The following is a 113281-nucleotide window of genomic DNA, read 5'->3' as shown; positions in this document are numbered from 1 at the left end:
GGACCTCTCACTCGCCGACTTCGAAGTCCTGGTGCATCTCACCGACCGCGACGACGGCCGGGTGCGCGCGTTCGAACTGGCCAAGGAAATGCTGTGGGAGAAGAGTCGGCTGTCGCACCACCTCGCGCGGATGAAGCGCCGCGGCTTGATCGACCGCGTTGAGTGCGACGAGGACGCACGCGGCTCCTACATCGAGCTGACCCCAGAGGGCAGGCGCGCCATCGAACACGCGGCGCCGGGACATGTCGAAACCGTGCGCAGGCTGATCTTCGACCAGCTCACCCCGGAGCAGGTCCAAGCCCTCCGCACCATCTCGGAGACGATCCTCGCCCAGTTGCACTGACCACGCCGGACAAAAGCCACCGGAACGTGGGACGCGCACCGCGCGCGGGATCCGGTTGGGTGTTGCCTCCGTCACAGATCGCATGCGCAGCGACGACGGAAGTTCGACGCCTCCGCTTCCCGACGCGGGTACGTCGGTGGACGACTTCGTCAGCACTCTCACGCCGCGGCTCCGCACCGTGCTGCGGCGCTGCAAACTCGGCGACGCCGACGTCGACGACGTCGTCCAGGAGGTCTGGCTCCGGTTTCTCGAACATCGCGACGCGATACGGCATCCAGAGCGCGCGGCGGGTTGGCTGCGGACCATCGCCGTCCGCGAAGCCATGCGCGTGCTGCGCCACTACCGGGCCGAAAGCCCAACGGAAGACGTCACCACCGGGGTGACGCCGGACGCCGACAACCCGTGCGAGGACGTCGCCCGGCGGGACCGTGACCGAACGCTGTGGCGCGTCGTCGCTACCTTGCCCGCGCGGGATCGGCTCCTCGCCCACCTCATCGCACGGGCACCGGCGATGAGCTACGCCGATATCGCGGCGAGGCTAGGCGTTACCCCTGCCAGCGTCGGGCAGCTGCGGACCAGGTGCTTGCGGCGACTACGCCGAGCGTTGGCACGGGCGGGCATCACGGCGCCATAACACCCCGGCCACCGCGCCAGGAACCTCGTAGACGAACCGGACGTACCGCCGTCCGGCGCGATAGGGTGAACCGCGTGTCTGACCTCGTCACCGGAGAAGCCGTCGAACTCGACCTGCGACACGCCAGGGTGGCCAGCAGAGGGCTGGCGTTCGCGATCGACGCGCTCCTTCAGTTCCTCGTGCTCGTGGTGCTGTACGCGATCGTGTTCACCGGTGCCGACGTCGATCTTTCCTTACTGCTGACGATCGTCTTCGTGATCGCCGTCTTCGTCCTGGTTGGCTACCCCGTCACGTGCGAGACGCTGACCAGGGGCCGCACGCTCGGCAAACTCGCCCTAGGTCTGCGGGTGGTGCGCGACGACGGCGGCCCCGTCAGGTTCCGGCACGCGCTGGTGCGCGGCCTCGCCGGATTCTTCGTCGACTTCTGGGCGCTCGGGCTCGGTGGTTTCGTCGCCGTGATCGTGTCGCTGTTCTCGAAGACCGGCAAGCGCGTCGGCGACTACCTCGCGGGCACTGTCGTCATCAACGTGCGGTCCCCAGAGCCGCACGTCGGCGAGATCGGGATGCCGCCTCCGCTCGCGGAGTGGGCATCGCAGCTGGACCTGTCGCGCGTCCCGGACGGCCTCGCGCTCGCCATCCGTCAGTACCTCGGCCGGTTCCACACGCTCGCGCCCGAGTCCCGCGCCATCCTCGGATCGCGGCTAGTCACCGAGGTCGCCAACACCACGGGCACGCCGTGCCCACCGGGGGTGCCGCCCTGGGCATACTTGTCCGCGGTCGTCGCGGAGCGCCGTAACCGCGAGGCCGCCAAGGTGGGTATGCCGACGCCGTCGCACGCCAGACCACCGCGGCAGCCCGACGTCCCACCACAGCCCGACGTCCAGCAGCCCACCACACCCGGCTCACCTGGCGACACACGATTCACGCCGCCACGCTGAATAGACTCCACACTGGACAACACAGACCAACGACATCAGGATCCGCCATGAGTGATACCGGTTGGCACCATCCCGACCAACCCAATGACCCCAACCAGCAGCATCAGCCGAACATGCCACCGCCACCGAGCTGGCAGGCGCCGCAGCAGCCCGGCGTCGTCCCACTGCGGCCGCTGAGCGTGACCGAGATCATCGACGGCGCGGTGAAGACGATGCGCTCCTACCCGGCGGTCATGCTCGGGGTCGCGGCCATCGTCGTCACCATCAGCACGATCATCAGCTACCCGACGCAGGCGAGCATCACGAACACGGCGAACGACCTCTCGCCCGACGCGACCGGCGAAGAAGTCATGGACGCTATCGGGCCGTCGCTCAGCGGCGCCGGCATCGCGATAATCATCAGTTTGGTCGCGGGGGCGTTCCTGACCGGGTTCCTGACCACGGTCGTCGGCAAGGCGGTGCTCGGCAGGCCCGCTCCGTTCGGTGACGTGTGGGCCGAGGTCAAGCCACAGCTCGGCAGGCTGATCGGGTTGTCGCTCCTGCCCCTCGTGCCCATGCTCGGGCTCGCACTCATCGTCGCCGTCGTCGGGTTCATACTGCCGCCGCTGTTGATCATCTTTGTCCCGGCGGCGTTCGTCGTCGCCATTTGGCTGTACGTGCTGTACTTCGCGCTCGCGGCGCCCGCGCTGGTGCTGGAACGGTGCGGCGTGATCGAGTCGATCAAGCGGTCCCACGCACTGGTGCAGCGGTCGTGGTGGCGAGTCTTCGGCATCCTGCTGCTTGCCATGATCCTGGTCACCGTGATCGCGTCGGTCATCCAGATTCCGTTCGGTCTGGCGGGCGGCGGCGCAAGCGCCTTCACCGGCAGTCCTGGTGAGATCACGTTCTTCGGCATCGTCATCGGCACGATCGGCGCCATCATCGCCGGGACGATCACCGAGCCGTTCGCGGCCGCCGTCACCGCGCTGCTCTACACCGACCAGCGCATGCGCCGGGAAGGACTCGACATCGAACTCGCGCGTAACGCGGGCACCCAGCCGCCGCGGTGACGGTGGCGCTGGGGGCCGTGGACGTCCCGGTCGAACCCGGCCGGGACGAGGCGCGGGAGGCGGCACGCGACGAGCTGTCCAACCCGCTCTACCGGGAGGCAGAGCCATCGTGGTTCGAGCGGCTGATCACATGGCTCGGCGACCGGCTGGACGAACTGTTCGGGGCCGTCGCCGAGGCCGGGCCCGGCGGTGTCGTGGGACTCCTGATCGTGCTGGGTGTGCTGCTCATCGTGGTGGTCGTGATCCGGCTGCGCACCGGCAAGCTGGCTCGGTCGCCTCGCGCCGCCGAGGCTCCGCTCGGCGACGTGACGGTGCCCGCCAGCGCGCACCGGGAGGACGCGGCGGCGGCGCTAGCGGCGGCTGACCTGCGCGGCGCAGTCGTGGCACGGTTCCGCGCGCTGGCACGGGAACTCGAGCAACGCGGCGTGCTGGACGTCCAAACGGGACGCACCGCGGACGAGCTCGCGGCGCAAGCCGCCGACGCCCTCCCCGCCTGCGCCGACGCCTTGCGCGCGGCGGCACGCATCTTCGACGACGTCTACTACGGCGGCAAGCCAGCCACGACAGACGGCTACGGCGTGGTGGCGGAGACTGACGACGCGGTGCGCACCGGACGGCCCGCGCTGGCAGGGACGGCCTCATGACGGCCGCGACGCCGGTCAGCCCGGACACCCGACGGCTGTGGCGGGCCGCGCGTGGCCCGCTGGCGGTCCTGCTGCTGATCATCGCGGTGGCGATCGTGGTCACCCTGATGCGCGGCCACAGCGAGGGCGGCGCACTGGATCCGCGTTCCGCCGCGCCGAACGGTTCCCGCGCGCTGGCGCAGGTGCTCGGCGACTACGGCGTCGACGTCAGGCCGATGCACACGCTCGATACCACCAGCAGGGCAGCAGGCGACGCGACCGTGCTCGTCACCCACCCGAACACGCTGGACCCCGCCGATCTGCGACGTCTCAGCATGATCGCCGAGAGCCTCGTCCTCGTCGCGCCAAACCAGGCGCAGGCGCGCGCGGTGGATCCGGACATCGACGTCACCGGTCGCACCGGCGAGGCGACGCACGCGCCGGAGTGCGCACTGGCCGACGCGGCGGGCGACGCGACCATGGGTGGCGTCGGCTACCGAACACCGAATGGCGAGTTGTGCTACCCGACGGGCGCGGGCGCGTCGTTGGTGCGGTTTGACGACGACGGCACGCCGGTGACACTGCTCGGCACGGCGGCGCCGCTGACCAACGATGCGTTGGACGAGGCAGGAAATGCCGCCCTCACGATGCGGCTGCTCGGTGAGCGGGAGCGACTGGTCTGGTATGTGCCGTCGCCGAATGACCCCGCGCTGCGGGACGGCACGGCGTCGCTGCTTTCCCTGCTACCACGGGGCTGGCAGTACGGCATCGCCATGCTGGGCATCGCAGCCGTACTACTCGCGATGTGGCGGGCACGTCGACTTGGGCCAGTGGTCACCGAGCCGCTGCCGGTCGTGGTGCACGCGGCGGAGACCACTGAGGGCCGCGCGCGGCTGTATCGGCGGGTGGGCGCGGCCGACCACGCGGCGGAGGCGCTGCGAGACGCGACCCGGCACCGGATCGCCGCGAGCGCGGGGCTCACGGCGGACGCGGGGCGCGACGCGCTCGTGACGGTGGCGAGCAGGGGCGGCAGGTCCGCCGACGAGGTGCACTGGCTGTTGTACGGTCCGGCACCATCCGACGACGCGGCCCTCGTGCGGCTCGCGGCAGAACTTGACCGGCTGGAGAACGAGGTACGACAGGCATGACCGAACCATCCAGAGTGGACACCACCCGCGACGCGCTGGTCGCGCTGCGCAACGAGGTCGGCAAGGCGATCGTCGGCAACGACGCGGCGGTGACCGGGCTGATCGTTGCGCTGCTGTGCCGGGGGCACGTGCTGCTCGAAGGCGTCCCGGGCGTGGCGAAAACGCTGCTGGTCCGCGCGCTGGCGAAGGCACTCGACCTCGACTCCGGCCGCATCCAGTTCACACCGGACCTGATGCCGGGCGATGTCACCGGATCACTGGTCTACGACGCCCGCAGCGCGGAGTTCTCCTTCAAGCAGGGGCCGGTGTTCACCAACCTGCTGCTGGCCGACGAGATCAACCGCACCCCGCCGAAGACGCAGTCCTCACTACTTGAGGCTATGGAGGAACGGCAGGTGTCGGTTGACGGCAAGCCAAGGATGCTGCCGGACCCCTTCGTGGTCATCGCGACGCAGAACCCAGTCGAGTACGAGGGCACCTACCCGTTGCCTGAGGCGCAGCTGGACCGGTTCCTCGTCAAGCTGACCATGCCACTGCCCTCGCGAGACGACGAGATCGGCGTGCTGTCCCGCCATGCGGCCGGGTTCGACCCGCGTGACCTGGACGCGGCGGGAGTGCGGCCGGTCGCCAGCGCCGAACAGCTCGCCGCGGCCAGGGCAGCCGTCGCGGGCGTCACGCTGGACCAGCACGTCATCAGCTACATCGTGGACATCTGCCGTGCGACCCGCTCGGCGGGCGCGGTGCGGCTCGGGGTGTCGCCCCGCGGCGCGACGGCGCTGATGGCGGCGTCGCGGGCGTGGGCGTGGCTGTCCGGAAAGGACTACGTGACACCGGACGACGTCAAGACCGTCTCGCGTCCCACACTGCGACACCGCATCGAGCTACGGCCGGAGGCGTCGCTGGAAGGCGCGACCGCCGACGGTGTGCTCGACCGGGTGCTGGCCGCGGTGCCCGTCCCCCGCTGACGATGGCGCTCACCGGAAGGACCCCGCTGCTGGCGGCGATCGGCGCGGTCGTCGTCGGTGTCGCCGCGCCGTCGACGTCAGGCATCGGGGTGGTCGTGGCCGTGCTGCTGCTCGCCGTGGCGGTTGACGTGGTGCTCGCGGGTAGTCCGCGCGCGTTGCGATTCTCGCGCGCCGGGGCGACGTCGGTGCGACTTGGCGAGCAGGCGAACGTCGTGCTGCGGATCGAGAACCCCGGACGTCGAGTGCGAGGTGTGCTCAGGGACGCATGGCAGCCGAGCGCGGGCGCGGTGGCCGACCGGCATCGCATCGACGTCAAGGCTGGCCAGCGAGGTCAGGTGACGACGACGTTGCACCCGACGCGGCGGGGCGACCGGCAGGCGTCGCGGGTGACGGTGCGGTCGGTCGGGCCGCTGGGGCTCGCGGCGCGGCAGTGCTCGCACGAGGTGCCGTGGGCGGTGCGGGCGTTGCCGCCGTTCGAGAGCCGGAAACATCTGCCGTCGCGGTTGGCGCGGTTGCAGCAACTGGATGGCAGGCAGTCCGTGCTGATCCGCGGGCAGGGCACGGAGTTCGACTCGCTGCGGGAGTACGTCGTCGGCGACGACGTCCGGTCGATCGACTGGCGGGCGTCGGCACGCGCGGCGGACGTCATGGTGCGCACATGGCGGCCGGAGCGGGACCGCCGCATCCTGATCGTGCTGGACACGTCCCGGACCTCGGCGGGGCGCGTCGGGGACGTCCCTCGGCTGGACGCGGCGATGGACGCGGCCCTGCTGCTGGCCACGATCGCGTCGCACGCCGGGGACCGGGTGGACCTGGTGGCGTATGACCGGCGGGTGAAGGCGGCGGTGTCCGGGACGTCGTCGGCGGACCTACTGCCGCCGCTGGTCAACGCGATGGCGCCGGTGGAACCAGAGTTGGTCGAGCTGGACGCGCGCGGGATGGTCGCGGAAGTACTGCGCCGAATACGGCAGCGGAGCTTGGTGGTGCTGCTGACCGGGCTGGACGCCGCGCCGATCGAGCACGGACTGCTGCCGGTGCTGTCGTCGTTGACCGCACGGCACGAGCTGTTGGTCGCGGGGATCGCGGACCCGCGCGTGGCCTCGATGGCGGCGGGTCGCGGCGACGCGCAGGCGGTGTACGAGGCGGCCGCCGCGGAGCGCACCACGGCCGAGCGGCGACACGCGACGGCGCTGCTGGCCAGGCACGGCGTGAGCGTCGTCGACGCGACGCCGGAGCACCTGCCGCCCGCGCTGGCGGATCGGTACCTGGCGCTGAAGTCCGAGGGGAGGCTGTAGGGGCACGACACTGGCTGTTGGCGCTGCCGCTGCGCCGTCGTCCGTCAGGAGAGATCGAACGCGGCCTGAATAGCTGCGGCGAGTTCGCCCTCTTGGTGGGCAAGCAGGTACCCGACATGGCGCCCCAGCGCCGACGTCGGCACGGTAACGATGTTGTCGCAGCTGACCACGCTGCTGTGGTCGAGGCCATTGTCGCCGTCAACTGGCACCTCGGTCGACAAACCTCTGATCGTGCTGGTTATGGGCGCGACCGTCACGCGCGTTAAGTACGGTCGCACTGCCTCGCGGGTGAGGACGAGGACGGGGCGCGCCTTGTCCAGTTGCGCGATGTGGATCGGCCGCATCAGTCGAGGTCGTCCATCGGCACGCTGGCCGCATACTCAGCGAGCTCGTCGAGATCCCGGTCCGCGCCCGCAGCGGCAAGGATTTCCGCATCCCGCTCGGCACGACGCCGACGCCGGTCACAACCGACGGCTTGAGCCACCAGGGCAGCGCGACTTGGCGCACGACCCTCCTCGACAGCCTGGTCGATGTACTGGACCAACTCGTCAGGCAGCCTGATGGCGATCTGCTTACTCATACCACGATGGTATCAGTTCTGGGATGTGAACATCATCCCCACTTGGGATGCATCGGGCATAGCGCCATCTCTTCGGTCAGCGCGGTTCCCGCGCGGTGGTGACGACTCGCGTCGAATTGATCTACTTACCCTGGACTATGACCAGCTAGATCCGACAAAACGGACACTTCTTGGTCACAGCGCAGGGTAAGTTGATCGACACCTCGGCCCGAACGGGGCAGTCGACTCCGGTCCGGCTCGAGCGGCGGCAAAGACTCAGCCGGTCGCGGGCGCGCTCGCGCCCACCTGGCTCGCGTCGATGTCGCCGGTCTCGCCCGCCCGCGCGGCGCGACGGCCGAGCACGAAGACGTACGCCAGGAACACCACCTCGGCGAACACGCCGATACCGACACGCGCCGCCGTCGGCAGCCCGGACGGCGTCACGAACGCCTCGATCACGCCGGAGATCAGCAGCACCACGATAAGTCCGAGCGCGACCCCGATCACGGTGCGGCCCTCCTGCGCGAGCGCGGCGGACCTCGTGCGCGTGCCGGGGTCGATCACCGTCCAGCCGAGCTTGAGCCCAAGCCCCGCCGCCACGAACACGGCGGTCAGTTCAAGCAGGCCGTGCGGCGTGATCAGCCCGAAGAAGATGTCCAGCCTGCCGACCGAGGCCATCATGCCGCCCGCCACGGCGACGTTGGCGGCGTTGGCAAGCAGAATCACGATCACCGGGATGCCTAACAACACGCCAAGCGTGAGCGCGCCCGCGCTGACCCAGACGTTGTTCGTCCAGACGTCGAAAGCGAACGACGCCGCGGGCCCTGAGGAGTAGTAGCTCTCGAACTGGCCGCCCGGTGCGGTGAGTTGCTCAATCTCCTCGGGCGTGGCGAGTTGGCCGCGAACGCTCACATCGGTGGCGACCCACGCGGCGAGGGCACCGCTGACCAGCAGGAACGCCACGGCGACCGGAATCCACCACATCCGCGCGCGATAGAGCGCGGCGGGAAACCGCCGGGAGAAGAACAGTCCGAACTCGCGCCAGCTCGGGTTGTGCGACCCAGCGACAGCCGCGCGGCCCTGCGCGACCAGCGACGACAGCTTGCTCAGCAGCGCGGGGTCCGGCGCGGTGGAGCGCACGATGGAGAGGTGCGTCGCGGTGCGCTGGTACAGCGCCACCAGCTCGTCGGCCTCCGGACCGCGCAGCTTTCGCGCGTGCCGCACCAAGTACCGCAAGCGGTCCCATTCCGCACGATGCTGCGCGACGAACACGTCGATGTCCACACGGAGACCCTATCGGCCCCGACTCACGTCGTGTCCGGCATCACGACATCACCGAAGGCAGACGGTGTACACCGCGAGCTGCTCGTCCGCGCTCCGCGTGGTGTTGCCCGCCGCGTCACTCGCCACCACCCACCAGACGACGTCCCCGCCTCCGTCGGGCGGACCGATCTCAGCGGCGTACTCGTCCCCTGACTCGAGCACCATGGCGACCTCGTGCACGCCGCCGTCGGCATGCTGCCAGAACAGCGTGACATCGACGGCCACGGGCTCACTGGACGTCGTCTCGGCGGGGTCGGCGGTGGAGTCGCCGGCCCCCTCGGCGCCGTCGTCGACGACGCGGGCACGGGCCACCGTGGTCTCACAAGTGCTGTCGCGCGGTCCGATCCCCTGTCGGTCGGTCCGCAGGTCGAACACCCTCGGCGACGTGGTGTCACTTCCTTTGGCGGGAGTGGCAGCGGTGCCCGCACCGGGTTCAGACGTCGGCGGTGACGCGGGTGGCGTCGTGGTGGTCGTGGTGGTCGTCACGGTCACCGGCGCAGGTTCCTCCGGTGTGGTGGTCGTCTCCGGCGTCACCTCGGTGCGCGGCGTCGACGTCGTTTGCGGCCCCGCGAGAGCGCCTGTGGCGTCACCCGGTATCCGGGACGGCGACTGCAACGCGACAACCGCGCCCCCGATGAGCAACAGCGCGGCAAACCCCGCCGCCAGTCCGAGCGCCCTGGTGCCACCAGGGGCGCGGGACCCCATCGGACGACGTGCCGAGGCGAGCGCGATGTCATCCAGCGTCCGCTCCCGCACATCGTCGGGCGCGGGGATCATCGGCAGCGAGCCGAGCAGCGCGAGCGGGCTGACCATGCGTTCGCGCCGCCTGCCACACGTCGTGCAGGCGTCGATGTGCCGCGCGACCCGTTTGCGGATCAACGGTGACAGCGAGCCGTCCCAGTCACCAAGAAGCGCGTCCAGTTCGGGACAATCGCGCCTGCCCGTGCGCCCCACGAGCAGCGCGGCGAGCGAACGTTCGACGTGCCCGCGCACCCGGCCGAGCAACACAGTGGCGTGATGCGGGGTGACGCCGAGCGCGATGGCGAGGTCCTTGCCTTCCAGTCCATGCCGCAGGTGCAGGTCGAGCACCGCCCTGTCCTTGGCAGCCAGCCCGAGCGAGGCGTCGGCGACGAGTTGCCGCAGCTCGGCGTCGGCGTACTCGTCCCGGTCAACCACCGGCGGGGTCATCGCCGCCACGTCCTCGTTGGGCCGCTCCCGCGAGCGCTTCCGGATCGCGGCGAGGCACTGCGTCCGGCAGATGGAGTACAGCCACGGCCGCAGCCTGCTCGGGTCGCGGAGCTGACCGATCTTGGTCGCCGCGGTGACGAACGCGTCGTGCAGTGCGTCCGCCGCGTCGTGACGGTCGCGCAGGATGGAGTGACAGTAGTCGTGCAGCCGGTCGGCGTAGGTGTCGTAGATCTCGGTCCACGCGCGCTGGTCGCCGTCAACCGCCCGTCGTGCCAGTTCGGCGTCCTCCATGTTATGAGGGTAGGGCGAAGTGCCCTTGTTGTCCGCAACTTCCATGTCACGAGTGACGCTCCTGCCGCATCATGCGGGCCAACGACGTCGCGAGCCAGCCTCCACCGAGCAGGACAGCCGCGAGACCAGCACCGATGGCGACGCGCACGGCACCGGCGTTGGCCGGTTGACTGGCAGCGGGGACATCATCGGCCGGTGTGCTGGACGTCGTCGCCGCCGGAGTGGCGAACGGCTGGGATTCCGGCGCGGACGTCGGCTGCGGGGCAGCCGTGGGCTGGACCAGCGTCGGCTCTTCCGGCTGGGGAGCCGGGGACTTCGTCGGCGCTGGCTCCGTGGGCTCCGTGGGCTCTTCAGTCTCCGGGTCGGGCTCTGGGTCCGCCGGTGGTTCGCTCGGCGCCTCCGGCTCACCCTCGGGCGCGGCTGGCTCCCAGCCTGGTGGCGGAGTGTAGAACGGCTGGTGGGTGTGCGGCGTCGGGCTCACGGTGTCATCCCCGCCAGGCGCGGCGTGGGCTATCCCGCTGAACGCGAGCGCGAGGGTGACGGCGGCGATCGCGAACATCGCCAGACGGAACACGAGTCGGGTCGAGGTCGTCATGATGGGCTCCTTTCGGTGGGCTGTCACCTGCTAGGAGCACCGAGGGCGGCAAGTGGTCACAGAAACTCGCGGCGGGAATGTGGAACATGACGTCGTGAACGGGGGACACGGCGTCAGCTACGGGGACACGGCGTCGCGGAGGCCACAGCGCAGCGGGACTCCCCGCGCGAGCCGGACAGCGGCGTGATTGGGTGTCAGGTATGGAGCTCGTGCACACCGGCAAGGTCCGCGACGTTTACACCGACCGGGGCGACCTGGTGCTGGTCGCGTCCGATCGGGTCTCGGTCTACGACGTCTCGTTGCCGACACCGATCCCGGACAAGGGCGCGCTGCTGACGCAGCTGTCGGCGTGGTGGTTCGACCGGCTCGCCGATGTCGTGCCGAACCACGTGCTGTCCACGACCGATGTGCCCGACGAGTTCCGTGGCAGGGCCGTCCGGTGCAAGCGGCTGGACATGATCGGCGTGGAGTGCATCGTGCGCGGCTACCTCAGCGGCTCCGGGCTGAAGGACTACCAGCGCACCGGCGCGGTATCCGGTGTAGAACTGCCGGACGGCCTCGTCGAGGCGGACAAGCTACCCGAGCCGATCTTCACGCCGACGACGAAGGCGTCCGAGGGCCACGACGAACCCATCACGTTCGACGACGTCGTCGCGATGATCGGCAAGGACGACGCCGAGCGGCTGCGCGACACATCGATCGAGGTCTACCGCAGGGGCGCGGAACACGCCGCGTCACGCGGCATCATCATCGCCGACACCAAGTTCGAGTTCGGCTACGACACCGACGGCACCATGACCCTGGCCGACGAGATCCTCACCTCGGACTCCTCCCGTTTCTGGCCCGCCGACCAGTGGCAACCAGGGCGCCCGCAACACTCGTTCGACAAGCAGTTCGTGCGGGACTGGTCGGTCAGCACCGGCTGGGACAAGACACCACCCGGACCAGAGATCCCGGACGACATCGTGCGGGCGACACGACAGCGCTACATCGACGTCTACGAACGCATCACCGGTCGGTCCTGGGAGCGTTGAGGTACGGCCAGCAGGCCTACCGGTAGTGCGACCTCAGCGGGATTCGGGCATCGCTGGGCGGGCGAGCCCGAGGATGGGGTAGCCAGGAACACCTATAGCGATCGCCTGCCCGCCGGAATGCGGTGAGCCCGCGAACCAGATCGTGCCGGTGTCCTCGATGTAGCCCACCACGTCCGGTGACGCGTAGTGCAGGGTGAACGGGTGCTCCACGCCGTCGAACTGAACCGCGACGGAGACATCACTGAACGCGAACCTCCCAGGACGGTAGGGAGACGCGAGCCGGGTGGGATAACGCTGCCAGGGGCCAGCGGCGAGCAGCTTCGGCAAGCTGACCCAACCCCGAGCCTTCTGCCACCGCGATAGCGCCCATATCAGCAGCACCAGCACACCGGCCGCCGCCGCGATCGCTACCGACATGATCGGCCCATCCGCAGCGGTCTGGTCGGGCGCGCCACGGACGACTCCGACGGCAACCGCGAGGGCGAGCAGTGCGGGCCAACAGAACCATCGGCGAGTTTTGCGGCGCACCACCTTGGCCCAGCGAATCGTAACCTCGTCGTCGGATGCCGGAGCGGCCGGGTCGACGTTCGTTTGACGCGGCCGTACCTCGCGATAACCGTCGGCGTTCTTCGCCTTTCGCAGCGGAATCGGGGAATGGATTCCTGGCAAGCGTAACGCCGCCCTGCCCCGCGAGTCGGGCCCGACCAGCCACGCGCGTGGGTGACGCGCGAGAACCTGCACGAATGGGTCGAGCAGGCCGCCTTCAGGTAGTACAGATCGGCCCCGTCACGGACCTCAACGCGACAGTCAGTCGCCCGCAAGGGCCGCGCGATTACCGGGCGCCACACCTGCGCCGCGATGGCCTTGTCAACGGCGCGAAGTAACGTCAACTGGCGGAAGAACAGCAGCGCCAAGGCGAGCCCGATGAACAGCGTAATCGCCGCCAGTGTCTCCCGGCCGAAGAATGCCACGATGCCAGCGAGCGCACACATCCCCGCGCATCCGCCGACACCCCGCCATAAACCTCGATAGACGAATCTGATCACCACTCGCGCATGCGGGTCCTCCGCGCCAGGCCGGTCGGTACGGGGTCCCGGAGCCTCCGGGATCGCCGCAACTACCGCGTCGTCCTCCACTACACCCCTCCAGAGTCAGTAGACGAGGGTAATCGACGCCCTCCGCTCAATTGCGACGCATCGCATCGGTCACAGGGATGATAAGTACAGTCCGCCGTGCTGGAATGCTGGACGAGGGATCAAGCTGAATTCCATACAACTCGCCATGGATACGCGGTGGCGCGCCTACTCGCTACGACGCACACCGCCGGATGAATGTGGCTGGAATCTGTAGTGCGAGCCAGGTTGCCTCGTTACCGACGTGGAACTCGACGCCGTCGGCCGCCGCCTCGGATGCGGCAACGCTGAGAAGGACGGGTGACGTGCTCTTGCGCTTGCCAACCGCCACAGCGGTCTCCTTGTCGATGGACAAGTGCACGTACTGACGACGTATGGGCTGGAGCCCCTCGACGCGGATCGCCTCCCACGTCTCGGGGGCGGTGCCGTGATAAAGAAACTCCGGAGGCTCGGCCACCTGCCGCTCGATCCGCCCAGGTAGCGAATGGCCATACCGGGCGCGAATGCGGTCACCGGCAAGTTCGAAACGCTGTTTGGCAGACGACTCAATCATGACGGCCAGCGCCTCGCGGTCCACCGTCTCCCACGCCCCGCCCTTGGCACGCAGCGCATCCACCAACTGGTCAACCGACGCCCATCCCTCGCCATCGAGCTCCAGCTCATAAAGCCACGGCGCATGACGCAGCGCATGCGACACGACCTTGCTCAGCTTCACAGCACGCACGCAGATCCTCCCTCACTTGTAGCAGGCCGAGTTCGCAGACGCCCGATTCACGCTTCGCCCCCAAGCTCCGCCCACTGCCAGCGAAGCAGAACATCAAGTAGCCGATCCAGATCCACGAGCAACGCCCAGTTGTGGTGCTCGTGGTGAACCAGGCCAGTGACGACCTCCACGCGTTCAGACTCGGCCTCACCAGTGGTCCATACCGTCAACTGGCCGAGGCGCTCCGCTCCATTAAAGGCGACCGACAAGCAAAGTCGGCTCCACAGCGTGAGAATCGTCAAGCTTCGCGGCGATCCCTTCTCGCGCAAAAGCCGAAACGTGGTCCGCCACCGAAACCCGCAGAGCGGCAAGCAGCAATTGTTGATCCATCGTCGTCGCCCGATACCGCGGTGTCCCGTATCACGATTCCACCGCGAGGTCGTTCCAGAGGTTTGCCTGCGGTAGTGGCTATGGACTGCCACAGCCGCGCATTCGCCGCATCGCAATCACCCGAGAATCCAACGCTTCTGCGCTATGCGCAGACATCCCTGTCGGTATCGAACTTTTTCCAGACCGGAGAAAACCACCCATTACGTATCTCAATTACCCATCCACGAGAAACAAGCGATCTACACGCGCTAACTATTTCTTCAGGACTGGAAGATACTTCATAACCAAGACTCTCAGAGTAATCTCTAATCTTCCAGCAATCGAATATCTCCACACCCCTCTCATCGAATGAATAATCAAAGTCAACATCGATCAAAGCACCGCTCTCGTCAATAAACCAGCAGCCGATTCCATGCATGTTGTAATCAATACGCCCTCCCACAGAACCCGATTTCGCCAGAACCTTAGAGAGATACATCCACCTCATCGATGGGAGGTGCCCATGGATATCCGGAATCTCCTCAAGCACGACCAAACGTACGGAGCGCAATGCGCGCAAAAATTCTTTCACTTCTCCCGTCGAGTCGAGGTTCATCGATAGCCTGGCCTCTTTCGATAAGGATTATGAATCCGGTCCGGACCAACTTCCGCCCACATGCGTACAACTTGTTCCATTCCGTCCCGGTAAAGTTCATTGACTCGTTCTTGAGACGCAACACTGTACGGAACATGAACTCTTGCTCGCTTGGCCGCCGCAACACGGTGATGACCATCAACAATATATAAACTGTTTTTATCTTGAGCAACGAGAACGGGACCACCCGGCCATTGGCCAGACTTCATCATCTTCGTAAATTTATCAACACGCTTCCTACTTGCGTTTCCAGAGAGCGCCTCAGTACGTCGCAGATCATGAGGCCAGATTACGCCATCGCCATCATCTTCGCCGGTTACGTCGCCGCATTGCCAGATTTGGCTCGATCGGCTGCCACTGGCGCTAGTGTGCCCGCCGGTGACGCATGAGTCGTAGGGTTGGCCTTGGGCGGGTGGCAACGCTCCGGGGCCGGTGACTCCTGGCTCGGTCGCGTCTGGCTGATACGGCTCGTCGTCCTGACCGTCGCTACCCTCGATAGTGCCCAGGTTGATGTTGTTACCGGGGTCGTTGACGGCTTTCCAAAGGTTCTCAGCGGCCTTACGGACGGTCGTGTTGAGATCGGGGCGTGGCGCCTTGGTGTTGGCGCGTTCGTTGACCTCCTGATTCCAATACTGCTGACGCAACTGTTCGGTGGTAACGGTCACGGCAGCCACACCACCCGCGCCGGTGCCCAACGTGGCCGCACAGGCGTATCCACACTGCGGCAGGTAGTTGTCGGGTCCACTTCCAGAACCAGGTGAACCACCAGAACCGGAAATAGCGTCGACGGCAGCTGCTGTGCCTGTGGCGGCGGCCATGGACCGCCACAGCCACGCCTTCGCGGCGTCGTAATCACTCAAGTCCGGCTTTGGAGGAGCAGCAACCGCCGTGCCCGCGACAGTGGTTGTCGTGATGCTGTCCCACGCATCAGCCACCCCGTCGGCCACGTCGCCAGCCACCGACGACAGGTTCGCCTCGAGATCAGATGCCGCCTCCTGACCGGCTGGACTCGAAGCGTATGCGGTCCACGCGGCAGCCCCGACAGCGGCAATCCCGATCCCGATGGCGGCACCTGCGGTGATCACCAGGTTCCCGTTGGGGTCGGTGTGCACCAGTGGGCTACTGGCGGCGTAGGTATACCGGTTGGCGTTGCCGACGTCGCGGGGGTCGAGGGCGGCGGCGTCACGGGAAGCGAACCCTCCGGTGCCGGGTTCGTACCAGCGGGTACCCATGTTCACTTGCCCCGTGTCCGGGTCGGTGTACTGGTGCTGATACCCCAGCAGCGGTTGAGCACCGGCGGAGCCGGTCTCACCACCGAATGGGTCGTAGCTGCGCGACCCACCGAGACCACCGGTGGTCGGGTCGTAGAGTCCGATCAGGTCGGTGTGCTGATCGGTGACCGCGAGCCCAGCGGCAGTGCCATCACCAGCACCCAACAGCTCCCCGCCGGGCAGGTAGCTGTAATCCCACGAACCTGTGGCGGTGATATCCCGGCTGGTACCGAGATACGACAGTGTGGTGCCACCACGGGACACGAGCCGGTTGAGCGCGTCGTAGGCATAATCCACGCCATCGGCCGCGGCAAGCTCGTCGAACGCGTTATAACTCATCGTCGACGTCGTGCCGTCGCTGGTGACCGAGGACAACGTCCCGCGAGCGGTGTAGCTCCGAGGGTCCCCACCGGACTCGACGAGCTGGTTACGCTCGTTGAACACCTGCGTCGTGCCAGCCTTGTCAACCAGATTGCCGGCATCGTCCCAGCCATAACTGACGGTGTTGCTGCCGTTGTCCCACGACGTCAACCGACCAGCCTGGTCATACCCATAGGTGTGGTTGCTCGCCCCGGCATACCCGGTGGTGGTCTTCGCCGTCAGCCGATCGGCCTTGTCGTAGCCGTAGGTGACCTTCGCCGCGGTCGTGCCATCCGGATTCGAGACCGTATCCGAGGTCAGACGTCCGTGGGTGTCGTAGCCGTACTCCCGGCTCGCTCCGTCGACGACACCAGCTGAGGCCACCCGTCCCGCCTCGTCATAGCTGTAGTCGACAGTCGCCCCACTGACGGGATCAACCGCGGAGGCCAACCGACCCTGGGTGTAGCTGTAGTCAGCCGTACCCGCACCAGTCGTGGCGCTGACGAGCTGACCGTCGGCATTCCACGTGAAGTCGGTGTCCCCCGAGGGGCCGGTGGCCGAGACCAGCAGTCCCCGGTCGTTGTAGGTAAAGACGTTGTCCCCACCCGGCGCCGACGCTCGGATCATCCGGCCAGCGAGGTCGTAGGAGAACGCCCGGTCCGGCGTCGCCACCTCGGCACCAGCACCGGTCTGCGTGACCAACCGCCCCAGCGCGTCATACGAGTTGCTGATCGTCACGCCACCGGGTTTGGTCAGCGACGTCATCAACCCGCGTGCGTTGTAGCTGACGGTGTAGGTGCGATCGGCAGCGTCGGGATGCTGTGTGGTCGCCGGTTCGATGGTCGATTCCGGCAGACCCCAGGCGTTGGCGGTGAACACGGTCTTGTTGCCGTTGCCGTCCGTGGCCCGGGTGATGTTGCCTGCCACGTCGTAGCCGTAGCGGGTGGTGATCGACTTAGTGTCCGACACCGGGCGCGTGATCGCCCTGAGCTGATCGCGCGCATCGAACGTGTAGTTCGTGGTCGCGCCGGTGGCATCGGTGGCCGCGGTCACGTTGCCGACACGGTCGTAGGCGACACTGCGTTCCCGCAGTTTCGTGCCGGTGCCGTCCTCCTCCCACGAGGAAACCTGCCGACCAGCCATGTCATAGCCGAACCGCTGCACGGCACTCTGCGGGCGCTCAACCCGCAGCACGTTGCCGCGCACGTCATAGGTCGAGGTCGTCGTGACCCCTGCCGGGTCGGTCACTTCGATCGGGTTCGACAACGCGTCGTAGGCGACGGTGGTCGTCAACCCGGACGGCGACGTCGTGGACGTGACGTTGCCCAGTGGGTCGTAGCGGTACTCGGTCGTCAGGTTCCGCAACGACGGCGTCCGCTCGACAACGGTCGACGTCACCTTCCGGCCGAGTTGGTCGTACGTCGCTTCGGTGCGCGCACCGGTGGGGTCGGTCACCGACAACGGCAGACCGGTCGGCGTGTAGGTCATCTCGGTGACACCACCCGACTCATCGGTCCCAACCGGGGGATCGACCTTCCGGCGCAGGTTGCCGAGCTTGTCGTAGGCGAACGTCGTCGCATTCCCCGCGGGGTCGATCCGCTTGGTGACCTGGCCTGCGGCGTCGTACTCCCAGCCGGTGGTCGCCACGATCGGCTCAGACACGCCCGGCGGCGTGTAGTCCGGCAAGGTCCGCGACACACGACGACCCAACTTGTCGAACGCCGTCGTGGTGGTATTCCCGCTGGCGTCGACAACCTTGGTCGCCTCGCCAAAGGCGTTGAAACCGGTCTTGGTCACCGGCCGCTCCGTGCTGGCGGCGTTGCCGTCCGATTCGACCTCGACCGGAGGTTCAGTGACCCGCACCTGACGTCCCAGCGCGTCGTAGCCGAAGTCGGTGGCGAACTGGTTCGGGTCCGCACCAGTGACATTGCCGCGTGGGCCGACAACACGGGTCGCCAGGCCGCGCTGGTCACGAGTGGTCGTCGTGACGGCGGTCTTCGTCGAGCTCAGGTGCTCCACCCGCCGGGTCTCGCGACCCAGCGCGTCATACTCGAAGTCCGTTCGCGACACCTGAGTGTTGTCCGGCTTGTGCTGGCTGATCCGCACCGGGTTGTTGGTGTCGTCGTAGGCACGTTTCTCCTTGCGAAGCACGTCCCGCATGCCGGAGCGATCGCTGATCGTGGTCACGCGACCGGCTGGGTCGCGGAATCGCCACTCGGTCCGATTCAGGTCCCCACGACGCGTCCAGAACAGCTCGCCGGTGCCGTGGTAGCCGAGCCACTCCAACTCCAGGTCACGGGTCTCTCCTGTATCCGGATCCTGGTAGTCCTTCAGGAACGTGCCCGCGTGGCGATTGTCCTGGTAATACCGGTACTCCAGCGTGTTGCCCATGGCATCGGTCGTGCGTGCCAAATTGCCAGCAGGGTCATACGCGCGAGATTCAATGACGACATCGCGGGCCTCGCCCCCGTCGCCGCTCCAGCCGTGCACGGTGGTTTCGGCACGCTGCCAGCCCGTGTGGGTCGGCACGTAGGAATACGTGAACTTCGTACCGTCGGCCTCGGTCCTTGTCGCGACGTCGCCGAGATTGGTATACGTGACCGACTCAACGCCGCCTTCAGGGTCGGTGACCGTCGTTCGCCGACCCCGCTCATCGTAGTCGTAGGTCGTGGTGCGTTCCGAGCCGGTCTTCTTGGCGTCTGAGACTGTTGTCGATACCAGCCAACCGTTGGCGTTGTAGTCGTTGACGACGCGACGCCGCTGCTCATCGCCAGTGACCACGTTGGTGACGACCGGGCTGCGTTTCTCGACTACCCGCGACGCGCCATCGTAGGTATAGGTCGTCTTCGCTGCGCCTGCCCCGTCAGAGGCAGCCTCGGTTTCGCTTGTCTTACGACCGATACCGTCGTATGTGTAGTCGATCCGGTGACCGGCTGGGTCGGTTTTCCATGCCACGTCGCCGGAAGCGGTATAGGCGTAGTCGATCGTGCCGCCGTCCGGCTTAGTAACTTGCCGCAACAGACCCGGAGGCATGGTGCCGCCCCCGACCGCGGTTTCGGTGCCGTCGGTATAGGTGCGAGTGGTGACGCGCTCAAGCCCACCGGTCGAGCCCGGTGCCTGGATCTCCTCCACCTGTCCGTACTCATTGTGGATGTACCGGGTCAGGTACGTGTCGTCGGTGGCCGACTTCGAGCGAGCGTTGCGGTGGTAGGTCACCTGATCATTGCGTGGATCCAGCGGATCATCCGGATTGAGGTAGTACTCCCAGTACTCGGTGAACTCCGGCACGTTGCCATGCTGTTTGGTGCGCGAGATCAGATTTCCGCGTTCGTCGTGCCGCAGCTCGGTCGGATATCCGTTGGGATCGGTGACTGTGTAGAGGAAGCCGTGTTCGTCGTACTCGTACGTAACACTGCCCCCGCCGCGATCCGCCGGATTCGTAACCGACACCAAGCGACCGGCCCGTGCCGGGTCGTAGGCGTAGGTGGTGTCCTTGCCGATGGGATCGGTGACGGCGACCTTGGTGCGCCAGATCGTGTTGCCATCAGCGTCCACCGACTCGCTCACCGTGGGCTCGCCATAGGTCCACGTGGCGCCGTCGGCGTCGGTGTAGTCACGCACCCGTTCGCTCGCCCGGTCGTAGACCAGGTCCGCGGCGGTCACCGATCCGGGCTCGGTGACTGTGGTCAGCCAGTCGACCGGCATGCGCGCGTGGTAGTGCTCAGCGGCCTCGATATGGCTGACCGGCCGGTTGTAGATGGCCGCTTCGGCGATGCTGCCGTCGAAGTGGCCCCAGTCATCGACGGGACGCGCGGGCCAGTCACGTGTGCTGACCACCCCAGCGCCCAGATACATGTGGGGGAATCTGCCCCGCGCATCGGCGTTCTGAGTGCCTGCCAGATTGCCGTCGAGGAACAGCGACTGCGCGCCATCGGCCTGCGACAGCACCACGTGATGCCACGCGCCATCGTTCACCGCTGCCGACGTGACGATGCCCGCGTCGTTGCCGTTCCAGAAATGCCCGTACAGCTTGCCGTCGGTGCCGACATACAGCACAGGCATCGAGCCGTGCGCGCCCGTCTCGCCCGGTTGGAACCGCGAGGTGTTGACCAACACCCCGCCCTCGGTGGTCGTGGTCTTGAACCACAGCTCCACCGACCGGTACCGCTTGTCCATCAACGGGCTGTCATCGAACTTCACGTAGCTCGACGTGCCGTCCAAACCGGCCGCGGGCACACCATTCCCACCGATCGGGCCACCAGGGGCATCGACCACGTTGTTCGCGGTACCAGACAGATCGGTGCCCAGCCCAGGAACCTCACTGGCAACCGCGCCAGTGTCCGCATCGGACAGTCGCCAATAGCCGGCGGGATTCGAATCGGTCACCGTGGACCGGTAGCCGTTCCCGGCTGTCCACGAGTAGCTGGTGCACTCGCTCTCGGGGTTACAGACCTCCGTCAGCCGGTCACCCGAGTAGCTGTACGTCCACGACAACGCCGGCGATGAACCGGTCGTTACCTTGGTTACGTGTCCGCCGCTCCAGGCGAAAGTCAGCGAACGCCCGGACGCGGTATCTGTTGCCTTGGTGAGCTGACCGCCCGCGTCGTAGGCAAGTTCCTGGGCGCGACCGTGCGCGTCGGTGATCGTGACCAGACGACCCTGACCGTTGAACTCGTACCGGGTGTTGCCGACCGTGCGCAACGTCCAGCCGCCGGTGTCTTTCGCGACGAGCGTCGCTTTCTGTCCGTCAGGAGCGGCGTAGCTACCGTCGGGATTGAGTCCGAATCGGGCCTGCTGCCCGTTCGGATAGGTGATGACGACGTTGCCGGACTCGTCATCGTCGGCTACCAACCGGGTATCCCATCGCGTGGACCACCCTGATCCGAAGGCGAGATCACCTCGCGGATCCAGGCTGTTGTAGGTCCGTGTCACCGACAAGTCGGGACCCACGACCCCCAGGGTCGCGTCGGTCGCCGACCTGGTGAAGTTCCCAACACCCGGATCGACCCCACCACCGGACTTTCCGCCGAGATGGCTGGTGATCGCCGGCTGCGGCACCTTCGTGATGAGCTTGGCGGGCCGTGTCCACGGGCCCCAGGTCTCGGTGTCCGACACCCGCCCGTACCACAGGTACGTCTCCGACCATTCCAAGAGCTCATCAGGCACCCGCCAGCGCTTCGACGTGCTCACCGCGGACTTCGTGCACTCAGCGCCATCCGAGTCGCAGACCTTGAACTGGTACTTCAACCCGTTGCCCGGCCAGTTGTCCGGATCGGTGCCCGTCAACCGCAACGTCGGACGCAACGTATCTGACACGTGTCCGCTGAGCGGATTCATCGACGTCACATGTGGCTTCTGGTTCGGAATTTCGAAGTGCACCGCGTACGACCACGGAATCCCTTTGCTCGAGAACCAGAACGAGCCGGTTTTCACCATGTCCCAGCGCAGCTTGTACTTGCCTGGCGGCAACGCCTTGATCTTGGCGTCCAGCGTGATGCTCTGCCCGGTCGTGACCTTCTTCGTCATGTCGGTGCGCAGCTTGTATTTCTTGCCAAGCTTGTCACCGGTGACCGTGTCCCACAGTTTGTAGCCGAGATCGAACTTGTTGTTCGGCCCCCAGGTGCTCTTACCGTCGTTCTTGACGGTCACCCGCATTGTGCCGTTTTCGGACGCCGTCGGCGCCTTGATCATGTCGCCGACGCTGTACTCCGCCCAATGCCACAAGTACGTAATGTCCAAATAGGGCGCGTTCACCGTGTTCGCGCTGGCGAACTTTTTCCACCCGTACGAGTCCGTATTGGACGCCGAGAGCCGAAGGCCGTGGTTCGCTTTACCACGCACCCACCCCTGCACCAGGTCGACACCGTTGGCGCCGAGGTTGATCACCTCCCACTTCGGGTCACAACCGTTCGCGTACCCATGGGCGAATTTCTTCCTACCTACTCGCGATCCCACCGACGGGCCCGGATACGACTTGTTGCCGCTCACCGACCACGCCTTGTTCACCGGGTGCACCTTCACCCGCCGCGCGTTACAGGAATACGACCAGACGTTGTACAACCCCAGGCGCACATCCAGGATCTTCATGTCAGCAAGATCCGAAGACACGCGGTTGAACTTCAGGAACGCCTTCGCCTTATTGCCCCCACCGTTGTAGGTGCCCACCTTCAGAACCGACTCACCGGAATAGTCGTTCGTGTAAGGCGAGAGCACATAGGTCGATCCGTTTGAGTCCTTCTGCACCGACGGGTCAACCTTCACCGGGTACTCCCGCTCGGGAGCCCGCAGCCACTCCTCATCAGCAGACACATGCAGCACCTGCCGACCACTGGGCTCCTCCGAAAGCCGGTACGACACATCATGCGATCGCGCACCATCACCGGAGCGCGGGTTGACGTTCGAGTCCTCCATGAACCCCGGCGGGATTACCGCCGCGACGCCACCATCGGCGTTGACCAGCTCCACCGCGCCCGCGTCATTCACCCGCGCGGTCAAGCCGTCCAAGGTGAGCGGAAACGACCACTCCGTCGGCGCATCCGCCGAGTGCAGAACGATAGTTTCCTTCACACCGACCGGGGTCGCCTGCAGCACGAGGTCCGACTCGGGCCGCACCTTCGGATAGGTCACCGTGTCGCCGTCAACCGATCCGACGGACCCACGTGCGCCCTCGACGCCGAATCCGAACGACTGGTCGTCCCCCAGCTCCACCGAGACCAGCGTGCGCGCGCTCGCCGACCGTGCGAACCGCTTCGCGTGCGAGTCAACACGCGGCCGCCAACCCCGGCCCTGCCGCCGTTCCACCAGAGTCGGGTCCACCCGCCGCCAACCGCGGCCCGGGTCGTGGAACATCTGCCGACCGTTGAAGTGACGAACGGTGACCGTCCCATCGGCGTTCTCAAAAACCTGCTTGCGTGGTCCACCTCGCTCCGGGAGCTCGCGGCTGGTCTTCGCGTTGAAACCCTCGACCTTGCGCGACGCCTCGTCGCGGTCCGTCGCGTACGTTGTCGCCCGGCGCTTGGGCTTTACAACCTCGGGTTGCCGTGAGGGCCGATCCGGTGCGTTTCCCCTCTTCGCCGGCGGGCCACCCTTCTGGCTACCCAGCACGGCGTCCTCGCCAATCGCGGTCTCATCCGACGAGACATGATGCGGCTGCCCATCCGCACTGCCCATCGCCTGCTCCGGACGTTCTCCTGGAGCAGCCGCCGCCACAGCCGCATCCTGCGGCCGTACCGACATCAAGCCGACGATCATCACCATCGCCAGCAACACAGACAGCAGACGTGACGCACTGACGCGGACCACGAAGATCCCCCCTCGCACACGGTCGCCGCACAAGAGCGGGACCGCTGCGGCCCGTCGCGCTCAGTGGGTCGACACCGACGAACAAAAACCGGCCGACGACGCTAACTGAACGAATCTTCCGATACAACACCGTCGACTGAAATACGGAGATGTGAGACAACACGCATATACCGAAAGTAACTTCACAGAACCATCTAGCGGAGTGGGTCACCCACATGGCGTGCCGCAGGGCACGGTCCTCACAGACGGCTGCTCACCATTGACCATGACCGGCCGTGAGGCGCATAGTAAGGCCGTTCTGAACGGGCGTTTACGGGCACGGACTCGGACGAGGGGTGATCGGGTGTCGGCGGTGACGGGCACGCGCTGGGAGCAGCGCGACCGGCAACGTCTCGACATTCTCTCCGCGGCGCGGCAACGTCTCACCGACGGCGGGTATCCCGCGCTGACGATCTCCGACATCGCCGCTGACGCCGGGGTCAGCGAGGACACGATCCACGTCTTCTTCCAAGGCACGGAGGATCTGTTCGCGACGTTGTTCGCGCAGCGACTGGACGACTTCCACGCCGAGATCGCCCCGGCGTGCCGGGTCGCCGAGACTGGCGAGCAAGTCATCGCCACGACCGCGACCGCGTACCTCGACGTCTACCGAGTGTTCGGACGAGAGCTGAACATCTGGACGCTCGTGCTCGGCGACCACCCCTCAGCCAATGACATCGCCCGACCGCTGATCGCGGCGTCGCAACGGGTACTGAACACGCTGGGTGCCGCGTTGACGCGCACCGCGAAACATCCGGTGGCGCCGGGCGAGATGCGACTCGCGCTGCCGTTCGTGTGGGCGACGATCACCGGTCTCGCCGAGCATGTCACCGGCGGCAGGCAGGTGCTGCACCCCTGTAGTTGGGAGCAGTTACTCGACTTCACGTCCCGTACCGTCATCGCGGGACTCGACGCGATGCGCACCACCGAGGAGTGAACCGATGCTGTCCACCCTGACTCGCGCGGCGACCAGCGGCGTCACCAAGGCCGTCAACTGGGCGGTCAATCCTCGGCCTGGCCACGACTTCGCGGAGCTGACCGCCGCGGTCCGAGGAAAAAACGTGCTGATCACGGGAGCCTCATACGGCGTGGGCGCCGCCACGGCACGGCTGCTCGCGAAGGCGGGCGCGACGGTGCTGCTCGCGGCCCGCACCGAGGAGCGGCTGGCCGAGGTCGCCCACGAGATCACCGCATCGGGCGGCACGGCGTACTTCTACTGCGCGGACTTGGCCGACCCGGTGTCCGCCGAGGCACTGGCGGGCACCATCCTCGCCGAGCACGGCCACGTCGATATCGTCGTCAGCAACGCGGGCAAGTCGATCCGGCGCTCGGTTGAGTTGCAGTACGACCGGTTCCACGACTTCGAGCGCACCATCGGCATCAACTACCTCGGCCCGGTGCGGATGCTGCTCGCCCTGCTGCCGTCGATGCGGGCACGCGGGCAGGGCCAGATCATCAACGTCTCCACCATCGGCGTCCGGCTGACGCCCGCCCCGCGCTGGGGCGCCTACCAGGCGTCGAAGAGCGCGTTCGACACCTGGCTTCGTAGCATCGCGCCGGAGATCGCGGGAGACGGTGTCGGGGTGTCGACCTTCTACCCATCGCTGATCTACACCAGGATGAGTGCTCCGACACCGATCATGCGGCAGCTGCCAGGACTCACGTCGGCCGAGGCCGCCGAGATCGTCGGGCGCGCGATCGTTACTCGCGAACGTGCCATCGGCCCGTGGTGGCTGATGCCCGCCGAGGTGGGGAGCGTGCTGCTGGCGGGCCCGGTCACCTGGGCGTTGGGCGTGCTGTATCGCAACACCGACGACACCCCGAGCGCCAACGGTGAAGCGACGACCGGCACGTCCCGGGCGAGCGCCGAGCGGTAGCGGCGCGACGCATCGCGGCGTCAGGACATCGACACCAGCATGCCCGCCATCATGACGTTCATCCCCACCCGCGCGATCAGCCGCGTGCGGTGACGGAACACCAACGGCACCGCTGACTCTCGTCGTTTCCTGCCGCGCACCACGCACACTCCGACGTCGATGGCGAAGTAAGCCACGACGACCCCAGCGGCCACGATTAGCACCGGATTCCCGGGAGCCGACTGCACGCCGTGGCCGTGTCCGGCGGAGTGTCCGGCCATGGCGGCGAGCATGAGCAGCATCGCGACCGAGCCGAGCAGGTGATGTCCGCATTGCGATGGCACGCAGCAGGCGGTTTCGCGACGCCCACGCACCCACGCCACCGCGAGGACGACGGCGGCGAGAGCGAACAGCGCCAGCCACCCTGACCGTGGAATCGGCCATCCAGTGGGCAGCAGCATGGCAAGCATGCCAAGGCTCATCAGCACTTCGGCCGCCTCGTCCTCGCGTCGAACGTGCACGCGTAGCACGGACGCCGGATGCGCACGCGCCAGACGAGTCACCGCGAGCGCCGCGATCAGTACGAGCGCGACACCCTGCATGACCAGCACTGGCATCGGTGCGCCCATTGGCTACCTCGCGCGTCGGCAACAGACCCGACTACCTACGCTGGCAGGCCAGCACCGCCAGTACCAGCCCGCAACCAGGGGATGACGCTCCGTATAGGGCGATCGCCGTGTCAGAAGATGAAGCCGCCGCCGCAGACGAGGGTTTGGCCGCTGACGTAGTCGGACTCGGGGATGCAGAGCAGGTAGACCGAGCCGGCTGCTTCGGTGGGGGTGCCGGCGCGGCCGAGGGGGATCATGTTCTTCATCATCGCGAGCACGTCGGGGTTGACGCCGATGTTGAGTTCTCGACCTTCGATGGTGACGGTGCCGCCCTCACCGGCGGGGGTTTCGGTCATGCGGGTCTTGATCAGTCCGAACGCGACGGTGTTGACGGTGACGTTGTAGCGGCCCCATTCCTTGGCCATGGTCTTGGTCAATCCGGTCACGCCCGCCTTGGCCGAGGCGTAGTTCGCCTGGCCCGCGTTGCCACCGAGACCGGCGACCGATGAGATGTTGACGACCTTGCGACACGGCACCGGCTCGCCCGCTTCCTTCGCCCGCTTCACGGCGGCCGAGATCACCGGTTGCGCGGCCCGCAGGATGCGGAACGGCGCCTTGAGGTGGACGTCGAGAATCACGTCCCACTGTTCGTCGGTCATCTTCTGGATGACCGAGTCCCACACGTAGCCCGCGTTGTTGACGATGATGTCGACGCCACCGAAGTTGTCGACCGCGGTCTGGATGAACCGCTCGGCGAAGCCGTCGTCGGTGACACTGCCGACGCAGGCGACCGCCGTCCCGCCCGCCGCTTCGATCGTGGCGACGGTGTCCTTGGCCGGTTCGGGGTCCAGGTCGTTGACGACGACCCGCGCGCCATCGGCGGCCAGTTTCAGGGCGAGTTCGCGGCCGATGCCGCGTCCCGAGCCGGTGACGAGGGCGGATTTGGTGTCGAGCTTTCCCATGAGATGCCTTTCCTAGCGGACGTCGATGGTGGCCTCGCCGCGCAACGTGACGGTGCCGTCGGCGAGGGAAACGGTGAGGGCGACGGTCGCCACGCCGTCGTCGATGGCGGTGACGCGGCCGGTGCAGGTGGGTTCGGCGTGCAACGGTGTGATCGCGGCGAACCGCACCCGATAGGAGCGGATCTTCTCCTGCGGCACCCAGTCGGTCAGCAGCCTGCCGAGATAGGCCATCGAGAGCATGCCGTGCGCGAAGACGTCGTCGTAACCGGCGGCCTTCGCGGCGTCGATGTCGATATGGATCGGCATGTGATCCCCCGACGCGCCCGCGAACAACGCCAGCGTGGCCCGTGAGATCGGCTCGATCCGCAGCGGCGGCAACTCGGTGCCGACCGCGATCTCGCTCGTGGCGGTCATGCCGTCACCTCCGGATGACTGATGGCCAAGCTGAATTCCGCCTCGGCGACCGGCTCACCCGAGGGCCGCGTGACCTCGGTGCGCTTCACCAGAAACTCCAACGCACCGCCTTTTTTCGTGTAGACATCCGCGATACTCGGCCGCAGCACCAGCGTCTCGCCCGCATACGCCAGCGAGTGATACGTGAACGACTGCTCGCCGTGCAGAATCCGACGCATATCGATATCCAACTCGGACAGGAACGAGAATGCGTCCGGGTCCTCGAGTTCCAAGCTGAAAAAGAACGTCGGCGGCACGGGTAGATCCGGATGCCCCGCCCGACGCGCCGCCTCGACATCGCTGTAGACCGGATCGCGCTGCCCGGTCGCCTTCGCGAAGAACCGCAACCTGCCGCGCTCGACATCGGCCTCGATCGGCCGCAACGGCAACGCCTTCGCCTTCTCCGGGTCGATATGCATACCGCCACCGTCGTTTCATTGAAAGGAACGGAAGATCCATTAACTTTACTGAAACGACGTTAGCGCACGCCATTCCCTACCGGCAAATAGGCATACGAAACAGCCATTTTTGAGTTTAGATTTCCGCGATTCTAAGCTTGCGGCCTAGCAACATCATGTCGACGTTCCTCCCGTCGACGAGCGATACAGTGAGAAGGTGGGTCAGGAATGCGCCGCGCTACACTGCCATGCCGCGCACGAGGCTCACTCATGGCGACAGTAATCGCCGCCACCGGGTTACTGCTTAGCGCCTGCAATCTCGACAACATGCAATTCACCCAAGATCACCGGGTGCGTATCGTCGAGCCAGAGGATCGCAGCACGGTCACCCTGCCCGTGACGGTGCGCTGGGAGGTCGACGGTTTCGAGGTCACCGGCAAGGACGGGAAGAGGAGCGACAAAGCCGGCTACTTCGCCGTGTTCGTCGATCGCGAACCGATCCCGCCAGGAAAGACGCTGGAATGGTACGCCAACCAGGAGAGCTCATGCGGCTCCAGCGCATGCGGGAGCGTGGACAACCTCGCCGACATCTACACGACGAAGAAGACGAAGATACGGTTGAAGCGACTCCCGGCAACCGATGAGCGCGATGACGTAGAACGACACGAGGTGACCGTCATCCTGCTTGACGGCACCGGCGCGCGCATCAGCGAGAGCGCCTTCTACGTCCGCTTCAACTACCGTCGTGGCGTCTTATAGCGGCCTACATCAGCTACGCCTGCCGTGCGGTGGCCATGGCGCGCTCGACCTCCCAGAACGCCCGCATGGACAGCAACCGGTCGGCCTCGTCGACCCGATAGACCGCGACCAGGTCGGTGTCCACGCGATATCCGCCAGGCAGGTAGGTGGTGATCGTGGCGACGTTGGCGACCTCGTCCCCAGCGGCGTGCGAATCGTGGACCACGAACTCGAACCGCTCCACCGAGGCGATCGCGGTCTCCCAGAACGCCGCGAGGCCGTCCGGACCCCGATGTCCCTTACCTTCGGGATCGAACCCGGAAGGCCCGACCGGATCCTCAACCACGGCATCCGGTGCGAACAGCGCCAGCCATCCCTCCTTGTCACCCGCGGCCACCGCCCGCATCGAAGCGAGCGCGGCTCGGCGCGCGGGTGGTTGTTCGGCCGTCTCGTCCCAGCACACGGTCACACTCATGCGGCCTCCTCCTCGCGCGCGGCACGCCGCGCCAGTCGTCCGACGTCGGCCGGCATGGTGTCCGATGATTCGGACCCGCAAGCAGTCCTCATGCGGCCTCCTCCTCGCGCGCGGCACGCCGCGCCAGTCGTCCAACGTCGGCCGGCATGGTGTCCGATGATTCGGACCCGCAAGCAGTCCTCATGCGGCAACCTCCGCGATCACGTTGTCGGCGAACTTCTTCACCGCATCCACTTTGGACGACACCGGCGCGTCGAACGGCAGCCCCTCGAACACCCACGGCATGACGACGGCATCGGTCACGCCCACCTCTGCCTGTTCGCGGTAGCCCGACGCGCCGAACCGGTCCACGCACACCGCCTGGAACTCGAACGGATCATCGGCGCGGTCGTACTCCGCCAGCAACTCGCGTAGCCGTCCGATGGTGGTGCTGAGCTCGTCGAGCGTCATCATCGCCGAAGACCAGCCGTCGCCGTAGCGAGCGGCACGCCGCAACGCGGGCTTGGAGTGCCCCCCGATGTAGAACGGCATCCGCTCGCGCGGCGCCGGGCTCATCCGCAGCTTGCCGAAGTCGAAGAATTCGCCGTGGTACTCGACCATTCCGCCGCCGAGGATCAGCCGCAACACCTCGATCGCCTCGTCGGTGCGCTTGCCCCTGCGCTCGTACGGCACACCGCACCAGGCGAACTCCTCCGGCGACCACCCGACACCGAGCCCGAGCCCGAACCGGTCGCCGGTCAGCGCCGCCACCGAACCGAGCTGGCGCGCCAGCACCACTGGGTGGCGCGAGCCCAGCTTGAGCACCGACGTGTAGAACCGGATCTCGCTGGTCGCGGCGGCCATCGACGTCGCGGCGATCAGCGGGTCGACCCACGGCGTCTCGGCGTCCCAGAAGCGCTGACCGTTGGCGGTGTAGGGGTACTCGGCCGAGACGTCCTCGGAGTAGAACAGCGAGTCCGGCAGCACCACCGAGGAGAACCCGTTCTGCTCCGCGACGACCGCCAACTCGGCGAGCTGGTCCGGTGGACAGAGCGCGACCGACAGGCTGAACTTCATCAACGACCCCTTCACCACGTGGTTGCCGCAATGGCAAAACTATAACGTGTTCTAGTATCGTCTGGGAAGACGTCGACCGGCATGCTGGAAGAGAAACCACGACCCCGCGTGGAATCGGTTGAACTTGGCGACAGCGTGGTGTCCGATATTGGAGAACTACCACCGCACCTCGCGCGGTGACGACCGAGAGCAAGGGAGCACGGATGAAGATCCACATCGATACCGACGTCTGCACCGGCCACGGCGTCTGCGAGGGGCTACGGCCCGACGTCTTCGAGGTGGGCGACGACGGCATCGTGCACCTACTCACCGAGGACTTCACCGAGGCCGACCGGGCCGACCTCGAAGACGCCGTCGACCAGTGCCCCACCCAGGCGTTGCGGCTGGAAGGCTGACCGCGTGTCGCGACTCGTTGTCGTCGGCGCGTCGTTGGCGGGCCTGCGGGCGGTGGAGTCCGCTCGGCGAGCCGGGTTCACCGGCGCGATCACACTCCTCGGCGCCGAGGAGCACCTGCCGTACGACCGGCCGCCGCTGTCCAAGGAGTTCCTGACCGGCGACGGCACGCCGAAGCACTTCCGCACCGAGGACGCGCTGCGCACCGACCTCGACGTCGACCTACGGCTCGGCACACCCGCTACCGGGCTCGACGTCGAGCAGCGGGTGATCCTGGCCGGAAACGACGCGGTGCCGTACACGGCGGCGGTGCTGGCCACCGGCGCGACCGCGCGGACCCTGCCAGGGCTCCCAGCGTTGTCCGGCCTGCATACGCTACGCACGCTGGACGACGCCCACACGCTGCGCGGCGTGATTCGACCCGGCGGCAAAGTGGTCATCGTCGGAGCCGGGTTTATTGGCTCGGAGCTGGCCTGCTCGGCACGACGGATGGGTGCCGAGGTCACGCTGGTCGAGGCGGCACCGGTGCCGTTCACCGCCGCGGTCGGCGACGAAATGGCGCCCGCCATCACCGCACTGCACACCCGCAACGGCACCGACCTGCGCTGCGGCGTCACCGTCACCGGAATCGACGGGGACGACCGTGTCAAGGCGGTACGACTCGGCGACGGCACGACACTGCCCGCTGACGTCGTCGTCATCGGGGTCGGAGCCGCACCAGCGACCGGCTGGTTGGCCGGGTCAGGACTGAAGGTGGACGACGGCGTCGTCTGCGACGAAACGCTGGCGACCAGCGCCCCCGGCGTGTACGCGGCGGGCGACGTCGCGCGCTGGTTCAACCCGCTGTTCGGCGAAACCATGCGGCTGGAGCACTGGACGTCGGCCGCCGAACAGGGCGCGCTCGCAGCCCGCAACGCCATTGACCCGAGCGCCGCGACGCCGTGCACGCTCGTGCCGTACTTCTGGTCCGACCTCTACGACAGCCGCGTGCAGTTCGTCGGCGTACCGACCGCCGACGAGGTGCGCGTCGTCGCGGGTGGCGTCGGCGAGGACACGCTCCTGGCGCTGTATCGCAGAGGCGATCGGCTCATCGGCGCGCTTGGTGTGGAACAGCGACGGCCCGTGCTGCGCATGCGCGCACTTATCGGCAAGCGCGTGACCTGGGACGACGCCCTGGAAGCCGCGGCGGAGTGACCCCCGAGTTGATCTGAAGACAGTCTGGTCGTGATAGCAACCGCGATGTCTTCAGATCAACTTCTCGAAGCCCGGGCGCGGCGGGCCGGTCGGGTCGCTCCGCCTACAGCCCCTCGATGTCCGAGATGCGCCAGGTCCCGTCGTTGTCACGGAGCGCGGTGACATCCAGGGTCGCGGTGGACGACGTCGGCGCGGCACCCTGACGGCGAACCTGCTGGTCCAGGAACACCAACACACTCGCGCGCCCGTCGGTCAGCTCCCGCACCCCGATAGCGCGCACCGTCGCGGCCTTCACCAGCTCGCGGCGTTTCGCCTGTTTCGCGGCGGCGTCGAACTCCCGCCGATACTCGGCCGCCGCCTCGCCAATCAACGCGACCTCCACCGCGTGCTCGGTCCGCTCCAGCCGCGTGTAGTCGTAGGAGAACACCGCCTTCAGCGACGCGCTCACCTGCTCGATCACGGCGTTCGTCGCCTCGGTATCGACCAGCGCCGTGTTGGCCGCCGACTCGGTATCGCGCAGTTGGTGCGCCCGTATCCCGGAAACCACCGCGCTCACGGTCGCCAACACCAGCACGATCGACAGCCCCGCGATAACCACCCGCCGGGTCCGAGTGCGGGACACGGCGTCCTGAGCGGGGGACACGGCGTCGTGTCCCCCGCTCGCGCCGCCGTGTTCCACACTCATGCCGCCGCCTCCACGGCGCTGATCTTCCACTGCCCATCGCGGCGCACCAGCTCGGCGACCACCCGCTTACGGTCGGTGGACGACTTCTCGCCCTTCGTCTCCAGCGTCGTGCGGAGCATCGCGATCACCTTGGCGGTGCCCGCGTGCCCGTTCAGCTCGGTCACCGCGGCACGTAGCAGCTCCGCGTCCGACACCGTCTTCGTTCGCCGCGCCCGCTCTCGCTGACCTGCCTTATCTCCCGCCAGGTCACGGTGCAGCCCACCAGCCGTGACGTCCAGCCACGCCGCGACGTCCCGCTTCGCCCCGCGATGGTCGAGCGTATGCAACGTGACCAGCCCGTGCTCGGCCGCACTGAGCACCGTGTCGCGCTGCTTCGCCTTGGCCAGCCCGTCGTCGCGCGCGGCGCTGATCCATGCGGACCCGAGCCACGCGGCAGCGGCCAGCGCGACCACGGTCAGTACCGCGAGCGTGGCCACGAGTGGGTCACGCGACAAACGCCCCGCCGCCACCAGACGTCCCGACAGGGCCGATCGCATCAGCCACCTCCAAGCAGGTCCGCGATCCCTGCTGGCTTCGACGACAGACCCGGCAGTCCGAGCAACCCAGGCAAGCCATCCCCCGCACCGCTGTCGTCGGAGCCCGAGCCACGCCGCTGCGGCACGGGCACGGCCTGTGGCACGCCCCGGTACGGTGCGTTCTGTGCGCCGCGCACGCTGATCGGGCTGCCGGGCGGCTCGGCGCAGTAGGCGTCCTTGTTCGGCTCCACCTCGGAGACGTCGTTGGCGGGCCGTTGCTTGGTCCCTTCGTATCCCCGGGTGCACGAGGGCGGGTTGAACATGTCGAACACCAGCCCAAGATGACCGCGCCCGTCTTCGGACACGGTGCGCGCGAACGCACCGATCACGGCGAAGTTCACCATCAGCTGCTTCATCGAGTCGGTGCGCGGCGCGGCGACGTCGGCGGTAGTCAGCAGGTTCGCCACCAGCATCGCCGTGTCGTTGCCCGAGACGTCGATGAACTCGCTGACCTCGTTGGCGACCCCTGGCGCCCTGTCGATGATCGCGCGCAGGTCGGGATCGGACTTCGCGAACTGCCGGGAGATCGTCTTCAGCCCACTGGCGAACTGGCCCAAATCGTCGGCGTGGCGCCGCTGCGTATCAAGCACGGTGCGAGCCGATGACAGCAACTGTCGCGTCGCGGGCATGTTCTTCCGGGCCGACGTGGTGAACTCGTGCGCACTGTCCAGCAGCAACTGGAGGTCGTCGCCGGAGTCCGCGAACGCGACGTAGGCCTCGTCGACGATGGTGTTCAGCGACCGTGTATTGATGCTGCCGATGAGCTGGTCCACGTGCGTCAGCATGGTCTCCGGCGCGACCGGCGCGTCGATCCGCTTCGCCTCGATCACCGACCCGTTCGCCAGGAACGGACCGCCTGGCCCGTCCGGCCGCAGGTCGAGGTACTGCTCACCGACCGCGGAGCGGTTAGCGACGACGGCGTCGGTGTCGGCGGGGATCGGCGGGGCGTCCTCATCGATGTCCAGTTCGACATCGACACCCCTATCGGTCAGGCGCAACGCGGACACCGTGCCCACCGTGACACCCCGGTAGGTCACCTCGGAACCGCGGAAGATGCCACCGGAGTCGGTCAGTTCCGCGGTGACGACGTAGCCACGCGGGCCGAGCAATCGATCCAGTCCGGCGTACTTGCCACCGACGAACACGACTGACACCACAGCGATCAGCCCGAACGCCAGCAGCTTGATTCGCGTCGACCAGGTCAGCATCACAAGCCTCCCAGCAGCGAGCCGAGCAATGAACCGGACTCCGAGTCCGCCGCGCCGGGCAAGCCAGGCAACGAGGGCAGTTTCGGCAGTTCCGGTGTCTCCGGCAACGGCAGCGGTGGGCCGTCGTCACCCGATGGCAGCTTCGGGATCGGGCTCTGCCCCGAACGGCTCAGGTTGCCGATCAGCTGATCGAGGTTCAGATCGAACTCGACGTCGACGTTGGCATAGTCGCCCTTCATCGTGTTGCCCGCGTTCCACGGCAGCGGATACGTCGGCAGGATCTTCAGCGCCTCGGTGAGGTTGTCGCCCGACTCGGCGAGTTTGCGCAACGTCGGTTCCAACGCGCGCAGGTTCGCCACCAACTGCTCGCGACTCTTGTTGACGGTGTCCACCGTGACGTCCGACAGCCGTCGCAGCGCGGTCAACATGTCGACAATCTGGTCTCGCTGGTTCGCGATCACCCGCATACCCGGCGCGAGATGATCGAGCCCCTCGGTGAGGTGCCGCTTCTCCCGCACGAGCGTGCGCGACAGCTCCGCCAGCCCGTCGATGGCCTTCGTGATCTGCGCCTTCTGCCCGTCAAGCTCGGTGACCAGGTGGTTCACCCGCGACAGCAGTGCCTTGATCTCCGCCTCGTTGCCGCGCATCGCGTTGTTCAGCTCCGACGCGATGGTGTGCAGCTGCTCCACTCCACCGCCGTTGAGCAGCAGCGACAACGCGCCGAAGACCTCCTCCAGTTCGGCGTGCCTGCTGGTGCGCGCGAGCGGGATGACATCACCGTCGGCGAGCCTGCCGGTCGCTTCGGCGTCAGCGGGCGGTCGGAGGTCGACGAACTTCTCCCCGAGCAGGCTGGTTTGCCGCAGTTCGGCAATGGCGTTGGCGGGTAGCTCGACGTCGCCGTTGACGACGATGTCTACCAGCGCGGACCGGGTGTCCTCAGCCAGCCGCACCCGCTCGACCCTGCCCACTTGGACGTCGTTGACCTTGACGGTGGCCTGCGGCACCAAGTCAAGCACGTCGGAGAACTCCACGGTGACGCGGTACGGGTGGTCACCGACATCGGCGCCGCCGGGCAGCGGCGCGTTGTAGAGGCCGGAGAACCCGCCCGGCCCGCAAGCGGTCAGCACTAGCCCGACCAGCACAGTCATCAGCACGCATATCGTCGCTCGGGGCGACTTCCGCACGGGAATCATGAGCCACCTCCCGACGCGCCGTCGCCAGCCGAACCGCCTCCCGACGTGCGCCGCATGGCCTCAAGTAGCGGCAGTGGCAGCGGGGGCAGCTCGCCGTTCTGCAGCGAGTGCATCACCTGCGACACGCTGGGCAGATTGAGCGTCCCGTCGAGTACGGGGGCGAGGTCCTCGCAGACGTCCGATAGCGTATTGGGCACCTCCTCCGGGGTGCCCGCCGCGAGCAGCCGGCAGACCATCATCACCGGCGGGTAGGTGAACTCGTTGAGGTTGCCCCGGATCGCGATGGTGCCCGACGCGGCGTCGTAGGCGTTGATGAAGTTGTTCATCCCGGTCGGCGCGATGTCGAGGAGCTCAGCGAGTTCTCCACGGCGCTTGACCAGCACCCTGGTGGCTCCGGCCAGCTTGTCGACATTGGACGACAGCAGCTTCCGGTTGTTCTCGACGAAGCCGTGCACGTCGGTCAGCGCGCTGGCCAGTGTGGACAGTGCGGCGTCCACCTCGCCGGACTCGCTCGCCAGAAACTGACTGACCTCGGCGACCCGGTCGAAGAGGTCCGCGACCTGCCGATCACTGCGGGCCAGCATGGTGGTGAACTCGCCGAGGTGCTTGATGGTGCCGTGCAAGTCGTCCTTGCTGCCGTTGAGCGTCGCGGACAACCGCGCCAGATTCGACACGGTCTCGTTTAGATTCTTACCGTTTCCGTCCATGGTGGCCGCGACCTGGTCGAGCACGTCGCTGAGCGCGCCACCGGAGTTGGCGCCCTTCGGACCAAGCGTCGTGGCCAGCTCGTCGAGGTTGTTGAACAGCTCGTCGAGCTCCACCGGCGACGCCGTACGCTCCCGAGGAATCACCTCGCCGGACGCCATGGTCGGCCCGTCCCGATACACCGGAGTGAGCTGGATGTAGCGGTCGCTGACCAGGCTGGGCGCCACGATCACCGCACCCGCGTCGGCGGGGATGTCCACATCCGAGTCGACGACAAGCTCGACCCGCACGCGATCGCCTTCAGGCACCACCCGCTCGATCGCACCGACCTCGACGCCAAGCACTCGCACCGCGGAGTCCTCGTACAGCCCGACGGTGCGGTCAAAATACGCGGTTAGCCGCGTGTCACCGGAGTCGCGGGTGGCCGTCCACAAGGCCGCGGCGAGCAGGAGAACGACGACGGCCGCCAGCGCGACCCAGGTGTAGATGGTGCGCCCGGCACGACTCGTGATCGCCATCAGTTACCACCGATCCCTTGGCCGGGTGCTGACACCGGGGTCTCGCAGCCTTGCGGGTTGATCGTCAGCCCCTCAGTCTTGATGGTGGGCGGGAACAGACCGCACAGGTAGCCCTCGAACCAGCGCCCGTTGCCGGTGGCGTTCGCCCCGATGCGGGTGAACGGCGCGAGGAGTTCCAGGCTGCGGTCGATGTTGTCGACGTTGGCGCGCAAGACGTCGGTGACGGTGTCCAGTTTGCGCAACGCGGGCGTGAGATGCTTCCGGTTGTCAGCGACCAGTCCGGACAGCTGCTTCGCGACCGCCCTCGTCCCGGCGAGCAGGTTGCTGATCGCCTTCTTACGCGCGCGAAGCTCACCGAGCAGCGCGCTGCCGTCGTGGATCACCTTGCGCAGCCGCTCGTTGCGGTCGGCGACCAGCTTCGACACCTGGTTGGTGTTCTCCAGCAACTGGGCGAGTTCGTCGTCGCGTTCGGCGACCGTCTTCGACAGCGCCGACAACCCGTCCAACGCGCCGCGCACGTGTTTTGGCGCGCCTTCCAATGCTTCCGTGAGCACGTTGAAGCTGTCCGCGAGCCGCTTGGTGTCCACATCGGACATAGTGTGTCCGAGCTGGTTGAACGCGTCCTGCAACTGGAACGGCGTCGTGGTGCGGTTGAGCGGAATCGGTTCGCCAGGGTCGAGCGTGCCATCACCGCGCGGGTCAAGCGCGACGTACTTCTCGCCAAGCAACGTCTTGATCTGGATGGACGCCGTGGTGTCGGTACCGAGGCGGGGTAGCTCCCCACCGGCGGGCCCGTCGAGGAGGAACTCCACCCGCACCCGAGGGCCATCCAGCTCCACCGAGCTGACCGAACCCGCTCGCACCCCGGCGATCTGCACCTCGTTGTCCGGCACCAGACCCGCCGACTCGGCGAAGTACGCGGCGTAGGTCGTGCCGCCACCGATGAGCGGCAACCGGTCCGCGTTCAACGCGGCAAGCACCGACGTCACCAGCAGCAGCACCGTCACGGCGCCGACGGCGGCCTGGTTACGCTCCGCCAATCCCCTCGCGCCTGATGATTCGGACCTGCGAGCAGTCCTCATGGCCCGCACCTTTCTGGCCGCTCCGTCGCGGGCAGCGGCACGACGGGAATGGTCACGTTGAGCGAGCCGATGCCGACCGTGCCGGAGATGTCGCAGAGGTAGTAGTTGTACCAACTCCCGTAGCTGAGCACCCTGGTGTATTTCTTCAGGTTCCTCGGCAGCCGATGCAGGATCTCGTCCAACACCGGTGCGTCCTTGGAAAGCGTCCCCGCCAGATCGTTTAGCGCCCGCACGTTCTTTCGCAGCGGCTGCCGGGTATCGGAGACCAGGCCGGACACGCTGCCGGTGAGAGCACCGAGCGCCTGGGTCGCCTCCCCGATCGGCTTGCGCTTCTCCGCGAGCCCGCTGATCAGCTGCTGCAGGGCGTCGATCAGTTCCTTGGCCTGTTCATCGCGATGGTTAATGGTGCCGAGGACGTCGTTGAGGTTGCCGACGACCTCGCCGATCACCTGGTCCCTGTCCGCGATGGTCGACGTCAGCGACGCGGTGTGGCGGAGCAAACTGCTGATCGTGCCGCCCTCGCCCTGGAAGACCTGGATGATCTCGTAGGAGAGCTGGTTGACCTGCTTGGGGTCGAGCGCGGTGAACAGCGGTTTGAAGCCGTTGAACAGCACGGTCAGGTTCAGCGCGGGAGTGGTGCGGTCGACGCCGATGACGTCGCCCTTGCGTAGTGGTTCGTCCGACGCGACGTGAGTGCCGAGCGCGAGGTAACGCTGCCCGATCACGTTGCGGTACTTCACCTGCGCGGTGGTCGTCGACGGCAAGCGGTGTGACTCACCGACGTCGAAGTGCACCGTGGCGACCGCGTCCTCACCGATCTCGATGGCACGCACCTGCCCGACCTTGACACCGGAGATCCGCACGTCGTCGCCTGCTTTGAGGCCGGAGACGTCGGTGAACCTCGCGGCGAAACCCGACGTGTCACCAAAGTTGGTGTTGGCGATCGTCGCGGCGAGCACGCCGGTGAGCACGACGGTGACCACCGTGAACGCGATCAGCTTCAGCAACGATGGCAGTACACCTCTCACCTCAGCTCCACCTCCGTTCCCCGGTACAGCGGTCCGACAAGCAGCCCGCCCCAGCCGGGCACGGTGCTTGGTTCGACCCCGTGCTCGGCGGCGAGCAGCAGCGACAGCAGCTCGGACTCGGCGGGCGAGCCCGCGACCGGCGCGCCGAGCGTGGCGCTCCCGCCGCCACCGGAGCGCTGGTAGTCCTCGTAGTCGTCGGCCTTGCCGCTGCCTGGCGCCGACCCGGGCGGCGGCTTGGACGAGCCATCCTTGATCGGGCCGTCCGGCGGGTACTGCGGCCAGTGGCCGGGCTGTTCCACCGGTGTGTAGCAGCGCGGGCCGCGATCGTCGTTGTAGCGGGGCTCGTCGACGCCGGGTTTGTACGCACCCCTGCTGCTGGTGATCTCGATCTTGACCCGGCTCACGTGGGGGTGCTCGGTTCCCTTGCCGAAAGCCACCTCCGCGTTGTCCTTCTGGATGGCGAACTGGCGCATCATGCAGGGGTACTGCGGGGCATAGCGAGCGAGCACGTCCAGCGTTGGCTGCACGGTGGTAGTGAGCCGGATCAGGTTCGCCTTGTTGGCCGCCAGGAACCCGCCCAGGTCATCCGACGCCCCTGTCACCGACGAGTACAGCGTGCGCAAGCCGTCGCGCTTGGCGGCAAGCGTCCGCGTGGTCGTCGTCAAGTGTGAGACGGCGTCCAGCGCGTCAGGCAGCGCGTCGGAGTAGGTCCGCGCGACATCGGCGAACGAGGCGATGTCGGCCTTGAGGTCCGGCAGCGATGGGTTCAGGTCGCCGAGCAGATCCGACACCCTGGTCAACGTCTGGCCGAGCTTCTCGCCCCTGCCGTCGAGCGCGGTGGCGATGGCGCCCAGCGAACTGGACAGCTTCTGCGGCTCGACGGCCCGCAACAGCGGCATCAACCCGTCGAGCACCCGCTCCAGTTCGATCGCGTTCTCGGAGCGGTCCTGGCTGATGACGTCGCCGGCGGCGAGGCTGACCGAGCTGGGCCGCTCCGGTGCGCGCAGCGCGACGTAGCGTTCCCCGAACAGCGTCTTCGGGAGCAGCCGCGCGGTGACGTCGGCGGGGATGACATCGATCAGCTCGGGATTCAGCGCGAGTTCGAGGTTGGCGCCGTCGCCGGTGGATGAGATCGAGCGGACCTCCCCGACGAGCATGCCCCTGATCTTGACGTCGGCGCCCTCGCGCATCTGGTTGCCCGCGAACTCGGTCCGCAACGTCACCGTCGCGACATCGGTGAACGCCTTGGTGTAGACGCCGATCGTCCCCGCGATGAAGGAGGCAGCGAGCAGCACGAACACCAGGCCGAGCGCCTGGTAGCGGAGTCTGCGGAGCACGGCGGCGCGCCGCGGGCTGCGGGTCATCCTGCGATCCTCACCGTCGTCGTCGAGCCCCAGAGGGCGAGGCTGAGGAAGAAGTCGAGCACCGCGATCAGCACGATCGACGTCCGCACCGCCTTGCCGACCGCGACGCCAACTCCTGCCGGCCCGCCGCGCGCGGTGTAGCCGAAGTAGCAGTGCGTCATGATCACCACCAGCGCGAAGATCATCACCTTGACGAAGGAATAGACCACGTCCTGTGGTGGCAGGAACAGCGAGAAGTAGTGGTCGTAGGTGCCAGCCGACTGGCCGTAGACCCAGATGGTGATCTGCCGCGAGGCCAGGTACGAGGACAGCAGCCCGACGGCGTAGAGCGGGATCACCGCGCCCACCCCGGCGAGCACCCTTGTCGTCACCAGATACGGCAGGCTGGGCACCGCCATGACTTCGAGCGCGTCGATCTCGTCGGAGATCCGCATCGCGCCGAGCTGGGCGGTGAAGCCGCAGCCGACGGTGGCCGAGAGCGCGAGGCCCGCCGACAGCGGTGCGACCTCGCGCGTGTTGAAGTACGCCGAGATGAAGCCGGTCAGCGCCGCGGTGCCGAGCTGGTTCAGCGAGGAGTAGCCCTGGAGGCCGACGATGAGGCCGGTGAACAGCGTCATGCCGATCATCACGCCGAGCGTGCCGCCGATGATCGCCAGTGCCCCCGTGCCGAAGCAGACCTCGGTGAGCAGCCGCAGCGTCTCCTTGCTGTAGCGGCGCACCGTCCTCGGCACCGTGGTCAGTGTGTGCAGGAAGAACGCGAGCTGCTCACCGAAACCCTCGAACACCTGCCCTGGCCGGGCGATGTAGTCGAGCGTGCGGTCACCCAGCTCGGACCATTCCTCGCGGGTCGCTTCCTTCACCGCCGTCATGTGTCACAACGCCTTCGGGGGAACGACTTGCAGGTAGATCGCCGTGATGACGACGTTGATCAGGAACAGCAGCAGGAACGAGATGACGACGGCCTGGTTGACCGCGTCACCAACGCCCTTGGGACCACCCGCGGGGTTCAGCCCGCGGTAGGCGGCGACGATACCGGCGACGAAACCGTACAAAACGGCCTTGAACTCGCTGACCCACAGGTCGGGTAGCTGCGCGAGCGCGTTGAAGCTCGCAAGGTACGCACCAGGGGTGCCGCCCTGCATGACGACGTTGAAGAAGTAGCCGCCAAGCACGCCGACCACGCTGACAAGGCCGTTCAGCAGCACCGCGACGGTCATCGCCGCCAGGACCCTCGGCACGATCAGCCGCTGGATCGGGTTGACGCCGAGCACCCGCATGGCGTCGATCTCCTCGCGGATCTGCCGCGCGCCGATGTCGGCGCACACCGCGCTGCCACCGGCGCCCGCCACCAGCAGGGCCGTGATCAGCGGGCTGGCCTGCTGCACCAGCGCGAGCGCGCTCGCCGCGCCGGTGAACGACTGCGCGCCGATCTGCTGCGTCAGCGAGCCGAGCTGCAGAGCGATGACCGCGCCGAACGGAATGGCGACCAGCGCGGTCGGCAGGATGGTCACGCTGGCGAAGAACCAGCTCTGCTCGATGTATTCCCGCCACTGGAACGGCCTGCGCGGGATGGCGCGCAGCACCTGCCATGAGAGCGTGGTCATCCTGCCGACCTGCTCAAACGCCCCGGCACCAGGGATCGTGACTCCTGCCGGACGCTGAGTCATCGATTACCTCCTGGCACCGGATTCGCCGGCGCGGCTTTCCGCATGGGCTTACAGCTTCAACGCGTGGGTCGCGGTGGCACCGCCGTCTGCGACGAACTCGGCTCCGGTGCAGTAAGAGCTCTCGTCGCTGACGAGGAACAGGACCAGTTCGGCGATCTCGCCTGGCCTGCCGAGCCTGCCGAGCGCGAGCTTCTTGCCGATCCAGCTGGTGTCGACGTCTTCCCCGCCAACGGCGTCGTGCACCATCTTGGTGTCGATCATGCCGGGATGCACCGAGTTGACCCGGATGCCGTACTCACCCAGTTCCAGCGCGGCGGACTTCGTCATCCCCCGGATCGCGTACTTGCTGGCGGTGTAGGCGATCACGTGCGGCAGCCCCGCGATGCCCTCTATCGACGAGACGTTCACGATCGCGCCACCTCCGGCCGCTCGCATAGGTGCGACGACCGAGCGTAACCCGAGAAAGGTTCCGGTTTGGTTGACCCCAATGATTCGCTGGTAGTCGTCCAGCGTGGTCTCCTCCAGCTTCGAGAAGTGCAGCACGCCCGCGTTGTTCACCAAGACGTTGATCATGCCGAACTCGGCGACCGTGCGCTCGACGGCCGCCTGCCACTCAGCCTCGTCGGTGACGTCGAGCCGCTGGTAGCGCGCCGCGTCCCCCAGCTCATCCGCGAGCTGCTTACCCTCGGTATCCAGGATGTCGGCGATGACGACCTTCGCGCCCTCCTCGACGAAGCGCCGCGCCGCCGAAGCGCCCTGCCCCCGGGCGGCCCCGGTGATGAGCGCGACCTTGCCAGCCAATCGACCCATGATCTGCTTCTCTCCTCACTGAATTTGTGGATACAACGATGCGGCACGCCGCGGATCACGGCAGCGACATCAGATCGGTGGCCGAGAAGCCGTCATCATCACCGCGGGTAGCGAAGTAGCCACCGACGGACTCCGCCAGCTCATCGACGCTCCAGGTATCACCCTGCGTGTCGAAGCGTTGCCGCACGGTCGGCGGTGCGAGCAGCGCCACCATCCCACTGTGCACGACGAAGACTTGGCCGGTGATGTGCTCGGCAGCGGGCGATGCGAGGAACGCGACGAACGGCGCGACGTGCTCCACCGAGAGCGGGTCGATCTTGCCTTCTGGCGCTGGCCCGAACACGTCTTCGGTCATGGCGGTGCGAGCGCGCGGGCAGATCACGTTGGCGCGCACGCCGTAGCGGGACGTCCCGCGCGCGGTGGCCACGGTCAGCGCCGCGATCCCGCCCTTGGCGGCGGCGTAGTTGGGCTGGCCCGCCGCGCCGAACAGGAACGCCTCGGAGGCGGTGTTGATGACGCTGCCGTAGACCGGCGCGCCTTCGGCCTTGGACTTGTCCCGCCAGTACGCGGCGGCGTTGCGGGAGAGCAAGAAGTGGCCGCGCAGATGGACCCGGATGACTTCGTCCCAGTCCTCGTCGCTCATGGAGAACAGCATCCGGTCGCGTAGCAGACCAGCGTTGTTGACCAGCACGTCCAGCCCGCCGAACCGCTCGACGGCGGTGCTCAGCAGCGCGTCCGCCGTGGCGCGCTCGCCGACGTCACCGGTGACGAGGGTTGCCTTGCCGCCCGCCGCCTCGATCTCGTCGACAACCTTGGCGGCGGCGTCGCTGACGTCGTTGACGACGACGCTGGCGCCCGTCTCCGCCAGAGCCAATGCCTCGGCCCTGCCGAGCCCGGCTCCCGCGCCGGTCACGACGGCGACGCGGCCCTCAAGACTGCCCGCACCACTGGATGTCCGCACTGAGCTGTCACACACCTTTACAACGCCAGGGATTCCATCTAGAACGTGTTCTTGGCTACACTAGAACGTGTTCTCGTTTTTCACAAGGAAGCGCACCGGAGGCCGTGGATGAGGATCAGCTTCACCGAAGGGCAGCAACGACTGCGCGAGCAGCTCCGCGACTACTTCGCGACGCTGATGACTCCGGAGCGACGCGAGGGACTCAAGACGTCGGGCGGCGAGTACGGCGACGGTACCGCGTACAAGGAGATCGTGCGCCAGCTCGGCGCGGACGGCTGGCTCGCCATCGGCTGGCCAGAGGAGTACGGCGGCCAGGCCCGCCCGATGCTTGACCAGCTGATCTTCACCGACGAGGCGGCGATCGCCGGGGTCCCGGTGCCGTTCCTGACTCTCAACACCATCGGGCCGACCATCATGCGCTACGGCACGGACGAGCAGAAGTCGTTCTATCTCCCCCGGATCGCGCGCGGCGAGCTGCACTTCTCGATCGGCTACTCCGAACCGGAAGCGGGTACCGACCTCGCCTCGCTTCGCACGAAGGCCGTACGGCAGGGCGATGAGTATGTCGTGAACGGACAGAAGATGTGGACCAGCCTCATCGAGTACGCCGACTACGTCTGGCTGGCCGCGCGCACCGATCCGGAAGCGAGCAAGCACAAAGGACTGTCCATTCTGATCGTGCCTACCGACGCCGACGGGTTCTCCTGGACCAAGGTGCACACCGTCGCGGGCCCAGGCACCAGCGCCACCTACTACTCCGACGTCCGGCTGCCAACGTCGGCGCTGGTCGGCGAGGAGCACAAGGGGTGGCCGCTCATCACCAACCAGCTCAACCACGAACGGGTCGCGCTCACCTCGGCCGCGCCGTTGCAAGAGTCGCTGCGGCAGGTGCGTGAGTGGGCGCAGCGCACCAAGCAGCCAGACGGCTCCCGGATCATCGACGCCGAGTGGGTACGCACACACCTGGCTCGGGTGCATGCCAACACCGAGTACCTCAAGCTCCGCAACTGGCGGATCGCTTGGGCCGCCGACACCGGCGACCTCGCGCCCGCTGAGGCATCCGCGACCAAGGTGTTCGGCACCGAGTTCGCCACCGAGGGCTACCGGCTGCTCCTCGAAGTACTCGGCACCGGTGGCGTCGTCCGGGAGGGCTCGCCCGACGCGCTGCTGCACGGCCGCGTCGAGCGGATGCACCGCGCGTCACTGATCCTCACCTTCGGCGGCGGCACCAACGAGGTGCAGCGCGACATCATCGCCGCGACCGCCCTCGGCCAGCCCGTCTCCCGGTAAGCGACTCCGTTAAGGACACCCATGGACTTCAGCCTCACCGAAGCGCAACACGACCTCGCCGGCCTCGCCCGGCGCGTACTCACCGACTGGGCCGAGCGGCACCCCGACCGCGACCTCGGCGGTTTCGACCCCGACCTGTGGCGGTCGATGGCCACGGCTGGGCTGCTCGACGCCGCGCTGCCCGCCGAAACCGGCGGCGGTGGGTTCGGCCTGCTCGAGCAGTGCAGCCTGCTGATCGAAATCGGCAGGACGGCGGCACCGGTGCCCTATCTGAGTAGCGTGACCGCGGCATCGGCGCTCGCCGGGTTCGGCACGCCAGCGCACATCGAACGCTGGATCCTGCCGGTCAGCAGGGGCGAGGCCACACTGGCGGTTGCGCTGGCCGACGAGGGCGCGCCCGCGCCGTTCACCCTGCGGCCCTCCGGTGATAGCTGGCTGGTATCCGGCACGCAGACCGCCGTGCTCGACGGCGTCCACGCGGGAGCGTTCCTGTGCGAGGTGGCCGCCGACGACGGCGACGCGCTGGTCGTCGTCCCAGCCGACGCGCACGGCGTCACGGTCTCCGCGCAGCGCACCGTCAACGGCGACGACGCGGCGCTGGTCGAGTTGCAAGACGTCGCCGTCGCGGCGGACGACGTCCTCAGCGAACCTGACGCCACGACGTCGACCAGGCAGCACGCCATCGTCAGGCTGTGCGCGCTGCAGCTCGGCATCGTGGAACGCGCGCTGGAGCTGACCGGCGAGTACACCCGCCAGCGGGAGCAGTTCGACAAGCCGATCGGGTCATTCCAGGCGGTACGGCAGCGGCTCGCGGACGCCTACATCGACGTCGAGGCGGTGCGGCTGACGCTGTGGCAGGCGGCATGGCGACTCGCCGAGGGCCTGCCAGCCGGCGAGCAGGTCGCGACGGCGAAGTTCTGGGCAGCCGACGCGGGACACCGGGTGGCACACACCGCGGTGCACCTGCACGGCGGCGTCGGCATCGACACCGACGCACCGCCACACCGTTACTTCGCCGCGGCCAAGCGTGCCGAGTTCGCGCTCGGCGGCGCGACGTCCCAGCTGCGTACGCTTGGCTCGCTGTTGGCGGCGGAGACATGAGCATCACACAGCGCCGCACGGCGGCCCCTACGTTCGGATCGAGGTCACAACCATGACGGAAGCGGACTACGTCGTTGTCGGCGCGGGTAGCGCCGGCTGCGCGGTGGCGAGCAGGCTCGCGGAGCACGGCGCGAGCGTGGTGCTCATCGAGGCTGGCGGGCCGGACAAGAGCCGGTTCGTCCGGGTACCGGGCATGATCGCCCCGATGCACAGCGTGCCCCAGCTCAAGAAGCGATTCGACTGGGGCTTCTCGACGGTGCCGCAAAAGCACGCGCTGGAGCGCCAGATCCCGTCGACGCGCGGCAAGGTGCTCGGCGGCTCCAGCTCGGTGAACGGGATGCTGTTCGTACGCGGCAACCGCGCCGACTACGACGGCTGGGCCGCCGAGGGCTGCGACGGCTGGAGCTATGACGACGTCCTGCCGAGCTTCAAGCGGATGGAGGACTGGGAAGAAGGCGCGAACGAGCTGCGCGGTGCGGGTGGCCCGATCAAGGTGACCCGGCAGCGCGACCTCACCGAGGCATCGACGTCGTTCATCGAATCGCTCAGCGACACCGTGGGCGTGCCAAAGCTCGACGACTACAACGGCGCCGAGCAGGAAGGCGTCAGCATCTTCCAGGAGAGCGCGGCCGACGGGCTGCGCTACAGCTCGTCACGTGGGTACCTGGGCGGGAACCCGAACCTGCGGGTACTGACCAAGGCACACGTCACGCGGCTGACGTTCAGCGGCGACCGCGTCACCGGTGTGGAGATCGCCGAGAAGTCCGGCACCCGGGTGATCACCGCCTCCCAGGAAGTGGTGCTGGCGGCTGGTGTGTTCGGCTCACCGCACCTGCTGTTGCTCTCCGGCATCGGGCCCGCTGGACACTTGCGCGACATGGGCATCACGGTGCGCGCGGACCTGCCAGTGGGCAAGAACCTGCACGACCACCTGTTCGTGCCGATGTCGTTCCTGATGCCATCCGCGGTCCACCGAGGCACGGCTCTGCACTTCGCGTCCGGCGTACTCACCGAGATGCTCCGAGGTGATTCGTGGTTCGGACGTACGGTGTTCGAGGCGGTGGGTTTCGTGCGGTCGTCCCGGGCGACCGATCGGCCCGACATCCAGTTCCACACGCTGCCGTGGTCGTATCCGGTGCCGAACCAGGACGCGCCGGTGATCCACCGGCCTGACAAGCGACCCGCGCTGACGGTGCTGCCGACGTTGATCTACCCGCAGAGCAGGGGCGAGGTACGGCTGGCGTCGTCCGACCCCACGGCGGCACCGCTGATCGACCCGGCGTACCTCGCCGAACCCGCTGACGCGGATCTGCTGATCGAGGGCATTCAGCTCACCAGGGAGATCATGGCGAACAAGCTCATCGCGGGCGACGTACGCGCCGAGTTCAGTCCCGGCGACGCGTTCCGTGACGAGACGTCGCTGCGTCGCGAGCTGCCAAACCGGGTGCACAGCGTCTATCACCCGGTCGGCACCTGCCGGATGGGCGCCGACGAGCGCGCCGTCGTCGACCCGCAGCTGCGGGTGCGTGGCATCGAGGGCCTGCGCGTCGCGGACGCGTCGATCATGCCCACCGTGACCGGCGGTAACACCAACGCACCCGCCATGATGATCGGCGAGCGCTGCGCGGAGCTGATGACGACCTAGCCGCTCCGTGGGGACGTCGGTGGGCGGCGCCTACGGCTCCGCGAGCACGCACCTGGTGCCGCTGTAGATGGTGGGCATGCACTTGTTGCAGTGGATGCACAGCGAGGGCGTGCTCGGATCGGCCTTGATGCGGTTGACTAGGTCCGGCTGCCGGAGCAGCGCCCTCGCCATGGCCACGAACTGGAAGCCCTCGCGCATCGCCTGGTCCATGACCTGCTTGGTGGTGATCCCACCGAGCAGAACCAGCGGCATCCGAACGGCGTCGCGGATCTGCCGCGCCTGATCGAGCAAGTAGGCGTCGGTGTAGGGGTAGTGGCGCAGCGCGTACTTGCCGACCATCCGCACGCCGAGGCCGACCGGCCGGGGCATGGCCGCGGCGAACTCACGCACCGGCGCGTCGCCCCGGAACAGATACATCGGGTTGAGCAGCGAGCTACCGGCCGTCGGCATGAGCGCATCGAGTGAGCCGTCCGCCTCTAGCCACCGAGCCACGGTGATCGCCTCGTCGAGCCAGAAGCCGCCCGGCACCCCGTCGTCGATGTTCAGCTTCGCGGTGATCGCGAGCTGACCGTCGACGGCTGCTCTGACAGCGGCCGCGATCTCCCTGGCGAGCCGCGCCCGATTCGCCAGACTCCCGCCATAGGAGTCGGTGCGGCGGTTGATCTTCGGGCTCAGGAACGAGCTCGCGAGGTAGTTGTGCCCGAGGTGGATCTCGACCGCGTCGAACCCGGCGTCGACCGCCATGCGCGCCGCGTCGGCATGTGCCCGAACGATCCTCGCGAGGTCATCGTGGGTCGCCTGCCGTGCGAAGCGGAAGGCCATGGGGTTGAACCGTCGACTCGGTGCCACGGCCCGCGCGCGGTTGCTCCTCGGATCGGCGACCGGCCCCGCGTGTCCGACCTGGGCGGACACCGCCGCGCCCTCGGCATGCACCGCTTCGGTCAGCGCCCGCAGTCCAGTCAGCGCGTCGGGACGCCACAGGATCTGGCGCCGATCGGTGCGTCCCTCCGGCGCGACCGCGCAGTAGGCCACCGTCGTCATCCCGACACCGCCAGCGGCATGCCGGGTGTGGAACTCGATCAGCTCGTCGGTGACGAGGCCGTCTCTGCTCAGTCCCTCGTACGTCGCCGACTTGATGATCCGGTTGCGCAGTGTCACCGGACCTAGCCGTGCGGGAGCGAGCACGTCCACCTGCTCTGATGATGGTTGCGGCACCGGCACCTCCACCTCACCAGCAGGTGAGGTCGTCGCCCTCGGGCGCGGTCCACTTGCCGCCCGCGATCCGCATGTAATAGGTGCACGGGACGTCGCTGACACCACTGCTGTCGTAGTTCAGCGGTACCGTCAGCCCGCCGAGCCGCTCGTCCCGCAGCTTCCGCAGCTGTGTAACGATGCTCGACCTGCTGATCTCGGACCCCGCCGAGCTGGCGGCTTTCTCGAACAGCTTCGCTGATGCCCATGCCTGCGCGGCGGCGGGCCCGGGGGCGTTGCCATCGCCGAAGCGCTCCCACGCGGCGGCGAACTCCTTGAACGCCGGGGTACTCAATCCCGCGAACGGGAACACCGACATGCTGACCAGCCCGTTCTCGAACGACGGGTTGCTCGCGAACTGCGGCCGCATCGTGCTGGACATCTGCAGATACTGCGGGGTGAAGTTCTGCCTGCGACACGATGACGTGACGCGTTCGACCGTGTTCGGATCAGCGATCACCATGAACAGCTCAACGCCCGCGTTGCGCGCCTGGATGCACTCGGCGGTGAAGTCGGCCTGGAATACCGAGATCCGCGCCCGGTAGACCGGGTCAAGCCCGGCGCGCTTGGCGCCGCCCTTGTCGAACAACTGCTCCTCGACGTAGGTGCACGACTGCGTCTCGCTACAGAACAATCCGCCGAACTTCGTGCCGTCGCCGTGCTTCGCGCCAACGAGCGCCGTGCCATAGATCTGGTTGGCCGATGACGGGCACTGTCGAAACAGCATCGGCGCCTTGACCCATTCCGGACCGCAGGTGCCGCCGACGACGGGAAACTTCTTCTCGTGGACGTAACCCTTCCAGGAGTTCAACGTCTCCACGACGGTCATCGCCGCCACGGCCGCGACCGCGTTGTGCTCCTCGACCAGCTCCTTCATCAGGCTGCGTGCCTTGGCGGCGTCGCCGCCGTCGTCCATCACGATGACCTTGACCGGCCGGCCGTTGATGCCTCCGTTCGCGTTCACGTGCGCGCCCCAAGCCTGCAACCCACGCGCGCCCTGCGCCAGCGCCGCGCCGCCTGGCCCGGAGTACGCACCGACGGTGCCGATGACGATGGGCTCGCCGTTCGTGGCGCCGCCCTGGTCACCACCGGAGTCACCCTTGGCTCCGCCCGCGTCGCCCGATGATCCGCCTCGCTCCCCCGCGGGGCCGTCGCCGCGCCCGGAGTCGGCAGCCTCGCCCGTCGTCGGGTCGGAATCGGGATCTGCCGTTGCGCCGGGAGCATCCGCGACGGAGCCCGGCTCACCGGGAGCGACGTCCGACGCCGCTGGCCCGGCGCCGGTGTCCGCCGCGCGCACGATGCTGTCGTGGTCGACCCGCGTCCCGCAGGCCGCGATGACGAGTGCGGTCACCGCGAACAACGCCACCAGGACGCGGCTGCGTGTCCAGATCCTCACGGTGTCCTCCTAGGCATGCGTGCCTCCCATGTAGCGAGCCATCAGCCGTTCGGCGTCGAGCTCGCCCGGTTCCCCCGCGAACTCGATACGTCCCCGCGCGAGCAGGTAGACGTAGTCAGCGAGATCAAGCGCTCTGGTGACGTACTGCTCCACCAGCAGCAACGCGCGACCCTGCGCGGCGAGCGTCGCCAGCGACTCGAAGATCTCGTCGACCACGACCGGTGCCAGTCCCATCGACACCTCGTCCAGCAGCACGTAGGACGGGTCAGTGACATAGGCCCTGCTCAGCGACAGCATCTGCTGCTGCCCGCCGGACAGCGACCCGGCGAGCTGGCTGAGTTTCTCCCCAAGGATCGGGAACGCCGACACCGCCCGCTCGACGGCGTCATCGGCGTTACCGTCCCCTGCCTGGATGATCAGGTTGTCCCGCACGGTCAGCGTCGGAAAGATGCCGCGCCCCTCCGGCACGTGGCACACGCCCCGATTCGCGAGCACGTGCGGCGCCTTGCCCGTCACATCGGTGCCGTCCAGCGACATCCGGCCCGCCGACGGCTTCAGCAACCCGGACGCCACCCGCAGCAGCGTCGTCTTGCCAGCGCCGTTGGCCCCGAGCAGCGCGACGACGGAGCGTGGCGGCACCCACAGCGAGACGTCGGCGAGCACGGCGGTCTCGCCGTAACCAGCGGAAACATCGGTCAGCTCAAGCATCGGTGCCCTCCGATTCGGACCTGCAAGCAGTCCTCTGGCACTCCGATTCGGACCTGCAAGCAGTCCTCATGCCGCCTCCGATCCCAGATACGCCGCGCGCACGACCTCACTGCCGCGCACTTCGTCCGGGGCGCCCTCGAAGATCAGCTCGCCGAAGTCGAGCACGTAGAGGTAGTCGCAGATCGCCATCACCAGCGCCATGTCGTGCTCGACGAGAAGCACGCCGCAGCCCCGTTCCGCCACCACCCGGCTGACCAACTGTCCGAACCGGACCGTCTCCGAGGTGTCCAATCCGGACGACGGCTCGTCGAGCAGCAGCATCGAGAACCCGCCAGCCAGCACCCTGCCGAGGTCCACCCGGCGCCGATGCCCAGTGGACAGCGCGCCAGCTGGCTCCCGGCGCAGCTCACCGAGCTCGCACAGCTCGAGCGCCTCCTCGGTGGCCGTGCGCACCGCCTTGCGATCGGCCCTCGAGCTGACCAGCTGCTTGATCGGATGCCCGCGCGCGAGCCGTGCCTCGAGGCCGAGCGCGATGTTCTGCTCCACCGTCAGCGAGTCGAACAGGTCCATGCGCTGGAAGGTGCGCCCTAGTCCACGCCGAGCCCGTGCGGCGGCCGACGCGCCGGTGACGTCCTGACCGAAGAGACTCACCGTGCCCGCGGACGGTCGCAGCAGCCCGGAGCACGCGTTGAACGTCGTGGTCTTGCCAGCGCCATTCGGGCCGATCAGCCCGGTCACCCTGCCTCGAGGGGCATCGAGCGTCACGCCGTCGACGGCGGTCAGCCCGCCGAAGCGGATGGTCAGCCCGTCAACTCGCAACCCGGCATTCATCGTGGTGCTCCGATCCGTAGCCGCGCCCCTGTCGGCGCACCGGAACCGTTGCGTGCGGCGTGCGCCGATGCGGTCTCGGCGAGCCGTTCGGCGGCCGCGCTACCCGCGCCGACCCGCTCCGCCGCTCGCGAGCCGGTGCCCTCGGCGTCGGTAGCGCCTTCCGACGCACCAGTGGGCCGCGTCCCTGCCTGGTGCAGCGCGACCAACAGCGCACCGAGGCCAAAGAACACCGGCATCCAGTCGACCATCGCCTCACCGCCGCCGTAGGCGGGCGCGACCGCGACGAACAGCGCGGCGAGCACCGGCGCTGCCGAGCGCGCCATCGCGAACAGCACCAGCACCGCGAGCCAGACCAGCGAGTTGTATGCCGTGAACGGTGTGCCGGTCGCGGAAAGGCTCTGCGAGGCGTAGAGCGAACCCGCCACTCCTGCCAGGAACGCCGAGATCGCGAACACCGTGACCCTTGTGACGTTCACACCGAGTCCGAGGGTGGTCAGCGTGGTCGGGGAGTCCGCCATCGCGCGCAGCAGCCTGCCGAGCCTGCTGCGGTTGACCGCGGCGACCACCAGCCCGCCCGCGACCGCGAAGCCGAGCAGCACGTAGTAGAACGCCGTGTCGGAGTCGAACCCGGCGGGCCGGGTCGCCTCGAGCGTGCTGGTCGTGCCGAACATGAAGTCGGTACGGTATGCCACTCGCTCAAGCAGCAGCCCGAACCCAAAAGTGCCAAGCGCGAGGAACAGCCCGGACAGCCGAATCGCGGGCACGGCGACCAGCATGCCGACGGGCACCGCGATCACCCCGGCCAGCAACACCGCGACCAACCACGGCAGCCCGGCACCGACAGCCAGGTGGGAGAACGACGCCGCCCCGACGGCGACCAGCCCGGCGTGCGCCAACGACGCTTGCCCCGAGGTATGCACAAGCAGGTGCAACGAGGCGAAGATCAGCACGAACACCAGCGCGTTCGAGTACACCGGCACCTTCGCGCCGACGAGGTGCGGTATCGCCAGCGCGACAACCAGTGTGACCAGCACGACGACCCGAGTGGCGCTGGGAGTGAGCAGCGGCGATGACACCGGCGCCCGCAGCTGGCCGCCGACCTCGACAAGACGTCGTTTGCCTGCCACGAGCAGCACCGCGAACAGCACGAGGAACGGGATCGCCGGTGGCAGCCCCGCCAGCGTCTCCGAGCCGACGACGAACTTCGTCGCGAGCGCGGTGAGCAGCCCGATCAGCAGTCCACCGGCGTAGGTGGCCGGCAGGTTGCGGAACAGCCCAACGGCGGCCGCGCCGTAGGCCTGCACCACCAGCAGCGTCAGCAGCAACGCGTCCAACCCGATCTGCGGTGCGAGCAGCAGCCCGGAGATCGCGGCGAACCAGGTACCGATCAGCCAGGCCGAGCGGCGCACCGCGACCGGTCCTGTCCCGGACAGCGACAGCAGGTCTGGATCGTCGACGACGGCGCGCATCCGCACCCCGAGCCGGGACCGGCGGAAGAACAGGTAAAACGCCAGCGCGCCGGTCGCCGCGATGCCGGTGGAGACGAGCTGGTCGATGCCCACCTCGATACCGAGCAGCGAGACGGTCTCGACCGGCAGGAACGCGGGGAACGGCAGGCTCTGCCCACCGTAGTGCGCGAGCAGCGCGCTGGTGATGGCGAGCTGCAGCCCCACCGTCGCGACGATCTTCATGGTCACCGTGGCGTCGGCGAGCCGGGTGGCGATCCGCTCGAGCACCAGCGCGAGCAGCGGCGGCAGCACGACGACGACGATGGCGACCGCGACCGGCCAGGGCAGGCCGCGCAGCACATTCAGGTCGTAGAAGGCATACGCGGCCAGTGCGGCGATGGAGCCGTGCGCGAAGTTGAAGATGCCAGACGTCTTGTACGTCAGCACGAGACCCATCGCCGCCAGCCCGTACACCGAACCGGTGGTGATCCCGATGATGACGAAAGGCAGCAGCTCGTTCATGGCTGACACACCGCGCAGGGTTCGCCGTCACCGAGCGCGGCTGGCTCGACGTCCTTGCCCGCCACCAGCGGGCAGCCGGGATCGTGCACCTTGCGCATGCCGTTGGCGCGCACCAACGGCAGCGACGCGGTGTCGTGCCGGGGCACCGGCTGGGGTGCTGGTTCCGCCGCCGCTGGCGGGTCGAGCGAGATCAATCCGACCCTCCGCTGCCCGATCGCGCGGCGCAACCGCAACAGCCACAGGCTCTGACCGACACCGGATACCACGAGGCCGCCGACAGCGAGGGTCGCCCAGGCGGCCTGCTGGGTCAGCGACGCGGCGCCCGCCGCGCCGAACCAGGCCGCGCCGATCATGACGACGCCGATCAGCGCGATGAGGCACACCGAGATGAGGTCAGCGTCCCGCCACGGGCCTGCCTGCCGTGGCTGCCACGGCTGCCAGGTCTGGGGGCTGCCCGTCATGGCTGGTCCCCTGCCGACACTCGGCTCGGCGCCTTACCGCCGTTCTGCCGGTCGAGCCGCTCGGTGGGCGCCTCGGCGTCCGCGGTGTCCGGTACGGCACCGGCCGAGACATCGACCGTCGCGTACGGCTCAGCAGCGTGCTCGCCGTCGTCCCACGTGGTCTCACGGATCGCCCGCTCGATCCGGTCCAGCTTGCGCCACTCGTCTCGCAGATCGGCGGACAGCCACAGCGTGGCGGACACCCCGAGCAGGAACAGCGCGCCGATGCCGCCGCTGATCAGGTACGGCAACTGCTCGGCGGGATAGGGCGTGCCACTGACGCCGAGCCAGCCCGCGATCAGTGTCAACAGCCCAGCGAGCAGCGTCGCCGCGGCGAGCAGCCGGTCGGCTTGACTGCGCGCCCTTGTCATGAGGTCCATCGCGTCTTCACTCCCAACAGCCGCAGCATCGTGGCGCTAACGACCATGGCCAGCGCGCCGAGCACGATCGCCAGGTACAGCGCGCCGACGCCCATCGGAATCGGGTTGCCCGCCTGGCGCACCGCTTGCGTCTCAGGCGGTTCGACCTCTGGCGCCGCGGCGGGCTCCGGTGCCTGGTCGGGTTCAGGCGCGGGAGCATTCGCCGGACTGGGCCCGCCAGGCGGTTCGGCTGCCCGCGCGCCACCCCGCGCCGGTGGCTCGGCGGCGACCTTCGGCGGCGGCGGGGCGTCCAGCCCGCCGCCGCGGTCGAACGAGTCGTCCCGAACCGGTGCCACACCCGCGAACGCCCGCCCGACGGTGTAGGTAACCGTGTAGGTCGCCCCGGACCCGGGGTCGGTGTGCTCGGCGACGATCTGGACACCCGCGGACAGCACCCCGTCCTTGGTCTTCTCCGCCGCGAGGTATTCGACGTCGATTCCGGCTTGCTCCAACGCGTCCGCCGGGCGCTGCTCCGGCAGACCGACCGTCTGATCCGCCGCCTTAACACCCTTGGGCGTGATGACGACCTCGGCGCCAGCGACGGTGGTCCTACCGATTCGCAGGTCCGAGTCGCGCCGGATGGTGCCGTCCCCGCTGAGCTCCGCGGTGGCGGTGCTGTGTACTTGGCCGAGGGTGAGCACGTCGTTGATCGTCAACGGCCGGGTGTCGCTGCTCGCGGTCGCCGCGGCCGAACGCGAGTCGGGGTCGACGGTGGCCTCAGGGACGGAGAGGGTGTCTCCGGAGCCATCTGCGCCCCCAGCGCCCTCGCCGTTTTCCGGTGCGCCACCGGACCGTGCCCATGCGGTGCTCGTTGTCTCGTCACTACTGGCTCTAAGGTCATAGCCGGGACCGTTGGCCTCGCCGGATCCGCGCGCCGGGTGTCGCGATGAGGCGTACGCCGGATAGCCGGGCACGTCTTGGCCGAGCCGCTGTCCCAGCAGCCCTGGTCCGGCGAGGACCGTCTCACCCGGATACGGACTGCTGGCGAACGCCCGCGAGTCCCGCACCGCGTAGTCCACACAGGCCTGCGCGACCGGCACCCCGGCCCCGGTCGGTGCGGAGAGCAGCAGATTGTCGCTCGCGCTCACGGTGACCTGGACACCGACCGCTGTGCCGACAACCGGGCAGCCGCCGCCAGGGTCCGTTGACGCGGCCGCGCCGGGCGGCAGAACGGTCAGCAACAAGCCGGCGGACGCGGCGGCGGTCGCCAGCCTGCGAACCGGCCTGCCACGCGCATACCGATAACGTGTTCCCCCGCGTATCGCTGTCGCCCGAACCACCGCGACACCTCCTCGTCGGCAGCGTGTCACCCAGTACAACGACGCAGAACGAAAACAGGTTCTACTTATCTGCGTTAGTCGATGGCATCCCAGTACGTCCCATCGAGCAGCGCCTCGAGCGAGCTCCGGTCGTAGAGCACGTCGTCAGGATCCTCGGGCTGTTCCCGTTCCCCGAGGCGCACCTGCCGCTGCGCCATCCGAGCCATGACGATCGCGTTCCGGAGCGCCGCATAGGTGATGTAAAAGTGCAGGTCACGTACCTGATATCCGGTCACGGCGTGGTAGGTGGCCGTGACGTCTTCCGGCCGCAGGAAACTGGGCAGCCCGTCGAGACCAGCCATCGCGGCGAGATCCTCGAAGAACCGGTGGTGATAAATCAGCCAACCGATGTCGAGTTCGCGCGGCCCTAGCGCGGCCATCTCCCAGTCGAGCACCCCAACCGGCAGGAAGTCGCGGTAGATGATGTTGCCGATCCTGGCATCACCCCAGCTGAGGACAGCGGGACCTTCCTCGGCGGGCCAATGCTCCGCGAGCCACGCGAAGCCACGTTCGATTAGCGGGTGCGGCCGTTCCCGTGCCACCCAGCGGTAGTAATCCCGCTGTTCGGCGACATGCCGCCGCAGCGGCGTCGGCTCATCGCGGTCATTATCGAGCAGCGCCACGTCGTCAGCGGTCAGCTCGATGCCGTGAATGCCCGCGATGGCCGCGACGGTGCTTTCCTGCAGCCGTTCCCTGTCTGCCTGATCCGCTTCCGCGAGCCAGCCGCCGAAGTTGTACGGCATGACGTCTGGTGGGATGTCACCATCAACGCACGCCATCACGAACAGCGGTGAACCGGCCGCCACACCGTCGGTGTCACACCACAACGGCTCAGGCACCGGCACGTCGGAGCGTTCGGCGACAAGGCACATGATCTGAAACTGCCGTGCGAGGTCGTAGTGCGGAAACACCGGCACGGCATCCGGTTGCGGTGCGATCCGCGCCACGCACCGCCGTGCACCCCGCATCGCTGTCGTGAGCTCGAACATCACGGTGTCGCTTGACATGCCGTTGCCGCCAGGCGCGGTAACCGGCCCGACGATGGGCTCGGCGTCGGCGGGCAGCAGAGCGCGCAGCCAATCCTGCAGGCCCTGCCGCAGTTCGTCGTGGCCCCTTGTCGCGATGCGTAGCGGACCGGTCATGGCTCAGCCGATCGGTAATGCGATCGACTTGTACTCGACGTAGGTTTCGATGCCCTCCGGCCCGAACTCACGTCCGATACCGCTTGCCTTGAACCCGCCGAACGGAGCGGTGAAATCCATCAGGTACTGGTTGATACCCAACGTCCCGGTGCGCACCCGCCTCGCGACGTCGACCCCATGCTCCACATCGGACGTCCACACCGAACCAGCGAGGCCATACTCGGAGTCGTTGGCGATGCGTACCGCGTCCGCCTCGTCGTCATACGGAATCACCGTGAGGACCGGACCAAAGATCTCCTCCCGCGCGATGCGCATATCGTTGTCCACATCGGCGAACACCGTCGGCCGCACGTACCAGCCGGTGTCCAGCCCGGCTGGCATTTCGCTGCCGCCGACGACCAACCGCGCACCTTCCGCCGTACCGATCCCGATGTAGTCACGGACCCGCTCCTGCTGCCGCTTGGCGACCATCGGGCCGATGTAGTTCTCGACGTTCATCGGGTCGCCAACGCTCAGACCGCCCACCATGGCCGCCAACGCGTCGACCACCTCGTCGTAGCGCTTCCTCGACGCGAGAATGCGCGTCTGGGCGATACAGGCCTGACCGCTGTTGAGCAGCGAGGCCATCTGCAGCTGCTGCACGGTCTGGTCGAGGTCGGCGTCGTCGAGAATCATCGCGGCGGACTTGCCGCCGAGCTCCAGCGTCACGCGCCGCAGATCCTGGCCGCACAGCGCGGCGATCCTGCGCCCCGCCGCGGTTGATCCGGTGAAAGCGATCTTGTCCACACCGGGGTGGGTGACCAGATGTTCGCCGACCTCACGACCAGCTGGCACCACGCTCACGACGCCTTCCGGCAGCCCGGCTTCCGCGACGATCTCGGCGAGCGCGAGCGCCGACAGCGGTGCCTCTGGTGGCGGCTTGAGTACGACGGTGCACCCGGCTAGCAGCGCGGGAACGAGCTTGGCCATGGTCACGAAGTGCGGCACGTTCCACGGCGTGATGATGCCGACGACACCAACCGGCTCGCGCCGCACGACGACTTCGCCGCCGAACGAACCGGTCCTGCGCTCCTCCCACGGGAAGCTCTCGGCGATGTTGAGGAACTCGGCCAGCGCCATCGATGTCGCGCCCACCTGCCCGACCTGGGAGAACCACAGCGGCGAACCCATCTCGGTGCTGAACAGCTCCGCCAGCTCCGTTTGCCGCGCGTTGTAGGCGTCGGCGAACCGCCGCAACGCGGCGAGGCGATCCTCGGGTGCGGTGTTCGGCCAGTCACCGTGGTCGAACGCGTGCCAGGCGGCCTCGACCGCACGGTCGACGTCCTCGGTCGTCGCCTCCGGCGTGCGGCCAACCAGTTGCTCGGAGTGCGGCGAGATCACCTCGATCCGCCGCTCGGTTTCCGGGGCGACCCAGCTGCCCCCGATGTAGAGCTCTTTGTACTCTCGCATGCTCGTGCTCCTCACTCCGGCGCTTGCTCAGCCGATTGGGTTCAGGGGACTCATTCAGGCCACGTCGTCCCACCCGGTGAACCCGGACGGTTCGTGCGGACCGAAACAGGCGAACTCGAACAGGCCCCAGCCGAGCCGTCCTTCGCAGCGCGCACGCGCCAGGTTGTCGATGACGCTGAAGTACGCCGCCCGCTTCGCGGCGTCGCCGACGTCGTGTCCGCGGCCCTGCACCTCGAGCTCGCCGAGGTACATGCCGTGCCGCCAGTCATCGGTGCCGTATCCGGCGCCAGCGCCGAGTGCGACCGGCAGCACACACTCGACCTCAACCTTCGGGCCGTCGGCGAAGTCGAGTACGGCCGTAGCGACTTCACGGGTGCCAGGGGTGAAGGTCAGCGCGACCTCGGGGCGCCCTAGCGGTTCCGGCTCCTTGCCGCTGCTCTCCGGCCACACCCGCACGGCTTCCTCGAGCGAGCGACGGCCGCGACCATCCTCCTGCAGGATGGTGATGATGCTGAACTCGTCGAACCGCAACGGCGCGTACAACCAGTAGAACGACTCGGGTGGTTGCGCCGCGGCGTAGCCGGGTGGTTCCGGCTCCCCGACCGGGCGGATACCCCAGGACCGGTCGCGCGTTCCCTGCCAGACATCAGGCGTGACGTCGTAATCGGTGCCCGCGACGGTGAGTGTTCCCGACCAAGTGCCAGTCTGCGCAAGGCGACTGGAGTCGATGATCACTCGGCCCTGCGGCTGGCGCAGCACATGCCTCGGTTCCAGCACGGGGGCAACGGCCCCGGTGAAAGTGAGGTCGAACGCGAGGTCGTGCTCGGTCGGTTCAAGCACAACCCGCAGCCTGCGCAGCCCTTCAAGCACCTCGATCCGGAACGGGCCGACAGTGGTGTCCATTCGGTCGGCCCCGAGCTCACGGGAAGCGCGCACGGAGAGCTGCTCGTCGCCCTTGCGCACCGTCGCGAACGCGTCGGACACGCCGAGGTTGGGGTACTGCCCCATCCCGATGACGCAGAACAGCTCAGGCGAGCTGGCGTGGCAGTTGAAGTAGTAGCGGTCGTAGAAGTTGCGATCGCTCGTCGCGACCTGGCGCACCGGTTGGGCGACCTGGTGTATCGGGTAGTCGTCAAGGGGAGACAGCACCAGACGCTCCTTCCTGCCGTGTTAGCGCGTCTTATCCAGCCGGTCCAGCGCCCGCTCGTACTCCGCGACCAACTCACTCATCAACTCGGCGACCGGGCGGACGGCGTTCATCCGACCGACGATCTGGCCGACCGGCATCGCGACAACGCTCGGGTCCTTGGCCGCGGCGATACGCTGGTGCGCCTCGGCGACCAGCAGGTTCTGCAGCGGCATCGGCAACGGATCCGGCGCGTCCGGCCGCGCCCACGACTCGGTCCAGCGGGTCTTGAGCAGCCGCGCGGGTTTACCGGAGAAGATCCGGGTGCGCACGGTGTCCGATGAACTGGCTGCGACCAGCGCCTCCTGCACGGTGCCCGACTCGCGCATGGTCTCGAGGTACTCGCTGGTCGTCAGCCAGTACGAGCCCATCCACACCCCGGTGGCACCCAGCGCGAGGGCCGCCGCGACCTGCCTGCCTGACCCGATGCCGCCCGCCGCGAGCACCGGTGCACGGTCGCCGACGGCGTCGACCACCTCCGGCAGCAGCACCATGGAGGCGATCTCGCCGGTGTGCCCGCCTGCCTCGTAGCCCTGCGCGATGACGATGTCGACGCCGTTGTCCACGTGGCTCACGGCGTGCTCCGCCTTGCCCGCGAGCGCGGCGACCTTGACGCCATGGCCGTTGGCCTGCTCGATGACGTCGTTGGGTGGCGACCCGAGCGCGTTGGCGATCAGGGAGATCGGGTGCTTCAGCGCGACGTCCACATGGGACCGGGCCACCGAGTGCAGCCAGCCGAGCACCCCTGCGCCGTCGTCACTGTCCGCTTTCTCCGGCACACCAAGCTCGCGCAACGTCCGCTCCACGAACGCCCGGTGTTCCTCCGGGATGTGCTTCGAGAGGTCACCGACGCTGCCTTCGGTTGGCACCTTCGACGGCATGACGATGTCAACGCCGTAGGGCTTGCCACCGGTGTTGGCGTCCATCCAGTCCAGCGCGGCGTCGAGGTCGGCGGCGTCGTTGAACCGGACGCAGCCGAGCACGCCGAGACCACCGGCGCGCGAGACGGCGGCCGCGACGTGCTCGGACGGGGTGAACGCGACGATCGGGTAGTCGATTCCGAGCGTGTCACACAACTCTGTGCGCATGGGGCTCCTTCTTGTGCTTAGCGGGTCACGGCGAGCGCGCTGTCCGCGTGCTCGTCGGCGTAAGACTTCGCCCACGGGTAGTCCGGCTTGCCACTGGGCTGGCGGCGGACCTCGGGCACGATCCAGTAACTGCGCGGCACCTTGTAGCCCGCGATCTTGGTGCGCACGTGCGCGTCGAGGGTCGCGGTGTCAAGCGATGCGCCGTCGTGGGGCTGCACCAGCGCACCGACCCGCTCCCCGTAACGCTCGTCAGGCACGCCGACGACCAGCGCGTCATAGACGTCCGGGTGCGATTTGAGCGCACCCTCGACTTCCTCGGGGAACACCTTCTCGCCGCCGGTGTTGACGCACTGCGAGCCTCTGCCGAGCAGGGTCACCGACCCGTCGTCCTCGTAGCGGCCGTAGTCGCCGGGAATGACGTAGCGCTTGCCGTCGATCTCGGCGAAGATCGACTTGGTCTTCTCCGGGTCCTTGTAATAACCGAGCGGAACGTGCCCACCGCGCGCGATCAGCCCGACCGCGCCGGGGGTCGGCTCGATGAGCTCGCCCGCCTCGTCGATCAGCACCGCCTGCTTGGTGAAGTTCACCCTCGGCCCCTGCGAGTGATCGGCATCCTTGGTGATCATGCTGATCCCGGTGAAGCCGCTCTCCGAGGAACCGATGGCGTCGGTGAGCACCGCGTTCGGGAAGGTCTCCAGGTAGGCCTGCTTGACCGACTGTGAGAACAGCGCCGCGTGGCTGCTGAAGGCGACGACGGACGAGGCGTCGTAGTCGCCCGCCTCGTACGCCTTCAGCATCGGCCTGGCCATCGCGTCGCCGACGAAGGCGAGCACCTGCACTCGGTGCTTCTCGATCGTCCGCCACACGTCGTCCGGGTCGAACTGTGAGACGAGGACGGCGGTGCCGCCAGCGAACAACGCACCGAACACGGCCCACTGTGCCGCGCCGTGGATCAGCGGCGAGATGGTCATCCTGACCAGGCCGGGACCTTCCTTGGCCTGCTCGGCCATGGCCCACTCGTCCCGCACGTACTCACCGGTCATGAAGTCGATGCCGCCGCCGAGCACGCGCCAGACGTCCTCGTGGCGCCACATCACACCCTTCGGGTAGCCGGTGGTGCCACCGGTGTAGAGGATGTAAAGGTCGTCGGCACTGCGTTCGGCGAAGTCGCGTTCCGGCGACCGCGCGGCCAGCGCGGCCTCGTATTCGACGCCGCCGTAGGACTCGTAATCGGCGCCTGAGTCGTCGTCGACGACCACCACGTGGCGAAGCTTGGGCGCTGACGGCAGCACCTCGGCGACGGTCGGCGCATACTGACGCTCGTGCACCAGCGCGACGAGGTCGGCGTTGTCGAAGAGGTAGCGCAACTCCTCGGCCACGTACCGGTAGTTCACGTTGATCGCGACGGCACGGAGCTTGTACGCCGCGAACATCGCCTCGATCGTCTCGATGGAGTTGCGGGAGTAGATCCCGATGTGGTCGCCCTCGCCGACCCCGGCTGCTGCGAGGTGGTGGGCCAGGCGGTTGGCGCGCTCGTCGAGTTCGACATAGCTCACCTGCCGATCGCCGCAGATCACGGCGGTGCGCTCAGCAACGGCGTCGACCGTGTGCTCAATGAGGTCAGCGATGTTCAGTGCCATTGCTCTAAACTAGAACATGTTATCGTTATGGGCAATGGTCTAGCTGGCTCCAGTGGTATCAAGGTGACCACGGAGCGTGAAACATGTATCAACCCCGAGCGCATTCACGTCCGCGCCAACCGAGGAAGAGGTTTCCATGACGTCGACCGCAGCCGCCGATCACGACAACGACACCGCGCCCCACGCGCTGGTTGAGCAGCGCGGGGGCACGCTGATCGTGACGATGAACCGGCCGCACGCCCGCAACGCGATCAGCGCCGAGATGATCGAGATCATGGAGCGCGCATGGGATCAGGTCGACTCCGATCCGTCCATCCGCTGCTGCGTGCTCACGGGCGCGGGCGGGTCGTTCTGTGCGGGCGCCGACCTGAAGAACATGAGCCGCAACGACCCAGGCAAGGCGATGTCTGGAAATGGCTGGGACCCCGCGCGCATTCCTGGACTGCTCAAGGGGCGCCGTCTGAGCAAGCCGTTGATCGCGGCCGTCGAGGGCCCGGCGATCGCGGGTGGCACCGAGATCCTCCAAGCCACCGACCTCCGCGTGGCGGGTACGAGCGCGAAGTTCGGCATCTCCGAGGTGAAGTGGAGCCTGTTTCCGATGGGCGGCTCCGCGGTCCGGCTGCCACGGCAGATTCCGTACACCGTCGCCGCCGACCTGCTGCTGACCGGGCGACACATCACCGCCACAGAGGCGAAGGAGATCGGACTCATCGGACACGTCGTCGAGGACGGCACCGCGCTCGACAAGGCGCTGGAGCTGGCGGATCAGATCGTGGCCAACGGCCCGCTCGCGGTGCAGGCGGTGCTGCGCACGATGCGCGAGACCGAGGGCATGGCCGAGGAGGATGCCTTCACCATCGAGGCGCCGATCGGGCTGTCGGTGTTCACCAGCGCCGACGCCAAAGAGGGGCCACGTGCCTTCGCCGAGAAGCGCACGCCCGTGTTCGAGGGTCGATGATTAGAACGTGTTCTATATGACATCCACCGCTGAAGCGTGAATACTTGCCGGAGATATCGAGAACATGTTTCACTCACATCGTGACTACTGAAGCGCCACCGCTGTCGGAACCGCTTGAGATCCAGTTCGACTACACCCGCTCGCTCGGGCCGGTGCTCGGACGGTTCATGACCGGCCTCGCCGAGCGCCGCATCGAGGGTGTCCGTGGATCGGACGGACGGGTGCACGTGCCGCCCGTCGAGTACGACCCTGTCACCGCGGCACCGCTGAGTGAGTTCGTCGAGGTCGGCCAGGAAGGCACGGTGCTGACGTGGTCCTGGTGCGCCGACCCGGTCGCGGGCCAGCCGATCCAACGACCGTTCGCCTGGGCACTGATCCAGCTGGACGGCGCGGACACCGCGCTGCTGCACGCCGTCGACGTCGACTCACCCGAGCGGATCCGGACCGGCATGCGAGTGCGGGTGCGCTGGGCTGACGAGCCGGTCGGCCACATTCGCGACATCGCGTACTTCGCGCCCGCCGACGCGCCGGACGACCAGCCACCCCCGCCGATGTCACCGGCCCCACCAGCGGCAGAGGACGACGGCATCATGATCACCCCGATCAAGCTCGGCTACGACCACACCGTGTCGCCCGAGGAGAGCCGGTACCTGCGAGCGCTCGGCGAGGGCAAGCTGATCGGGCAGCGCTGCCCGAAGTGCGAGAAGGTATACCTCCCACCGCGTGGCGCGTGCCCCACCGACGGCGTACCCACCACAACCGAGGTGGAACTGCCCGACACCGGCATAGTGACGACGTTCTGCATCGTCAACGTGCCATTCCTCGGCCAGCAGATCACTCCGCCGTACGTCGTGGCCTACATCCTGCTCGACGGCGCGGACATCGCGTTCCTGCACCTCGTGCGCGGCTGCGATGCCGACGAGGTGCGGATGGGCATGCGGGTGCGGGCGCACTGGCGGCCCCGCGAGGAGTGGGTGACCAGCATGCGCAACATCGCGCACTTCGAGCCCACCGGCGAGCCCGACGCGCCGTACGAGTCCTACGCACACCACCTGTGAGGCAGCAATGAGTCGAGTCTCCGTCGTCGGGTTCGCGCAGTCCGACTGCGTGCGGCAAACCCCAGGCACCACCAACGGCGTCGAGATGCTGGTGCCGACGCTGGCAGAAGCTTTTGAGCGAACCGGACTGTCTAAGTCGGACATCGGATTCTGGTGTTCCGGTTCATCGGACTACCTTGCTGGTCGGGCGTTCTCGTTCATCTCCGCGGTGGACGCCATCGGCGCGTTCCCACCGATCAATGAGTCGCATGTGGAAATGGACGCCGCGTGGGCGCTTTACGAAGCATGGGTGAAGATCCGCACCGGCGAGGTCGACACCGCACTCGTGTACGGCTTCGGCAAGTCGTCGGCGGGCACGCTGCGGCGGGTCCTGAGCCTGCAAACCGACCCGTATACCGTCGCTCCGCTGTGGCCGGACTCGATCAGTATCGCGGCGCTTCAGGCCAGGCTCGGGCTGGAGTCCGGCCGCTGGAGCGAGAAGGACATGGCCGAAGTCGCCGCCCGCAGCCTCGCCGACGCGCGCGACAACCCGCAGGCGCAGCGCTCCGGCGATGTGTCCGTGGCGGACCTGCTGGACGCGCCGCTAACGGCGGATCCACTCCGGGCGCACGACATCGCCCCGATCACCGACGGCGCTTCGGTGATCATCCTCGCCGCCGAAGACCGCGCCCGCGACATCGTGTCCCGACCAGCGGCGATCACCGGTATCGAGCACAGGGTCGACTCCCCCGTACTTGGTGCGCGAGACCTGACCCGTTCACCGTCGACCGAGATGGCGGGCGCCGCTCTCGACGTCAAGGACATCGATGTCGCGGAGCTGCACGCGCCGTTCACCCACCAGGAACTGATCCTGCGGGGCGCGCTCGGGCTCGGCGACGACGTCCGAATCAGCCCGTCCGGCGGTGCGCTGGCGGGCAACCCGATGTTCTCGGCGGGATTGAGCCGCATCGGTGAGGCCGCGCGTCGGGTGATGGCGGGCGACGCCGACCGCGCGCTGGCGCACGCGACCAGCGGGCCCGCGCTGCAACAGAACCTCGTCGCCGTGATGGAGGCACAACAATGAAACAGCGTGCGGCCGTGCTCGGCACCGGACAGACCCACCACAAAGCCAAGCGTCAGGACGTCTCCATGGCGGGCTTGCTGCGGGAGGCGATCGACCGCGCTATGGCGGACGCGCAGGTCGGCTGGGACGACATCGACGCTGTGGTCATCGGCAAGGCGCCCGACCTGTTCGAGGGCGTGATGATGCCGGAGCTGTACCTGGCCGACGCACTGGGCGCGACCGGCAAGCCGCTGCTGCGGGTCCACACGGCGGGCTCAGTCGGCGGTTCGACATCCATTGTGGCCGCGAGCCTGGTGCAGTCCGGCGAACATCGGCGGGTGCTGACGGTGGCCTACGAGAAGCAGTCCGAATCGAACGCGATGTGGGCACTGTCGATCCCGATTCCGTTCAACATGCCGGTCGGCGCGGGCGCGGGTGGCTACTTCGCGCCGCACGTCCGCTCCTACATCCGCCGGTCGGGGGCGCCGGAAGTCGTGGGCGCGATGGTCGCGGCGAAGGATCGACGCAACGGCTCGCTCAACCCGTACGCACATCTCCAGCAGTCCGACATCACGGTGGAGCAGGTGCAGGCATCGCAGATGCTGTGGGACCCGATCCGCTACGACGAGACGTGCCCGTCCTCCGACGGCGCGTGCGCGATGGTGATCGGTGACGAAGCCTCAGGTGATGCCGCCGCGGAGGGCGTGGCGTGGATTCACGCGACTTCGATGCGCACCGAGCCCACGACGTTCGCCGGGCGCGACCAGGTGAACCCGCAGGCGGGCCGCGACGCGGCCACCCAGTTGTGGCGCGACGCCGGGATCACCGACCCCCTGTCCGAGGTGGACGCGGCGGAGATCTACGTGCCGTTCTCGTGGTTCGAGCCGATGTGGCTGGAGAACCTGGGCTTCACGGCCGAAGGCGAGGGCTGGAAGCTGACGGAGTCCGGCGAGACGGCACTCGGTGGGCAACTGCCGGTGAACCCTTCCGGCGGAGTCCTGTGCTCGAACCCGATCGGCGCCTCCGGGATGCTGCGGATGTCCGAGGCGGCGAAGCAGGTGATGGGCAAGGCGGGCGACTACCAGGTCGACAGCGCCCGTAAAGCCGTCGGACACGCCTACGGCGGCGGCTCGCAGTACTTCGCACTGTGGCTGGTGGGCGCGGAGAAGCCAGAGTAGGCGCAGCGCGGCGGTCGCACGATGCCGTTCCCTGAGCACACCAGCTGGACGGCCGTCACACCCGGCGTCACCACTCCCGATGTTGATCACGCCTACTCGCATTGTCGCGCGAATACGTCCGATTCGCCGGGTTTCGCGAACAACAGCGCGAGTAGGCGTGATCAACTCCGCCACAAGGTGGCCGTCGCGGGGACGTCTACCGCGACGCCGCGCCCACGTAGTCGGCGAACCGTTCCTCCACCTGTGCCGCGGTCAACCCGAAGTCGGACAACGCGTACTGGTGCGACGGTTTGCGCGGGCCAGTGCGGCTCTCGGCGTCCACGCGGCGCATCTCGGCGCGGGCGGCGTCGGAAAGCGGGAGACCAAAGTGCCGGTAGATACCCTCGGCGGTGCCGACCGGGTCGGCCACGAAGTCGTCGTAGTCGACGTCGCAGAAGCGCGCCGGGTCATGCCGTGTCCTGGCCTCGGCGAACGTCGCTAGCCCGCGCGCCCACAGGTCAAGCTGGGTCCGCCCGATTACCTCAGGGGTGAATGCCGCGGACCACCCGTCGGTGGCGGCGAGCGAGAGGCTGCACGTCGAGGCCAACGTCGTGCTTGGTGGCCGGTGCGTCTGCACGATCAGCGCGTCCGGATACACCGCGAGGAGCTCGTCCAGCGCGAACAGGTGACTCGGGTTCTTCAGCACCCAGCGCTTGCCTGGCTCGTTGCGCCCGATGAGCTGCAACAATCGCCGGTGCCGGGCATAGGCATCAGTCCAGTCCTGCTCGGACAACCAGCGCGAGTAGCTGGGCACGTACGCCAGGCATTCCTCCGACACCGACTTCATGCTCTGCCGCAGGAGCCGCCAACATTCCTCGACGGAGTCAGCCGAGGTGTAGTGCAAGCCCATGAAGTCAGGGTTCTCGGCGTGGTGCTTGTCGTAGCCCGCCTTGATTTGCTGATAGATGGGGTCGTCGACCCATGTCTCGCGCGGCGGACGCGGCTGTGGGACGTCGGTGAGCCACAGCTCGAGCCCCTGGTGCGCTGGGTCGGCGGTGAGCAACCGGTGCAGCGCGGTCGTCCCGGTACGCGATAGCCCAGTCACGAAGATCGGCCGTTCGATGGGGATATCCGCGTGGTCCGGATACTGCCGCCACGCCGCCTCCGCCAACAGCCGCGCCACCAGCGCACCTCGCAGCGACGCCCGCATGATGCTGTTACCGAGCGGCGTCAGCTCCGCCTCGCGTTCGTAGGAGTCCAGCAACACTTCCAGGCCTTCGAGGTAGACGTCGTCGCCGAAGTCGTCCAGCCCGGTGACCTTGGTGGCCGAGTCGTGCAGATCCGCGACCGTGCCGACGCTGTCTCGCATCTCGCTCCTAGTGGTGGTACTCGCCGCAGTTGACGTCGAGGCACTGCCCGGTGATCGCGCGTGCCATGTCCGATGCCAGGAACACGACGGCGTCCGCGATCTCGTCCGGCTCGGGCAGTCGGCGCAGGTCCGTGTTCGCGGCGGTCTCCGTGTAGACGTCCTCAGTGGACACGCCACGCTTCTTCGCCAGATGCCCGAAGTACCACTTGAGCGTGTCCGCCCAGATGTAGCCAGGCGCGACGGAGTTGACCCGGACGCCGCGCGGCCCCAGCTCGGTGGACAGGCTCTGCGCGAGTGCGAGCAAGCTGGCCTTGGCCATCTTGTACGCGCCGTACCCGCGCTGCGAGTGCCGCAGCACCATCGAGTTCACCATGACGACGGAGCCGCCAGCTTCCGCCAGTGCGGGTGTGAACAAGCGGGTGAGTCGCAGCGCTGCGATCGAACTGGTTTCAAAACCAGCACGGACGGCATCGAGGTCGGCGTCGGCCAGGTCGCCAAGCGGTGGGATCGCGAAGGCGTTGTTCACCAACACATCCACCCGGCCGAACTCCGACATCGCCGCATCCGTGAGCGTGTCCGCATCGGACTCCGCCGTGACGTCGGCCGGCACCGTCACCGCTCGACGTCCCAGCGCCGTCACGTCGTCGGCTACGGCGTCCAGGTTGGACTTCGTCCGCGCAGCGAGCACGACGTCCGCCTCGGCGTGCGCGGCCCGCATCGCGATCGACCGGCCGAGTCCAGGTCCTACCCCGGACACCACGACGACCTTGTCCCGCAGCATGTCTACCCCAGCATCCGATCGGCGACGGCGGTCTGCCGGGCGGCGATCCGATCCGACCACTCCCGCGGCGTGACCCGCTGGTCGGCGTAGTACGGCAGTTTCTCCGGCAAGTCATCGAACCGAACGACCTCGCATGTCGGCCCGTCGGCGGGCGTCAGGTCCCGGGTCAACCGCTGCCAGCGCAGTTGCAGGTACCCCCGGTCGTGGCCGGTACGTTCAACCCAGTTCGCCAGGCCCGGATCGCGCTCGCTCACGATGTACCGGATCATCCCGTCGGGGTCGACGCGTGCCTGGTCGCGGGTGAGACTGGTCTGGTGGTTGATGTAGTCCAGCGAGATGTACCACATGCTGCCGAGCTGGAATCCCTGGTATGGCGCGACATCAGCGGACGCGGCGGGCACGGTGATCACCATGACCTCGTCGTCGGTGAGCTCGTAGTGCCCCACCGACGAGAACTGCGTGGCGAGCCCACCCGGCGTGCCGCGCGGCTCGGTCAGGGTGTTCACCGGCAGTTTCAGGTAATGCCACTCCGGAAATGCCAGAAACGTCCGCAAGCGGGACAACAACATCTTGCCCGCGACGCCGTAGCGCTTGACCAGCGTGTCCTTGTCATGCGGCCGCGGCGCGGTGCCAAGCCGGTCGGCACGGTGGATCCGGATAGTGCCGGACCGCTCGGTGGACCAGTCACTGTAGACCTCGCGAACCACCAGCATCGCCGAGCCAGCACCGAGCGTGACGTAGTTCCTACCGGACCCAGGTCCAAATCGGATCTCGAACCGGCCATCGTCATCGATGTCGAATTCCCTATCGTCGAACGCGGTCAGACTGTCGGGAGAGGACGCCGGGCTGTAGTCACCGTTGAGCACCTGGAAGCTCAGATCCGCGGTCGTGCCACGAAAGCCGGTCACCACGTACTCCGCGTCGTCGCGGAGGTAGGCGTGGTAGTACAGCGTGTCCGGGTTGTCGAGACCAAGCTTGGTGTACGGGCCGGTGGATGAGACGAAGAACGGAAAGTCCCGCTCGTACGCCCACGCCATCTGCAGCGACGCACGGATGCTGCCCGCCAGGTAGTCGTAGCCCTCGACCAGATCCTGCTCGGTGCGCACGTGCGGCGCGCTCTCGATGATCTTCTCGGCTTCGGCGATCGCCTCGGCGAATGGTTCGGTCAGCACCAGTGTGCCTCCTGGTCAGGCCTGCGGCTGCGGGACGTCGGCCCAGCGGTTGGCCAGCAGTTGCAGGCTCGGCATGTCGTCGAACGACAGCATCAACTCGTAGGTGCGCTGGTAACCGATGTGCGCGATCCGCCAGACGCCGTCCTCGCGCCGGTAGCGGTCCTCGTAGTACGCCGAGCCCTTTATCATCACCCGGTGGTCGGGAACGATCACGGTGTCCTCGAAACACCAGGTGCCGTCTGCCGTGTCGCCGTCGATCTCGATCTCGGGCTGGGCACAGAAATGCACCGTGATGATGTTCCCGCCGAGCGCGTCGCGCATGTAGGAGACGATCTGGTCGCGCCCACGCAGCGACAGTGGCTCACTGGTGGCGCGCGTGCCGTAGTCCGCGGTCGCGTCCTCGGTGAACACGTCGGCGAACTCGTCCCAGCGCTTGAGGTCGAGGCTTCTCGCGTAGCGGTACTTCAGCCTGCGGATGTCTTCCAGCGCGGTCAGATCCACGTCGTCGCTCCTCATTCGTAGGCGACGCGGTAGTGCTTGATGCCGTTCAGCCAGCCCGAACGCAGCCGCGCGGGCTGCTCGAGCTCGCGGATGTTGGGCATGGCATCGGCGATCGCGTTGAACATCAGATCGATCTCCAGCCGCGCCAGATTCGCCCCGATGCAGTAGTGAGTGCCGGTGCCACCGAAACCGACATGCGGGTTCGGATCGCGGAAGACGTCGAACTCGTACGGATTGTCGAACGCCTCCTCGTCGAAGTTCGCGGAGGCGTAGAACAGCCCGACCCGCTGCCCCTTACGGATGGGCTGACCGGCCAACTCGGTGTCCTCGGTGACGGTGCGCTGGAACGCGCTGACCGGTGTGGCCCACCGAACGATCTCGTCCGGCGCGGTCCTCGGCCGTTCCGCCTTGTAGCGCTCCCACTGCTCGGGGTGGTCGAGGAACGCCTTCATGCCGTGAGTGATGGCGTTGCGGGTCGTTTCGTTACCCGCGACGGCGAGCAGGATCACGAAGAACGCGAATTCCTCCGAGCCGAGCGACTCCCCGTCGATATCGGCGTTGACCAGCTTCGTCACGATGTCGTCGACCGGACACTTTTGCCGTTCCTCGGCCATCTGCCAGGCGTAGCCCATCAGCTCGGTCGATGCGTTGACCGGATCGATGTCGTACTCGGGGTCGTCGTAGCCGATCATCTCGTTGGACCAGTCGAAGATCTTGCCGCGGTCCTCCTGTGGCACACCGATCAACTCGGCGATCGCCTGCAACGGCAGCTCACACGCCACCTGCTCCACGAAGTCCCCACTGCCGTGCTTCTTGGCCTCATGCACGATGCGCTCCGCCCGGTCGGTCAGCGTGGAGCGCAGTGCCTCCACCGCACGCGGGGTGAAGCCCTTGGAAATGATCCGGCGGACCTTGGTGTGCTGCGGCGGGTCCATGTTGATCAGGATCATCCGCTGCATCTCGATCTCGTCACGCGTGATCTCCGGATTGAACCGGATGATCGCGGTGTTCTCCCTTGTCGAGTACAGCTCAGGGTGCTTGGAGACCTCCTTGATATCGGCCAGCCGGGAGACCACCCAGTAGCCGCCGTCGTCGTAGCCACTCCGGCCAGGCGGCTGCGGGCACCACCACACCGGGGCCGTCTTGCGCAGCGCGGCGAACTCCTCGATCGGGACTCGCTCGGCCCAGACGTCCGGGTCGGTGAAATCGAATCCTTCCGGAATGAGCGGAGCTGCCACGGTTTACCTCCTGCGCCACACGACCTTGTGAAACACGTTCTACCGACGATTGAAGCATAGGTTCGCCGCGATGAGAACCCACGAGAACAACCTTTCACTGGACGTCGATGCGCCATGATCGACGTCGATACCGCCGCCGACCTGTGGTTGACGTGGTCTCAGCCAGACACACTATTGCCGAAAAAAAGAACATGTTCTAACTTTGTGATACAGGCAGTGCGCGATTCAAACCCCTCAGGAGGAGCCGGTGGGCAACCCAGTCATCGTCGACGCGGCACGTACCCCGATCGGCAAGCGAGGCGGCTGGCTGGCTGGCCTGCACCCCGCCGAGACACTTGGCGCCATCCAACATGCCCTGCTCGACCGCGCCGGGGTCGATCCCGCGCTGGTGGAGCAGGTCATCGGTGGTGCGGTCACGCAGGCGGGCGAGCAGGCGGGCAACGTCACCCGCACCGCATGGTTGCACGCCGGACTCCCAGAAGCGACGGGCGCGACCACGATCGACGCGCAGTGCGGCTCGGCTCAGCAGGCCACGCACCTGATCGCGGGCCTGATCGCAACGGGAGCCATCGACGTCGGCCTGGCCTGCGGCGTGGAAGCGATGAGCAGGGTGCCGCTTGGCGCGAACCGAGGCACCGACATCGGCACGCCGCGCCCCGCCTCCTGGGACATCGACATGCCGAACCAGTTCGAGGCGGCCGAGCGGATCGCCACCCGCAGGGGTCTGACCAGGGACGACGTCGACCAGTTCGCCGTGGAGTCCCAGCGCAAAGCCCTGACGGCATGGGACGAGGGCCGGTTCGAGCGGGAGGTCGTGCCGGTCAAGGCGCCGGTGATCAACGACGGCCAGCTCACCGGCGAGACCCGGCTGGTGCAGCGTGACCAGGGACCTCGGGAGAGCACGCTGGACGGGCTGGCGAAACTCAAGCCGGTGCTCGACGGCGGCCTGCACACCGCGGGCAGCTCATCGCAGGTGTCCGATGGTGCCGCCGCCGTGTTGCTGATGTCCGAGGACAAGGCACGCGAGCTTGGCCTGACGCCGAAGGCGCGGATCGTGTCGCAGGCGCTGGTCGGCGCCGAACCGTACTACCATCTGGACGGACCGATCGCCGCGACAGAGCGGGTGCTGACTCGCGCGGGCATGAGCATCGGTGACCCGGACTTGTTCGAGGTCAACGAGGCCTTCGCGTCGGTGGTGCTTTCCTGGCAGCGGGTGCACCAGCCCGATCCGGCGAAGGTCAACGTCAACGGCGGCGCGATCGCACTCGGCCATCCGGTCGGCAGCACCGGCGCCCGGCTGATCACCACCGCGCTGCATGAGCTAGAGCGCACCGATACGAGCACGGCGCTGATCACCATGTGCGCTGGCGGCGCGATGTCCACCGCCACCATCATCGAGCGGGCGTGATCCGCATGGTCCTGGATCGCTTCCGGCTCGACGGACAGACCGCCATCGTCACCGGCGCCGGGCGAGGCATCGGCGCGGCCACCGCGCTCGCGCTGGCCGAAGCGGGCGCGGACGTCGCGCTGTCGGCTCGTACCGAATCGCAACTGGACGAGATCGCTGGAAAGATCACAGCACTCGGCCGCAAGGCCGTGGTCGCCCCCGCTGATCTGTCCGACTTGGATGCGGCGGCAGCACTCGCGGAGACCGCCCACAGTGCACTGGGCAGAGTAGACATCGTGGTGAACAATGTGGGCGGCAGCATGCCGAACGCCTTCCTCACCACGAAGGCCGACGACCTGAAGGACGCCTTCCACTTCAACGTCGCCACCGCGCACGCACTGACGCAGGCCGCCGTTCCGAAGATGCTCGAGACCGGCGGGGGTTCGGTCGTCACCGTGTCCTCTGTAGTCGGACGCGTCAGCGGACGGGGCTACCTCGCCTACGGCACCGCCAAGGCGGCACTGGCGCACTGGAGCAAACTCGCCGCGCGCGACCTGGCCCCGAAGATCAGGGTCAACGCGATCTCGGTCGGCTCTGTCATGACCTCCGCGCTCGACATCGTGGCGCAGAACGACGAGATCCGTACCGCGATGGAACAGGCGACACCGCTGCGGCGCATCGGCGAGGCGGAGGACATCGCGGCGGCGATCCTCTACCTGACGTCGCGGGCAGGCGGCTACGTGACCGGCAAGGTGCTCGAGGTTGACGGCGGGCTGGAAACGCCGAACCTTGACCTCGGCATCCCCGACCTGGAGTGACACATGGGATACCGAGTAGTGCAGTGGAGCACCGGCAACGTCGGCAGGCACGCGATCGCGGGCATCGACGCGCGCGACGACCTCGACCTAGCCGGCGTATGGGTGTCCAGCGACGCCAAAGCGGGCACGGACGCCGGTGAGCTGGCCGGACTCGGCCGCGAGCTTGGCGTCGCCGCGACCACGGACGCGGACGCCCTGCTGGCACTGCGGCCGGATTGCATCGTGCACACCGCCATGGCCGACCACCGCATCCCGGAGGCCATCGAGGACCTGTGCCGATTCCTGCGCGCGGGCATCAACGTCGTTTCCTCAGGGCCGGTGTTTCTGCAATACCCCGACGGCACGGCGCCGGACGGACTGGTCGCGCCGATCAAGCAGGCCGCGGCAGAGGGCGGCGCGTCGTTGTGGGTCAACGGCATCGACCCCGGCTTCGCCAACGACACCCTCCCACTGGCGCTCACCGGCATCAGCGAACGCATCGACGAGGTGCGCTGCCTGGAGATCCTCGACTACTCCACCTACGACAACCCACAGGTGCTGTTCGACATCATGGGTTTCGGCAAGCCCATGGACGACGTCCCCATGCTGCTGCAACCGGGCGTGTTGTCGCTGGCCTGGGGCAGTGTGGTGCGGCAGCTCGCGACGGGACTCGACGTCACGCTGGATGAGGTCACCGAGCAGGTCGAGCGACTGCCCGCGCCGGAGACGTTCGACATCGCCTCCGGCACCATTCCGGAAGGCAGTGCGGCGGCGCTTCGGTTCGAGGTACGCGGCATGCGAGGTGGCCGTCCGGTCGTCGTCTTGGAGCACGTGACGCGGCTGCGGGACGATCTTGGTCCAGGCTGGCCACAACCAGCGGGCCAGGGTTGTTACCGGGTCATCGTCAGCGGCGAGCCGAACTACACACTTGACCTGCAACTACTCGGCACCGACGGCGACCACAACACGGCAGGGCTCAAGGCGACGGCGATGCGATTGGTGAACGCCATTCCGACGGTGATCGCCGCGCCGCCGGGCCTGCTGACCGCGCTCGATCTGCCGCTCGTGTCAGGGCGAGTTCGCGCTACGTAACCGAGCATCCTTCATTCGGACTGGCACCATCGAGGGCCGCGCCGATGTCCCTGGCCGCGGGCATCGGTCCGCCGCCAACCACGGCCATTCCAGGCGGACGATTGGCGTCCGTGATGAGCGGCGGTGATCCACCGGACAAGCCGCCGTCTCCGCCCGTCGACGTTAAGACCTGGTCGAAAAGACCACCGTGAGCGTCTTCGAGCTCTTCGTAGTTCTTCTTAGCGGCCGCAAGACGTTCGATCACGCCTTCGGCTGCCTCGTCGAGCTTGCCGAGCTCGTAACGCCACGTCTCCTCGAACTCGTGCGCCGAGTCCCGGAGTGCGTCGTGGCCAAGCATGTCGAGCTGGCCCTCGGCGGCCAGGGTCGTGTTGGCCTCCCTGACCTCGTGGGCACCGTCCTCTAAGGTCTGGATGAGCTTGGCCAGCTCGGCGATGTTGACGGCGTAGCCGGTCATGGCGATCCCCTCGTACGTAGACCGAACAGGCGCTGCGTCTGATCAACGTAGCGAGACGGTCAGACGTACGCCAGCCGCCGCAGGTTCCGCTCCGGTGTTGGCCAGCTTCGCTCTGGCGGCACCGCACCACCACCCCGCAGCGGCGACTTCGCCGGCATGTTGCCGAACAGACCGGACATAGCGCCCGATAATCGGCGTCGAACTCGCTATATCCCCGGCGAAGAGCACCGTGCGTGGATGACGACCAAGCCTTGGCCCGACGAGTCACGCCCCGTAAACCGGCTCCGGCTCCGGGGCCTCGGCGATCAACTCCTCCACCACGGGTCCAAGCTCGGCGGGTTCCCAGCGAGCGCCTTTGTCACGGCGCGGTCCGTGGTGCCAGCCGGTCGCCAGCGACACCTGGCCGCCCTCGACCTCGAACACCCGGCCGGTCACCCCGGCCGACTCTGGGCTACCCAGCCAGACCACCAGCGGTGAGACGTTCTCCGGCGCCATCGCGTCGAATCCGCCATCCGGTACCGCCATGTCCTCGGCGAACGCCTGCTCGGTCATGCGAGTGCGCGCGGCGGGCGCGATGGCGTTAACGGTGATCCCGTAGCGCGCGAACTCGGCCGCGGCGACGATCGTCAAACCCGCGATACCTGCCTTGGCCGCGGAGTAATTGCCTTGCCCGATGCTGCCAAGCAACCCGGCGCCCGAGCTGGTGTTGATCACGCGAGCGTCCGGCTGCCTGCCCGCCTTGCTCTCCGCACGCCAGTGCGCCGCGGCATGCCGCATGGGCGCGAAATGCCCCTTCAAGTGCACTCGCATCACGGCGTCCCACTCATCCTCCGCGAGGTTGACCAGCATCCGGTCGCGCAGGAATCCGGCGTTGTTGACCAGTACGTCCAGCCGTCCGTAGGTGTCGAGAGCGGTAGCGACGAGGTTCGCGGCGCCCTCCCAGTCGGCGACGTCATCGGTGTTGGCGACGGCGCGTCCACCCTGCTCGGTGATCTCGTCGACGACTTGCTGCGCCGGGCCCATCGAGTGACCCGAACCGTCGAGCGCGACCCCCACGTCGTTGACGACCACCGCGGCACCCTCCCGCGCGAAGGCCAGCGCATGCGCCCTGCCGAGCCCCCTGCCCGCTCCGGTAACGATGACGACTCTGTCTCGCACGATGCCGCTCACACGTGCTCCTTTCGTTCTGAGGACTGCTCGCAGGTCCGAAGCATCAGACCCGAGGACTGCTCGCAGGTCCGAAACATCAGGCTCTGGCTTGTGCCGCGTCGAGGAACGCGGGACGTTCACCACCGCCGTGGACGGCAAGCGTGGCGCCGCTGACGTATGACGCCAACGACGATGCGAGGAACAGCGCGCACGCCCCGACCTCGTCGGGTTCGGCGAGCCGTCCCAATGGGACGGTGGCACCAACGGCAGCCACTCCAGCGGCATCGCCATAGTGCAGTTCGGACTGTTCGGTGTGGACCATGCCGACGTCTAGGGCGTTGACTCGAACCTTCGGCGCCCACTCGACGGCGAGGCTCGCGGTCAGGTTGTCCAGCCCGGCCTTGGCCGCGCCATATGCGGCGGTGCCTGGCGACGGCCGGGTGCCGCTGACGCTGCTGACGTTGACGATCGCGCCGCCCGGCTCCTGTCGCTGCATGACGGCGTTGACACGTTGCGCGACGAGCAGCGGGGCTAGCAGATTCAGCCCGACGACCTTGTCGTGGAACCGAGGCGAAGCGTCCGCGGCCAGCGCGAACGGCGCGCCCCCCGCGTTGTTGACCAGGACGTCGATGCGGCCGTACTCGGCGACGACGTCGTCCACCATGCGCTCGACCTGCTCAGGTTCCCGTACATCGCACGGGACGAACTGGGCGTGGTCCAGCGCCTCGGGGGCGTGACGAGCGCAGGTCACCACGGTCGCCCCCGCCCGCGCGAACGCGCGTGTTATCCCGGCGCCAACTCCTCGCACGCCGCCCGTGACCAGCACGATCGCGCCGCCGTAGTCCAGCGATACGGCCATCGGCGCACCTTTCCGTCCAGCTCGAACGCCGGGCCTATCGGGATTCCCGGCGCGGCTGCTACTGTACCAAGCAAGTGCTAGGTTAGGTAGCAGGAGGTCGACGTGACCGCAGTAACCACGACCCAACCCGAGCCGCACGTCACGGTGGTGACGATGTCGGCACCGCCGGTCAACGCGCTGACAGTGCGCGGCTGGTACGACGTAGCGGCGGCTGTCGAGGCAGCGGGCGCCGACCCCGACTGCCACGTCGTGGTGTTGCGTGCCGAGGGCCGCGGCTTCAACGCCGGGGTCGACATCAAGGAGATCGAGGCGAGCGACGGCTACACCGCGCTCATCGGCGCCAATCACGGCTGCGCGGCCGCGTTCTCGGCGGTCTACGACTGCGCCGTGCCGGTGATCGCCGCCGTGCACGGCTACTGCCTCGGCGGCGGCGTCGGGCTCGTCGGCAATGCCGACATCGTGGTGGCCAGCGACGACGCGACGTTCGGGCTGCCCGAAGTCGACCGTGGCGCCCTCGGCGCCGCGACACACCTCGCCCGCCTGGTGCCACCGCACCTGATGCGAGCGCTGTACTACACCGCGAGCACCATCACCGCTCAGCAGCTACATCACCACGGGTCGGTATATCGCGTGGCGCCGCGATCCGAACTCGACGACGCGACGCTCAAGGTGGCACGGGAGATCGCGGCCAAGGACACCCGGGTGATCCGCAAGGCCAAGCAAGCGATCAACGGCATCGATCCCCAAGACGTCCACCGCAGCTACCGCTTCGAACAGGGCTTCACCTTCGAACTCAACCTGGCGGGTGTGTCCGACGGCGCACGTCAGGACTTCCTCAGCAGCGGCACGGGAACTAGCACGGGAGCCTGAATGGACAAACGCATGACCGCCGACGAGGTGGCCGCCGAGATCCGCGACGGAATGACGATCGGGATCGGTGGCTGGGGCTCGCGGCGCAAACCGATGGCGCTCGTTCGGGCGCTGCTACGAACCGACGTCAAGGACCTGACGGTGGTGTCCTACGGCGGACCTGACGTTGGACTGCTGGCAGCCGCGGGAAAGATCCGGAGGCTTGTGTTCGGGTTCGTCACGCTCGATTCGGTGCCGTTCGACCCGCACTTCGCACGGGCACGGCAATCCGGCGCGATCGACGTCACGGAGTACGACGAGGGAATGGTCGCCGCCGGCCTGTCCGCAGCGGTGAAGCGGTTACCGTTCCTGCCGATCCGGGCTGGCCTTGGGTCCGATGTGGTCACGACCAATCCAGACTTGCGCACTGTGACGTCGCCCTATGCCGACGGCGAGGAGTTGCTCGCGGTACCCGCGCTGCGACTCGACGTCGCGCTCGTGCACCTGAACCGTGCCGACGCACGCGGCAACGCACAGTACCTCGGGCCGGACCCGTACTTCGACGACGACTTCGCGCTCGCGGCGGATCGTTGCTTCGTTTCCGCTGAACGCATCGTGGACACCACCGAACTGTCGTCCGCGCCCGTGCAGTCCCTACTGCTGAACCGGGGTGCGGTCACCGGAGTCGTCGCCGCACCGCACGGCGCACACTTCACCTCGGCGGCACCGGACTACGGTCGCGACGAGGCATTCCAGCGGCATTACGTCTCTTGCGCGAAGGACCCGGACTCGTGGCCGTCCTTCGTGGATCGGTTTCTGTCCGGCGACGAGGCGCGATACCAGGCCCAGGTAGCGAAGTTCAGGGAGGCCGCGGCATGAGCGCAGCACACGGGTCCGAATCATCAGACATGAGCACCGAATCATCTGACGTGACGCGTGCCGAGGTGGCCGTGACCGCCTGCGCCGAGTTGTTCCGCGACGCGGGCGAGGTGCTCGCCAGTCCGATGGGGCTGATCCCCTCGCTCGGTGCGAAGCTGGCGCGGTTGACTTTCGCACCTGGCCTGCTACTCACCGACGGTGAAGCTTCCCTGCTCGACGCCGACGGGACCGTCGAAGGCTGGCAACCGTTCAAGAAGGTGCTCGACATCGTCGTCCCCCACGGCAAACGCCACGTCGTTATGGGCGCGAACCAAATCGATCGGTTCGGCAACCAGAACATCTCCGCGATCGGTGCGCACGCCCGTCCGGATCGACAGTTGCTCGGTGTCAGGGGCGCGCCTGGCAACACCGTCAACCACCGGACCAGCTACTGGACGCCCAAGCACAGCAAGCGCGTGTTCGTCGACGCCGTGGATGTCGTCTCGGGCGTGGGTTACGACAACGCCCGCAAGGCGGGTCCGGCGGCGAGCCGGTTTCACGACGTGCACCAGGTCGTCACCAATCTCGCGGTATTGGACTTCGACACACCGGACCACTCGATGCGGCTGGTGTCGGTGCACCCCGGCGTCAGCATCGACGACGTACTGGAGCGGACGTCGTTCCCGCTGGACACCTCGAACGTGACTGAGTCGCGGCTGCCGGACGCCGAAGAACTGCGGCTGATCAGGGAGGTCGTCGACCCGACGTCGTCGCGCGACAAGGAAGTGCCGTCATGAGCGAAGCAGGCCCACTGCGGACGGCGCTGACCGAGCTGGTCGGCGTCCGGCATCCCGTGGTGCAGACCGGCATGGGCTGGGTCGCCGGTCCCCGGCTGGTCACCGCCACCGCACGGGCCGGCGGGCTCGGCATCCTCGCGTCGGCGACCATGACCTACGACGAACTGGCGGCCGCGATCCGGGAAGTGCGCGAGCGCACTGACGCACCGTTCGGCGTCAACCTGCGCGCCGACGCCGAGGACGCGCAGCGGCGCGTAGAGCTGTTGATCAACGAGGGCGTGCGGGTGGCGTCGTTCGCGCTCGCCCCACGTAAGGAGATGATCGCCCAGCTCAAAGACGCTGGCGTCGTCGTCATTCCGTCGGTTGGCGCTGCCAGGCACGCGGCGAAGGTCGCGGACTGGGGCGCGGACGCGGTGATCGTGCAGGGTGGCGAAGGTGGCGGCCACACCGGCGGTGTCGCGACCACACTGCTATTGCCGTCCGTACTGGACGCGGTCGACATCCCGGTCGTCGCGGCCGGCGGGTTCTTCGACGGACGCGGACTCGCGGCGGCGTTGGCCTACGGCGCGGCCGGTGTCGGCATGGGCACCCGGTTCCTGCTAACCAAGGAAAGCACGGTGCCCGACGACGTCAAACAGGCGTATCTGGCACGCGGGCTGGGTGACACCGTGGTGACGACGAAGGTGGACGGCGTCCCGCACCGGGTGTTGCGCACCGAACTGGTCGACGCGCTGGAGCGATCAGGACGGCTACGGGGCTTGGCCCGGGCAGCGCGCAATACGCTGCGGTTCCGGCGGCTGACCGGCGTGTCCTGGCGCGGCTTGCTGCGCGAGGGGCTCGCGACCCGACGTTCTGGCGACCGGGACTGGGCACAGCTCATGATGGCGGCCAACACGCCGATGCTGCTGCGCGCGGGCCTGGTCGAGGGAGACACCGACGCCGGGGTGCTGGCGTCCGGCCAGGTGGTCGGAATGCTGGACGATCTGCCCACCGTGGCGGAGCTGATCGAGTCCGTGGTGAGCGAGGCTGAGAAACGGATCGCGGCGTTGCCACGGCTGTAGGGCCGTCTGCCAGATCCGCGCCGTTACGCGACCTTGCGCCACAGATCCAACAGAGCCTGGTTCAACGGCGGCCCGACGAATTGGATCTCGTGGCCTGCGCCCGACACCTCGATGCACTCGGCATCGATCCGTTCGGCCAGCGCATCACAGATGGCGTCGAACGCGTCGCTATGCCCGCCAGAGACCACGAGCTTGGGAAACGGCGCCGATGTCAGCGCGGCCGTCGGCAGATCGCACTCCCAGGGTTTGCGTGACCGTCGGACAAGCGGCACGAACGGCGCCACTTCCTCGAGCACTCCAGCGGGCAGCGTCGCGGGATCGGTGCCGACCGCTTTGAGGAAACGCACCAACCACTCCTGGTCGGGAAGTTCGGCGTCGAAGACGTCGCGGACATCTTCGACCAGCGCGTGACCCGCACTGTCATGACGGACCACCGTGAACGCGGGCGGTTCGAGCAGGGCGAGGGACAGCGTCGCCTCGGGACGTCGCGAGGCGGCGAGCATGGCACCCAGTCCGCCATAGGAATGGGCGACGACGTGCGCGCCGTCGCCGAGGAGCTCAGCAACGTCGTCGGCGTCGCGCAGGAAATCCTCACCGTGGACCGTCGGGCTGCCCCCGTAGCCGCGGCGGTCGGGCACGACGAGACAGAAACCTTCCTCGGCGAGGGGTTGCTGAGCGTGCCATTCCTCGACCCCGGTCACTAACGAGCCATGAACGAAGACAACGGGTGTGCCGTTTCCCCATGTCGTGACGTTTAGCTCACTCATCGTGAGCCTCCCTCGAATAGATAGCACGATCGTTCGATCTAAGATCGCATGGTCGTGCTATCTTGTCAACGTGCTAGACGCGGAAAGCTCGGAAGAGCCGCAACGACGCTCCGACGGCGAGCAGACCCACACCGTCATCCTCGAAGCCGCCATGCGACTCGCCTCGATCGAGGGACTGGGAAGCCTCACGGTTGGCCGTCTCGCCCGCGAACTCGACATCAGCAAAAGCGGCGTCTTCGCGCACTTCCGCTCGAAGGAGCGACTACAGCGAGAGACCATCGACGCCGCCCAGGCGGTATTCGACCGCGAGGTGGTCCGACCAGGTTTGGCCGCTCCAGCGGGCCTCGCCCAGGTCGAGAACCTTTGCGAGGCCTACCTGCGCTACGTCGAGCGACGAGTGTTTCCGGGCGGTTGCTTCTTCGCCCAACTTCTCGCCGAATACGACGCGCCCGCCGGCGCGATCCACGATGCCGTCGCCGAGGGGCAGCGAGGGTGGCTCGGCTTACTCGAGGGGCTGATCACCACGGCCAAGGACCAAGGCGAGCTGCACCCGGCGATCGACGCTACCCAACTGGCTTTTGAGCTCTATGCCGCGTTGGAGCTGGCCAACTATCTTTTCATTCTCTACAGCGATCCGGCGATGACCGACCGAGGCCGCCACGCGATCCGGACCGCCATCGCCAGGTCCACTCCGTGAGCGGGCCGAAGCCCGACAGAATGTCAGACCCAGGCCATAAGATCGGGCCGTGATCGATGCTGACGAGTTGAAGGCGCTGTGCTTGAGCTTTCCGGGCGCCCGCGAGGAGTTCCCGTTCGACGAACGGCACTCGGTGTTCAAGGTAGGGGGCAAGCTCTTCGCGATCAGCGCACTAGACGGCGATCCGCTCAGCGTCAGCCTCAAGTGCGACCCGCCGTTAGCCGAGCAGCTCCGCGTCACCTATCCCTCGATCGTGCCCGGTTACCACCTGAACAAGCGACACTGGAACACCGTCACGCTTGACGGTTCGGTCCCCGACCAGCTGGTCCGGGACATGATCGAGGACTCCTACGACCTGGTGGTCGCCTCATTGCCGAAGGCCAAGCGGCCGACGTCAGACGAGTCATGACGAGGCCGGACATGTAGCAGGCCGTCGGAGAGTCAGCAGCCGTAACGCCGCGGACGCGATCGCACGGAACCGGAAAGGTGCGGCGCCACTCAGAGCCGCTCGATGATCGTCACGTTCGCCGTGCCGCCGCCCTCGCACATCGTCTGCAGACCGTAGCGGCCGCCGCGACGTTCCAGCTCGTGCAGCAAGGTCGTGAACAACTTCGCGCCCGTCGCGCCGATCGGGTGGCCCAGCGCGATCGCCCCGCCGTTGACGTTGACGCGGTCCCGGTCGGCACCGGTCTCGTCCAGCCAGGCCAGCACCACGCTCGCGAAGGCCTCATTGACTTCGAACAGGTCGATGTCCTCGATACTCAGCCCGGTCTTGCGCAGCGCGTGCTGAGTCGCGGGTATCGGTCCGGTCAGCATCCACACCGGATCGGCGGCCCGAACGGAGAGGTGATGCACTCGCGCGCGCGGACGCAGACCGTGTTCGGCCACGAACCCTTCCGAAGCGAGCAGCACAGCACTAGCGCCATCGCAGATTTGGCTGGATACGGCGGCCGTGATTCGCGAGCCCTCGCTCAGCGGATCGAGCGACGCCATCCGTTCCAGTGACGTCGACCGACGGGGGCATTCGTCCGCGACGCAGTCACCCAGCGGGGCGAGCTCCGCGTCGAACCGGCCGCCATCGATCGCGGCGATCGCGCGTTCGTGGCTGGATAGCGCATACGACTCCATCGCATCTCGCGTGAGATCCCAATGCCGGGCGATCATGTCGGCGCTGCGGAACTGCGACACCTCCGTGTCGCCATAGCGCTTGTGCCAGCCAGCGGAACCAGAGAACGGGTCGTCGAAGCCGTACTCCCTGCCGGCGAGCATCGCGGCACTGATCGGGATCTGGCTCATGTTCTGCACGCCGGACGCGACCACCAGGTCCGCGGTCCCTGACATCACGGCCTGCGCGGCGAAGTGGATCGCCTGCTGGCTCGACCCGCACTGCCGGTCGACCGTCACGCCGGGAACGTGTTCCGGCAACCCGGCCGCGAGCCATGCCGACCGAGCGATGTTGCCTGCCTGGCCACCAATGGTGTCCACGCAGCCCATGACCACGTCGTCCACCAGTGCTGGCTCGACCTTCGCCCGGTCAAGTAGCGCGGTGAGCACATGCCCGCCGAGGTCAGCGGGGTGCACCTCACTGAGTCCGCCGCCGCGCTTGCCGACCGGTGTCCGGACGGCGTCGATCACGAAGGCTTCCGCCATGCGTAGGCTCCTTCAGGTTGTCGGTTTCGCGGAAATCCCGTCGAGCAGGATCCGCAGGTATTGCTCGGCGACGTCCTCAGCGGTCAGCGAACCACCGGGGCTGTACCAGCGGACGGCGACCCACACCGTGTCCCTGATGAACCGGTAGGTCACCTCGATGTCCAGGTCGGATCGGAAATCACCAGAACGCACACCGTCGGCCAGAATGGACGTCCACAGATCACGGAACTCCGCATTGCGTTCCTCCAGATAGGAGAAGCGCGGGAACTGGCCGAGATATTGCGATTCGTTCTGGTAGATCGCCACCTCGTCGTGGTGCTTGTGGATCGACTCGAACGACGCGGTGATGACCGCGCGCAGTGTCTCCCGTGGACCCAGCCGCTTAGCGACGATTTCGCGGTACCGGCCGAACAACTCGTCCTGAAACCCGCGCAGCAGTTCGTCGATCATCGACTCCTTGGAGTCGAAGTGGTGGTACAGGCTGCCGGAGAGGATGCCAGCCTCCTCGGCGATGTCACGGACCGTGGTCGCGCGGAAACCGCGTTCGGCGAACAGCTTGCAGGCCAGCGCGAGCAGCTCGGCTCGCCTACCGGACGAAGTTTGTCTGTTGGCTGGGCTCATCGGGTCCCTCACGGATGTTGACTACTGACCGAAACCACCTCGCCGGTCAGGTACGAGGCGTACTCGCTGGCGAGGAACACCATCACATTGGCCACTTCCCATGGCTGCGCCGCCCTGCCGAACACCTCGCGTTGTTCCAGCTCAGCGAGCAGCTCGTCGGTCGTGACCTTAGCCAGGAACGGGTGCATCGCCAGGCTCGGCGCGACCGCGTTCACCCGGATCCCGTGTTCGGCGACGTCGACGGCGGCACACCGGGTCAGCGCCATCACGCCAGCTTTGGCCGCCGCGTAATGTGACTGCTCGGCCTGCGCTCGCCAGCCGATCACCGAGGCGTTGTTGACGACGGCACCTCCACCGCCCTGGTCGATGAACCGCCGCAGCGCGGCACGGGTCGCTCGGAACGTGCCGTTAAGCGTCACGTCGAGCACCCGGGACCACTCATCGTCCGTCATGTCCACGATGGACTTCGTGCCGCCAAGCCCGGCGTTGTTCACCAAGACATCGATGCGTCCGAAGTGGTCGGCGGCTCCGTCCATGAGGGCCTGCACCTGATCCTCGTTGGTGACGTCGCAGGCGATGGCGTGCACGCGGTCGCCGTGGTCGGCGGCGAGTTCGTCGGCTTTCTCGGCGAGCCGCCGTTCGTGCCAGTCGCTGATCACCACACGCGCGCCTTCTTCCAAGCCGCGCTGAGCGACCGCGGAACCTATGCCGGTACCGGCCGCCGCCGTGACGACAACGACCTTGTCGGCGAGCAGGTCCTTACCCTTGGGGTACGGCGGAATAGCCGGAATCGCAGTCATGTCCGATGATTCGGACCTGCGCGCAGTCCTCATGTCCTCACCTCCCGCGGCAACCCGAGCACGCGTTCGGCGATGACGTTGCGCTGGATCTCGTTGGAGCCGCCGTAGATCGTGTCGGCGCGGCTGAACAGGTACAGCCGCTGCCAGTCGTCCAGTTCGGGTTCGGCGGTCAGCGACGCGGCACCGCGCACCCGCATCGCCAACTCACCAAGGTCACGGTGCCAGTTCGCCCAAAGAAGCTTGCTCACCTCCGCGGTGCCGGTCGCCGTCTCGCCTAGCGTGCGACGCGCGTGCGCACGCACGACGTCCAGCCGAACCCTGGCGCGGGCAAGCCCCTCCCGGATAGCCGGATCGGCGTCGGCTCCAGTGCGTCGCGCCTCGTCGGTGAGCGCGTCGAGTTCGCGGCGGAAGCCGATCTGCTGACCGAGCGTGGCCACCCCGCGTTCGAACGCCAACGTGCCCATCGCGACGCGCCAGCCCTCCCCCGGCTCGCCGACGACGAGATCGGCGTCAGTGCGGGCACCGTCGAAGAAGACCTCGTTGAACTCCGACGTCCCCGTCAGCTGTGTGATCGGCCGAACCTCGACACCTGGCTGTCGCATCGGAACGAGCAGATAGGACAGTCCACGATGGCGCCGCGAGCCGGGCTCGGTCCTGGCGAGCACGAAGCACCAGTCGGCGACGTGTGCGAGCGACGTCCACACCTTCTGACCGGTGATCACCCACTCGTCACCCTCGCGGGTGGCGGTGGTGGCGACCGCGGCGAGATCTGAGCCCGCACCGGGTTCGGAGTAGCCCTGGCACCACAGCTCGTCGACGTCGCGAATACGCGGTAGGAACCGGCGCCGCTGCTCCGGAGTGCCGAACTCGATCAATGTGGGGCCGAGCAGCTCCTGACCGAGGTGGCTCACGCGCGCGGGGGCGTCGGCACGGGCGTACTCCTCGTGAAAGATCACCTGCTGTTCCAGCGTGGCACCCGCGCCGCCGTGCTCGACCGGCCAGCCGACGCAGTTCCAGCCGGCGGCGGCGAGGTGGCGTTCCCAAGCGACGCGCTCGTCGAACGCCTCGTGCTCCCTGCCTGGCCCGCCACGTCCTCGCAGATCGGCGAACTCGCCGGTCAGGTTGTCGGCGAGCCAGTCGCGGATGCGTGCGCGGAACTGGTCGTCAGGTTCCATCGGCCGCCTCTCTGGTCAAACCGGGGCATCACTGCGTAGGCTACTCTACCAAGCACTTGCTCGGTAGCCCGTGCGATAAGCGACACGGAGCCACCGGCCTGTCGACAGCCGACCGGGAGGAGGTGGCGCGATGCCGGCATCAGGGACGATTCCGGCGGCGCTGGCGGACGCGGTACGCCGGTTCCCCGACACCGAGGCCGTCGTCGACGGCGATATCCGGCTCACATACACCGAGCTGCGACTACGGGTCCGCGACTGCGCGAGACTGCTGATCGCGGAGGGTGTCCGTGCGGGCGATCGGGTGGCGATCTGGTCACCCAACACCTATCACTGGATGATCGCCGCGCTCGGCGCGTTGTCCTCGGGCGCGACGCTCGTACCGATCAACACCCGCTTCACCGGCCACGAAGCCCACGACATCCTGCATCGCACGGCCGCGTCCGCGTTGATCGTGGCGGGGCCATTCCTCGGTACCGACCGGCTCGCCGCGCTGCGCAAGGCGGGCGACGTCCCCACGCTGCGCTGCGTTCTGCGCGTGCCCGTCGAGGGCGAACCGGAGCCCGAAGCAGGGGTCATCGAATGGCGCGACATCGCGGATGGCGCGAGCGACGTCGACGACACGACCCTAGACGACCGGCTCGCCGGCATCGACCCCGAAGACCCGAGCGACATCCTGTTCACCTCGGGCACCACCGGCCGCAGCAAAGGTGCGATCAGCGCGCACACGCAGTCGCTCGGTGTCGCCGAGACCTGGGCCGACATCGGTGGGCTTCGTCACGGCGATCGCTATTTGGTAATCAATCCGTTCTTCCACAGCTTCGGCTACAAGGCGGGCATCCTCGCCGCCATCCAGCGCGGCGTGACGATCGTGCCGCAAGCGGCGTTCGACGTCGACGAGGCATTCCGGCTCATCGAGTCCGAGCGCATCACCGTGCTGCCAGGAGCGCCGACGATCTACCAGGTGATGCTGGACCACTCCCGCCGCGCGGAGTTCGACCTGTCAAGCCTGCGGCTGGCCGTCACGGGTGCCGCGACGGTGCCGGTTGTGCTTGTCGAGCGCATGCGATCCGAGCTTGATTTCGACACCGTGCTGACCGCGTACGGGTTGACCGAGGCGGTCGTCGCCACCATGTGCCGTGCCGACGACGACGCGGAAACCGTGGCGACGACCTGTGGTAGGCCCGTCCCCGACATGGAACTGCGCACGGTCGCCGACGATGGCACCGACGTCCCGTCAGGCGAGCCTGGCGAGGTACTGCTGCGTGGGCCGAACGTCATGCGTGGCTACCTGGACGACCCCGAAGCGACGGCGGAAGCGATCGACGCGGACGGCTGGTTACACACCGGCGACATCGGCGTGATCAACGAGCGCGGATATCTCACCATCACCGACCGGAAGAAGGACATGTACGTCTCCGGCGGGTTCAACGTCTATCCGGCCGAAGTGGAACAGGCACTCGCCCGGCTGGACGGCGTGGCCGAGTCCGCGGTGATCGGGATACCCGACGACCGTCTCGGCGAGGTCGGCAAAGCATACATCCTGCGTCGCGACGGCGCGCTGTCCGAAGCGGACGTGCTGGCGCACTGCAAGGAACGGCTCGCCAACTACAAGGTGCCGCGGGCGGTGGAGTTCGTCGACGAACTGCCCCGCAACGCCACCGGCAAGGTGCTCAAGCGGGTCCTACGGGATCAAGAGCGGAAGGAGACGTCGTGACCGAGGTGGTCCGTTACGAGCGGCGCGGTCCGGTGGCGGTGGTCACCATGAACCGGCCGGAGTACCGCAATGCGCAGAACTCAGCGATGACCTACGCACTGGACGACGCGTTCACGCGCGCCGTAGAGGATGACGCGGTGAAGGTGATCGTGCTCGCGGGAGAGGGCAAACACTTCTCCGCGGGGCACGACATCGGCACACCGGACCGCGATGTCGACGCGCACTTCGACAACCGTGCGGTGCTGTGGTGGGACCACGTCGGCAGGCACGGTGGCGACCAGCGATTCGCACGAGAGTCCGAGGTGTACTTGGGAATGTGCCGCCGCTGGCGGGAGATTCCCAAACCGACGATCGCGAGCGTGCAAGGCGCGTGCATCGCGGGAGCGCTGATGCTGGCATGGGTCTGCGACCTGATCGTCGCAAGCGACGATGCCTTCTTCGCCGATCCGGTGGTGCGTATGGGTATTCCGGGTGTTGAGTACTTCGCACACCCGTGGGTGCTCGGGCCACGCGCTGCCAAGGAAGTCCTGTTCACCGGCGAGCGGTTCAGCGCGGCGCAAGCCAAGGAATGGGGCATGCTCAACCGCGTCGTCCCGCGCGACGATCTGGAAGCCGAGACGCTGAAGCTGGCGAACACCATCGCCGAGATGCCGACGTTCGGCCTCGCGTTGACGAAGAAGGCAGTCAACCAGGCTGAGGACCAGATGGGTATGCGGACCGGCATGGACGCCGCGTTCGGGTTACATCACTTCGCGCACGCGCACAACGCCGAGGTGTCCAATGGCGACTCGCTCGGCGGACAGGACGCGAAGTCGATGGCCAGCGCGGCCAAGAACTCCGCTCGGAAGGAATGAGGGTGGATCTAGATCTTGATCAGCATGCCAAGGACTTCCGCGCCGAGGTCAGGGCGTGGCTGGCGGAGAACGTACCGAACGAGCCGTTGGAGTCGTTCGACACCGCGGCTGGTTTCGAACAGCACCGCGACTGGGAGAAGCGGCTGGCCGACGCGCGGTTGTCGGTGGTGTCGTGGCCGGAAGAGTTCGGCGGCAGGGACGCCTCACTGCTGGAGTGGGTGCTGTTCGAAGAGGAGTACTACGCGGCGCGGGCACCGGCGCGCGTCAACCAGAACGGCATCTTCATGCTAGCGCCGACGCTTTTCGCCCACGGCACTCCGGAACAGCAGCGGCGAATCCTGCCCGCGATGGCGCGTTCGGAACGGGTCTGGGCCCAGGCATGGTCCGAACCGGACGCTGGCAGCGACATCGCCGCGTTGCGCAGCACGGCAACGCGCACGGATGGTGGCTGGTTGCTGTCCGGGCAGAAGACGTGGAGCTCGCGTGCGGCGTTCGCAGACGCCGCGTTCGGCCTGTTCCGGAGCGACCCCGATAGCGAACGTCACCGCGGGCTGACGTACCTGATGTTCGATCTGCGCGCCGAGGGCGTGCACGTACGACCCATCCCGCAGCTCGACGGCGAGACGGGGTTCGCGGAGATCTTCCTCGACAACGTCTTCGTGCCGGACTCCGACGTCATCGGTGAACCGGGCAACGGCTGGCGGGTCGCGATGACCACCGCCAACAACGAACGCGGCCTGTCGCTGCGCTCGCCAGGAAGGTTCCTCGCCGCCGCCGATCGGCTGCTCGACCTGTGGCAACGCGATGGCGACGCCTCCGACACCGCACTGACCGAGCGCGTCACCGATGCGTGGATCGGCGCGCGGGCGTACCAGCTCTACACCTTCGAGACCGTGACGAGGCTGGCCGAAGGCGGGCAACTCGGTCCGGAGTCCAGTGTGAACAAGCTGTTCTGGTCGAGTTTGGACCTCGAACTGCACGAGACCGCACTGGACATCCTCGGTCCTGACGGGGAGCTTCGCGGTGACTGGCTGGACGGATGGCTGTTCTCGCTCGCGGGTCCTATCTACGGCGGCACGGATCAGATTCAACGCAACACGATCGCCGAGCGGCTGCTCGGCTTGCCGAAGGGACCACGATGAGATTCACGCTGTCGCCGGAACAGCGAGATTTCGCCGCGAGTATCGACGACCTGCTCGCCAACGCCGACACACCGACCGTGGTGCGCGCATGGGCGAACGGGGAGCACGAGCCTGGCCTGCGACTCTGGCGGCGACTCGCTGACCTGGGTGTAACGGCATTGGCCGTGCCTGACGCACACGGCGGCCTCGGCGCGAGCGCCGTCGACCTGACGGTGGCGATCGAAGCGTTGGGCCGCCACGCGGTGCCAGGTCCCGTGGTGGAGTCGATCGCGGCACTCCCGGTGTTACTCGCCGACAGCGGCCACACCAAGTGGCTCGCTGAGCTGGGCTCAGGTGACCGGATCGGCACGCTCGCGTGGCCGCCACACGTGCCGTACGCGGTAGACGCCGACGTCGCCGACGTGCGGGTGTGCGTGGCTGACGGAACGCTACGGAAGTTCGTTCCCGGCGCTTCGATGTCCTCAGTGGATGGTACTCGACAGCTATCCGAAGTAGCCGCTGGTGACGCGATTGGTCCGGCACAGGCGGACCGGTCCTGGTCGTACGGTGTGCTCGCGTGCGGCGCCCAACTGCTCGGCGCTGGGCGGCGACTGCTCGAGATGAGCGTCGACTACGCCACCCAGCGTTCCCAGTACGGCAACCCGATCGGCGGGTACCAAGCGATCAAACACCTGCTCGCGGACGCGGTGACCCAGTTGGAGCTGGCACGACCCCTGCTGTACGGCGCCGCGGTGAGCCTCGACACCGGTAGCCCGTCCGTCGCACGCGATGTCTCGGCCGCGAGGGTGGCCTGCGCGGATGCCGCCTATCTCACGGCACGTACCGCATTGCAGGTACATGGCGCCATCGGTTACACGGCCGAACATGACCTGTCGCTGTGGCTGACGAAGGTGCGCGCGCTGCGGTCGGCCTGGGGAACACAGGCATGGCACCGCGAACAGGTACTCACCGCACTCACGAGCGAGCGGGGGGCGGCATGACAGCAAGCGACGAGCGCGCCGAGCTAGCACGGACTATCCACAGCGTGCTGGAGCGCGAGTCGGGCCCTGAGCGGGTCAGGGCGGCGATGGCCGCGCCTCGCGGTTACGACGAGAAGCTGTGGTCGGTGCTGTGTGAACAGGTCGGTGTCGCGGCGTTGGCGATTCCGGAGCGCTATGACGGCTTCGGAGCGGGAATCCGGGAGCTGCAAGCGGTCGCCGAGGAGTTGGGGCGCGGCGTCACACCCTCACCCTTGCTCGGGTCGACCATCGCCGCGCAGGCGTTACTGCGCTCCGGCGACGACGATGCGTGCTCACGACTACTTCCCGGTCTGGCGGCGGGAAGTCAGATCGCCACGCTGGGCTGGGTCGACGTCTCGGGTCGCTGGGACCCCCGACAAACCGCGTACGTGGCACGGCGCGAGGGCAGCGGCTACGTCATCGACGGCACCGCGCACTACGTTCTCGACGGCGACACCGCCGACGTCCTGCTCGTCGTCGCGGACTGTGAGGGCGAACTCGGGCTGTACGACGTCGACCCCGCCGCGGCGCGGCGCGCCCACACGGCATCGATGGACGGCACACGGCGGTTCGCCACCGTGGCACTCGACGACGTCCCCGCTCGGCGAGTCGGCGGCGACGTCCGGGAGGCACTCGCCTCGGTGCGCGATGTGGGGTGTGCCGTCCTGGCGGCGGAGCAGGTCGGCGCGGCGGCTGAAGCGCTTGCGCTCACGGTCGCCTACAGCAAGGAACGGGAACAGTTCGGACGGCCCATCGGCTCGTTCCAGGCGCTCAAGCACCGGATGGCCGATATGCACGTCCTGGTCGAGGCCTCCCGTTCGGCCTGCTACGCGGCGGGCGACGCGATCGACACGGACTCACCCGAGGCGCAGGACGCCGCGCTGACGGCGAAGGTGTACTGCTCGGAAGCGTTCGAGACCGTCGCCTCGGAGATGATTCAGTTGCACGGCGGCATCGCGATCACCTGGGAGCATGACGCCCACCTCTACTTCAAGCGCGCGCACTCGTCGTCCCAGCTGTTCGGGATGCCGCACGAGCACCTCGCCCGAAGGTGACCGCCCCGGCGCCGTGTTCGCGGCACCGCGAGTCGGGACTCGCGGCACCACAACGGGACTCGCGGGCGTCGGCGGAGGAGCTCTCAGAGCCAGTCGTCGCCGCAAGGCCAGGTCAGGAAGGCATCGAGGCGTTCCCGAGCGGGGGCCGGCTCGGTGTGCTCCCGCGCGGTGGACGTGTAGCTGCCCTGGTAGAAGAGCAACGGCTGGTCCGTGCCGGTCTCGCCGAGTTCAAGCACCCTACCGACGACGATGTAGTGGTCCCCGGCGTCGTGCACGGCGTCGACCGCGCAGTCGATCCAGGTCAACGATCCGGCGATCAGCGGCGATCCCGAACCCGCGGACGTCCAGTCGACCGAGGCGAACTTGTCTACCCCGCGGGAACCGAAGACCGTACTGACATCCCGCTGCGAGTCGCCGAGCACGTTCACCGCGAACGCACCGGACGCCTCGATCACCGGCCACGCGCGCGAGCTCTTGCCGGGACAGAACAGCACCAGCGGCGGATCAAGCGACAGCGCCGCGAATGACTGGCACGCGAAGCCGACAGGACCGTCCGGACCGGCGCCGGTCACCACCGTGACGCCGGTGCAAAAGTGGCCGAGCACTTTGCGGAACCGGCCCGGGTCGATCGCGAGATCAGCGGACCCAGCCGTCGCCCCGCGACCCATTACCGCATCCCCACGCTGAAGTCGTGGCCCCACAGGCTGACGGCGGTCGACTCGCGCGCGATCCAGGACTCGTCGTCGACCTGACGGCCCTCGCACCCGAACTCGACGTCGAACCCGCCGGGTGTCTTCATGTAGAACGACAACATCAGGTCGTTGACGTGCCTACCAAGCGTGGCGGACATCTTCACGCCGCGCCGCTGCGCCCGGTCGAGGCACAACCCGACGTCGTCGGTGTTCTCCACCTCGACCATCAGGTGCACGATCCCGCTCGGCGTCGGCATCGGCAGGAACGCGAGGCTGTGGTGCCTTGGGTTGCAGCCGAAGAACCGTAGCCAGGCTGGCGGGTCGTCCTCGCCACGGCCGACGGCCTGCGGCGGCAGCTTCATCGAGTCGCGCAGCCGGAAACCGAGAACGTCCCGGTAGAAGTGCAGCGCGGCATCGTCGTCGTGCGTGGAAAGCACGACGTGGCCAAGACCCTGCTCGCCGGTGACGAAGCGGTGCCCGTAAGGGCTGACGACGCGGCGGTGTTGGAGCGCGACGCCGTGGAACACCTCCTGGGTGTTGCCGGACGGGTCCGTGAAGGAGATCAGCTCGTCCACCTTGCGGTCGGCGCGCTGCTCGGCGGTGCCTTCCTTGTACGGCACCCCGGCCGCGTCGAGGCGGTCGCGGACCTCCTGCAACTCGGCGGCGTTCGCCGTCTCCCATCCGACGGCCGAGAGCCGGTCAGCGTCGCCAGGCACGATCACCAGGCGCGCCGGGAAGTCGTCCATGCGCAGGTAGAGCGCGTCCGGGTCGTCACCGGAGCCCTCGACCATGCCGAGCACCTTGAGGCCGTACTCACGCCAGGCAGGCATGTCGGTAGCCTCGATACGCAGGTAGCCAAGCGACCGGATGCCCATCAGTTACCACTCCCCGAAGCCGGATCGCTCAGGAAATCCATCGCGAGCCGGTTGAACTCGTCGAACTTCTCCAGTTGCGCCCAGTGCCCGCAGCGACCGAACACGTGCAGCTGCGCCCGGGGGATCTGCTTCAACGCGACCAGCGCGCCGTCCAGCGGGTTGACGCGGTCCTCGCGTCCCCAGATCAGCAACACGCGCTGCCGCAGCCGGTGTGCCTCGCGCCAGAGCATGCCCAGCTCGGCATCGGGCCCGGCGAACGACGCGCCCATGGCAGCCATCGCGGCCAGCGCCTCCGGAGTGGTGGCGGCGGCGTAGCGCTCCTCGATCAGCTCGTCGGTGATCAGCGACTGGTCGTAGACCATGCCGCGCAAGAACGTCTCCAGCGCTTCCTTGCTTGGCTGCGCGCCGAACCGCATCAGGTTCTGTACGCCCTGGGTCGGGTCGGGCGCGAAGACATTCACGCTGAGCCCACCAGGCCCCATCAGCACTAGTCTGCCCGCCTTGTCCGGGTGATCCAGCGCGAACCGCACGGCGGTACCGCCACCCAGCGAGTTGCCGACCAGGTGCGCACGTTCGATACCGAGCGCGTCGAACATCCCGGCGAGCGCGTCACCGCTGTGGCGGAAGTACTGCGGGTGCTCGGTGGGTTTGTCGGAACGACCGAAGCCAGGCTGGTCGACGGCGATCACCCGGAACCGCTTCGCGAGCACCGGGATGTTGCGCGCGAAGTTGCTCCACGCCGAGGCGCCAGGCCCGCCGCCGTGCAGCAGGACCACCGTCTCGGAGTGCTCCGACCCCGCTTCGTGGTAGTGCAGCCGCAGGTCAGGCGCGGCGTCGACGTAGTGACCCTCGGGCGAACTCATACCATCGAATCTTTCACTTGCTGGCCAAATTCGGACGTACCGAACATCTGGTACGCGCGCTCCGGGTCGTTGGCGGCGTGCACCCTGCCAGCGTGGGCGTCTCGCCAGAACCGCTGGATCGGCGTCCCGCTCTGCAGCGCACGTCCACCGGAGTTCTCGAACAGCCGGTCAACGGCGGCGATAGCGCGTTCGGTACCGCGCACCTGGTCACGACGAACCTTGACCCGCAGTGAGAACGGGATCTTCTCGCCCGCGCAGGCGTGCCGATACTCTTCGGCGATGTTGCTGGTCAGCTGCAGCCAAGCGGCGTCGATCTCGCTCGCGGCCTCGGCGATACGCACCTTGGCGAACGGATCCTCGTTGGCCTTCTCACCCGCGTAAGCGGCCCGGACCCGGCTGCGCTGGTGCTCGACGTGCGCCTCGTACGCGCCCTGAGCCATCCCGATGATCGGCGCGGTGATAGTGCTCGGATGCACCGATCCGAACGGCAGCCGATACAGCGGACCCGGATTGACCTCCTGTCCAGGCACCTGGCATTTCGACATCGGAATGAAGCTCAGCGCCCTGTGCTGCGGCACGAAGACGTCCTGCACGATGATGTCGTTGCTACCGGTGCCGCGCAGGCCTACGGTGTCCCACACGTCGTTGATCTCGTAGTCGGACTTCGGCAGCAGGTAGGTGCAGAAGTCGACAGGGTTGCCCTCGGCGTCGAACGCGGGGCCACCGAGCAGCACCCACGTCGAGTGATCGCAGCCGGACGAGAAGCTCCACTTGCCGGACAAGCGATAACCGCCGTCGACGACGGTGGCCTTGCCCATCGGCGCGTAAGACGACGAGATACGCGTATCGGGGTCGTCGTTCCACACCTCGTCCTGCGCAGCGGCGTCGAACAGCGCGACGTGCCACGGGTGCACGCCGAGGATCGAGGCCACCCAGCCTGTCGAACCGCACGCACTGCTGATCAGCTTGACGGCGGTGTAGAAGTCAACCGGGTCCGCCTCGATCCCGCCGTAGCGCTTCGGCTGGAGCAGGGCGAAGAAGCCAGTCTGCTGCAACGCCTTGATCGACTCGTCCGGTACTCGCCGGAGATCTTCCGCGTCCTGAGCACGCTCGCGCAGGACGGGAAGCAGCTCCTCGATCCCGGCGAGCACCTCGGCGGCACTGCTACTTGTCGGTGTCGGCACGTCGCTGCCCCAATCGGTCTGGTGGAAACGCTACTCCAACACTAGAACATGTTCTCGTTTTTGTCAGCACCCACCCCTGAGGAGGTTGCTGACGGTGAGACATTTCCCAGCGCCCGATCGACCCGTGCGAAACGTCCAGTCCGTGAGCTACCCTAGAAACTAGAACATGTTCTCATCTAGAGTAGCGAGTCAGACGGAAAAGCCGCCTCCGGCTGCAACAGGTTACAGTGGCCGGCCGAACACAGGGAGCAGCATGGCGTCAGGCGACGACACCAGCGACGAGTTCGACGTCATCGTCGTCGGTAGCGGGGCCGCGGGGATGACAGCGGCGCTCGCCGCCGCCGATAAGGGCCTGCGCGCGCTGATCGTGGAGAAGGCGTCAACCTTCGGAGGCTCAACGGCCCGTTCCGGTGGCGGCGTGTGGATCCCGGACAACGAGGCGCTGCGTGCGGCCGGTATCACCGAAGTCGACGGCGCGGCTCGTGAATACCTGCACACGATCATCGGCGAGCACGTCGACTCTGACCGAATCGACACCTACCTCGATCGAGGGCCAGAAGTCATCTCCTTCCTGCTGGGCGCCACCCCGCTGCGGCTGCGGTGGGTCCCCGGATATTCCGACTACTACCCAGAGGCCCCCGGCGGACGTGCTGGTGGCCGTTCGGTCGAACCGGTGCCGTTCAACGGCACCAAGCTGGGCGACGACCTCGACACGCTGGCCCCCGACTACGGCAAGTCACCGCGGAACTTCGCGGTCACGCAGGCCGACTTCCGCCTGTTAACGCTGCTTACCCGCACCCCGAAGGGGCCACTGCGTGCGCTACGGGTAGGCGCGCGCTGGCTGAAGGCGTCCTTGCTGCGACAACACCTGCTCGTGCGGGGACAAGCACTGGCCGCCGCGCTCAGAGCGGGCCTCACCAGGGCAGGTGTGCCGCTCTGGCTCAACACACCACTGGTCGAGTTGACCACTGACGGCGATTCCGTCACCGGCGTCGTCGTCCGACAGGGAGACACCGAGCGCAGGCTCACCGCACGCCGGGGTGTCGTCATCACATCGGGCGGCTTCGAACACAACGAGGAGATGCGCAAGCGCTACCAGCGGGAACCGATCGGCACCGACTGGACCACCGGCGCGCCTGGCAACACCGGCGATGGCATCCGCGCTGGTCAGGCACTTGGCGCCGCCGTCGAGTTCATGTCGGACGCCTGGTGGGGGCCGTCCATCCCGCTCCCTGGCGGGCCCTGGTTTTGCCTGGCTGAACGGTCACTGCCAGGCAGCATCATGGTCAACGGGCGTGGCGAGCGGTTCGTCAACGAATCCGCCCCGTACGTCGACGCCACCCACGCGATGTACGGGGGCGAATACGGGCAGGGCGACGGTCCCGCCGAGAACATGCCAACCTGGTTGATCTTCGATCAGCGCTACCGGAACCGATACCTGTTCGCGGGGGTAGCGCCGCGTCAGCCACTGCCGGGCCGATGGTTCAAGACAGGGGCACTCCACCGCGCGACGACGCTGGCGGAACTCACCGCGGCCATCGACGTCCCCTCGGCGGCGCTGACCAGCACCGTCGAGCGGTTCAATGGCTTCGCCACCGAGGGGAACGACCCGGATTTCAACCGGGGAACCAGTGCCTATGACCACTACTACGGCGACCCGCGCAACCGCCCCAACCCCAGCCTCGGCCCGCTGGACAACGCACCGTTCTACGCCGCCAAGCTGGTGCCGGGCGACCTTGGCACCAAGGGTGGGCTGAAAACGGACGCCCGCGCGAGGGTGCTCCGCGAGGACGGCAGCGTGATCGGCGGACTGTACGCGGCGGGCAACGCCAGCACGCCCGTCATGGGCCACACCTACGCTGGACCTGGCGCGACCATCGGTCCCGCGATGGTGTTCGGCTATCTCGCGGCACACGACCTAGCAGCGACTCCAGCACCCGCACTCGCCGATCACGACGGAGGATTGTCATGACCGCAACCGACCCCGGGTTCCGTACCATCGACGTCGGCACCACGCCGACCCGCTACGCCCGAGGCTGGCACTGCATCGGCCTCGCCAAGGACTACAAGGACGGCAAGCCGCACGCGATCAATGCCTTCGGTACCAAGCTGGTCGTGTTCCAAGGCGAGGACGGCAAGATCAACGTCCTGGACGGTTACTGCAGGCACATGGGCGGCGACCTGACCCAGGGCACGGTCAAGGGCAACGAGGTCGCCTGCCCGTTCCACGACTGGCGCTGGGGCGGCGACGGCAAGTGCAAGTCCATCCCATACGCCAAGCGGGTGCCGCTGCGTGCCCGCACCCGGTCCTGGCTGACCTGCGAGGAGAACGAGCAGCTGTTCATCTGGCACGACCCGCAAGGCCGCCCGCCGAGCGATGAGGTGGTCATCCCGCGCATCGAGGGCGTGTTCAGCGACGAGTGGAGCAACTGGACCTGGGACTCGGTCCTCATCGAAGGTTCGAACTGCCGGGAGATCATCGACAACGTCGTCGACATGGCCCACTTCTTCTACATCCACTTCGGGTTCCCGACGTACTTCAAGAACGTCTTCGAGGGCCACATCGCGTCGCAGTACCTCAACACCAAAGGACGCCCTGACGTCGACGTCGGCAACTACGGCGGCGCGGACAACCTATTGCGGTCCGAGGCGCACTACTACGGCCCGTCATACATGATCAACCACCTGCACAACACCTGGAACGGCATCGAGATCGACAACGTGCTGATCAACTGCCACTACCCGGTCACGCAGGACTCCTTCGTGTTGCAATGGGGCGTGAAGGTGAAGAAGCTGCCCGGCCTCTCCGACGAGCAGGCCGACAAGGTGGCGGCCAAGTTCGCGAAGAACGTCGGTAAGGGATTCCTGCAGGACGTCGAGATCTGGAAGAACAAGAGCAGGATCGACAATCCGCTGCTGTGCGAGGAAGACGGCCCCGTCTACCAGCTGCGCCGCTGGTACGAGCAGTTCTACGTGGACGTCGAGGACGTCACGGAAGACATGACACGCCGCTTCGAGTTCGAAGTGGACACCTCGCACGCTGTCGAGGCGTGGGAGGCCGAGGTGGCCGCGAATCTGGCCGCCAAGCAGGAGTCCACGCAGGAAACCGGGGTGTGAGCGGTGTCGACCGAGGCACGAGGCACGTTCACCGGGGGTAGGACGACGTTCGGCGAGCCGGACGTCCGTGCCGACACGCTCGCCGATCGCGCCGAGTTCCTCACCGCGAGGCTCACTCCGGTGTCGTGCCGCTCCTGTGCCACTGAGGTGCTGGTGCGGAAGAACAGCGAGCAGCACACCAGCATCCAATGGACGTCCGAACCGGCAAGTAGCTGCCCTCGCTACGCTGAGGAAGTCGCGCGCGGCGGGAACACGGCGCTGCTGGATACCTGCATCGAGCTGTCCGAGAGCATCGCGACGGCCGCGGCTGAGGGCGAGATCCCGGTGGGGCCCGAGGACTGCTCGCAGGTCCGAGGCATCGAACCCGAGGACTGCTCACGGGTCGGAGGCATGAGACGCGAGGAGGGAGCGTGACCGAACCGGAGCTACCGGACACCGGTTTCCACCGGCTGCGCATCACCCGTGTCGTGGCCGAGACGCCGGACGCGTGTTCGCTGGAGCTGGCGGTCCCCGATGATCTGGTGGAGAAGTTCCACCACCGGCCGGGGCAGTTCCTGACGTTGCGGATTCCCAGCGAGCGCACCGGCTCGGTTGGACGCTGCTATTCGCTGTGCAGCGCGCCGCACGAGGCGGGCCCGCTCAAGGTCGCCGTCAAGCGGGTGCGGGATGGCTACGGGTCGAACTGGCTCTGCGACAACGCCGCCGAGGGCATGGTGCTGGAAGTCCTGCCGCCAGCCGGGGTGTTCACGCCGAAGTCCCTTGACACCGACCTGCTCTTGCTCGCGGGCGGTAGCGGGATCACGCCGATCATGTCGATACTGAAGTCGGTGCTCGCCACCGGTACCGGCAGCATCACGCTGCTCTACGCCAACCGGGATGAACACTCGGTGATCTTCGCCGACGAGCTGGCTAAGTTGGCCAAGGAGCACCCGGATCGGCTGACGGTCGTGCACTGGCTGGAGTCGGTCCAGGGACTACCGTCCGTACCCCAACTCGCCGCGCTCACGGCGCCGTGGGCAGGGCGGGAAACGTTCATCTGTGGTCCAGGCGAGTTCATGGACGCGGCGTCCGACGCACTGTCCACGCTCGGCGTTGATCGCAAGCAAGTCCACATCGAGCGGTTCATTTCGTTGTCCCGCAACCCGTTCGAGGTCGAGGACACAGTGGACGCCGCCACGGACGGCACGCCAGAAGCGGACTCGCCGACGCGGCTCGACGTCGAGCTGGACGGTGAGCGGCACAGCTTCGCGTGGCCACGGAACCGCAAGTTGCTCGACTTCCTGCTCGAGCAGGGGCTAGACGCCCCGTACTCCTGCCGGGAGGGCGCGTGCAGCGCCTGCGCCTGCTACGTCACCGCGGGCGAGGTGAAGATGCTGCATAACGAGGTACTGGAACCGGTGGACTTGGACGAGGGCATCGTGCTCGCCTGTCAGTCCGTGCCCGTTACCGATGACGTGTCCGTCAGCTACGAGTGAGGAGCAGCCCATGCCCATCGATCCCTCGGTCGCGATTGGAGCGGACCTCGGCGAGACGTCGTTCTCCTGGGAACCATCCGACGTGCTGCTGTATCACCTCGGCATCGGAGCGGGCGCCGACCCGGTGAATTCTGTTGAGCTGCGCTACACCTACGAGCAAGACCTCCGGGTGCTGCCGAGCTTCGCCACCGTGGCACCCAACCTGCGTACCTACGAGCCGCCGTCGGTGTCGTTTCCCGGCATCGACATCGACCTGGCCAAGGTCGTCCACGGTAGCCAGGCGGTAACCGTGCACCGGCCGATTCCCGTCGCGGGCAAGGCCACAGCGCGCGGGCGGATCGCCGACGTCCACGACAAGGGCAAGGCGGCGGTCATCGTCCAGGAGACCGAGGTGGTAGACGAAGCGGACAGTCCGCTGTGGACCGCCCGATCCAGCATCTTCGCGCGCGGCGAGGGCGGTTTCGGAGGTGAGCGAGGCCCATCGGAGAAGGTGACACTACCGGAGCGTGCGCCGGATGCCGTCGTATCGACACCGACACTGCCGCAGCAGGCACTGCTCTATCGGCTGTGCGGCGACCGCAACCCGCTGCACGCGGATCCGGAATTCGCCAAGGCGGCTGGGTTCGACCGGCCAATTCTGCACGGACTGTGCACGTACGGCATCGTGGCGAAGGCTGTCACCGATCTCATGCTTGGCGGCGATCCGCACCGGGTGCGATCCTGGTCGGCGAAGTTCGCTGGCGTGGTCATCCCTGGCGAAACCTTGCGCACCAGCGTGTGGGTCGAGGGCGATCGCTACCTGGTCACAGCGCATTCCGTCGAACGCGACACGGCAGTGCTCTCGGACGGCGTTCTCGTGGCGACGTAACGGGAGTCGTGTAGACGACGCCTCGCGGAAGCGCCAGCGGCATCGGCGCCACAACGCGCGATGACGACCGTGCTCGCGGGCGCTAGGACGACGTCAGCACCAGGCCTGAGGTCGGGACGCCGGTCCCCGCCGTGACGAGGACGGTGTCCGCGTCCGAGACCTGGTTCGCCGCCGTGCCGCGCAGCTGCCGGACGCCTTCCGCGATGCCGTTCATGCCGTGAATGTAGGCCTCGCCGAGCTGACCGCCGTGCGGATTGAGCGGCAACGAGCCGTCCAGCTCCAGCCTGCCGTCGGCGATGAAGTCCTTCGCCTCGCCCCGGCCGCAGAAGCCAAGCTCCTCCAGTTGCAACAGCACGTACGGCGTGAAGTGGTCGTACAGTACCGCGACGTCCACATCGGAGGGACTGAGTTCGGCCTGCCGCCACAGCTCACGACCGACGACGTTCATCTCGGGCAGCGCCGCGAGGTCGTCACGGTAGTAACTAGTCATGACGTACTGGTCCGGTCCGCTGCCCTGCGCGGCGGCACGCACGAACGCGGGCGGATTCGGCAGCTCGCGCGCACGTTCAGCACTGACGATCACCAGCGCCACGCCACCGTCGGACTCCTGGCAGCAGTCGAGCAGGCGCAACGGTTCCGCGATCCAGCGGGACGCCTGATGATCGTCCAGCGTGATCGGTTTGCCGTAGAACCAGGCGTTCGGATTCGTGGCGGCATTGACACGGTCGATCACAGCGATCCGACCGAAGTCCGCGGTCGTCGCGCCGTAGTCGTGCAGGTATCGCCGCGCCAGCATCGCGACGGTCGCCGCGGGTGTCGCGATGCCCATCGGGTACGTGAAACTGTTGTCGATACCGGCGGTGTTGACCTGTTGCGCGGCCGCGGAGGACACCTGGCCGAACCGATGACCTGACCGTTCGTTGAACGCACGGTAGGCGACGACGACATCGGCGACACCGGTGGCGACCGCCATCGCGGCCTGCTGCACCGTGGCAGCCGCGGCACCCCCGCCGTAGTGGATACGGCTGAAGAACCGCAGCTCACCTACACCGAGTTCCCTGGCGACCGCGATCTCGGCATTGCTGTCCATCGTGAACGTGACCAAGCCGTCCACGTCAGCCGGCTCGAGCCCCGCATCCGCCAGCGCCGCGCGTACCGCCTCCGCGGCGAGCCGCAGCTCGCTCCGCCCGGAGTCCTTGGAGAACTCGGTAGCACCTATCCCCGCGATAGCGGCCTTTCCGGACACGCCGGCATCCAGCGACCCGGTATCGCGACCAGCTTCCCTGGTCGAGGTTCCCGACACTCGCGCGGTCGTCATGACGTCACCTCCGGCAGTGCGATATGGACCGTGCCCCGCACGTGGTCGCCGAGATTGCCCTTGCCAATCACCTCGATCACCCACCGCTGCTCACCGCCAACGGTCACACGGTCGGTCACGGTGCCCGTGAAGGTGAGAGTGTCGTACGCGTAGCACGGCACGCCGAGCTGGATGTCGATCGCGCGAACCAGTGCCTCGGGACCCGCCCAGTCGGTGACGAACCGCTGCACCAAACCGTTGTCGGTGAGGATGTTGAGGAAGATGTCCTGGGAACCCCGTGCGACGGCGGCATCGCGGTCATGATGGACGTCCTGGAAGTCGCGAGTGGCCAGCGCGGTGCTGATGATGAACGTTGGCGTCGCCTGAATGGTCATCGGCGGCAGCGTCGCGCCGACCTCGACATCCGTGGGGCGCAGGGTCGTCGTCCTCATGTCTGATGATTCGGACCTGCGAGCAGTCCTCATGTCTGAGCCTCCCAGGCAGGCAACGTAAGTTCGTCATCGATGCGGAGGAATACCGCGCGCACCGGAAGTCCAATCGCGACCTGGTCTGGCTCCACGTCGATGAGCTCGCCAACCACGCGGACACCCTCATCCAGCTCAACGAGCGCCACGACGAACGGCAGCCGCTTGCCGGGAACCTTCGGGGCGTGGTGGACGACGTAGCTGTAGACCGTCCCAGTGCCGCGCGCGACGACATAATCGGGCTTGGTGTCGAAGTCACCACTGGGATCGACCGGACCAGGCGGATGCCGCAGCGTGTCGCCCCAGCGCTGAATGCGCAGCTCACCGACCCGCGTGCCTTCCCAGAAGAACGCCGTGTCCCTGGATATCACCGGCCGGAGCACCCCGTCGGCGTACTCCGGAGCGTCGATGATGCGCGTGCCTTCCGGGGCCGAGGGGGCCCGGTCGGACTCGGGACGGAACTTGAGGACGCGGAACGTCATCTCAGCGACGGTCTCCTCACCGACCGTCCACATCGTCCGCGTCGTGACGAACCAGCCCTCACCGAGTGCGGTCCGCTTCGGACCGACGACGCTCTCCAGTACGTTCGACGCCGCTACATGTTCGCCAGGCCGTAGATAACGGTGATAGGTCTGCGACGAGTTGGTCGCCACTACCGAGGTGAAACCTTCCTCGTCCAGGGCGAGCATCATCGCACCGAGCGGGTCGTCGGCGGCGCGGGTGCCGTGCAGACCGCGCATCGTCCACACCTGCGCCATCGCCGGTGGCGCGACGAGTCCGTTGTGGCTGGAGGATTCGGCGAACGCGGCGTCCGTGTAGACCGGGTTGGTATCGCCCATGGCCTCAGTCCAGTTGTTCACCATGGCCTGGTTCACCGGGTCCCTGCCGAGCACCGGTGTGGACGGGCCAGCGGCGGCGATGCGGTCGGCCGCCTGCCTGATACGGCGTACCTCCGCGTCGGCCACGGTGTCAGTCGCGTCAGTCGTCATCGGGGCACCCTCGGCAGGTTGAGTCCGGTCATGGCGATCAGTTCCCGTTGGATCTCGTTGACACCGCCACCGAACGTGAGCACCAAATTGCGCTTGGCCTGCATGTCGAGCCAGTCGGCGAGTGCGGCGGTGTCGGGGTCGGAGAAGTCACCGTGACGTGCGACGACGTCCTCCAGCAACGCGCCGAGCCGCTGGATTCGTTCCGACCCGAACACCTTGGTCGCCGAGGCATCGGCGACGTCGACGGGCTTGTCGGCGTCGGCGCTGGCGACCTGCCAGTTGAGCAGCTCGTTGACCCGCTGGGTGGCGCGCGTCTCGGCGAGCGCCGCGGCGACGTCAGGCTGGCCGAGCAAGCCATTCGCGCTCGCCCAGGTGTGTACGCGGTCGTACACGGCGCCGATGCGTCCCGCTGGCCCGAGCATGACGCGCTCGTGGTTGAGCTGTGATGTGATCAGCTTCCAACCCTTGTCCTGCTCACCGACCAGCCGGTTCACCGGCACCCGCACGTCGGTGTAGTAGGTCGCGTTGACGTGGTGCGCGCCGTCGCACGTGATGATGGGCGTCCAGCTGTATCCGGGATCGCTGGTGTCGACGATCAGGATCGAGATGCCCTTGTGCCTCGGCGCGTCCATATTGGTCCGGACGGCGAGCCAGATGTAGTCCGCGTCATGAGCACCCGTAGTGAAGATCTTCTGTCCATTGACGACGTAGTGGTCACCATCGCGGACCGCGGTCGTCCGCAGTGCCGCCAGATCGGTGCCCGCGTCCGGCTCGCTGTAGCCGATCGCGAAGTGCACCTCGCCCGCGAGGATCTTCGGCAGGAAGTAGTCCTTTTGCTCTCGCGTGCCGTACACCTGCAACGTCGGGCCAACGGTCTGCAGCGTCACCGATGGCAGCTGGACGTCCGCACGGGACGCCTCGTCCACGAAGATGTGTTGCTCGACGGGACCGAAGCCATGGCCGCCGTACTCGACGGGCCAGCCGACGCCGAGCCAGCCATCCCGCCCCATCCGGCGCACCACCTCGCGGAACACCGGACCGTGCCGTTCGGTGCGCATCACGGCGCGTTCGTCCGCGGTCATCAGCCCCGCGAAATACTCACGCAGCTCGTCGCGCAGCGCGCGCTGGTCGTCGGTGAGGTCGATGTGCACGCCTCAGCGCTCCTTTCCCGCGAGCGTGTCGAGCGAGTGCCCCGCACCGCCGAGGAAGCGAGCGAGATCCTTGAGCGTCGCGTAGTGGCGGTGCAGCGGATAGGTGACATCGACGCCGAGTCCGCCGTGCAGGTGGTGACAGGTGCGCGCTGCTGGTAACGCCTCCGTGGTGAGCCAGTAGGTCGCGACGTCGATGTCCTCGGTGGCGTCGCGCCCGGTGGCGAGCCGCCAGATCGCCGACGCCGTGGACAGCTCGACGGTGCGGGCCGCGATGTAGACGTCGGCGATCTGCTGCGCGACGGCTTGGAACGTGGCGAGCGGCTTGCCGAACTGGTGGCGGGTACGCAGGTGCTCGGTGGTCAATTCCAGCGCACCCGCGAGTGCGCCGCTACCGAGCGCGAGCGCCGCCGCGACGCCGTTGTTGCGCAGCGCCGCGGCGGCGACGCCGGTCGTGTCGGTGCCGAGCGGTTCGGCGGGCGCGTCGGCCAGCGTCAGAGTGTGCTCCGGAGAGCCCGTCGACGTCGGTGTGCTGGTTACGGTGACGCCCTCGGCCTGCGGGTCGAGTAGGAAGACGCCGACACCGTCCGGTGTCGTGGCGGTGACGAGGACGCGGTGGGCTTGCATCGCGTCGGGCACGGACGTCTTGGTGCCGGTGAGTCGCCACCCTGAAGTGGATCTTGAGGCATTTTGGTCGTCATAGCGACCAGAACGTCTCAACATCGAAGAGGCCGTGGTCGCGGGCCGTGCTGGCAATGGCGCGCCCGGCTCGCTCACCGCCGCGGTCAGCAGCGTGGTGCCATCACCGACCGAGGGCAACAACGCATCGCGTTGCTCGGCGGTGCCGTGCTGAGCGACCGTCAGCGCGCCGAGCGCCAACGTCGGGAGCGCGGGCACGGCCGCGGCGCGCCGCCCCACCTCGGTGAGCAGCGCAGCGAGCTCGCCGATGCCAAGTCCGTCGCCGTCCAGGTCGGTGGGCAGGACCAGCGACAGCAGGCCCGCCTTCGACAGCGCGGACCACGCCCGCTCGTCGTAGCCATCACCGGTCGTGGGGTCGCATTCGGCGCGCAAGACGTCGCCCGCGAGCCCGGAGATCGCCAGCGCGATCTCGTCTTGACCGAAGTCCACCCGCTCTCCTCACACCACGAAAACTGGAACATGTTCTAGTCTCTACCAGAACCCCCGTCCGTGGCAAGTTCCGCGGCCGCCACTAGTTCAGCCAATGCGGCGGGGATCGCGTCGGCGAGCGGCCACAGGTCGTTCGCCTGATTGCGCGCCGCGATCAGTCCGACGTCGACCCGTCCCGCCAGCGACACCACGGTGATGTTCAGTCCCGCGCCGTGGAACACCGGCCCGAACGGATACATACCGGTGATCCGCGCGCCGAGCAGGTACAGCGGCATCGGTGGGCCCGGCACGTTGGAGATCACCAGGTTGTGGACAACCGGGTGTTTCTCGGCAAGCCGCAGCGCCGAGTACGCGCGCACCGCGAGACCGAAGGTCATCGGCGCGGCGAACTGTGCCCAGTCCTGCAGCAGGTCGGCCGGGATCGACTCATGGTGCCGCTTGGCCTTGCGGTTGCTCTCGCCGAGATCACGCAGCCGCGCGACCGGATCAGCCAGCTGCGTCGGCAACGACGCGAACCAGGTGGACACCTTGTTGGAGCCGTGATCCGAGCGCTGGCTGCGTTCCCGCACCGAAACCGGAACCGTGGCCAGCAGCGGCCTGTCCGGTAGTTCGTCATACTCGGCGAGGAACGTCCGCAACGCCCCCGAACAGACCGCGAGCACGACGTCGTTCACCGTGACACCAAAGGCGTTCTTCACCCGCTTGACGTCGTCAAGCGGAAGATCGACGTGGGCGACACTTCGGTCGCCGCTGATGGTGCCGTTGAACGACGTCCTCGGCGCGGTGAACGGCAGCCGCATACCCTCACCACGCAGCGAGCGCGCGATGAACGACGGGGCGAGCCCCAGAAGTTCCGGGAGCAACCGCGCCAGCTCGACAGGCTTGCGAACGAACCCCGCCAACCCCGCACCGATGACATCGGTCACATTGGGTGGAGCGATGTCCTCCGGCGGCGGCTCCGGCAGCGGCGCGTCCGGTTCGAGACTCGCCAGATACGAAATCAGGTTCGCGCCGCTGACACCGTCGATGCCCGCGTGGTGCAGTTTCGCGATCACCGCGAGCTGACCATCGGCAGCCCCCTCTACGACGTGCATTTCCCACAGCGGCCGATCTCGGGACATCGGCGTGCCCGCGACCTCCGCGCACAGCGCGTCGAGTTGCTCCCTGCCACCTGGCGCGGGCAGTTCGACACGAAACACATGGTTGTCGACGTCGAACTCCTCGTCGGCCACCCACACGGGATGGTCCAGATTGAACGGCGTGCTGTAGAGCTTGCGGCGAAACACCGGAATCCGCGCGCACCGGTCCGCGAGTCGCCGTACGAACGCGTCGACCGTGTGATCACCAGGTACGGTGGACGGGTCGAGCGTGAGCAGCGCGCATACGTGCTGCAACTGCTGGGGCGTCTCGAGGTACAAAAAGCTGGCGTCGAGTCCGGTGAGTCGCTGCATACCAGCGATTATACGCACAAAACTAGAACATGTTCTAGTTTTGTCACCCCCGAGGTAACCCCAGCAGCCGCTCCGCCGCGACGTTGCGCAACACCTCCGTGGTCCCGCCCGCGATGCTCAGGCAGCGGCTGAGTAGGAACTCGTGCTGGACGTCGTGTGTGGCGGGTTCGCCGGCAAGCCCAGCGGGACCGAGCAGGTCCAACGCGAACTCGGCGACGTCTTGCCGATGCCGCACGCCGATCAGCTTCCGCACGCTGGACTCCGCGCCCTGGCCCTGCTCGGCGAGCTGGCTCAGCACCGAGCGCAGGTCGAGCAGCGCGCACGCGGCGCCGTCCACGATCAACCGCCCGACCTCGGCGAGGTCGGTGTCCTCCCGCACCAGCGTGAGCAGTCGCTCCAGACTCTCGCCGAGCGACGAGTCACTCATCGCGACCCGCTCGTTCGCCAGCGTGGTCCGCGCGAGGCGCCAGCCGTCACCAGGGTCGCCGACGACGTTCGCGTCCGGCACGAACACGCTGGTCAAGAAGACCTCGTTGAACCGCTCCTCGCCGGTGATCTCCCGCAGCGGCCGGGTCTCGATACCGGGCGAGCGCATGTCGACCAGGAAGTACGTGATGCCCTTGTGCTTGGGGACCTCGTGGTCGGTGCGCGCGAGGCAGATCGCCCAGTCGGCCTCGCGCGCGAGCGACGTCCACACCTTCTGCCCGGTCAGCAGCCAGCCGCCGTCGGTGCGTTCCGCGACAGTGCGCAGCGACGCCAGGTCGGAGCCCGCTTCCGGTTCGCTGAACAGCTGGCACCAGCTCAGCTCGCCGCGCAACGTCGGCATCAAGAACCGGTCGCGCTGGTCGTCGGTGCCGTGGCGCAGGATCGTCGCGGTGGCCCACCCGCCAATGACCAGGTCGGGACGGTCGACGCCCGCCCGGTCGAGTGCGGCGTCGATGGTCAGCTGCAGTGCGGGCGACGCGTCGAGCCCGTACGGCTTGGGCCAGTGCGGCATCAGGTAGCCGGTCTCGGCGAGCATCCCCCTGCGATGCTCGGCGGGGGCAGCGGCGATCTGGTCGACATCCGCGCGCACACGCTCGGCAGTGGCCGCGTCCGCACCGTGTTCGCGCAGGTCAACGCCCAGCTCGCGGCGGGTGCCCGCCAAGGCAAGCCGAGCGGCACGACGTCGCCATGTCGCGCTACCGCCGAGCCACTGCCGCAATGCGACGGCGCGCCGCAGGTAAAGGTGGGCATCGTGCTCCCAGGTGAACCCGATACCGCCGAGAACCTGGACGCAGTCCTTGGCATTATCGACGGCGGCGTCGAGAGCGCCCGCGGCCGCCACCGCGGCCGCGAAGGCGCGCTGATCCGTATCGCCGCCGTCGGCGACACGAGCGGCGTCCCACGCCAGTGCCGCGGCTTGTTCCGCCCGACACAGCATCGTGGCGCACAGTTGCTTGACCGCCTGGAAGGTGCCGATCTTGACGCCGAACTGCTCCCGCACGCGAGCATACTCACTCGCGGTCCGCAAGCACCATGCCGCGACGCCGGACGCCTCCGCCGCGGCGAGGCCAGCAGCGAAGTCCCGCACGTCCGAGGTGCCTGGCAGCACCGCGGTCGGTGGCAGGACGACGTCGTCCAGATGGACACGGGCGACGCTCCGGCTCAGGTCGAGGGAATCCAGGCGTTCGATTCTGGCGGTACCGGGCGAGACGACACACCACCGCCGCTCGCCGTCGACGTCGGCGGGAAGGAGCAGCACGGCGTCGACGTCCGCGCCGGGAAGCAGTCCCGCATCACCGGACAGCCGGACGCCCTCGGACGTCGAAACGCCGGTGACCGTCGCGGGATCTAGCGCGACTGCCGCCCACGACGTCCCCGCGACCAGGCCGGGCACGAGTTCCTTGGCCAGCGCGGCGTCCGCGTGGTGACCGAGAAACGCGGCGGCGAGCATCGTGGGCAGCACCGGTCCCGGCACGAGCACCTCGGCCGCGGCCTCCAACCCGGCGGCGGCGTCGGCGACGCTGGCGCCTGCCCCGCCGAGGTCGTCGGGAACCGCGATGCCGAACAGCCCGATGTCGGCCAACCCAGCCCAGGTGCGCTCGGGAGCGGCATCACGCGCGGCCTCGACGGGGTGGGACCGCTTGGCCCACTCCCGGATGGAGTCGGCGAGCGCGCGCTGGGTGTCGGTGATGGCGATTGGCACGGGTTCCTCCTCGACGACGTCAACCACCTCAGAGTAGAACGTGTTCTATCTTGGTGTCGACTACGGCATCCCGTGCGGAGTGCCGGGCCTCAGGTAAGCTGCTCCCGACAACCTGTAACAGGTTCCGACGAACGGGGAGCCAGCGGATGCCACCGAAGCCGCCACAAGCGACGAACAGCACCAGCATGGCCACGCCATCAAGCGAGGAACTCGGATCGGCGGCGCAGCGCGAACGCCGCAAGCGAATCATCGACGCCACGCTCGCGCTGGCGGCGAAGGGTGGCTACGACGCGGTGCAGATGCGCGCGGTGGCGGACAAGGCCGATGTCGCGCTGGGCACGCTGTATCGGTACTTCCCTTCCAAGGTGCACCTGCTGGTCGCGGGCTTGTCCCGGGAGTTCCAGCGGGCGAGCGAAAAGCTCGACCGCACCAAGATTCCCGGCGACACTCCCGCGGAGCGGCTGCTGTTCGTACTCGGCCGCAACACCCGCATGCTACAGCGCGACCCGCACCTCACCGAAGCGATGGTGCGCGCGTTCATGTTCGCCGACACCACCGCCGCCGCCGAGGTGGAGCAAGTCGGCAAGCTGATGGAGAGCATGTTCGCCCGCGCGATGGGCAAGGACGAGCCCACCGAGCGGGACAGCGTCATCTTCCACATGATCGCGGACGTCTGGATGGCGAACCTGGTGGCGTGGGTGACGCGCCGCGCGTCCGCCACCGACGTCCAGCACCGGCTGGAACTGTCGGTACGGCTGCTACTGGAAGGCCGCGACGAGGACTGACGCGGCGTCATTCACCGCATCGAGCCCAGCAGGTCCGGCAGGTCGGCGAACGAATCGATCACATGGTCCGGGGTGCCGTCGGCTCGCGCGTGCGTCTCCGGCAGGTACTTGCCCGTCTTGACGAGTACCCCGGTGAGCCCGGCCCGCTGCGCGGCCAGGACGTCGGACTCGATGTCGTCGCCGACCATCATCGCGTCCTCGGCGGCGACGTCGATCAGCCGTAACGCGCTGGCGAAGAAGCTCGGCGCCGGTTTGCCCACGACGTCCGCCTCGACCCGCGCCGCCTGCTCCAGTCCAGCCAGGAAGGCCCCTGTATCGAGCTGGAGGCCAGCGTCGGTGCGCCAGAACAGGTTGCGCTGCATCGCCACCAGCCGCGCGCCCCGCCGCACGTGTTCGAAAGCCGTGTTGAGCGCGTCGTAGGAGAACTCCGGCCCCGCGCCGCCGACGAGGACGACGTCCGGTGCGCCGTCGGTCACGACGTCGAACCCCGCGAGATCCTCGCTGATGTCACCGCTGTTGAGCACGAGGCAGCGGGCGCCGGGAAAGTGCTCGGCCACGTAGGCCGCGGTGGCGACCGGAGCGGTGACGACATCGTCGATGCTCACGTCGAACCCGGCGTCGACCAGGGTGTCCGCTATCCAGCGACGGGAGCGCGATGTCGTGTTGGTGACCAGCTTCAGCGGGTAGCCAGCGCGGCGCAGCCACGCGAGCGCGTCGACCGCGCCTGGCAGCGGGCGCCACGAAACCGTGAGCACCCCGTCGATGTCGATCAGCACGCCACGCATCGCAGGCCCCTACAGCAGCGCCACCGAGAGTGCTTGCGCGATCTCCTTGCCGAGCGCGTGGGTGTCAGTGCCGACCTTAACCACGAGTGGCCCGCCGAACGGCTGGCGCTCGACGACCTCGATGCGCTCCCCGAGCCCGATCCGCCGGTCGGCGAGGTAGCGCAGCAGGTCGGGATCGGTATCCCACACCCGGACGATCTCCCCCACGGCGCCGGGTTCCAGCTCGTCGAGGATGCGGGTCGACATCTCCTCCACGCTGCCGTCGGCGGACGGGATCGGGTCGCCGTGCGGGTCACGCACCGGGTTACCGAGCTTCGCCGCGATGCGGTCGACCAGCAGGTCGGAGACGGCGTGTTCCAGCGCGTCGGCCTCGGCATGCACCTCGTCCCACGTGTAGCCCAGTTCGGAGACCAGGTACGACTCGATCAGGCGGTGCCTGCGCAGCACAGAACGCGCCAGCTTCATCCCTTCCGGTGTCAACCCGATGCCCTTGTAGGGGACGTGCGCGACGAGCCCCTGCTGCGAGAGCTTGGTCACCATGCCCGACGCTGAGGACGGGCTCACCTCGAGCCGTGAGGACAACGTGTTGTTGGTGACCTCCTCACCACGCTCGGCGAGGCCGTAGATGACCCGGACGTAGTCCTCGATCGAGGCCGAACGCCGCTGCAACCGATCCTGCATACCCCTACGATACGGCCCTGGTCATCCGGTGATGTGCGGCCGTGTGCGCGACATGCGGCTTGGTGCGCGACATGCGGCCTGGTACGCGCACCATGAGCGCATGGCGGATTCACACCTCGACAGGATCACGGTCGACCCACACAAGCTGGGTGGCAAACCGTGTATTCGAGGCCTGCGCATCTCCGTGGGGATGATCGTGCAGATGTTGGCCGCAGGGAAGACCACGGAGCAGATCCTCGCTGAGTACCCGTACCTGGAGATCGAAGACGTCCGGCAGTCACTCGCCTACTCTGCCGCGCTCGCGGAGAACGAGTTCCACCTCGAGCTCAAGCAACCGGCGTGAAGTTCCTCGTTGACGAGAAACCTGGCCCACAGCAAGGCCCACGCGCCGTCGGTGATCTTGGTGCGCGAGCTGCTGTCCTTGGCCGTCGAGCGGCAGGGCGCACTGCTGGCGGCGAACATGTCAGCCCTCCGCGACATTCTCATCAAGGGCGCTGTGGTCGTGTTCTCTCAAGATGACATCCGAGTGCGGCCGCT

The 113281-nt window shown here is 67.5% G+C and carries 110 protein-coding genes (2 of these 110 running past the window's edge); 43 read left to right on the top strand and 67 right to left on the bottom strand.

Annotated features, from left to right (window positions below; translation table 11 throughout):
* The 8 genes from ACFQGD_RS05725 to ACFQGD_RS05690 form a co-directional block, all read left to right on the top strand.
* Positions 1 to 343, top strand: partial view of a MarR family winged helix-turn-helix transcriptional regulator gene (locus tag ACFQGD_RS05725; RefSeq protein ID WP_345395961.1) — the 3' portion only. 104 nt of this gene lie to the left of the window's left edge; the window shows 343 of its 447 coding nt (coding positions 105-447); its start codon lies off the left edge, out of view; it ends in the stop codon at positions 341 to 343.
* A gap of 82 nt (positions 344 to 425) precedes the next feature.
* Entirely contained in the window at positions 426 to 977 is a 552-nt protein-coding gene (locus ACFQGD_RS05720; RefSeq protein WP_345395958.1) for an RNA polymerase sigma factor, read from the top strand.
* Between the two features lie 74 nt (positions 978 to 1051).
* Positions 1052 to 1915: an RDD family protein gene (locus ACFQGD_RS05715; RefSeq protein ID WP_345395955.1), complete on the top strand. Its 864-nt coding sequence runs from the start codon at positions 1052 to 1054 to the stop codon at positions 1913 to 1915.
* Between the two features lie 47 nt (positions 1916 to 1962).
* Positions 1963 to 2964 carry a DUF7847 domain-containing protein gene (locus tag ACFQGD_RS05710; protein ID WP_345395952.1) on the top strand — a complete coding sequence of 334 codons (1002 nt, stop codon included), beginning with the start codon at positions 1963 to 1965 and terminating at the stop codon, positions 2962 to 2964.
* A complete protein-coding gene (locus ACFQGD_RS05705; RefSeq protein ID WP_345395949.1) occupies positions 2961 to 3608 on the top strand; it encodes a DUF4129 domain-containing protein in 648 nt (215 codons plus the stop codon). The genes ACFQGD_RS05710 and ACFQGD_RS05705 overlap by 4 nt, the downstream gene beginning before the upstream one ends.
* Positions 3605 to 4735, top strand: a complete 1131-nt coding sequence (locus tag ACFQGD_RS05700; protein WP_345395946.1) for a DUF4350 domain-containing protein — start codon at positions 3605 to 3607, stop codon at positions 4733 to 4735. The genes ACFQGD_RS05705 and ACFQGD_RS05700 overlap by 4 nt, the downstream gene beginning before the upstream one ends.
* Positions 4732 to 5700 (top strand): AAA family ATPase, encoded by a 969-nt coding sequence (locus ACFQGD_RS05695; RefSeq protein ID WP_345395944.1) that lies wholly within the window; start codon positions 4732 to 4734, stop codon positions 5698 to 5700. The genes ACFQGD_RS05700 and ACFQGD_RS05695 overlap by 4 nt, the downstream gene beginning before the upstream one ends.
* A 2-nt stretch (positions 5701 to 5702) precedes the next feature.
* Positions 5703 to 6995: a DUF58 domain-containing protein gene (locus ACFQGD_RS05690; protein WP_345395942.1), complete on the top strand. Its 1293-nt coding sequence runs from the start codon at positions 5703 to 5705 to the stop codon at positions 6993 to 6995.
* A gap of 44 nt (positions 6996 to 7039) precedes the next feature.
* Here ACFQGD_RS05690 and ACFQGD_RS05685 read toward each other — a convergent pair whose 3' ends face one another.
* The 5 genes from ACFQGD_RS05685 to ACFQGD_RS05665 all read right to left on the bottom strand — a co-directional run bounded on the left by ACFQGD_RS05685 (position 7040) and on the right by ACFQGD_RS05665 (position 10951).
* Entirely contained in the window at positions 7040 to 7339 is a 300-nt protein-coding gene (locus ACFQGD_RS05685) for a type II toxin-antitoxin system PemK/MazF family toxin (RefSeq protein ID WP_345395940.1), read from the bottom strand.
* Positions 7339 to 7575, bottom strand: a complete 237-nt coding sequence (locus tag ACFQGD_RS05680; RefSeq protein WP_345395937.1) for a ribbon-helix-helix domain-containing protein — start codon at positions 7573 to 7575, stop codon at positions 7339 to 7341. The genes ACFQGD_RS05685 and ACFQGD_RS05680 overlap by 1 nt, the downstream gene beginning before the upstream one ends.
* A gap of 255 nt (positions 7576 to 7830) precedes the next feature.
* Positions 7831 to 8838, bottom strand: a complete 1008-nt coding sequence (locus tag ACFQGD_RS05675; protein ID WP_345395934.1) for a stage II sporulation protein M — start codon at positions 8836 to 8838, stop codon at positions 7831 to 7833.
* Between the two features lie 48 nt (positions 8839 to 8886).
* Entirely contained in the window at positions 8887 to 10356 is a 1470-nt protein-coding gene (locus ACFQGD_RS05670) for a sigma-70 family RNA polymerase sigma factor (RefSeq protein ID WP_345395931.1), read from the bottom strand.
* Between the two features lie 46 nt (positions 10357 to 10402).
* Entirely contained in the window at positions 10403 to 10951 is a 549-nt protein-coding gene (locus ACFQGD_RS05665) for a hypothetical protein (protein WP_345395928.1), read from the bottom strand.
* Positions 10952 to 11151: 200 nt separating this feature from the next.
* On the opposite strand from ACFQGD_RS05665, the gene ACFQGD_RS05660 reads away from it, so the two are divergent.
* A complete protein-coding gene (locus ACFQGD_RS05660; protein ID WP_345395925.1) occupies positions 11152 to 11985 on the top strand; it encodes a phosphoribosylaminoimidazolesuccinocarboxamide synthase in 834 nt (277 codons plus the stop codon).
* Positions 11986 to 12018: 33 nt separating this feature from the next.
* Here the strand turns inward: ACFQGD_RS05660 and ACFQGD_RS05655 are convergent, their stop codons facing one another.
* From ACFQGD_RS05655 to ACFQGD_RS05635, 5 genes are all read right to left on the bottom strand, one after another.
* Complete coding sequence (locus ACFQGD_RS05655) at positions 12019 to 12654, bottom strand: hypothetical protein (protein ID WP_345395923.1); 636 nt, start codon at positions 12652 to 12654, stop codon at positions 12019 to 12021.
* A 639-nt stretch (positions 12655 to 13293) separates the two neighbouring features.
* Positions 13294 to 13833: an RNA 2'-phosphotransferase gene (locus ACFQGD_RS05650; RefSeq protein WP_345395920.1), complete on the bottom strand. Its 540-nt coding sequence runs from the start codon at positions 13831 to 13833 to the stop codon at positions 13294 to 13296.
* Positions 13834 to 13889: 56 nt separating this feature from the next.
* A complete protein-coding gene (locus ACFQGD_RS05645) occupies positions 13890 to 14123 on the bottom strand; it encodes a hypothetical protein (RefSeq protein ID WP_345395917.1) in 234 nt (77 codons plus the stop codon).
* Positions 14124 to 14353: 230 nt separating this feature from the next.
* Positions 14354 to 14806: a DUF6896 domain-containing protein gene (locus ACFQGD_RS05640; RefSeq protein WP_390183635.1), complete on the bottom strand. Its 453-nt coding sequence runs from the start codon at positions 14804 to 14806 to the stop codon at positions 14354 to 14356.
* On the bottom strand, positions 14803 to 23778 hold the full coding sequence (locus ACFQGD_RS05635) for a LamG-like jellyroll fold domain-containing protein (protein ID WP_345395911.1): 8976 nt from the start codon (positions 23776 to 23778) through the stop codon (positions 14803 to 14805). The genes ACFQGD_RS05640 and ACFQGD_RS05635 overlap by 4 nt, the downstream gene beginning before the upstream one ends.
* Before the next feature lie 343 nt (positions 23779 to 24121).
* On the opposite strand from ACFQGD_RS05635, the gene ACFQGD_RS05630 reads away from it, so the two are divergent.
* Positions 24122 to 24754, top strand: a complete 633-nt coding sequence (locus ACFQGD_RS05630) for a TetR/AcrR family transcriptional regulator (RefSeq protein WP_345395908.1) — start codon at positions 24122 to 24124, stop codon at positions 24752 to 24754.
* A gap of 4 nt (positions 24755 to 24758) precedes the next feature.
* Positions 24759 to 25694 (top strand): SDR family NAD(P)-dependent oxidoreductase, encoded by a 936-nt coding sequence (locus ACFQGD_RS05625; protein WP_345395905.1) that lies wholly within the window; start codon positions 24759 to 24761, stop codon positions 25692 to 25694.
* A gap of 20 nt (positions 25695 to 25714) precedes the next feature.
* Here ACFQGD_RS05625 and ACFQGD_RS05620 read toward each other — a convergent pair whose 3' ends face one another.
* From ACFQGD_RS05620 to ACFQGD_RS05605, 4 genes are all read right to left on the bottom strand, one after another.
* The gene (locus ACFQGD_RS05620; protein ID WP_345395902.1) at positions 25715 to 26302 is read right to left on the bottom strand and encodes a DUF5134 domain-containing protein; all 588 of its coding nucleotides are present in this window, start codon (positions 26300 to 26302) and stop codon (positions 25715 to 25717) included.
* 110 nt (positions 26303 to 26412) lie between these two features.
* Positions 26413 to 27243: an SDR family NAD(P)-dependent oxidoreductase gene (locus ACFQGD_RS05615; protein ID WP_345395899.1), complete on the bottom strand. Its 831-nt coding sequence runs from the start codon at positions 27241 to 27243 to the stop codon at positions 26413 to 26415.
* A 12-nt stretch (positions 27244 to 27255) separates the two neighbouring features.
* Positions 27256 to 27657 carry a MaoC/PaaZ C-terminal domain-containing protein gene (locus ACFQGD_RS05610; protein WP_345395896.1) on the bottom strand — a complete coding sequence of 134 codons (402 nt, stop codon included), beginning with the start codon at positions 27655 to 27657 and terminating at the stop codon, positions 27256 to 27258.
* Positions 27654 to 28115 (bottom strand): MaoC family dehydratase N-terminal domain-containing protein, encoded by a 462-nt coding sequence (locus ACFQGD_RS05605; protein ID WP_345395893.1) that lies wholly within the window; start codon positions 28113 to 28115, stop codon positions 27654 to 27656. The genes ACFQGD_RS05610 and ACFQGD_RS05605 overlap by 4 nt, the downstream gene beginning before the upstream one ends.
* Positions 28116 to 28364: 249 nt before the next feature.
* Between ACFQGD_RS05605 and ACFQGD_RS05600 the strand changes: the two genes are divergently transcribed.
* Complete coding sequence (locus ACFQGD_RS05600) at positions 28365 to 28853, top strand: hypothetical protein (RefSeq protein ID WP_345395890.1); 489 nt, start codon at positions 28365 to 28367, stop codon at positions 28851 to 28853.
* 13 nt (positions 28854 to 28866) lie between these two features.
* Here ACFQGD_RS05600 and ACFQGD_RS05595 read toward each other — a convergent pair whose 3' ends face one another.
* Together ACFQGD_RS05595 and ACFQGD_RS05590 are read right to left on the bottom strand one after the other, a co-directional pair.
* A complete protein-coding gene (locus tag ACFQGD_RS05595) occupies positions 28867 to 29307 on the bottom strand; it encodes a nuclear transport factor 2 family protein (protein WP_345395887.1) in 441 nt (146 codons plus the stop codon).
* A 180-nt stretch (positions 29308 to 29487) separates the two neighbouring features.
* A complete protein-coding gene (locus ACFQGD_RS05590; RefSeq protein WP_345395884.1) occupies positions 29488 to 30363 on the bottom strand; it encodes a TIGR03619 family F420-dependent LLM class oxidoreductase in 876 nt (291 codons plus the stop codon).
* Positions 30364 to 30566: 203 nt separating this feature from the next.
* Between ACFQGD_RS05590 and ACFQGD_RS05585 the strand changes: the two genes are divergently transcribed.
* On the top strand, positions 30567 to 30758 hold the full coding sequence (locus ACFQGD_RS05585; protein ID WP_345395881.1) for a ferredoxin: 192 nt from the start codon (positions 30567 to 30569) through the stop codon (positions 30756 to 30758).
* A gap of 4 nt (positions 30759 to 30762) precedes the next feature.
* Positions 30763 to 31950 carry an NAD(P)/FAD-dependent oxidoreductase gene (locus ACFQGD_RS05580; protein ID WP_345395878.1) on the top strand — a complete coding sequence of 396 codons (1188 nt, stop codon included), beginning with the start codon at positions 30763 to 30765 and terminating at the stop codon, positions 31948 to 31950.
* A gap of 103 nt (positions 31951 to 32053) precedes the next feature.
* Here the strand turns inward: ACFQGD_RS05580 and ACFQGD_RS05575 are convergent, their stop codons facing one another.
* Genes ACFQGD_RS05575 through ACFQGD_RS05520 form a run of 12 tightly spaced genes read right to left on the bottom strand, consistent with a single transcriptional unit; the run spans position 32054 to position 43746 of the window.
* Complete coding sequence (locus tag ACFQGD_RS05575; RefSeq protein ID WP_345395875.1) at positions 32054 to 32635, bottom strand: hypothetical protein; 582 nt, start codon at positions 32633 to 32635, stop codon at positions 32054 to 32056.
* Positions 32632 to 33171: a hypothetical protein gene (locus ACFQGD_RS05570; protein ID WP_345395872.1), complete on the bottom strand. Its 540-nt coding sequence runs from the start codon at positions 33169 to 33171 to the stop codon at positions 32632 to 32634. The genes ACFQGD_RS05575 and ACFQGD_RS05570 overlap by 4 nt, the downstream gene beginning before the upstream one ends.
* The gene (locus ACFQGD_RS05565) at positions 33171 to 34418 is read right to left on the bottom strand and encodes an MlaD family protein (RefSeq protein ID WP_345395869.1); all 1248 of its coding nucleotides are present in this window, start codon (positions 34416 to 34418) and stop codon (positions 33171 to 33173) included. Before ACFQGD_RS05565 ends, ACFQGD_RS05570 begins: the two co-directional genes overlap by 1 nt.
* Positions 34418 to 35566 carry an MCE family protein gene (locus ACFQGD_RS05560; RefSeq protein ID WP_345395866.1) on the bottom strand — a complete coding sequence of 383 codons (1149 nt, stop codon included), beginning with the start codon at positions 35564 to 35566 and terminating at the stop codon, positions 34418 to 34420. The genes ACFQGD_RS05565 and ACFQGD_RS05560 overlap by 1 nt, the downstream gene beginning before the upstream one ends.
* Positions 35567 to 35607: 41 nt before the next feature.
* Positions 35608 to 36834, bottom strand: a complete 1227-nt coding sequence (locus ACFQGD_RS05555) for an MCE family protein (protein ID WP_345395863.1) — start codon at positions 36832 to 36834, stop codon at positions 35608 to 35610.
* Positions 36834 to 37916: an MCE family protein gene (locus ACFQGD_RS05550; protein WP_345395860.1), complete on the bottom strand. Its 1083-nt coding sequence runs from the start codon at positions 37914 to 37916 to the stop codon at positions 36834 to 36836. Before ACFQGD_RS05550 ends, ACFQGD_RS05555 begins: the two co-directional genes overlap by 1 nt.
* Complete coding sequence (locus ACFQGD_RS05545; protein WP_345395857.1) at positions 37913 to 38944, bottom strand: MCE family protein; 1032 nt, start codon at positions 38942 to 38944, stop codon at positions 37913 to 37915. Before ACFQGD_RS05545 ends, ACFQGD_RS05550 begins: the two co-directional genes overlap by 4 nt.
* The gene (locus ACFQGD_RS05540) at positions 38941 to 40308 is read right to left on the bottom strand and encodes an MCE family protein (RefSeq protein ID WP_345395854.1); all 1368 of its coding nucleotides are present in this window, start codon (positions 40306 to 40308) and stop codon (positions 38941 to 38943) included. The genes ACFQGD_RS05545 and ACFQGD_RS05540 overlap by 4 nt, the downstream gene beginning before the upstream one ends.
* Positions 40305 to 41177: an MlaE family ABC transporter permease gene (locus ACFQGD_RS05535; protein ID WP_345395851.1), complete on the bottom strand. Its 873-nt coding sequence runs from the start codon at positions 41175 to 41177 to the stop codon at positions 40305 to 40307. The genes ACFQGD_RS05540 and ACFQGD_RS05535 overlap by 4 nt, the downstream gene beginning before the upstream one ends.
* Before the next feature lie 3 nt (positions 41178 to 41180).
* On the bottom strand, positions 41181 to 41975 hold the full coding sequence (locus tag ACFQGD_RS05530) for an MlaE family ABC transporter permease (protein ID WP_345395848.1): 795 nt from the start codon (positions 41973 to 41975) through the stop codon (positions 41181 to 41183).
* Between the two features lie 48 nt (positions 41976 to 42023).
* The gene (locus ACFQGD_RS05525; protein ID WP_345395845.1) at positions 42024 to 42785 is read right to left on the bottom strand and encodes a glucose 1-dehydrogenase; all 762 of its coding nucleotides are present in this window, start codon (positions 42783 to 42785) and stop codon (positions 42024 to 42026) included.
* A gap of 55 nt (positions 42786 to 42840) precedes the next feature.
* Positions 42841 to 43746, bottom strand: coding sequence for a 3-oxoacyl-ACP reductase (locus tag ACFQGD_RS05520; protein ID WP_345395842.1), 906 nt, complete (start codon positions 43744 to 43746; stop codon positions 42841 to 42843).
* 108 nt (positions 43747 to 43854) lie between these two features.
* On the opposite strand from ACFQGD_RS05520, the gene ACFQGD_RS05515 reads away from it, so the two are divergent.
* The 3 genes from ACFQGD_RS05515 to ACFQGD_RS05505 are packed head-to-tail and all read left to right on the top strand — an operon-like array spanning position 43855 to position 47782.
* Positions 43855 to 45036: an acyl-CoA dehydrogenase family protein gene (locus tag ACFQGD_RS05515; RefSeq protein ID WP_345395839.1), complete on the top strand. Its 1182-nt coding sequence runs from the start codon at positions 43855 to 43857 to the stop codon at positions 45034 to 45036.
* 21 nt (positions 45037 to 45057) lie between these two features.
* On the top strand, positions 45058 to 46137 hold the full coding sequence (locus tag ACFQGD_RS05510) for an acyl-CoA dehydrogenase family protein (protein WP_345395836.1): 1080 nt from the start codon (positions 45058 to 45060) through the stop codon (positions 46135 to 46137).
* Positions 46138 to 46189: 52 nt separating this feature from the next.
* On the top strand, positions 46190 to 47782 hold the full coding sequence (locus tag ACFQGD_RS05505) for a GMC family oxidoreductase (protein WP_345395833.1): 1593 nt from the start codon (positions 46190 to 46192) through the stop codon (positions 47780 to 47782).
* A 30-nt stretch (positions 47783 to 47812) separates the two neighbouring features.
* Here ACFQGD_RS05505 and ACFQGD_RS05500 read toward each other — a convergent pair whose 3' ends face one another.
* The 13 genes from ACFQGD_RS05500 to ACFQGD_RS05440 form a co-directional block, all read right to left on the bottom strand.
* Positions 47813 to 48997 carry an NADH:flavin oxidoreductase gene (locus ACFQGD_RS05500; protein WP_345395830.1) on the bottom strand — a complete coding sequence of 395 codons (1185 nt, stop codon included), beginning with the start codon at positions 48995 to 48997 and terminating at the stop codon, positions 47813 to 47815.
* A 13-nt stretch (positions 48998 to 49010) separates the two neighbouring features.
* The gene (locus ACFQGD_RS05495) at positions 49011 to 50429 is read right to left on the bottom strand and encodes an ABC transporter substrate-binding protein (RefSeq protein ID WP_345395827.1); all 1419 of its coding nucleotides are present in this window, start codon (positions 50427 to 50429) and stop codon (positions 49011 to 49013) included.
* Positions 50430 to 50438: 9 nt separating this feature from the next.
* Positions 50439 to 51137, bottom strand: coding sequence for an ABC transporter ATP-binding protein (locus ACFQGD_RS05490; protein WP_345395824.1), 699 nt, complete (start codon positions 51135 to 51137; stop codon positions 50439 to 50441).
* A 66-nt stretch (positions 51138 to 51203) separates the two neighbouring features.
* Complete coding sequence (locus tag ACFQGD_RS05485; RefSeq protein WP_345395822.1) at positions 51204 to 51968, bottom strand: ABC transporter ATP-binding protein; 765 nt, start codon at positions 51966 to 51968, stop codon at positions 51204 to 51206.
* Positions 51965 to 53938 carry a branched-chain amino acid ABC transporter permease gene (locus ACFQGD_RS05480; RefSeq protein WP_345396123.1) on the bottom strand — a complete coding sequence of 658 codons (1974 nt, stop codon included), beginning with the start codon at positions 53936 to 53938 and terminating at the stop codon, positions 51965 to 51967. Before ACFQGD_RS05480 ends, ACFQGD_RS05485 begins: the two co-directional genes overlap by 4 nt.
* On the bottom strand, positions 53935 to 54399 hold the full coding sequence (locus ACFQGD_RS05475) for a hypothetical protein (protein WP_345395819.1): 465 nt from the start codon (positions 54397 to 54399) through the stop codon (positions 53935 to 53937). Before ACFQGD_RS05475 ends, ACFQGD_RS05480 begins: the two co-directional genes overlap by 4 nt.
* Positions 54396 to 54809, bottom strand: a complete 414-nt coding sequence (locus ACFQGD_RS05470) for a hypothetical protein (protein WP_345395816.1) — start codon at positions 54807 to 54809, stop codon at positions 54396 to 54398. Before ACFQGD_RS05470 ends, ACFQGD_RS05475 begins: the two co-directional genes overlap by 4 nt.
* Positions 54806 to 56137, bottom strand: coding sequence for a hypothetical protein (locus tag ACFQGD_RS05465; protein WP_345395813.1), 1332 nt, complete (start codon positions 56135 to 56137; stop codon positions 54806 to 54808). Before ACFQGD_RS05465 ends, ACFQGD_RS05470 begins: the two co-directional genes overlap by 4 nt.
* Before the next feature lie 74 nt (positions 56138 to 56211).
* Positions 56212 to 57318, bottom strand: coding sequence for a phosphotransferase family protein (locus ACFQGD_RS05460; protein WP_345395811.1), 1107 nt, complete (start codon positions 57316 to 57318; stop codon positions 56212 to 56214).
* A 3-nt stretch (positions 57319 to 57321) separates the two neighbouring features.
* Entirely contained in the window at positions 57322 to 58767 is a 1446-nt protein-coding gene (locus ACFQGD_RS05455) for an aldehyde dehydrogenase (protein ID WP_345395808.1), read from the bottom strand.
* Positions 58768 to 58821: 54 nt separating this feature from the next.
* On the bottom strand, positions 58822 to 59916 hold the full coding sequence (locus tag ACFQGD_RS05450) for an Rv3169 family protein (protein ID WP_345395805.1): 1095 nt from the start codon (positions 59914 to 59916) through the stop codon (positions 58822 to 58824).
* Positions 59917 to 59937: 21 nt separating this feature from the next.
* The gene (locus ACFQGD_RS05445) at positions 59938 to 61041 is read right to left on the bottom strand and encodes an NAD(P)H-dependent flavin oxidoreductase (RefSeq protein WP_345395802.1); all 1104 of its coding nucleotides are present in this window, start codon (positions 61039 to 61041) and stop codon (positions 59938 to 59940) included.
* Between the two features lie 17 nt (positions 61042 to 61058).
* Complete coding sequence (locus ACFQGD_RS05440) at positions 61059 to 62681, bottom strand: acyl-CoA synthetase (RefSeq protein WP_345395799.1); 1623 nt, start codon at positions 62679 to 62681, stop codon at positions 61059 to 61061.
* Between the two features lie 136 nt (positions 62682 to 62817).
* Between ACFQGD_RS05440 and ACFQGD_RS05435 the strand changes: the two genes are divergently transcribed.
* The 4 genes from ACFQGD_RS05435 (at position 62818) to ACFQGD_RS05420 (ending at position 66917) form a co-directional block, all read left to right on the top strand.
* Positions 62818 to 63639: a crotonase/enoyl-CoA hydratase family protein gene (locus tag ACFQGD_RS05435; RefSeq protein WP_345395796.1), complete on the top strand. Its 822-nt coding sequence runs from the start codon at positions 62818 to 62820 to the stop codon at positions 63637 to 63639.
* An 80-nt stretch (positions 63640 to 63719) separates the two neighbouring features.
* The gene (locus ACFQGD_RS05430) at positions 63720 to 64697 is read left to right on the top strand and encodes a Zn-ribbon domain-containing OB-fold protein (RefSeq protein ID WP_345395794.1); all 978 of its coding nucleotides are present in this window, start codon (positions 63720 to 63722) and stop codon (positions 64695 to 64697) included.
* A 7-nt stretch (positions 64698 to 64704) separates the two neighbouring features.
* Complete coding sequence (locus ACFQGD_RS05425; RefSeq protein ID WP_345395791.1) at positions 64705 to 65760, top strand: thiolase domain-containing protein; 1056 nt, start codon at positions 64705 to 64707, stop codon at positions 65758 to 65760.
* Positions 65757 to 66917, top strand: coding sequence for a thiolase domain-containing protein (locus ACFQGD_RS05420; protein WP_345395788.1), 1161 nt, complete (start codon positions 65757 to 65759; stop codon positions 66915 to 66917). Before ACFQGD_RS05425 ends, ACFQGD_RS05420 begins: the two co-directional genes overlap by 4 nt.
* A gap of 196 nt (positions 66918 to 67113) precedes the next feature.
* On the opposite strand, the gene ACFQGD_RS05415 is transcribed toward ACFQGD_RS05420, so the two are convergent.
* The 5 genes from ACFQGD_RS05415 to ACFQGD_RS05395 are packed head-to-tail and all read right to left on the bottom strand — an operon-like array spanning position 67114 to position 71957.
* Positions 67114 to 68265 (bottom strand): sulfotransferase family protein, encoded by a 1152-nt coding sequence (locus ACFQGD_RS05415; protein WP_345395785.1) that lies wholly within the window; start codon positions 68263 to 68265, stop codon positions 67114 to 67116.
* 7 nt (positions 68266 to 68272) lie between these two features.
* Positions 68273 to 69046, bottom strand: coding sequence for an SDR family oxidoreductase (locus ACFQGD_RS05410; RefSeq protein ID WP_345395782.1), 774 nt, complete (start codon positions 69044 to 69046; stop codon positions 68273 to 68275).
* 2 nt (positions 69047 to 69048) lie between these two features.
* The gene (locus ACFQGD_RS05405) at positions 69049 to 70218 is read right to left on the bottom strand and encodes a hypothetical protein (RefSeq protein WP_345395779.1); all 1170 of its coding nucleotides are present in this window, start codon (positions 70216 to 70218) and stop codon (positions 69049 to 69051) included.
* 15 nt (positions 70219 to 70233) lie between these two features.
* Positions 70234 to 70719, bottom strand: a complete 486-nt coding sequence (locus ACFQGD_RS05400) for a nuclear transport factor 2 family protein (protein WP_345395776.1) — start codon at positions 70717 to 70719, stop codon at positions 70234 to 70236.
* A gap of 11 nt (positions 70720 to 70730) precedes the next feature.
* Positions 70731 to 71957: a cytochrome P450 gene (locus ACFQGD_RS05395; protein ID WP_345395773.1), complete on the bottom strand. Its 1227-nt coding sequence runs from the start codon at positions 71955 to 71957 to the stop codon at positions 70731 to 70733.
* Positions 71958 to 72204: 247 nt separating this feature from the next.
* On the opposite strand from ACFQGD_RS05395, the gene ACFQGD_RS05390 reads away from it, so the two are divergent.
* Genes ACFQGD_RS05390 through ACFQGD_RS05380 form a run of 3 tightly spaced genes read left to right on the top strand, consistent with a single transcriptional unit; the run spans position 72205 to position 75233 of the window.
* Complete coding sequence (locus ACFQGD_RS05390; RefSeq protein ID WP_345395770.1) at positions 72205 to 73365, top strand: steroid 3-ketoacyl-CoA thiolase; 1161 nt, start codon at positions 72205 to 72207, stop codon at positions 73363 to 73365.
* Positions 73366 to 73370: 5 nt separating this feature from the next.
* Positions 73371 to 74162, top strand: a complete 792-nt coding sequence (locus ACFQGD_RS05385; protein WP_345396121.1) for an SDR family oxidoreductase — start codon at positions 73371 to 73373, stop codon at positions 74160 to 74162.
* Positions 74163 to 74165: 3 nt separating this feature from the next.
* Positions 74166 to 75233 carry an NAD(P)H-dependent amine dehydrogenase family protein gene (locus ACFQGD_RS05380; protein WP_345395767.1) on the top strand — a complete coding sequence of 356 codons (1068 nt, stop codon included), beginning with the start codon at positions 74166 to 74168 and terminating at the stop codon, positions 75231 to 75233.
* Here the strand turns inward: ACFQGD_RS05380 and ACFQGD_RS05375 are convergent.
* The 3 genes from ACFQGD_RS05375 to ACFQGD_RS05365 all read right to left on the bottom strand — a co-directional run bounded on the left by ACFQGD_RS05375 (position 75226) and on the right by ACFQGD_RS05365 (position 77695).
* A complete protein-coding gene (locus ACFQGD_RS05375) occupies positions 75226 to 75687 on the bottom strand; it encodes a hypothetical protein (protein WP_345395764.1) in 462 nt (153 codons plus the stop codon). The genes ACFQGD_RS05380 and ACFQGD_RS05375 overlap by 8 nt on opposite strands.
* 264 nt (positions 75688 to 75951) lie before the next feature.
* Positions 75952 to 76857 carry an SDR family oxidoreductase gene (locus tag ACFQGD_RS05370; protein WP_345395762.1) on the bottom strand — a complete coding sequence of 302 codons (906 nt, stop codon included), beginning with the start codon at positions 76855 to 76857 and terminating at the stop codon, positions 75952 to 75954.
* 76 nt (positions 76858 to 76933) lie between these two features.
* Complete coding sequence (locus ACFQGD_RS05365) at positions 76934 to 77695, bottom strand: SDR family oxidoreductase (protein WP_345395760.1); 762 nt, start codon at positions 77693 to 77695, stop codon at positions 76934 to 76936.
* A 102-nt stretch (positions 77696 to 77797) separates the two neighbouring features.
* Between ACFQGD_RS05365 and ACFQGD_RS05360 the strand changes: the two genes are divergently transcribed.
* The 4 genes from ACFQGD_RS05360 to ACFQGD_RS05345 are packed head-to-tail and all read left to right on the top strand — an operon-like array spanning position 77798 to position 81260.
* Positions 77798 to 78565: an enoyl-CoA hydratase family protein gene (locus ACFQGD_RS05360; protein WP_345395757.1), complete on the top strand. Its 768-nt coding sequence runs from the start codon at positions 77798 to 77800 to the stop codon at positions 78563 to 78565.
* Positions 78566 to 79423 (top strand): CoA transferase subunit A, encoded by an 858-nt coding sequence (locus tag ACFQGD_RS05355; protein WP_345395753.1) that lies wholly within the window; start codon positions 78566 to 78568, stop codon positions 79421 to 79423. It abuts the gene before it with no gap.
* Positions 79420 to 80199, top strand: a complete 780-nt coding sequence (locus tag ACFQGD_RS05350) for a CoA-transferase subunit beta (protein ID WP_345395750.1) — start codon at positions 79420 to 79422, stop codon at positions 80197 to 80199. The genes ACFQGD_RS05355 and ACFQGD_RS05350 overlap by 4 nt, the downstream gene beginning before the upstream one ends.
* 14 nt (positions 80200 to 80213) lie before the next feature.
* The gene (locus ACFQGD_RS05345; RefSeq protein ID WP_345396119.1) at positions 80214 to 81260 is read left to right on the top strand and encodes an NAD(P)H-dependent flavin oxidoreductase; all 1047 of its coding nucleotides are present in this window, start codon (positions 80214 to 80216) and stop codon (positions 81258 to 81260) included.
* A gap of 23 nt (positions 81261 to 81283) precedes the next feature.
* Here the strand turns inward: ACFQGD_RS05345 and ACFQGD_RS05340 are convergent, their stop codons facing one another.
* The gene (locus ACFQGD_RS05340; RefSeq protein ID WP_345395747.1) at positions 81284 to 82027 is read right to left on the bottom strand and encodes an alpha/beta fold hydrolase; all 744 of its coding nucleotides are present in this window, start codon (positions 82025 to 82027) and stop codon (positions 81284 to 81286) included.
* Positions 82028 to 82097: 70 nt separating this feature from the next.
* Between ACFQGD_RS05340 and ACFQGD_RS05335 the strand changes: the two genes are divergently transcribed.
* Both ACFQGD_RS05335 and ACFQGD_RS05330 read left to right on the top strand, forming a co-directional pair.
* Positions 82098 to 82724, top strand: a complete 627-nt coding sequence (locus tag ACFQGD_RS05335) for a TetR/AcrR family transcriptional regulator (protein ID WP_345395744.1) — start codon at positions 82098 to 82100, stop codon at positions 82722 to 82724.
* Between the two features lie 52 nt (positions 82725 to 82776).
* A complete protein-coding gene (locus ACFQGD_RS05330) occupies positions 82777 to 83133 on the top strand; it encodes an MmcQ/YjbR family DNA-binding protein (RefSeq protein WP_345396117.1) in 357 nt (118 codons plus the stop codon).
* An 89-nt stretch (positions 83134 to 83222) separates the two neighbouring features.
* Here ACFQGD_RS05330 and ACFQGD_RS05325 read toward each other — a convergent pair whose 3' ends face one another.
* Genes ACFQGD_RS05325 through ACFQGD_RS05310 form a run of 4 tightly spaced genes read right to left on the bottom strand, consistent with a single transcriptional unit; the run spans position 83223 to position 86970 of the window.
* Positions 83223 to 84374 carry an acetyl-CoA C-acetyltransferase gene (locus ACFQGD_RS05325; RefSeq protein WP_345395741.1) on the bottom strand — a complete coding sequence of 384 codons (1152 nt, stop codon included), beginning with the start codon at positions 84372 to 84374 and terminating at the stop codon, positions 83223 to 83225.
* 12 nt (positions 84375 to 84386) lie between these two features.
* Positions 84387 to 84995, bottom strand: coding sequence for a TetR/AcrR family transcriptional regulator (locus ACFQGD_RS05320; RefSeq protein WP_345395738.1), 609 nt, complete (start codon positions 84993 to 84995; stop codon positions 84387 to 84389).
* A gap of 8 nt (positions 84996 to 85003) precedes the next feature.
* Positions 85004 to 85828 (bottom strand): SDR family oxidoreductase, encoded by an 825-nt coding sequence (locus ACFQGD_RS05315; RefSeq protein ID WP_390183636.1) that lies wholly within the window; start codon positions 85826 to 85828, stop codon positions 85004 to 85006.
* Positions 85825 to 86970 (bottom strand): acyl-CoA dehydrogenase family protein, encoded by a 1146-nt coding sequence (locus ACFQGD_RS05310; RefSeq protein WP_345395735.1) that lies wholly within the window; start codon positions 86968 to 86970, stop codon positions 85825 to 85827. Before ACFQGD_RS05310 ends, ACFQGD_RS05315 begins: the two co-directional genes overlap by 4 nt.
* A gap of 130 nt (positions 86971 to 87100) precedes the next feature.
* On the opposite strand from ACFQGD_RS05310, the gene ACFQGD_RS05305 reads away from it, so the two are divergent.
* Genes ACFQGD_RS05305 through ACFQGD_RS05285 form a run of 5 tightly spaced genes read left to right on the top strand, consistent with a single transcriptional unit; the run spans position 87101 to position 92733 of the window.
* A complete protein-coding gene (locus ACFQGD_RS05305) occupies positions 87101 to 88684 on the top strand; it encodes a FadD3 family acyl-CoA ligase (protein WP_345395732.1) in 1584 nt (527 codons plus the stop codon).
* Positions 88681 to 89538: an enoyl-CoA hydratase gene (locus ACFQGD_RS05300; protein WP_345395729.1), complete on the top strand. Its 858-nt coding sequence runs from the start codon at positions 88681 to 88683 to the stop codon at positions 89536 to 89538. Before ACFQGD_RS05305 ends, ACFQGD_RS05300 begins: the two co-directional genes overlap by 4 nt.
* A 2-nt stretch (positions 89539 to 89540) precedes the next feature.
* Entirely contained in the window at positions 89541 to 90680 is a 1140-nt protein-coding gene (locus ACFQGD_RS05295; protein ID WP_345395726.1) for an acyl-CoA dehydrogenase family protein, read from the top strand.
* A complete protein-coding gene (locus ACFQGD_RS05290; RefSeq protein ID WP_345395723.1) occupies positions 90677 to 91660 on the top strand; it encodes an acyl-CoA dehydrogenase family protein in 984 nt (327 codons plus the stop codon). Before ACFQGD_RS05295 ends, ACFQGD_RS05290 begins: the two co-directional genes overlap by 4 nt.
* Entirely contained in the window at positions 91657 to 92733 is a 1077-nt protein-coding gene (locus tag ACFQGD_RS05285) for an acyl-CoA dehydrogenase family protein (RefSeq protein ID WP_345395720.1), read from the top strand. The genes ACFQGD_RS05290 and ACFQGD_RS05285 overlap by 4 nt, the downstream gene beginning before the upstream one ends.
* A gap of 83 nt (positions 92734 to 92816) precedes the next feature.
* On the opposite strand, the gene hsaB is transcribed toward ACFQGD_RS05285, so the two are convergent.
* The 4 genes from hsaB to hsaA are packed head-to-tail and all read right to left on the bottom strand — an operon-like array spanning position 92817 to position 96347.
* Positions 92817 to 93401, bottom strand: coding sequence for a 3-hydroxy-9,10-secoandrosta-1,3,5(10)-triene-9,17-dione monooxygenase reductase subunit (hsaB, locus tag ACFQGD_RS05280; RefSeq protein WP_345395717.1), 585 nt, complete (start codon positions 93399 to 93401; stop codon positions 92817 to 92819).
* Positions 93401 to 94300, bottom strand: coding sequence for an iron-dependent extradiol dioxygenase HsaC (hsaC, locus tag ACFQGD_RS05275; RefSeq protein ID WP_345395714.1), 900 nt, complete (start codon positions 94298 to 94300; stop codon positions 93401 to 93403). Before hsaC ends, hsaB begins: the two co-directional genes overlap by 1 nt.
* Entirely contained in the window at positions 94300 to 95163 is an 864-nt protein-coding gene (gene hsaD, locus ACFQGD_RS05270; protein ID WP_345395711.1) for a 4,5:9,10-diseco-3-hydroxy-5,9,17-trioxoandrosta-1(10),2-diene-4-oate hydrolase, read from the bottom strand. The genes hsaC and hsaD overlap by 1 nt, the downstream gene beginning before the upstream one ends.
* Positions 95160 to 96347, bottom strand: coding sequence for a 3-hydroxy-9,10-secoandrosta-1,3,5(10)-triene-9,17-dione monooxygenase oxygenase subunit (gene hsaA / locus ACFQGD_RS05265; protein ID WP_345395708.1), 1188 nt, complete (start codon positions 96345 to 96347; stop codon positions 95160 to 95162). The genes hsaD and hsaA overlap by 4 nt, the downstream gene beginning before the upstream one ends.
* A 253-nt stretch (positions 96348 to 96600) precedes the next feature.
* On the opposite strand from hsaA, the gene kstD reads away from it, so the two are divergent.
* The 5 genes from kstD to ACFQGD_RS05240 are packed head-to-tail and all read left to right on the top strand — an operon-like array spanning position 96601 to position 101807.
* A complete protein-coding gene (gene kstD, locus ACFQGD_RS05260; protein WP_345395705.1) occupies positions 96601 to 98319 on the top strand; it encodes a 3-oxosteroid 1-dehydrogenase in 1719 nt (572 codons plus the stop codon).
* Positions 98316 to 99464, top strand: a complete 1149-nt coding sequence (locus ACFQGD_RS05255; protein ID WP_345395702.1) for a Rieske 2Fe-2S domain-containing protein — start codon at positions 98316 to 98318, stop codon at positions 99462 to 99464. Before kstD ends, ACFQGD_RS05255 begins: the two co-directional genes overlap by 4 nt.
* A 3-nt stretch (positions 99465 to 99467) precedes the next feature.
* On the top strand, positions 99468 to 99878 hold the full coding sequence (locus ACFQGD_RS05250) for a hypothetical protein (protein ID WP_345395699.1): 411 nt from the start codon (positions 99468 to 99470) through the stop codon (positions 99876 to 99878).
* On the top strand, positions 99875 to 100939 hold the full coding sequence (locus tag ACFQGD_RS05245; protein WP_345395696.1) for a ferredoxin--NADP reductase: 1065 nt from the start codon (positions 99875 to 99877) through the stop codon (positions 100937 to 100939). Before ACFQGD_RS05250 ends, ACFQGD_RS05245 begins: the two co-directional genes overlap by 4 nt.
* A 10-nt stretch (positions 100940 to 100949) precedes the next feature.
* Complete coding sequence (locus ACFQGD_RS05240; RefSeq protein WP_345395693.1) at positions 100950 to 101807, top strand: MaoC/PaaZ C-terminal domain-containing protein; 858 nt, start codon at positions 100950 to 100952, stop codon at positions 101805 to 101807.
* 82 nt (positions 101808 to 101889) lie between these two features.
* Here ACFQGD_RS05240 and ACFQGD_RS05235 read toward each other — a convergent pair whose 3' ends face one another.
* Genes ACFQGD_RS05235 through ACFQGD_RS05205 form a run of 7 tightly spaced genes read right to left on the bottom strand, consistent with a single transcriptional unit; the run spans position 101890 to position 110493 of the window.
* On the bottom strand, positions 101890 to 103125 hold the full coding sequence (locus tag ACFQGD_RS05235) for a lipid-transfer protein (protein ID WP_345395690.1): 1236 nt from the start codon (positions 103123 to 103125) through the stop codon (positions 101890 to 101892).
* Entirely contained in the window at positions 103122 to 103556 is a 435-nt protein-coding gene (locus ACFQGD_RS05230; protein ID WP_345395688.1) for a MaoC family dehydratase, read from the bottom strand. The genes ACFQGD_RS05235 and ACFQGD_RS05230 overlap by 4 nt, the downstream gene beginning before the upstream one ends.
* A 29-nt stretch (positions 103557 to 103585) precedes the next feature.
* Positions 103586 to 104578: a bifunctional MaoC family dehydratase N-terminal/OB-fold nucleic acid binding domain-containing protein gene (locus tag ACFQGD_RS05225; RefSeq protein ID WP_345395685.1), complete on the bottom strand. Its 993-nt coding sequence runs from the start codon at positions 104576 to 104578 to the stop codon at positions 103586 to 103588.
* Positions 104575 to 105729, bottom strand: a complete 1155-nt coding sequence (locus ACFQGD_RS05220) for an acyl-CoA dehydrogenase family protein (protein WP_345395682.1) — start codon at positions 105727 to 105729, stop codon at positions 104575 to 104577. The genes ACFQGD_RS05225 and ACFQGD_RS05220 overlap by 4 nt, the downstream gene beginning before the upstream one ends.
* Before the next feature lie 3 nt (positions 105730 to 105732).
* Entirely contained in the window at positions 105733 to 106854 is a 1122-nt protein-coding gene (locus tag ACFQGD_RS05215; protein ID WP_345395679.1) for an acyl-CoA dehydrogenase family protein, read from the bottom strand.
* A 35-nt stretch (positions 106855 to 106889) separates the two neighbouring features.
* A complete protein-coding gene (locus ACFQGD_RS05210; protein ID WP_345395676.1) occupies positions 106890 to 108305 on the bottom strand; it encodes a WS/DGAT/MGAT family O-acyltransferase in 1416 nt (471 codons plus the stop codon).
* Between the two features lie 43 nt (positions 108306 to 108348).
* Complete coding sequence (locus ACFQGD_RS05205; protein ID WP_345395673.1) at positions 108349 to 110493, bottom strand: acyl-CoA dehydrogenase; 2145 nt, start codon at positions 110491 to 110493, stop codon at positions 108349 to 108351.
* Positions 110494 to 110639: 146 nt separating this feature from the next.
* On the opposite strand from ACFQGD_RS05205, the gene kstR reads away from it, so the two are divergent.
* On the top strand, positions 110640 to 111278 hold the full coding sequence (gene kstR, locus ACFQGD_RS05200; protein WP_345395670.1) for a cholesterol catabolism transcriptional regulator KstR: 639 nt from the start codon (positions 110640 to 110642) through the stop codon (positions 111276 to 111278).
* Between the two features lie 11 nt (positions 111279 to 111289).
* Here kstR and ACFQGD_RS05195 read toward each other — a convergent pair whose 3' ends face one another.
* Both ACFQGD_RS05195 and ACFQGD_RS05190 read right to left on the bottom strand, forming a co-directional pair.
* Positions 111290 to 112063 carry a TIGR01458 family HAD-type hydrolase gene (locus ACFQGD_RS05195; RefSeq protein WP_345395667.1) on the bottom strand — a complete coding sequence of 258 codons (774 nt, stop codon included), beginning with the start codon at positions 112061 to 112063 and terminating at the stop codon, positions 111290 to 111292.
* A 9-nt stretch (positions 112064 to 112072) separates the two neighbouring features.
* Complete coding sequence (locus tag ACFQGD_RS05190; RefSeq protein ID WP_345395664.1) at positions 112073 to 112744, bottom strand: metal-dependent transcriptional regulator; 672 nt, start codon at positions 112742 to 112744, stop codon at positions 112073 to 112075.
* A gap of 100 nt (positions 112745 to 112844) precedes the next feature.
* Here ACFQGD_RS05190 and ACFQGD_RS05185 point away from each other — a divergent pair, with 100 nt between their 5' ends.
* On the top strand, positions 112845 to 113087 hold the full coding sequence (locus ACFQGD_RS05185; protein WP_345395662.1) for a DUF433 domain-containing protein: 243 nt from the start codon (positions 112845 to 112847) through the stop codon (positions 113085 to 113087).
* 9 nt (positions 113088 to 113096) lie between these two features.
* Positions 113097 to 113281, top strand: partial view of a hypothetical protein gene (locus ACFQGD_RS05180; RefSeq protein WP_345395659.1) — the 5' portion only. The gene runs 13 nt beyond the window's last position; the window shows 185 of its 198 coding nt (coding positions 1-185); it begins with the start codon at positions 113097 to 113099; its stop codon lies off the right edge, out of view.

Origin of the sequence: Haloechinothrix salitolerans, assembly GCF_042662605.1 — a bacterium.
In the GTDB taxonomy this organism is placed as follows: Bacteria; Actinomycetota; Actinomycetes; order Mycobacteriales; family Pseudonocardiaceae; genus Haloechinothrix_A; species Haloechinothrix_A salitolerans.
The sequence above is the reverse complement of the archived record's forward strand: the minus strand, read 5'-3'. Positions and strand labels throughout refer to the sequence as shown.

Bases quoted from the DNA above. Each gene is read 5' to 3' on its own strand.
- ACFQGD_RS05440 (WP_345395799.1), bottom strand. From the start codon at position 62,681: ATGGCACTGAACATCGCTGACCTCATTGAGCACACGGTCGACGCCGTT.
- ACFQGD_RS05685 (WP_345395940.1), bottom strand. From the start codon at position 7,339: ATGCGGCCGATCCACATCGCGCAACTGGACAAGGCGCGCCCCGTCCTC.
- ACFQGD_RS05485 (WP_345395822.1), bottom strand. From the start codon at position 51,968: ATGAATGCCGGGTTGCGAGTTGACGGGCTGACCATCCGCTTCGGCGGG.
- ACFQGD_RS05320 (WP_345395738.1), bottom strand. From the start codon at position 84,995: ATGAGCCCAGCCAACAGACAAACTTCGTCCGGTAGGCGAGCCGAGCTG.
- ACFQGD_RS05225 (WP_345395685.1), bottom strand. From the start codon at position 104,578: ATGACGACTGACGCGACTGACACCGTGGCCGACGCGGAGGTACGCCGT.
- ACFQGD_RS05315 (WP_390183636.1), bottom strand. From the start codon at position 85,828: ATGAGGACTGCGCGCAGGTCCGAATCATCGGACATGACTGCGATTCCG.
- ACFQGD_RS05190 (WP_345395664.1), bottom strand. From the start codon at position 112,744: ATGCAGGATCGGTTGCAGCGGCGTTCGGCCTCGATCGAGGACTACGTC.
- ACFQGD_RS05625 (WP_345395905.1), top strand. From the start codon at position 24,759: ATGCTGTCCACCCTGACTCGCGCGGCGACCAGCGGCGTCACCAAGGCC.
- ACFQGD_RS05550 (WP_345395860.1), bottom strand. From the start codon at position 37,916: ATGAGGACTGCTCGCAGGTCCGAATCATCAGGCGCGAGGGGATTGGCG.
- hsaD (WP_345395711.1), bottom strand. From the start codon at position 95,163: ATGAGTTCGCCCGAGGGTCACTACGTCGACGCCGCGCCTGACCTGCGG.
- ACFQGD_RS05610 (WP_345395896.1), bottom strand. From the start codon at position 27,657: ATGACCGCCACGAGCGAGATCGCGGTCGGCACCGAGTTGCCGCCGCTG.
- ACFQGD_RS05460 (WP_345395811.1), bottom strand. From the start codon at position 57,318: ATGACCGGTCCGCTACGCATCGCGACAAGGGGCCACGACGAACTGCGG.
- ACFQGD_RS05680 (WP_345395937.1), bottom strand. From the start codon at position 7,575: ATGAGTAAGCAGATCGCCATCAGGCTGCCTGACGAGTTGGTCCAGTAC.
- ACFQGD_RS05590 (WP_345395884.1), bottom strand. From the start codon at position 30,363: ATGAAGTTCAGCCTGTCGGTCGCGCTCTGTCCACCGGACCAGCTCGCC.
- ACFQGD_RS05560 (WP_345395866.1), bottom strand. From the start codon at position 35,566: ATGACTGTGCTGGTCGGGCTAGTGCTGACCGCTTGCGGGCCGGGCGGG.
- ACFQGD_RS05380 (WP_345395767.1), top strand. From the start codon at position 74,166: ATGGGATACCGAGTAGTGCAGTGGAGCACCGGCAACGTCGGCAGGCAC.
- ACFQGD_RS05615 (WP_345395899.1), bottom strand. From the start codon at position 27,243: ATGGGAAAGCTCGACACCAAATCCGCCCTCGTCACCGGCTCGGGACGC.
- kstD (WP_345395705.1), top strand. From the start codon at position 96,601: ATGGCGTCAGGCGACGACACCAGCGACGAGTTCGACGTCATCGTCGTC.
- ACFQGD_RS05595 (WP_345395887.1), bottom strand. From the start codon at position 29,307: ATGAGTGTGACCGTGTGCTGGGACGAGACGGCCGAACAACCACCCGCG.
- ACFQGD_RS05490 (WP_345395824.1), bottom strand. From the start codon at position 51,137: ATGCTTGAGCTGACCGATGTTTCCGCTGGTTACGGCGAGACCGCCGTG.
- hsaB (WP_345395717.1), bottom strand. From the start codon at position 93,401: ATGGGTCGCGGGGCGACGGCTGGGTCCGCTGATCTCGCGATCGACCCG.
- ACFQGD_RS05290 (WP_345395723.1), top strand. From the start codon at position 90,677: ATGAGATTCACGCTGTCGCCGGAACAGCGAGATTTCGCCGCGAGTATC.
- ACFQGD_RS05375 (WP_345395764.1), bottom strand. From the start codon at position 75,687: ATGACCGGCTACGCCGTCAACATCGCCGAGCTGGCCAAGCTCATCCAG.
- ACFQGD_RS05210 (WP_345395676.1), bottom strand. From the start codon at position 108,305: ATGCAGCGACTCACCGGACTCGACGCCAGCTTTTTGTACCTCGAGACG.
- ACFQGD_RS05285 (WP_345395720.1), top strand. From the start codon at position 91,657: ATGACAGCAAGCGACGAGCGCGCCGAGCTAGCACGGACTATCCACAGC.
- ACFQGD_RS05605 (WP_345395893.1), bottom strand. From the start codon at position 28,115: ATGCATATCGACCCGGAGAAGGCGAAGGCGTTGCCGTTGCGGCCGATC.
- kstR (WP_345395670.1), top strand. From the start codon at position 110,640: ATGCCACCGAAGCCGCCACAAGCGACGAACAGCACCAGCATGGCCACG.
- ACFQGD_RS05425 (WP_345395791.1), top strand. From the start codon at position 64,705: ATGAGTCGAGTCTCCGTCGTCGGGTTCGCGCAGTCCGACTGCGTGCGG.
- ACFQGD_RS05570 (WP_345395872.1), bottom strand. From the start codon at position 33,171: ATGCGATCGGCCCTGTCGGGACGTCTGGTGGCGGCGGGGCGTTTGTCG.
- ACFQGD_RS05185 (WP_345395662.1), top strand. From the start codon at position 112,845: ATGGCGGATTCACACCTCGACAGGATCACGGTCGACCCACACAAGCTG.
- ACFQGD_RS05575 (WP_345395875.1), bottom strand. From the start codon at position 32,635: ATGAGTGTGGAACACGGCGGCGCGAGCGGGGGACACGACGCCGTGTCC.
- ACFQGD_RS05565 (WP_345395869.1), bottom strand. From the start codon at position 34,418: ATGCTGACCTGGTCGACGCGAATCAAGCTGCTGGCGTTCGGGCTGATC.
- ACFQGD_RS05420 (WP_345395788.1), top strand. From the start codon at position 65,757: ATGAAACAGCGTGCGGCCGTGCTCGGCACCGGACAGACCCACCACAAA.
- ACFQGD_RS05195 (WP_345395667.1), bottom strand. From the start codon at position 112,063: ATGCGTGGCGTGCTGATCGACATCGACGGGGTGCTCACGGTTTCGTGG.
- ACFQGD_RS05240 (WP_345395693.1), top strand. From the start codon at position 100,950: ATGCCCATCGATCCCTCGGTCGCGATTGGAGCGGACCTCGGCGAGACG.
- ACFQGD_RS05455 (WP_345395808.1), bottom strand. From the start codon at position 58,767: ATGCGAGAGTACAAAGAGCTCTACATCGGGGGCAGCTGGGTCGCCCCG.
- ACFQGD_RS05445 (WP_345395802.1), bottom strand. From the start codon at position 61,041: ATGCGCACAGAGTTGTGTGACACGCTCGGAATCGACTACCCGATCGTC.
- ACFQGD_RS05415 (WP_345395785.1), bottom strand. From the start codon at position 68,265: ATGCGAGACAGCGTCGGCACGGTCGCGGATCTGCACGACTCGGCCACC.
- ACFQGD_RS05305 (WP_345395732.1), top strand. From the start codon at position 87,101: ATGCCGGCATCAGGGACGATTCCGGCGGCGCTGGCGGACGCGGTACGC.
- ACFQGD_RS05365 (WP_345395760.1), bottom strand. From the start codon at position 77,695: ATGGCCGTATCGCTGGACTACGGCGGCGCGATCGTGCTGGTCACGGGC.
- ACFQGD_RS05585 (WP_345395881.1), top strand. From the start codon at position 30,567: ATGAAGATCCACATCGATACCGACGTCTGCACCGGCCACGGCGTCTGC.
- ACFQGD_RS05470 (WP_345395816.1), bottom strand. From the start codon at position 54,809: ATGACAAGGGCGCGCAGTCAAGCCGACCGGCTGCTCGCCGCGGCGACG.
- ACFQGD_RS05385 (WP_345396121.1), top strand. From the start codon at position 73,371: ATGGTCCTGGATCGCTTCCGGCTCGACGGACAGACCGCCATCGTCACC.
- ACFQGD_RS05410 (WP_345395782.1), bottom strand. From the start codon at position 69,046: ATGCTGCGGGACAAGGTCGTCGTGGTGTCCGGGGTAGGACCTGGACTC.
- ACFQGD_RS05690 (WP_345395942.1), top strand. From the start codon at position 5,703: ATGGCGCTCACCGGAAGGACCCCGCTGCTGGCGGCGATCGGCGCGGTC.
- ACFQGD_RS05670 (WP_345395931.1), bottom strand. From the start codon at position 10,356: ATGGAGGACGCCGAACTGGCACGACGGGCGGTTGACGGCGACCAGCGC.
- ACFQGD_RS05555 (WP_345395863.1), bottom strand. From the start codon at position 36,834: ATGGCGATCACGAGTCGTGCCGGGCGCACCATCTACACCTGGGTCGCG.
- ACFQGD_RS05600 (WP_345395890.1), top strand. From the start codon at position 28,365: ATGGCGACAGTAATCGCCGCCACCGGGTTACTGCTTAGCGCCTGCAAT.
- ACFQGD_RS05535 (WP_345395851.1), bottom strand. From the start codon at position 41,177: ATGACGGCGGTGAAGGAAGCGACCCGCGAGGAATGGTCCGAGCTGGGT.
- ACFQGD_RS05540 (WP_345395854.1), bottom strand. From the start codon at position 40,308: ATGACCCGCAGCCCGCGGCGCGCCGCCGTGCTCCGCAGACTCCGCTAC.
- ACFQGD_RS05480 (WP_345396123.1), bottom strand. From the start codon at position 53,938: ATGAACGAGCTGCTGCCTTTCGTCATCATCGGGATCACCACCGGTTCG.
- ACFQGD_RS05710 (WP_345395952.1), top strand. From the start codon at position 1,963: ATGAGTGATACCGGTTGGCACCATCCCGACCAACCCAATGACCCCAAC.
- ACFQGD_RS05435 (WP_345395796.1), top strand. From the start codon at position 62,818: ATGACGTCGACCGCAGCCGCCGATCACGACAACGACACCGCGCCCCAC.
- ACFQGD_RS05510 (WP_345395836.1), top strand. From the start codon at position 45,058: ATGGACTTCAGCCTCACCGAAGCGCAACACGACCTCGCCGGCCTCGCC.
- ACFQGD_RS05530 (WP_345395848.1), bottom strand. From the start codon at position 41,975: ATGACTCAGCGTCCGGCAGGAGTCACGATCCCTGGTGCCGGGGCGTTT.
- ACFQGD_RS05505 (WP_345395833.1), top strand. From the start codon at position 46,190: ATGACGGAAGCGGACTACGTCGTTGTCGGCGCGGGTAGCGCCGGCTGC.
- ACFQGD_RS05620 (WP_345395902.1), bottom strand. From the start codon at position 26,302: ATGGGCGCACCGATGCCAGTGCTGGTCATGCAGGGTGTCGCGCTCGTA.
- ACFQGD_RS05325 (WP_345395741.1), bottom strand. From the start codon at position 84,374: ATGGCGGAAGCCTTCGTGATCGACGCCGTCCGGACACCGGTCGGCAAG.
- hsaC (WP_345395714.1), bottom strand. From the start codon at position 94,300: ATGGGCATCCGGTCGCTTGGCTACCTGCGTATCGAGGCTACCGACATG.
- ACFQGD_RS05355 (WP_345395753.1), top strand. From the start codon at position 78,566: ATGGACAAACGCATGACCGCCGACGAGGTGGCCGCCGAGATCCGCGAC.
- ACFQGD_RS05720 (WP_345395958.1), top strand. From the start codon at position 426: ATGCGCAGCGACGACGGAAGTTCGACGCCTCCGCTTCCCGACGCGGGT.
- ACFQGD_RS05230 (WP_345395688.1), bottom strand. From the start codon at position 103,556: ATGAGGACGACGACCCTGCGCCCCACGGATGTCGAGGTCGGCGCGACG.
- ACFQGD_RS05665 (WP_345395928.1), bottom strand. From the start codon at position 10,951: ATGACGACCTCGACCCGACTCGTGTTCCGTCTGGCGATGTTCGCGATC.
- ACFQGD_RS05350 (WP_345395750.1), top strand. From the start codon at position 79,420: ATGAGCGCAGCACACGGGTCCGAATCATCAGACATGAGCACCGAATCA.
- ACFQGD_RS05525 (WP_345395845.1), bottom strand. From the start codon at position 42,785: ATGGGTCGATTGGCTGGCAAGGTCGCGCTCATCACCGGGGCCGCCCGG.
- ACFQGD_RS05235 (WP_345395690.1), bottom strand. From the start codon at position 103,125: ATGACGACCGCGCGAGTGTCGGGAACCTCGACCAGGGAAGCTGGTCGC.
- ACFQGD_RS05515 (WP_345395839.1), top strand. From the start codon at position 43,855: ATGAGGATCAGCTTCACCGAAGGGCAGCAACGACTGCGCGAGCAGCTC.
- ACFQGD_RS05255 (WP_345395702.1), top strand. From the start codon at position 98,316: ATGACCGCAACCGACCCCGGGTTCCGTACCATCGACGTCGGCACCACG.
- ACFQGD_RS05310 (WP_345395735.1), bottom strand. From the start codon at position 86,970: ATGGAACCTGACGACCAGTTCCGCGCACGCATCCGCGACTGGCTCGCC.
- ACFQGD_RS05695 (WP_345395944.1), top strand. From the start codon at position 4,732: ATGACCGAACCATCCAGAGTGGACACCACCCGCGACGCGCTGGTCGCG.
- ACFQGD_RS05475 (WP_345395819.1), bottom strand. From the start codon at position 54,399: ATGACGGGCAGCCCCCAGACCTGGCAGCCGTGGCAGCCACGGCAGGCA.
- ACFQGD_RS05700 (WP_345395946.1), top strand. From the start codon at position 3,605: ATGACGGCCGCGACGCCGGTCAGCCCGGACACCCGACGGCTGTGGCGG.
- ACFQGD_RS05640 (WP_390183635.1), bottom strand. From the start codon at position 14,806: ATGAACCTCGACTCGACGGGAGAAGTGAAAGAATTTTTGCGCGCATTG.
- ACFQGD_RS05660 (WP_345395925.1), top strand. From the start codon at position 11,152: ATGGAGCTCGTGCACACCGGCAAGGTCCGCGACGTTTACACCGACCGG.
- ACFQGD_RS05340 (WP_345395747.1), bottom strand. From the start codon at position 82,027: ATGAGTGAGCTAAACGTCACGACATGGGGAAACGGCACACCCGTTGTC.